At 64.9% G+C, this 115,343-nt stretch carries 90 protein-coding genes, 5 tRNA genes and 1 other RNA gene (1 of these 96 cut by a window edge); 20 read left to right on the top strand and 76 right to left on the bottom strand.

Annotated elements, in window-relative coordinates; genetic code table 11:
* The 4 genes from clpX to H5T74_01255 form a co-directional block, all read right to left on the bottom strand.
* Positions 1-46 carry the 5' portion of an ATP-dependent Clp protease ATP-binding subunit ClpX gene (clpX, locus tag H5T74_01270; GenBank protein MBC7229005.1) on the bottom strand. It extends 1,217 nt beyond the left edge of the window, so the window shows 46 of its 1,263 coding nt (coding positions 1-46); the start codon lies at positions 44-46; its stop codon lies off the left edge, out of view.
* A gap of 433 nt (positions 47-479) precedes the next feature.
* Positions 480-1,091 (bottom strand): ATP-dependent Clp endopeptidase proteolytic subunit ClpP, encoded by a 612-nt coding sequence (gene clpP / locus H5T74_01265; protein MBC7229004.1) that lies wholly within the window; start codon positions 1,089-1,091, stop codon positions 480-482.
* Positions 1,092-1,306: 215 nt separating this feature from the next.
* Positions 1,307-2,740, bottom strand: a complete 1,434-nt coding sequence (locus H5T74_01260) for a trigger factor (GenBank protein MBC7229003.1) — start codon at positions 2,738-2,740, stop codon at positions 1,307-1,309.
* An 80-nt stretch (positions 2,741-2,820) separates the two neighbouring features.
* Positions 2,821-2,905 (bottom strand) — tRNA-Leu (locus H5T74_01255).
* A gap of 217 nt (positions 2,906-3,122) precedes the next feature.
* Here H5T74_01255 and H5T74_01250 point away from each other — a divergent pair.
* Together H5T74_01250 and H5T74_01245 are read left to right on the top strand one after the other, a co-directional pair.
* A tRNA-Arg gene (locus H5T74_01250) sits at positions 3,123-3,199 on the top strand.
* 12 nt (positions 3,200-3,211) lie between these two features.
* Positions 3,212-3,287: transfer RNA gene (locus tag H5T74_01245), tRNA-His, on the top strand.
* A gap of 209 nt (positions 3,288-3,496) precedes the next feature.
* Here H5T74_01245 and H5T74_01240 read toward each other — a convergent pair.
* From H5T74_01240 to H5T74_01230, 3 genes are read right to left on the bottom strand one after another with little or no spacing between them, the layout of a single operon-like run.
* Positions 3,497-4,111 (bottom strand): hypothetical protein, encoded by a 615-nt coding sequence (locus H5T74_01240; GenBank protein ID MBC7229002.1) that lies wholly within the window; start codon positions 4,109-4,111, stop codon positions 3,497-3,499.
* Positions 4,108-5,610 carry a TrkH family potassium uptake protein gene (locus H5T74_01235; GenBank protein MBC7229001.1) on the bottom strand — a complete coding sequence of 501 codons (1,503 nt, stop codon included), beginning with the start codon at positions 5,608-5,610 and terminating at the stop codon, positions 4,108-4,110. The genes H5T74_01240 and H5T74_01235 overlap by 4 nt, the downstream gene beginning before the upstream one ends.
* Before the next feature lie 22 nt (positions 5,611-5,632).
* Positions 5,633-6,259 carry a hypothetical protein gene (locus tag H5T74_01230; GenBank protein MBC7229000.1) on the bottom strand — a complete coding sequence of 209 codons (627 nt, stop codon included), beginning with the start codon at positions 6,257-6,259 and terminating at the stop codon, positions 5,633-5,635.
* 357 nt (positions 6,260-6,616) lie between these two features.
* On the opposite strand from H5T74_01230, the gene H5T74_01225 reads away from it, so the two are divergent.
* A tRNA-Pro gene (locus tag H5T74_01225) sits at positions 6,617-6,694 on the top strand.
* Positions 6,695-6,895: 201 nt separating this feature from the next.
* Positions 6,896-6,971: transfer RNA gene (locus H5T74_01220), tRNA-Gly, on the top strand.
* A gap of 265 nt (positions 6,972-7,236) precedes the next feature.
* Here the strand turns inward: H5T74_01220 and H5T74_01215 are convergent.
* From H5T74_01215 to H5T74_01200, 4 genes are read right to left on the bottom strand one after another with little or no spacing between them, the layout of a single operon-like run.
* Positions 7,237-7,869 carry an XTP/dITP diphosphatase gene (locus H5T74_01215; protein MBC7228999.1) on the bottom strand — a complete coding sequence of 211 codons (633 nt, stop codon included), beginning with the start codon at positions 7,867-7,869 and terminating at the stop codon, positions 7,237-7,239.
* Positions 7,866-8,618, bottom strand: coding sequence for a ribonuclease PH (gene rph, locus H5T74_01210; GenBank protein MBC7228998.1), 753 nt, complete (start codon positions 8,616-8,618; stop codon positions 7,866-7,868). The genes H5T74_01215 and rph overlap by 4 nt, the downstream gene beginning before the upstream one ends.
* Positions 8,619-8,620: 2 nt before the next feature.
* Positions 8,621-9,379 (bottom strand): MBL fold metallo-hydrolase, encoded by a 759-nt coding sequence (locus tag H5T74_01205; protein ID MBC7228997.1) that lies wholly within the window; start codon positions 9,377-9,379, stop codon positions 8,621-8,623.
* On the bottom strand, positions 9,376-10,194 hold the full coding sequence (locus H5T74_01200; GenBank protein ID MBC7228996.1) for a glutamate racemase: 819 nt from the start codon (positions 10,192-10,194) through the stop codon (positions 9,376-9,378). Before H5T74_01200 ends, H5T74_01205 begins: the two co-directional genes overlap by 4 nt.
* A 298-nt stretch (positions 10,195-10,492) precedes the next feature.
* Here H5T74_01200 and H5T74_01195 point away from each other — a divergent pair, with 298 nt between their 5' ends.
* Both H5T74_01195 and H5T74_01190 read left to right on the top strand, forming a co-directional pair.
* On the top strand, positions 10,493-10,900 hold the full coding sequence (locus H5T74_01195; protein ID MBC7228995.1) for a hypothetical protein: 408 nt from the start codon (positions 10,493-10,495) through the stop codon (positions 10,898-10,900).
* On the top strand, positions 10,897-12,525 hold the full coding sequence (locus H5T74_01190) for a GMC family oxidoreductase (protein MBC7228994.1): 1,629 nt from the start codon (positions 10,897-10,899) through the stop codon (positions 12,523-12,525). The genes H5T74_01195 and H5T74_01190 overlap by 4 nt, the downstream gene beginning before the upstream one ends.
* Before the next feature lie 101 nt (positions 12,526-12,626).
* Here the strand turns inward: H5T74_01190 and H5T74_01185 are convergent, their stop codons facing one another.
* Positions 12,627-13,298, bottom strand: a complete 672-nt coding sequence (locus H5T74_01185) for an MBL fold metallo-hydrolase (protein MBC7228993.1) — start codon at positions 13,296-13,298, stop codon at positions 12,627-12,629.
* A gap of 252 nt (positions 13,299-13,550) precedes the next feature.
* Here H5T74_01185 and smpB point away from each other — a divergent pair, with 252 nt between their 5' ends.
* Together smpB and ssrA are read left to right on the top strand one after the other, a co-directional pair.
* Positions 13,551-14,030: an SsrA-binding protein SmpB gene (gene smpB / locus H5T74_01180; GenBank protein ID MBC7228992.1), complete on the top strand. Its 480-nt coding sequence runs from the start codon at positions 13,551-13,553 to the stop codon at positions 14,028-14,030.
* A gap of 295 nt (positions 14,031-14,325) precedes the next feature.
* Positions 14,326-14,671: a transfer-messenger RNA gene (gene ssrA / locus H5T74_01175) on the top strand.
* A 37-nt stretch (positions 14,672-14,708) separates the two neighbouring features.
* Here ssrA and H5T74_01170 read toward each other — a convergent pair.
* The 21 genes from H5T74_01170 to H5T74_01070 form a co-directional block, all read right to left on the bottom strand.
* The gene (locus tag H5T74_01170; GenBank protein MBC7228991.1) at positions 14,709-16,049 is read right to left on the bottom strand and encodes a S41 family peptidase; all 1,341 of its coding nucleotides are present in this window, start codon (positions 16,047-16,049) and stop codon (positions 14,709-14,711) included.
* Positions 16,050-16,098: 49 nt separating this feature from the next.
* Positions 16,099-16,998, bottom strand: a complete 900-nt coding sequence (locus tag H5T74_01165; GenBank protein ID MBC7228990.1) for an FtsX-like permease family protein — start codon at positions 16,996-16,998, stop codon at positions 16,099-16,101.
* On the bottom strand, positions 16,991-17,665 hold the full coding sequence (gene ftsE, locus H5T74_01160; GenBank protein MBC7228989.1) for a cell division ATP-binding protein FtsE: 675 nt from the start codon (positions 17,663-17,665) through the stop codon (positions 16,991-16,993). The genes H5T74_01165 and ftsE overlap by 8 nt, the downstream gene beginning before the upstream one ends.
* Before the next feature lie 5 nt (positions 17,666-17,670).
* Positions 17,671-18,663, bottom strand: a complete 993-nt coding sequence (locus H5T74_01155; protein MBC7228988.1) for a transketolase family protein — start codon at positions 18,661-18,663, stop codon at positions 17,671-17,673.
* Positions 18,660-19,517, bottom strand: a complete 858-nt coding sequence (locus tag H5T74_01150; protein MBC7228987.1) for a transketolase — start codon at positions 19,515-19,517, stop codon at positions 18,660-18,662. The genes H5T74_01155 and H5T74_01150 overlap by 4 nt, the downstream gene beginning before the upstream one ends.
* 43 nt (positions 19,518-19,560) lie before the next feature.
* Positions 19,561-20,310 carry a phosphatase gene (locus H5T74_01145; protein ID MBC7228986.1) on the bottom strand — a complete coding sequence of 250 codons (750 nt, stop codon included), beginning with the start codon at positions 20,308-20,310 and terminating at the stop codon, positions 19,561-19,563.
* A 142-nt stretch (positions 20,311-20,452) separates the two neighbouring features.
* Positions 20,453-21,490 carry a peptide chain release factor 2 gene (gene prfB / locus H5T74_01140; protein MBC7228985.1) on the bottom strand — a complete coding sequence of 346 codons (1,038 nt, stop codon included), beginning with the start codon at positions 21,488-21,490 and terminating at the stop codon, positions 20,453-20,455.
* Positions 21,491-21,621: 131 nt separating this feature from the next.
* Positions 21,622-24,240 (bottom strand): preprotein translocase subunit SecA, encoded by a 2,619-nt coding sequence (secA, locus tag H5T74_01135; protein ID MBC7228984.1) that lies wholly within the window; start codon positions 24,238-24,240, stop codon positions 21,622-21,624.
* Between the two features lie 455 nt (positions 24,241-24,695).
* Complete coding sequence (locus tag H5T74_01130; protein MBC7228983.1) at positions 24,696-26,057, bottom strand: HD domain-containing protein; 1,362 nt, start codon at positions 26,055-26,057, stop codon at positions 24,696-24,698.
* Positions 26,054-27,664, bottom strand: a complete 1,611-nt coding sequence (locus H5T74_01125; GenBank protein ID MBC7228982.1) for an HD-GYP domain-containing protein — start codon at positions 27,662-27,664, stop codon at positions 26,054-26,056. The genes H5T74_01130 and H5T74_01125 overlap by 4 nt, the downstream gene beginning before the upstream one ends.
* Before the next feature lie 102 nt (positions 27,665-27,766).
* Positions 27,767-28,306, bottom strand: a complete 540-nt coding sequence (gene raiA / locus H5T74_01120) for a ribosome-associated translation inhibitor RaiA (protein ID MBC7228981.1) — start codon at positions 28,304-28,306, stop codon at positions 27,767-27,769.
* A gap of 867 nt (positions 28,307-29,173) precedes the next feature.
* Complete coding sequence (locus tag H5T74_01115) at positions 29,174-29,425, bottom strand: flagellar biosynthesis anti-sigma factor FlgM (protein MBC7228980.1); 252 nt, start codon at positions 29,423-29,425, stop codon at positions 29,174-29,176.
* A gap of 127 nt (positions 29,426-29,552) precedes the next feature.
* On the bottom strand, positions 29,553-30,269 hold the full coding sequence (locus H5T74_01110) for a ComF family protein (GenBank protein MBC7228979.1): 717 nt from the start codon (positions 30,267-30,269) through the stop codon (positions 29,553-29,555).
* A 921-nt stretch (positions 30,270-31,190) separates the two neighbouring features.
* Entirely contained in the window at positions 31,191-32,309 is a 1,119-nt protein-coding gene (locus H5T74_01105; protein ID MBC7228978.1) for an NDP-sugar synthase, read from the bottom strand.
* 233 nt (positions 32,310-32,542) lie between these two features.
* Positions 32,543-33,571 carry an S-methyl-5-thioribose-1-phosphate isomerase gene (mtnA, locus tag H5T74_01100; GenBank protein MBC7228977.1) on the bottom strand — a complete coding sequence of 343 codons (1,029 nt, stop codon included), beginning with the start codon at positions 33,569-33,571 and terminating at the stop codon, positions 32,543-32,545.
* 210 nt (positions 33,572-33,781) lie between these two features.
* Entirely contained in the window at positions 33,782-34,828 is a 1,047-nt protein-coding gene (locus tag H5T74_01095; GenBank protein MBC7228976.1) for a Fic family protein, read from the bottom strand.
* Between the two features lie 329 nt (positions 34,829-35,157).
* Complete coding sequence (locus tag H5T74_01090) at positions 35,158-36,414, bottom strand: adenosylhomocysteinase (protein ID MBC7228975.1); 1,257 nt, start codon at positions 36,412-36,414, stop codon at positions 35,158-35,160.
* 52 nt (positions 36,415-36,466) lie between these two features.
* Positions 36,467-37,420 carry a GDP-mannose 4,6-dehydratase gene (locus H5T74_01085; protein MBC7228974.1) on the bottom strand — a complete coding sequence of 318 codons (954 nt, stop codon included), beginning with the start codon at positions 37,418-37,420 and terminating at the stop codon, positions 36,467-36,469.
* Between the two features lie 357 nt (positions 37,421-37,777).
* Positions 37,778-38,899 (bottom strand): NDP-sugar synthase, encoded by a 1,122-nt coding sequence (locus H5T74_01080; GenBank protein ID MBC7228973.1) that lies wholly within the window; start codon positions 38,897-38,899, stop codon positions 37,778-37,780.
* A gap of 4 nt (positions 38,900-38,903) precedes the next feature.
* Complete coding sequence (locus H5T74_01075) at positions 38,904-39,872, bottom strand: GDP-mannose 4,6-dehydratase (GenBank protein MBC7228972.1); 969 nt, start codon at positions 39,870-39,872, stop codon at positions 38,904-38,906.
* On the bottom strand, positions 39,869-40,732 hold the full coding sequence (locus H5T74_01070; GenBank protein ID MBC7228971.1) for a glycosyltransferase family 2 protein: 864 nt from the start codon (positions 40,730-40,732) through the stop codon (positions 39,869-39,871). The genes H5T74_01075 and H5T74_01070 overlap by 4 nt, the downstream gene beginning before the upstream one ends.
* 660 nt (positions 40,733-41,392) lie before the next feature.
* Between H5T74_01070 and H5T74_01065 the strand changes: the two genes are divergently transcribed.
* On the top strand, positions 41,393-42,289 hold the full coding sequence (locus tag H5T74_01065) for a glycosyltransferase (GenBank protein MBC7228970.1): 897 nt from the start codon (positions 41,393-41,395) through the stop codon (positions 42,287-42,289).
* Here the strand turns inward: H5T74_01065 and H5T74_01060 are convergent.
* Positions 42,286-43,398 carry a glycosyltransferase family 4 protein gene (locus H5T74_01060; protein ID MBC7228969.1) on the bottom strand — a complete coding sequence of 371 codons (1,113 nt, stop codon included), beginning with the start codon at positions 43,396-43,398 and terminating at the stop codon, positions 42,286-42,288. The genes H5T74_01065 and H5T74_01060 overlap by 4 nt on opposite strands.
* Positions 43,399-43,656: 258 nt before the next feature.
* Here H5T74_01060 and H5T74_01055 point away from each other — a divergent pair, with 258 nt between their 5' ends.
* Positions 43,657-45,159 carry a hypothetical protein gene (locus H5T74_01055; protein MBC7228968.1) on the top strand — a complete coding sequence of 501 codons (1,503 nt, stop codon included), beginning with the start codon at positions 43,657-43,659 and terminating at the stop codon, positions 45,157-45,159.
* Between the two features lie 22 nt (positions 45,160-45,181).
* On the opposite strand, the gene H5T74_01050 is transcribed toward H5T74_01055, so the two are convergent.
* Positions 45,182-45,400, bottom strand: a complete 219-nt coding sequence (locus H5T74_01050) for a hypothetical protein (protein MBC7228967.1) — start codon at positions 45,398-45,400, stop codon at positions 45,182-45,184.
* 184 nt (positions 45,401-45,584) lie between these two features.
* On the opposite strand from H5T74_01050, the gene H5T74_01045 reads away from it, so the two are divergent.
* The 3 genes from H5T74_01045 to H5T74_01035 all read left to right on the top strand — a co-directional run bounded on the left by H5T74_01045 (position 45,585) and on the right by H5T74_01035 (position 49,344).
* Positions 45,585-46,988 (top strand): hypothetical protein, encoded by a 1,404-nt coding sequence (locus tag H5T74_01045; GenBank protein ID MBC7228966.1) that lies wholly within the window; start codon positions 45,585-45,587, stop codon positions 46,986-46,988.
* Between the two features lie 44 nt (positions 46,989-47,032).
* Positions 47,033-48,067 carry a glycosyltransferase family 4 protein gene (locus H5T74_01040; GenBank protein ID MBC7228965.1) on the top strand — a complete coding sequence of 345 codons (1,035 nt, stop codon included), beginning with the start codon at positions 47,033-47,035 and terminating at the stop codon, positions 48,065-48,067.
* 119 nt (positions 48,068-48,186) lie between these two features.
* Positions 48,187-49,344: a glycosyltransferase family 4 protein gene (locus tag H5T74_01035; protein ID MBC7228964.1), complete on the top strand. Its 1,158-nt coding sequence runs from the start codon at positions 48,187-48,189 to the stop codon at positions 49,342-49,344.
* A 112-nt stretch (positions 49,345-49,456) separates the two neighbouring features.
* Here the strand turns inward: H5T74_01035 and H5T74_01030 are convergent, their stop codons facing one another.
* The 23 genes from H5T74_01030 to H5T74_00920 all read right to left on the bottom strand — a co-directional run bounded on the left by H5T74_01030 (position 49,457) and on the right by H5T74_00920 (position 73,062).
* A complete protein-coding gene (locus H5T74_01030; GenBank protein ID MBC7228963.1) occupies positions 49,457-50,413 on the bottom strand; it encodes a glycosyltransferase in 957 nt (318 codons plus the stop codon).
* A 35-nt stretch (positions 50,414-50,448) separates the two neighbouring features.
* Entirely contained in the window at positions 50,449-51,579 is a 1,131-nt protein-coding gene (locus tag H5T74_01025; protein ID MBC7228962.1) for a glycosyltransferase, read from the bottom strand.
* Positions 51,580-51,648: 69 nt separating this feature from the next.
* The gene (locus tag H5T74_01020) at positions 51,649-53,121 is read right to left on the bottom strand and encodes an MOP flippase family protein (GenBank protein MBC7228961.1); all 1,473 of its coding nucleotides are present in this window, start codon (positions 53,119-53,121) and stop codon (positions 51,649-51,651) included.
* Positions 53,122-53,159: 38 nt separating this feature from the next.
* Complete coding sequence (locus H5T74_01015; protein MBC7228960.1) at positions 53,160-54,947, bottom strand: hypothetical protein; 1,788 nt, start codon at positions 54,945-54,947, stop codon at positions 53,160-53,162.
* Between the two features lie 521 nt (positions 54,948-55,468).
* A complete protein-coding gene (locus H5T74_01010) occupies positions 55,469-56,032 on the bottom strand; it encodes a class I SAM-dependent methyltransferase (GenBank protein ID MBC7228959.1) in 564 nt (187 codons plus the stop codon).
* A 9-nt stretch (positions 56,033-56,041) separates the two neighbouring features.
* Positions 56,042-56,296: a hypothetical protein gene (locus H5T74_01005; GenBank protein MBC7228958.1), complete on the bottom strand. Its 255-nt coding sequence runs from the start codon at positions 56,294-56,296 to the stop codon at positions 56,042-56,044.
* Positions 56,297-56,313: 17 nt separating this feature from the next.
* Complete coding sequence (locus H5T74_01000) at positions 56,314-56,739, bottom strand: hypothetical protein (protein MBC7228957.1); 426 nt, start codon at positions 56,737-56,739, stop codon at positions 56,314-56,316.
* A 56-nt stretch (positions 56,740-56,795) separates the two neighbouring features.
* Positions 56,796-57,239 carry an ATP-grasp domain-containing protein gene (locus H5T74_00995; protein MBC7228956.1) on the bottom strand — a complete coding sequence of 148 codons (444 nt, stop codon included), beginning with the start codon at positions 57,237-57,239 and terminating at the stop codon, positions 56,796-56,798.
* 79 nt (positions 57,240-57,318) lie between these two features.
* A complete protein-coding gene (locus H5T74_00990; protein ID MBC7228955.1) occupies positions 57,319-57,885 on the bottom strand; it encodes a transposase in 567 nt (188 codons plus the stop codon).
* Positions 57,876-58,415, bottom strand: coding sequence for a transposase (locus tag H5T74_00985; GenBank protein MBC7228954.1), 540 nt, complete (start codon positions 58,413-58,415; stop codon positions 57,876-57,878). Before H5T74_00985 ends, H5T74_00990 begins: the two co-directional genes overlap by 10 nt.
* Before the next feature lie 466 nt (positions 58,416-58,881).
* Positions 58,882-59,493, bottom strand: coding sequence for an acyltransferase (locus tag H5T74_00980; protein ID MBC7228953.1), 612 nt, complete (start codon positions 59,491-59,493; stop codon positions 58,882-58,884).
* Positions 59,490-60,641, bottom strand: coding sequence for a DegT/DnrJ/EryC1/StrS aminotransferase family protein (locus H5T74_00975; protein MBC7228952.1), 1,152 nt, complete (start codon positions 60,639-60,641; stop codon positions 59,490-59,492). The genes H5T74_00980 and H5T74_00975 overlap by 4 nt, the downstream gene beginning before the upstream one ends.
* Positions 60,642-60,684: 43 nt before the next feature.
* A complete protein-coding gene (locus H5T74_00970) occupies positions 60,685-61,656 on the bottom strand; it encodes a glycosyltransferase family 2 protein (protein MBC7228951.1) in 972 nt (323 codons plus the stop codon).
* Positions 61,657-61,820: 164 nt separating this feature from the next.
* The gene (locus H5T74_00965; GenBank protein ID MBC7228950.1) at positions 61,821-64,076 is read right to left on the bottom strand and encodes a glycosyltransferase family 39 protein; all 2,256 of its coding nucleotides are present in this window, start codon (positions 64,074-64,076) and stop codon (positions 61,821-61,823) included.
* A gap of 166 nt (positions 64,077-64,242) precedes the next feature.
* Entirely contained in the window at positions 64,243-65,577 is a 1,335-nt protein-coding gene (locus H5T74_00960) for a DUF2029 domain-containing protein (GenBank protein MBC7228949.1), read from the bottom strand.
* A gap of 3 nt (positions 65,578-65,580) precedes the next feature.
* A complete protein-coding gene (locus H5T74_00955) occupies positions 65,581-67,206 on the bottom strand; it encodes an NAD(P)/FAD-dependent oxidoreductase (GenBank protein MBC7228948.1) in 1,626 nt (541 codons plus the stop codon).
* A complete protein-coding gene (locus H5T74_00950) occupies positions 67,190-68,062 on the bottom strand; it encodes a glycosyltransferase family 2 protein (protein MBC7228947.1) in 873 nt (290 codons plus the stop codon). Before H5T74_00950 ends, H5T74_00955 begins: the two co-directional genes overlap by 17 nt.
* 63 nt (positions 68,063-68,125) lie before the next feature.
* Complete coding sequence (locus tag H5T74_00945) at positions 68,126-69,136, bottom strand: glycosyltransferase (protein MBC7228946.1); 1,011 nt, start codon at positions 69,134-69,136, stop codon at positions 68,126-68,128.
* Positions 69,133-70,290, bottom strand: a complete 1,158-nt coding sequence (locus tag H5T74_00940; GenBank protein ID MBC7228945.1) for a glycosyltransferase family 4 protein — start codon at positions 70,288-70,290, stop codon at positions 69,133-69,135. The genes H5T74_00945 and H5T74_00940 overlap by 4 nt, the downstream gene beginning before the upstream one ends.
* A gap of 24 nt (positions 70,291-70,314) precedes the next feature.
* Positions 70,315-70,728, bottom strand: a complete 414-nt coding sequence (locus H5T74_00935; GenBank protein MBC7228944.1) for an EamA family transporter — start codon at positions 70,726-70,728, stop codon at positions 70,315-70,317.
* 359 nt (positions 70,729-71,087) lie between these two features.
* Positions 71,088-71,879 carry a hypothetical protein gene (locus H5T74_00930; GenBank protein ID MBC7228943.1) on the bottom strand — a complete coding sequence of 264 codons (792 nt, stop codon included), beginning with the start codon at positions 71,877-71,879 and terminating at the stop codon, positions 71,088-71,090.
* Positions 71,880-71,941: 62 nt separating this feature from the next.
* The gene (locus H5T74_00925) at positions 71,942-72,340 is read right to left on the bottom strand and encodes a DUF86 domain-containing protein (GenBank protein ID MBC7228942.1); all 399 of its coding nucleotides are present in this window, start codon (positions 72,338-72,340) and stop codon (positions 71,942-71,944) included.
* A 44-nt stretch (positions 72,341-72,384) separates the two neighbouring features.
* The gene (locus tag H5T74_00920; protein MBC7228941.1) at positions 72,385-73,062 is read right to left on the bottom strand and encodes a ribbon-helix-helix protein, CopG family; all 678 of its coding nucleotides are present in this window, start codon (positions 73,060-73,062) and stop codon (positions 72,385-72,387) included.
* Between the two features lie 197 nt (positions 73,063-73,259).
* On the opposite strand from H5T74_00920, the gene H5T74_00915 reads away from it, so the two are divergent.
* Entirely contained in the window at positions 73,260-74,543 is a 1,284-nt protein-coding gene (locus H5T74_00915; GenBank protein MBC7228940.1) for a UDP-glucose/GDP-mannose dehydrogenase family protein, read from the top strand.
* Positions 74,544-74,661: 118 nt separating this feature from the next.
* Here H5T74_00915 and H5T74_00910 read toward each other — a convergent pair whose 3' ends face one another.
* The 4 genes from H5T74_00910 to H5T74_00895 form a co-directional block, all read right to left on the bottom strand.
* Positions 74,662-75,774, bottom strand: a complete 1,113-nt coding sequence (locus H5T74_00910; protein MBC7228939.1) for a glycosyltransferase family 4 protein — start codon at positions 75,772-75,774, stop codon at positions 74,662-74,664.
* Between the two features lie 206 nt (positions 75,775-75,980).
* The gene (locus H5T74_00905) at positions 75,981-78,071 is read right to left on the bottom strand and encodes a hypothetical protein (protein ID MBC7228938.1); all 2,091 of its coding nucleotides are present in this window, start codon (positions 78,069-78,071) and stop codon (positions 75,981-75,983) included.
* Between the two features lie 320 nt (positions 78,072-78,391).
* Positions 78,392-80,119, bottom strand: coding sequence for a glycosyltransferase (locus H5T74_00900; protein MBC7228937.1), 1,728 nt, complete (start codon positions 80,117-80,119; stop codon positions 78,392-78,394).
* 217 nt (positions 80,120-80,336) lie between these two features.
* Entirely contained in the window at positions 80,337-81,845 is a 1,509-nt protein-coding gene (locus H5T74_00895; GenBank protein ID MBC7228936.1) for a glycosyltransferase family 2 protein, read from the bottom strand.
* An 850-nt stretch (positions 81,846-82,695) separates the two neighbouring features.
* Here H5T74_00895 and H5T74_00890 point away from each other — a divergent pair.
* The gene (locus H5T74_00890) at positions 82,696-85,479 is read left to right on the top strand and encodes a VCBS repeat-containing protein (GenBank protein ID MBC7228935.1); all 2,784 of its coding nucleotides are present in this window, start codon (positions 82,696-82,698) and stop codon (positions 85,477-85,479) included.
* A gap of 208 nt (positions 85,480-85,687) precedes the next feature.
* Here the strand turns inward: H5T74_00890 and H5T74_00885 are convergent, their stop codons facing one another.
* The 3 genes from H5T74_00885 to H5T74_00875 all read right to left on the bottom strand — a co-directional run bounded on the left by H5T74_00885 (position 85,688) and on the right by H5T74_00875 (position 91,878).
* Entirely contained in the window at positions 85,688-87,121 is a 1,434-nt protein-coding gene (locus tag H5T74_00885; GenBank protein ID MBC7228934.1) for a CoA-binding protein, read from the bottom strand.
* A gap of 221 nt (positions 87,122-87,342) precedes the next feature.
* Positions 87,343-89,004 carry a glycosyltransferase family 39 protein gene (locus H5T74_00880; protein ID MBC7228933.1) on the bottom strand — a complete coding sequence of 554 codons (1,662 nt, stop codon included), beginning with the start codon at positions 89,002-89,004 and terminating at the stop codon, positions 87,343-87,345.
* A gap of 300 nt (positions 89,005-89,304) precedes the next feature.
* Complete coding sequence (locus tag H5T74_00875) at positions 89,305-91,878, bottom strand: glycosyltransferase family 39 protein (protein MBC7228932.1); 2,574 nt, start codon at positions 91,876-91,878, stop codon at positions 89,305-89,307.
* Positions 91,879-92,356: 478 nt separating this feature from the next.
* Here H5T74_00875 and H5T74_00870 point away from each other — a divergent pair, with 478 nt between their 5' ends.
* Positions 92,357-95,518, top strand: a complete 3,162-nt coding sequence (locus H5T74_00870) for a PAS domain S-box protein (protein MBC7228931.1) — start codon at positions 92,357-92,359, stop codon at positions 95,516-95,518.
* A gap of 313 nt (positions 95,519-95,831) precedes the next feature.
* Here the strand turns inward: H5T74_00870 and H5T74_00865 are convergent, their stop codons facing one another.
* From H5T74_00865 to mazG, 10 genes are all read right to left on the bottom strand, one after another.
* A complete protein-coding gene (locus tag H5T74_00865) occupies positions 95,832-96,923 on the bottom strand; it encodes a glycosyltransferase (GenBank protein MBC7228930.1) in 1,092 nt (363 codons plus the stop codon).
* Complete coding sequence (locus H5T74_00860; protein ID MBC7228929.1) at positions 96,920-98,062, bottom strand: glycosyltransferase family 4 protein; 1,143 nt, start codon at positions 98,060-98,062, stop codon at positions 96,920-96,922. Before H5T74_00860 ends, H5T74_00865 begins: the two co-directional genes overlap by 4 nt.
* Positions 98,059-99,003 carry a hypothetical protein gene (locus H5T74_00855; GenBank protein ID MBC7228928.1) on the bottom strand — a complete coding sequence of 315 codons (945 nt, stop codon included), beginning with the start codon at positions 99,001-99,003 and terminating at the stop codon, positions 98,059-98,061. Before H5T74_00855 ends, H5T74_00860 begins: the two co-directional genes overlap by 4 nt.
* Positions 99,004-99,079: 76 nt before the next feature.
* Entirely contained in the window at positions 99,080-100,162 is a 1,083-nt protein-coding gene (locus H5T74_00850; GenBank protein MBC7228927.1) for a glycosyltransferase, read from the bottom strand.
* Positions 100,163-100,199: 37 nt separating this feature from the next.
* Positions 100,200-101,387 (bottom strand): glycosyltransferase family 4 protein, encoded by a 1,188-nt coding sequence (locus H5T74_00845; protein MBC7228926.1) that lies wholly within the window; start codon positions 101,385-101,387, stop codon positions 100,200-100,202.
* A gap of 4 nt (positions 101,388-101,391) precedes the next feature.
* The gene (locus tag H5T74_00840) at positions 101,392-102,507 is read right to left on the bottom strand and encodes a hypothetical protein (GenBank protein ID MBC7228925.1); all 1,116 of its coding nucleotides are present in this window, start codon (positions 102,505-102,507) and stop codon (positions 101,392-101,394) included.
* A gap of 278 nt (positions 102,508-102,785) precedes the next feature.
* Entirely contained in the window at positions 102,786-104,003 is a 1,218-nt protein-coding gene (locus H5T74_00835) for an ABC transporter ATP-binding protein (GenBank protein ID MBC7228924.1), read from the bottom strand.
* Positions 104,003-104,821 carry an ABC transporter permease gene (locus tag H5T74_00830; GenBank protein ID MBC7228923.1) on the bottom strand — a complete coding sequence of 273 codons (819 nt, stop codon included), beginning with the start codon at positions 104,819-104,821 and terminating at the stop codon, positions 104,003-104,005. The genes H5T74_00835 and H5T74_00830 overlap by 1 nt, the downstream gene beginning before the upstream one ends.
* Before the next feature lie 147 nt (positions 104,822-104,968).
* Positions 104,969-107,443 carry a SpoIID/LytB domain-containing protein gene (locus H5T74_00825; GenBank protein ID MBC7228922.1) on the bottom strand — a complete coding sequence of 825 codons (2,475 nt, stop codon included), beginning with the start codon at positions 107,441-107,443 and terminating at the stop codon, positions 104,969-104,971.
* Between the two features lie 47 nt (positions 107,444-107,490).
* Entirely contained in the window at positions 107,491-108,957 is a 1,467-nt protein-coding gene (gene mazG / locus H5T74_00820; GenBank protein ID MBC7228921.1) for a nucleoside triphosphate pyrophosphohydrolase, read from the bottom strand.
* A 143-nt stretch (positions 108,958-109,100) separates the two neighbouring features.
* Here mazG and H5T74_00815 point away from each other — a divergent pair, with 143 nt between their 5' ends.
* Positions 109,101-109,484: a HEPN domain-containing protein gene (locus tag H5T74_00815; GenBank protein MBC7228920.1), complete on the top strand. Its 384-nt coding sequence runs from the start codon at positions 109,101-109,103 to the stop codon at positions 109,482-109,484.
* Positions 109,442-109,873 (top strand): nucleotidyltransferase domain-containing protein, encoded by a 432-nt coding sequence (locus H5T74_00810; GenBank protein MBC7228919.1) that lies wholly within the window; start codon positions 109,442-109,444, stop codon positions 109,871-109,873. Before H5T74_00815 ends, H5T74_00810 begins: the two co-directional genes overlap by 43 nt.
* Before the next feature lie 30 nt (positions 109,874-109,903).
* Here H5T74_00810 and mfd read toward each other — a convergent pair whose 3' ends face one another.
* Complete coding sequence (mfd, locus tag H5T74_00805) at positions 109,904-113,266, bottom strand: transcription-repair coupling factor (protein ID MBC7228918.1); 3,363 nt, start codon at positions 113,264-113,266, stop codon at positions 109,904-109,906.
* Positions 113,267-113,791: 525 nt separating this feature from the next.
* On the opposite strand from mfd, the gene H5T74_00800 reads away from it, so the two are divergent.
* Together H5T74_00800 and H5T74_00795 are read left to right on the top strand one after the other, a co-directional pair.
* The gene (locus H5T74_00800; GenBank protein ID MBC7228917.1) at positions 113,792-114,505 is read left to right on the top strand and encodes a 50S ribosomal protein L25; all 714 of its coding nucleotides are present in this window, start codon (positions 113,792-113,794) and stop codon (positions 114,503-114,505) included.
* Positions 114,506-114,580: 75 nt separating this feature from the next.
* Entirely contained in the window at positions 114,581-115,135 is a 555-nt protein-coding gene (locus tag H5T74_00795) for an aminoacyl-tRNA hydrolase (GenBank protein MBC7228916.1), read from the top strand.
* Positions 115,136-115,343 lie beyond the last annotated feature (208 nt).

Here is a 115,343-nt window from a genome sequence, read left to right as displayed (position 1 = left end):
AGAAGGAACATTTCAGCAGGTCGCCGCCCTCACCGAACTTGGCCATCTATCGCTACCTCCGCTCCATTTCCTCTCCGGGCCCTGCCCAGCTCTCGCCACGCTCCCGTGCCGCCCGGAAAGGCCTTTTGCCCGCCCGTCCCCCTACCTTCCCGGGGAACCTGGTCCCCGCCTCCCGCCCGGGCGGGAGAGCCGACGGGAACAACCAATCCTATCGTCTCTTTTCCCTCGTTCCTTTACTCCCGCCGTCCCCCGCGAGACCGCTCACGGCAATAATATTATCGTCCCGCGGGGACGAACACTTTTGCGCCGCGCGACCGCGACCCCGGCTTTCTCCTCTCCCTGCGGCTCTGGAACCCATGGACATGCCGCCGTTTTTCCCAGCTGCGGTCCCGCCGCGTCCTCTCCATCCCCTCCCGGATCCCCGCGATACGGAAAGCAACCGCGGCGGCCTACACCCTGCCCAAGCCGCGCGCGGTCCCTTACTTGAGCTTGTTCTCCTCCTCGGCCTTGCGCTCGATCACCGCGTCGATGACCCCGTATTCCTTGGCCTCCTGCGCGCTCATGATGAAGTCGCGGTCGGTGTCCGCCCTGATCCGTTCCAGGGGCTGCCCGGTATGCTGCGAGAGGATGTTGTCCAAGAGGTCGCGCAGGCGCAGGATCTCACGCGCGTGGATGTCGATGTCCACCGCCTGGCCGCTCGCCCCGCCCGCGGGCTGGTGCAGCAGCACCCGCGAATGGGGGAGAGCGAAGCGCTTCCCCGGCGCCCCCGCGGCCAGAAGCAGCGCCGCACCCGAGGCCGCTTGCCCGATGCAGATGGTGGAGACGTCGGCCTTCACATACTGCATAGTGTCGTAGATGGCCAGGGTGGAGGTGACGATGCCCCCGGGGCTATTGATATAGAGGTGGATGTCCTTCTCGGGGTCCTCCGACTCCAGGTGCAGGAGCTGCGCCATCACCAGGTTGGCTACGTGGTCGTCGATCTCCGTGCCCAGAAAGATGATGCGGTCCTTGAGCAGACGCGAATAGATGTCGAAGGATCTCTCGCCCCGGTTGGTCTGCTCGATCACTATAGGTATCAGGCTGCTGGTCATCTCCCATCATCCTTTTCTCGGCGCGTCGCGCCGTCGTTCTCCGGCCCTTCCTTCCTTACCGCTCCCCTGCCCGGAGGGCCTTTCGGGCAAAGGCTCCATGATCTCATTATACCCGCTCGAAGAACCCGATCCGCGGCATCTCCTCCGCCGGCCGCGGGCCTTCTCGAGAGGGCATCCTTTCGCGCGGAGCGCCGCGCGAGGGCCCCCTCTCCCCCTCAATCCTGAGCTCCGCTCTCCAGCTCCGCGGCCTCCGCGCCGGATTCCTCCTCCACGGCCTCCGGCTCCGCGGCTTCCGCGCCGGATTCCTCCTCGCCGCGCGCCGCGGGCTCCTCCTCCTTCTCGCCCTCGCCGGCGAAGACGGCGTGGTCGCCCAGGAGGTCAAGGGCCTTCTCCCGCCGCAGGCTCTCCCTGAGCTCCTCCAGGTCGCCGCGCTCCTTGACCACGCGGCGGAACTCCTCAGGCTTCACGGCGAACATCTCCGCCCGACGCGCGATCTCCTGCTCCAGCTCCTCGTCGCTCACCTCGATGCCCTCGGCGCGGATGACCGCGTCCAGCACCAGCTCGTTGCGGATCAGCCTGCGGGCCTCCTCCTGGAACTCCTCCTCCATGCGCTGCTCGGTGTAATCCACCGCCTTGAGGTAGCTGTCCAGGGCTATGCCGCGGGAGGCCAGGCGCGCCTCCAGCTCGTGGCGCCGCTGGTGCACGTAGTCGTCCACCATCTTCTCCGGGATGTCCACCTCCAGCCCCTCGGCCAGCTTCTCCAGCGCCTGCCTGCGTACCGACTCCTTGGCCTGCAAGCGCTTGGCCTCCTCCAGCCGGGAGCGGATGTCCTCCCTGAGCTCCGCGATGGTGTCGAACCTGCTCGCCTCCCTGGCGAAATCGTCGTTTGCCTCGGGGAGCTTCTTGACCTTGACCTCCTTGACGATGACCTTGAAGGAGGCGATCTTCCCCGCCAGCTCCTGGTCGGGGAACTGTTCGGGCATCTTCACCCTGATGTCCAGGATGTCCCCCTTGCGCTTTCCCGCCAGCTCCTGGTTGAACTCCGGCCAGATGTTCTCCGTCCCTATCTCCAGCATGAAATCCCTGGCGCTGCCCCCCTCGAATTCCACGCCGTTCACCGTGCCGTTGAAATCGATGAGGGCGTAATCGCCCTCCGCCAGGGTCTTCCCCGACGCCACCTCCAGTTGCGCGAAGCGCTCGCGCATGCCGTCGAGGACGCGCTCGACCTCCTCGTCCGCGACCTCCTCCTCGGGCCGCTCCACCTCCACGCCCTTGTAGTGGTCCAGCTCGACCCGGGGCTTGACCTCCACCACGGCCTCGAAGGCCAGGGGCTTGCCGTCCTCTATCTCGATCTCGTCCACGTCTATCTCGGGCTCGTCAATGGGCTCCAGGTCGAGCTGCTTGAGGGCCTCCGCGTAGTATTCCGGCAGCTTCGACTGCTTGACCTCGTCGTATATGGGCTCCATGCCCAGGCGAGCCTGCAGAACCCGGCGCGGCACCTTCCCCTTGCGGAACCCGGGGATGAACACCTCCCGCGCGATGGCGCGGAAGGCGCCGTCCACGGCCCTGCTTATCTCCTCCGCGGGGACCTCCACCTTCACGCGCACCCTGTTCTTCTCGACTTCCTCCATCTCAGCTCTCACGGCCACCTTACGCGCTCCTTCCCGTAACCTTCCTGCACGCGAAACGCTCGAAAAAAATCCCACCCCCGTGCGGGTGCGGGAGCTCCTGGTGCGAGAGGGGGGATTCGAACCCCCACGGTTTTCACCACCGGATCCTAAGTCCGGCGCGTCTGCCGGTTCCGCCACTCTCGCACGCCTGCCTGCGTTTAAAGAACGCTAAATATGCTACTACACGCACCGGGGCATGGCAAACGGCCGCCCGGGACAGCAGAGGAGGGAAAACGTCCTGCTCAAGACGCGCATGCCGGCGGGAGGGCTCGCGCCGGTGATGAGCCCGGAGAGGGGGGCGGCAAGCCCGCGGAGCGCGTTTAATCCTCGACCGGCGGGTGCTATAATTCAGCATGTGCACGCGCCTGTAGCTCAACCGGACAGAGCAGCGGACTTCTAATCCGCAGGTTGGAGGTTCGAGTCCTCCCAGGCGTGCCAGCAGGATCCTTGGTGGGGGTAGCTCAGCCGGCAGAGCACCGGGTTGTGGCCCCGGAGGCCGCGGGTTCGAATCCCGTCCCTCACCCCAGGTTTTGAAGGCGGGGGCGGCGCCCTCGCCTTCGATCTTGTCTCGCGCCATGCCCGCCGTCCCCGATGCGCCTCCGGCCGGAGGGAACGGCGCGACACGGAAGCCCCGTGGCGCCGCGACAAGGCCGGGGCCGCAGGGGCTCCGCCGGGGCGCCATACATGAGGGCGCTAAAGCACCGGCAGCACCGCTTGGCGATACAGGCGAATCCGTCACCGTCCCGCCGGCGGCTCCTCCTCGTCCGCCAGGAGAGCACGCGCGGCGCGGTACTCCCGTGCCCGGCGGCGCAGGTATGGCGCCCCGGTGCCGAGGAGGAAGAGCAGGGCCATCAGGGCCCCCCGGGATTTCCCGTAGTCGATATCCGAGCCCAGCTCCCTTCCCGGGTCGATGACCCGCAGCGAGGTGGCGTGGAGGTCGAAATCCCCTCCGTGCTCGCGGCAGTCGGAGTTGAAGACCCCGCGTACCTCGACCAGGTCGCCCTTGCTGCCATATCTTCCCAGCACCCTTATCTTCTCCGCCTCCTCCACCGGGATCCAGACCCCGATGCCGCTGTTGCCGCCCCTCAGCAGACCCGCCTCGCGCCTCGCCTCCCGGCTGTAATGGTCATCGTTCAAGGTGATCCAGGCGTGGTCACCGCGGCGCATGACGTCGCCCACCGCCTCGCCCCGCAGCACCACCTCCATGCCGTCGTATTCCCGCCACCTCTCCAGCAGCTCGGCAGTGTTCGTCTCCCGCCCCTCTTCCCCGGCGAAGGCAGGGGAGGCCGCGCAGATGAGGAAGGGGGCGGCACAGGCCAGGAACACCGCCAGCGCCAGCGCTCTTCTCACCTGCGCCACCTCCACAGCAGGTTGACGAAATAGACGAAGAGGACCACCACCGCCAGCACCTCCAGCCTTCCCGCCCACATCTCGAAGATGTACACCACCTTGAGCAAGGCGGGCATGGTGTAACTGGTCACCCCGGTGGTCAGCCCCACGTTGCCCGCCGCAGACACGGACTCGAAGACGGAGGCGGTGAGCCCGTAGCCGTAGAAGAGGCCCACCACCGTTCCCAGCAGGTAGAGCAGAAGGTAGAGGGCGGTGGTGAAGAGGGCCGCGCTCACCATGCGCTCCGTCATCGCCATGTCCCTGATATGGTGGAAGCGCTCCACCACCACCGCAGAGGCGGGGGAGAGCACCTGCTTGGTCCTCGCCTTGATCTCCTTGGAGAGTATCCCCACGCGGATGGCCTTGATGGCGCCGGAGGTGGAGCAGGCGCAGCCTCCCAGCCCCATGGCCACGATGAGCCCGAAGAGCGCCAGGTCGCCCCACCTCGCCCCCATCTGCTGCCCGTTGACGGTCATGAACCCCGTCCCGCTGTGGCCCGAGATGAGGTGGTAGACGCCCCGCCTCAGCTCGGACCCGAAGGAACCGAAGGTGCCGGCCAAGCTCAACCCCGCGAGCACCAGCCCCAGGGTGAGGATGATGGTCACGGTCATGGTCCGCGTCTCGATGTTCCGCACCAGTTCACCGGGGCGCTTCCTCCACACCTCGTACTGCACCGCGAAGTTGACCGTGCCCAGGAGCATGAAGGCCATGGTGATCAGCTCCACGGGCAGGCTGTGGTAATAGCCCACGCTCAGGGTCTGGGGCGTGAAGCCCCCGGTGTCGAACCCCGCCATGAACAGGCAGGCGGCGTGGAAGAAGGAGCGCACGGGGGCCATGCCCTGGGTAAGGAGGCAAATCCCCAGGCCCAGGGTGCCCGCAAGCAGGTAGAACACGCTCACCTTCCAGATGAAGCGCGAGCTCTCGATGACGCTGGGCATGATGCTCTCGCGCCCCTCCCCCGTGTACATCTGGGTGGCGGTGCCGGTCCCGGCCATGAAATAGGTGATCACCAGCACCACGATGCCCTGGCCGCCCAGGAACATGATGAAGTGCCGCCAGAGGTTCATGCCGTAGGCCATATGGTCGAGGTCGTGCACCAGGGTGAGGCCGGTGGTGGCCAGGCCCGACATGGACTCGAAGCAGGCGTCCAGGAAGGACCCGTAATGGCCCCCGAGGTAGAGGGGGAGCGCCGAGAAGACCATGGCGAAAAACCAGGTGAGGGCGACGATGACCAGGCCTTGGTTCCAGGTGACCCTTCCCCTCGCGCGGGTGGAGAAGAAGAGGAGGTTGCCCACCCCGGCGGTCACGCATGCGGAGATGAGGAAATCCAGGGCGGGGGCCCACTCCCCCGCCGCCAGGCTCGCCAGCAGAGGCGCCGCCATGCACGCGCCGAGGACCATGAGGACCACGCCCACGTAGTGAAAGATGTTCTCCAGGTCGCGCCGCGTGGGCTTGAGCATGGAAGGTCCTCCCGGCGTTCCCTCACTCCACCAGCAGGTACAGGTAGCTGACCATGGCCTTGGATATGGTCCTATATGCCCCCATGTCGTGACGGAAACAGCAGTCCACCAACGGCCCCACGTCCCTCCCGCCCCAGGTGCAGCGGGCGGAGGTCACCTCGAAGATGCGCTCCAGGCGGAAACGCGTGTTGCGCCCCATCTCCGTCACCCCCATGAGCTTCTGTCCGGGGTCGGTGCCCAGGATGGGAGCCGCCAGCCGCGGCAGCAGCGCGCAGTAGAGGCGGTTGCGGGCGATGAGGTCGGGGGTATGCCTGGCTACCAGGTTCACCGCCTTGAGTAGGGGCGTCTCCCGGTGATCCACCTCCATGCGCAGCACCCCCTTCTCGCCCGTGTCGACCTCCACGGTCCACCGCCCGCCGTCTCTTCGCGATACCATCTCCGTGACCCGCATCTCGTCGAAGCGGTGGATGGTGGAGACGAGGTCTCTTCCCGCCTCGCTGCTTACGTAGAGGGTGCGGAAGTCCCCAGGAGTGAAATGGAAGACGGCCCGGTAGGGGCCCGCGGGGGTATCATCCCAGTCCTCCACCAGGAAGACGTCCTCGTCACCGAACTGCAGCGTGGGTATGAACCAGCCCTTTTCTACCAGCATACCTCTTCCTCCCTTGCACGCCCCGTACTCCCGCCGCTCTTACCCTTTACGACCTTGCTCCGCCGTCTTGGACCTCTTCTCGTGCACCCGCACCTGCGCCGCCGCCATCTCGGCCCCGCCCCTGCGCGCCCGGGACCCTGCGCATCGCGTCCCACCCCCGGGAAGGCGCTCCGGAGGCGGCGCCCCGGAGAAGCCCACACCCCCCGGCCGTCCATGCAGCCAATTATAAGCCAGGTCCGTCGGAGCCAGAAAGGACCGTGCGGACCGCCGGCGGACGCGTGATGGGGTATCCGCGCCGTACCGGATCCGCCGCCTCGAGGATATGCGCCGCGCGGCGCGATGCTATAATCGGGGCATCGGGGTGTAGCGCAGCTTGGTCAGCGCGCATGCTTTGGGAGCATGAGGTCGGCGGTTCAAATCCGCCCACCCCGACCATTTTTTTGCCGGCGAACCGGAAGGCGCCGACCCTCCTCCCGCGAGGAGGACGCATCTTCGCGACGGAGGGGGACGGCGGGGGCGGAGACGGGCTGGGCCGCCAGAAGGCCCGGCGCGCACCCGCCGCGGACCGGCGCCCACGGGAGGCCCGGACGTGATCCGACCGGGCTTGAGCATGTGCTAGAATATTCCCTGAAGCGAGCGGGAGTAGCTCAGTTGGAAGAGCGAGAGCCTTCCAAGCTCTAGGTCGCGGGTTCGAGGCCCGTCTCCCGCTCCAATTTCTTTATCCCGCCACGAGCCGCGTCCGCGCACCCCGTCTCCGGGGCCGTGCGCGCGGCGCGTGCCGTCGGCTCAGGTGGTTCCCATCAGTTTCTTCAGCCCGCGCAGGGCGGTGGACGAGTTGCTCTTGAGCATGCGGGCGAAGAAAAGCCGGCCTAAAGCCCCGCCTAGCGCGGGAGGTGGAAGCGCATCTTCCCCTCCCGGCGCGTGGCGCCTCCCGCCGCCCTCAGGGTACAGGTCATCTTCACCTTCTGCGGCGGCGATCAGCCCCGACCGAGCGGGCCGAAAAGCCAGGCAGGCTCGCCCGCCTCCAGCAGGGAGCGCAGGCGGCGCAGGGCCCTGCCGCGGTGGCTGACGGCGTTCTTCTCCTCCAGGGTGAGTTCGGCCATGGTGCGCCCCATGCCCGCGGGCACGAAGACCGGGTCGTATCCGAAACCCCGCTCTCCCCGGGGCTCCTCCGCTATCGTCCCCTCGCAGGTCTCCCTCACCAGCAGCGTGTCCCCGCCCGGCGAGGCCAGGGCGAGGACGCACACGAAACGCGCGCCCCTCTTCCCCGCCGGGACGCCCTCCATCTCCCGCATCAGCCGCGCCAGGTTGGCGGCATCGTCCCCGTGGGTCCCCGCGTAGAGGGCGCTGTACACCCCCGGGGCTCCCCCCAGGGCTTCCACCTCCAGTCCGGAGTCGTCGGCGAGGGCGGGGATGCCCGACCAGCGCGCCAGCTCCAGGGCCTTGCAGGAGGCGTTCTCCTCGAAGGTCTCCCCCGACTCCTCGAGCGGGGGCCAGGCGCGGAAGTCGTCCCTGGTAAGGATATCCAGATCGAGGCCCGAGAGGGCCAGCGCGATCTCCCTCACCTTTCCACGGTTGGCGGTGGCCAGGGCCAGCCTGCCCCGGCTCAAGAGCCCCCCTCCAGCTCCGCCCTGCCGTCCGCCGCCATGAGCGCGCGGTTCTGCAGCCAGGTCACCTTCTCTATCCCCTGCTGCGCCAGGTCCAGGGCCTTTTGCAACTCCTCGCGGCTGAAGGCGCGTTTCTCCCCCGTGCCCTGGATCTCCACCAACAGACCGCCTCCGGTCATCACCACGTTCATGTCCACCTCGGCGCGGGCGTCCTCCTCGAAGTCCAGGTCCAGCATGGGCACCCCGTCGACGATGCCCACGCTCACCGCGGCCACGGAATCTCGCAGGGGCATCTCCTTGAGCCTGCCCGCCTCGATCATGCTTCGGAAGGCGTCGTAGAGGGCAACGTAGGCCCCGTTGATGGCCGCGGTCCGCGTGCCCCCGTCCGCCTGGATGACGTCGCAGTCCATCCAGATGGTACATTCTCCCAGCGCCTGCATGTCCGCCACCGCGCGCAGGGAACGGCCGATCATGCGCTGTATCTCCAGCGTCCTGCCCCCCTGGCGTCCCGCCGAAGACTCCCGGTTCATCCTCTCCTGGGTGGAGCGCGGCAGCATGCCGTACTCCGCCGTGATCCACCCGCGCCCGGAGCCCCGGAGGAACTGGGGGACCTTGAACTCCAGGGTCGCGGTGCACACCACCCGCGTGCCCCCCATCTCCACCCACGCGGAGCCCTCGGCATGGGCGATGTAGTTCCTCACTATGGTCATGCGCCTGAGCTCGTGCGCCTTCCTGCCGTCGCGCCTGGACATCCCTAACCTCCTCCCAGGCTCAAGGTCATGCCCTCGCGCGCGGGCATCACCTCTCCCCCATAAGTCTCCCCCGCCTCGCGCACGATATCAAGCACCGCGAAGGTGGGCCAGATATGGGTGAGCACCAGCCCCTTCGCCCCCGCCCTCGCCGCCGTCTCTCCCGCCTGCCTGGAGGTCATGTGGCCGTGGGAAGCCTCCTCCTCGTAGGAGGCGGGGAGGGTGGCCTCGCAGATGAAGAGGTCCACTCCCCGCGCCGCCTCCTCCACCCCCGGGCAGGGTGAGGAGTCGGAGGAATAGGCCATGCTCCAACCGGGTCCCTCCAGGCGCAGGGCGTAGCCCTCCACGGGGTGCCGGGTGGGATAGGCGCGGATGGACACCTCCCCCACGCGGTACTCCCTCCCCTCCTCCAGCGTCTCGGGCGCGAAGACCCGCTCCAGATAGGCACGGGAATCGTCGCCCATTATCCTTCCCATGAGCTCGACGCCCCCCCGCGGAAGGATGAGGCGCCGTCCCCAGGGCTCCGCGGGATGGAAGCGCAGGGCGTAGAAGAGGGGATAGAGGTCTCCGAAATGGTCGATGTGCATATGGGTGATGACCACGGCGTCCAGGGCGGTGAGCTCAACCTCACGCAGCAGGTTGGAGAGGCAGCCGTTGCCCAGCTCCAGCACCAGGGCGGTCGCCCCCTCGCGCACCAGGAAGCCGTTGGTGGCGCCCCCCGGACGGGGATAGGTGCCCGAGGCCCCGAGCACGGTGAGCTTCATCTCCCCACCCCCCGCAGGGGCAGCTCGACCTTCTCCACCTCCACCACCTCCGGACCCAAAAAGAGGCGGCCCAGCTCCCTGGCCCGGTCCACGTCCCCGGTGAACAGGAAGCGGTGGACGGGAGGCTCGCCGTGGTCGCGCAGGAACCCCCTGCGCACCAGGTTCTCCTCCACCTCCCTGGCCACCTCCCGGTCGGAGCTGATGAGGTTCACGCCCTCCCCCGCCACCGCGGAGATGACCCCCCGCAGCAGGGGGTAGTGGGTGCAGCCCAGCACGATGGTGTCCACCTGGCGCTCGAGCAGGGGGCGGAGATACCTCCGTACCTCCTCCTCCACCCGCGCCCCCTCCACCTCGCCGCGCTCCACGAGATCCACCAGGGTCGGACATGCCCGTGAGAACACCCTGGCCCCCGCGTCGAGGGCGTGGATGGCACGGGGATAGGAACGGCTGCGCACCGTGGCCCTGGTGCCTATCACCCCGATGCGCCGGTTGAGGGTGGCCTGGACCGCTCCCCTGGCCCCCGGCTCCACCACCCCCAACACCGGCACCCTGCAGGCGCGCTGCGCCTCCAGGAGCCCCGCCGAGGTGGCCGAATTGCACGCGATGACCACGATCTTCACCCCCAGCTCCTCGAGGTATCTGGCCAGCTCCACCGCGAAACCGCGTATCTCGGCGATATCCCGGGGGCCGTAGGGACCGCGCGCGCTGTCGCCGAAGTAGATGATGGACTCGCGGGGGAGGCGTCTCATCACCGCCTTCATCACCGTGAGACCACCCAGGCCCGAGTCGAAGATGCCGATGGGCGCATCGTTCAAGGCCCCGCACTCCTTTCCTTCCGGGTCCGCGCCGCGGGCCTGCGGCCGGTCCGCGTCCGGCCGCCTCCGGGCGCCGACTGCTCCACGCAAAGCCCTATTCTAGCACGACGGCGGCACGCCGATGTTCCGCGCGACGGGAGGGCATGCGGCGCGGCGGCGCGCGTTGACGGCCCAAACAAGCCGGGCATAGAATGTTCATCGAGGGAGTCATCGAGCCGGTTTGATGTGAAAGGCCCGCCGTCGGGGCGGCGCAGGGCCGGTCGCGAGCGGGTCCAGCTCCAAGAGGAGGGGGAGAGAGATGAGGGAGTACTTCGCGCGCCGCATCCGGCGCCTGGCCCCGGTGTTCATAGAGCAGGTGGAGGGGCTACCGCCCGTGGACCCCGACCAGGTCACTACATTCGCCCTCGCCTTCCTGCAGGCGGGCACGCCCGCCTTCCGTCTCCTCTTCTACGCCATGGTGCTTGTGCTCCAGGCGCTCTGTCTGGTCGCCAGAGGGAGGTCGTTCTACTCCCTTCCTCCGGAGGATGCGGACGCCTTCCTAAGCTCCCTCTACGAGAGCCGCGTCGCCGCCCTGGGGGCGATTCCCGCCGTGCTGGGCATCCCTCTTTACATGGCCCACTACAACCGCGACGACGTGCAGGTATGCCTGGGCTTCGACGTCCACGAGATGCGCAGGGAGGCCGCGGCCAGGGAGGTGCGGCGATGATCATCACGCCCGAGAGCCTGCCCGGGGACGTGAGGCGCGAGGCCGACGTGGTGATCATCGGCTCCGGCGCGGGCGGAGGCCCCATAGCCAAGGAGCTGGCCGAGGCGGGACGTTCCGTGGTGGTAATCGAGGAGGGAGGGCATTTCGTCCGCGAACACTTCGATCTCCGCGCCGGCGACGCCTTCACCCGCCTCTATCGTGACGCCGGCCAGACGGTGGCCTTGGGGATTCCCGCCATCGTCATCCCCCAGGGGAAGACGGTGGGAGGGACCACCACCGTGAACTCGGGCACCTGCCTGCGCATCCCCCGACACGTCCTCAAGCGCTGGCACCTGGAGCACGGCCTGAGGGATATCGGCGAGGAGGAGCTCAACCTCCTCTACGCCGCCCTCGAGGAATACCTCTTCGTGAAACGCGCCGACCCCGAGGTGGCGGGCAAGAACAACCTGCTCTTCCTGGAGCACGCCCGCCGGCTCGGCTATTCCGGGGGTTTCCTCCCCCGCAACGCCAAGGACTGCGAGGGATTCGGGGTCTGCGCCTACGGCTGCCCCTCCGGCGCCAAGCAGAGCGTGAACGTCTCCTTCATCCCCGACGCCGTGGCGGCGGGAGCCGACGTCTATACCCGTTGCCGGGCGGAGCGCATCCTGGTGCGCGGCGGCCGCGCGGTGGGGGTGCGCGGTCGTTTTTCCGACCCTCGCACGGGCGCGAGGACACGGCGCCTGGAGGTGCACGCCTCGGTGGTGGTGCTGGCCGGAGGCGCCATCCAGACCCCCTCTATGCTCATACACAACCGCCTCTGCCTCTCCTCGGGCCAGGTGGGCAAGAACCTCTCCATCCACCCCTGCGGCGCCACCCTGGCGCTCATGCCGGAGGCGATGGGGAACCCCAGGGGCATACCCCAGAGCACCTACGTGGACGAGTTCGCTCCCGAGGGGATCATGCTGGAAGGAGTTACCATCCCACCGGCGGTGATGGCCATCACCCTCCCTTGGGGCGGTAGGCGCCACGCCGAGACCATGCGCGATTACCCCTTCATAGCAAGTTACGGCTCCATGATCAGCGAGCACGATTCCACGGGCAAGGTGGTGGCGGGACCTTCGGCACGCCAGCCCCTCACCCTGTACAGCCTGGGCCGGGACGACCTGGACCGCCTAAAGCGCTCCATCCTGCTCATGGCGGAGATATGGTTCGCGGCTGGCGCCAGGCGCGTCTATACCCCCATCGACGGCTTCAAGGAACTCAGCGGCCCCCGCGACTTCCGACGCCTGTCCCGCGCCCGGCTGCGGCGTGCGAGCATATACGGGCTGAGCGCCTACCACCCCATGGGCACCTGCCGTATGGGCGGCGACCCCCACGCCTCGGTGGTGAAGAGCATCTGCGAGACCTGGGAGGTGGAGAACCTCTTCATCTGTGACGCCAGCGTCCTTCCCACCTCCCTGGGAGTGAACCCCCAGCTGACCATCATGGCCATGGCCATGCGTGCCGCGGGCTTCATCGACGAGAAGCTCGAGAGCGCGCCCGTCCGGGAGGAGGAGGCCGGGAGGCTGGAGCGCCTGCGCGCCCGCCTGCGGACGGAAAAGGAAGCGGTGGCGCGCCGCCTGGCCGGCGAGCCGAGAGAGCGCTGACGGCCCCCTGCGCCGCAGCGGAGCGTTTGCGACCCTGCCGGAGCCATGCTGACCCAGGGGCGGCGGGACCGCGGGGGATAGCGGGCCAATCCACCCACTTTTCAGAGAGGCCAGATCCTCCCCTCGCGCACCAGGGTACGGTAGCGCCTCCCCGCCCCCCGCGCGATGACCTCGCCGTGGCCCGGAAGCAGCAGGTCGAACTCCAGCTCGCCCACCCTCCGCAGGGATTCGCGGGCCGCCTCCCGGTCGGGGGTGAAATGCGGCGGTGGGCCCTCCAGCACCCCCCTCTCGTTGCGCACCAGGTCGCCGCTGAAGAGGATGCCGGGGCGCTCGGCGTAAAGGCAGAGGCTGCCGGGCGAATGTCCCGGGGCGTGCAGCACCTCCATACCCCCCAGGAGGTCCAGGCGGTCCCCATCCCGCAGAAAGCGGTCGGGACGGAAGTGGCGGTAGCGGAAGAGCGGCCACAACGCGGTGTAGAAGAGCAGCTTGTGCAGGGCCACCTCGCAGGTCTCCTGGGGGCGTTCGCCCGCCGCGTAGGACGCGTCCTCGGGGTGCATGGCCACCTCCGCTCCCGCCTTCTGCAGTCGGGCCATGGTGCCGGTGTGGTCGCCGTGGTAATGGGTCGCGATGACCAGGTCCACGTCGCCGGGCCCCGCGCCCAGTGACCTCAGGGCGAGCAGCAGGGCCGCAAGGTCCATGGGGAACCCGCCGTCCACCAGGACCAGCCCCTCGCCGGCCAACAGGTAGATATTGGAGCCGAAAGACCCCCTCACACGGTAGAGGCCTTTCGATAGCCTGACCAGCAGATGCCTCCCTCCTCCGGGATGCTCGCCTTCTTCTCCGCCCCGCCGAACGCCTCATCCCCGACAATATATCACGCCGCGCCTTCCGCAGCCTGCCGTTCCTGCCGAGACGATACGGCATCCCGCCGAGTTGTGCCCGCCGAGGTGTATTATTATGGCTAACCACGGCGAACGGGGAGCGTCGCGAGCGCTCTTCGCCGGAGGCGGAGGAAAGGAACGGCGATGGGAAGCGTGAGGACCCTGGCCGAGAACCGCAAGGCCAGGCACGATTACCACATAGAGGAGAGGTTCGAGGGCGGCCTGTCCCTCCTGGGCTCGGAGGTGAAGTCCATTCGCGAGGGGAGGGCCAACCTGCGCGACAGCTTCGCCAGGATTAGCGGCGGGGAGCTCTTCCTGGAGAACATGCACGTCGCCCCCTACAGCCACGGCGGTGCCTTCAACCACGAGCCCCTGCGGCCGCGCAAGGTGTTGATGCATCGAGAAGAGCTGCGCAGGCTGGAGGGCAAGGTGAACGAGAAAGGGTACACCCTCATCCCCTTGAGGCTTTACCTCAACGAGAGGGGCAGGATCAAGGTGGAGCTGGGGCTGGCGCGGGGCAAGGCCAAGGCCGACCGCCGCCGGGACATCATGGAGCGGGAGGCGCGCCGGGACCTCGAGCGAACCCTCAAGGAGGCCGGCCGGGGCGGTCGCGGCCGGGAATGAGGCGGACCTGCGGGCCTGCCCGCGCTTCCGGCGCGGCTCCGCGGCGGCCTGTCCACCTTCGGGATCGCCCGGGGTCGCAGCCTCACGGCATGCCGCGCCGCTTTCCGGCTTCGTGCGGCCCCCGCCTTCCGCCGGGCCTGCGGCGAATATCCCCGCCCTCGCCAGGACTCGCCGTCTCGAGTCAGCGGCCGGCGCAAGCCGCCCGGTTCCCGTCCGCCTCCCGGCAGGATCGCCCACGGGAGTTGCCATAGGGGTTACAATAGAGTCGATGGATCGTATAGCTCATTGAAAACCTGGGGGCGAAACGGCTTCGACAGGGATCGGCGGCCGGCGCGGGAGCGAGCCGGGGACCCGAGCCTCGTCAACAAGCGGGAAAACCAACAGACGCCGACAGCGAGTTGGCCCTGGCCGCTTAAGCGGCCCGTCCCTCCCCGGGAGGCCCGCGACCGGGGAAGGGGCGTCATGCAGCGGGCTCACCGAGGCCCCACTCCCGTAAGGGCCGAGGGAAAACCCTGACGGGATAGCCGCCGGCTAGCCCTCCGCCGGGCGACCCGGTGGCGAAAAACCTCGCGGCGGATACGCTCGTAGAGCCCACCCGGCCGGATTTCTGGACGGGGGTTCGACTCCCCCCGCCTCCACCAACTTCGATAACGCCCTCGCAAGAGGGCTTTATCTCTTTCACGGCCGCCTCGCCGCAGCCTCCTCGAGGGCGCGTTGGAGCTGGGTGTCCTCATCGCCGACCACCGGGTTCGTCACCCTGATATCCGGGGCGATGCCCTCGTCGTCGATGCTCGCGCCGCTGGGGGTGTAGTAGCGGGCGATGGTGAGGCGCAGGCCGGTGCCGTCCTCCTGGCGGAAGATCTTCTGGATGGAGCCCTTCCCGAAGGTGGTCTCCCCCACCAGCACGCAGCGCTCGTTCTCGCGCAGGGCGGCGGCGAAGATCTCCGAGGAGCTGGCGGTGCCACGGTTAATGAGCACCACCACCGGGAGGTCCCATTCCACCTCGCCGTCAGCGCGGTAATCGCGCGTGGCTCCCCCCACCCTTCCCCGGGAGGAGACGATGACCCCGTCGCGCAGGAACATGTCCGCCGCTCTTATGGCGGGCTCCATGTAGCCGCCGGGATTGGAGCGCAGGTCGATGACCAGGGAGCTGGCCCCCTTCGACGCCAGCTCCGAGAGGGCCCGGGAGATCTTTTCCTGCGCGTCCTCCGTCCAGTCCGTGAGGCGCAGGTATCCCACCTCCCCCTCCCTGATCTCGCTCTTGACCACCGGTATCTCTATCTCCCTGCGCACGATGTCGTAATAGGTCATCTCCAGGGAAGGAGGCCTGGCCACTCCCAGGCGCACCGTGGTGCCCTCGGGGCCGCGGATGAGGAAGACCACCGCCTCCAGTTCCATGTCCCCGGTGGCCCTGCCGTCCACCTCCTTGATGATGTCCCCCTCCTGGAGGCCGGCCTCCTGGGCGGGGGTCCCCTCGAGGACCCGCGTCACCCGCACCTCGTTCTTCACCTTCTCCAGGGCGACCCCCACGCCGGATAGGCGCCCCGAGAGCTGGGTGTCCAGCATGGCCAGGTCCTCGGCGCTCATGAACGCGGAAAAGGGGTCGTCCAGGGAATCGATCATGGCGGTTATCCCCCGCTCCACCAGGGCTCCAGCATCCGCCCCGGCCTTGAAGAGGCGGCGTATGCCCCGGGCCGCCGAGCGCAACAGGAGGTCGGGGTCCACCTCGTCCACGTAGTTTGCCTCGACTATCTCCCGAGCGCGCCCGTAGGCGTCGCTTTCCAGCAGGACCCCTTCCAGCTCCTTATCGCCCCCGCCCCCTCCGGAGCCCTCCGGGACAGAGGAGCCTCCATCCCCGGTGCGGCTCGAGCCGGAGGGCTTTTCCCTGGTGAGGAGATAGGGCACCGCGAAGCAGGAGCCCACCAGGAGAAGGGAAAGGACGAGGGAGAGGATGATTATGAGGCGGTCGCGGCGCCGCCTCTCGCCGTCATGGGGACCCTGCAGCTCTTGCCTCTCCATCGCCGGCCTTTCCTTTTGCGCTCGAGCTCCCGCCGCCCCCGCCGCGCGATCACACCTCCAGGAAACGCCCCAGAGCGTAGGCGCTTCCCAGCGCCCCGATGACCACGCCGCCCAGGACCATGAGCGGGAAGAGTACCGCCAGCAGGCCCGGAGACAGGGAGAGGCGGAGGAACTGCAGGTTCTCGATGAGCTTGTCCAGGATCCACACCTTCACCGCCAGGGCGACCAGGATGGCCACCGCCGAGCCCACCAGGCCTTCCGAGACCCCCTCCAGCACGAAAGGCCAGCGGATGAACCAGTTGGTGGCCCCCACCAGCTTCATGATCCCGATCTCCCTGCGCCGCGCGAAGATGGCCACCTGGATGGTCACCGAGACCAGGAGCACGGCGACGACGGAGAGCGCGATGACGCCTACGATGCCGATCTGGCGGAACTTGTCGAAGATGTTCTCCAGCTTCTCGATGGCTGAGCTCGCCGACTTCACGTCCTCGATGCGGTCGCGGAAGGGAGCCTCGTTGTTTATCCTCCCCACCACCAGCCCCACGTCCTTGGGGTCCTTGGTCATGAGCTCGTAGGAATTGGGCAGGGGGTTCTCGTCGATGTATTCCCACAGCTCGGGCTGGTCCTTGAACCTCTCCTTGAACTCCTCCAAGGCCTGGTCCTTGGTCTTGTACACCACCTTCGTGGGATCGACCTCCGGGATGCTCACCAGGAAGGCCTCGATGGCGGCGCGCTCCTCCTCGGTGGTGAGGTCGGAGAGGTAGATGTCCACCTCGCCCACTTTGCGCTCCGCGTTCTTGATCATGTTGCTGAACATGTTCCAGCCCATGACCACCATGCCCAGGATGCCCAGGGAGACCGCCACCACGGCGATGGCGGCCACGGCGAGGATGAGGTTCTTGCTCAGTGAGGCCCAGGTCTCGGAGGCGAAGTAGGCGATCTTATTCATAGCCGTACACGCCCCTGTCCTGGTCCCTGATGATGCGCCCGTTCTCCAGCGCGATCACCCGCTTTCTGAAGGTGTTGACGATGGTCTTGTCGTGGGTGGCCACGATCACCGTGGTGCCCGCCTCGTTTATCCTCTCCAGCAGGCGCACGATGCCCTCCGCCAGGGAGGGGTCCACGTTCCCCGTGGGCTCGTCGGCCAGCAGGATGGGGGGCCGGTTGATGAAGGCGCGGGCGATGGCCACGCGCTGCTGCTCGCCGCCGGAGAGCTCGTCCGGGAAGGCGTCCAGCTTGTGCCCCAGGCCCACCAGTTTCAGCACCTCCGGCACCTGCTGTTCCGCCAGCCGGCGCGACTTTCCCGTCACCTCCATGGCGTAGGCCACGTTCTGATAGACGGTCTTGTGTGGCAGGAGCTTGAAATCCTGGAACACGCACCCGATCTTGCGCCGCAGGTAAGGCACCTTCCACTTGCGCAGCTGGCCGATGTTGGTGTCGGCGATGTATATCTGCCCGCTGGTGGGCTCCTCCTCCTTGATGAGCAGCTTGATGAAGGTGCTCTTCCCCGAGCCCGAGGGCCCGACCAGGAAGGCGAACTCCCCCTTCTCGATGTCCAGGGTTATATCCTCCAGGGCGTAGATGTTGCCCTTGTATATCTTGGTGACCCTCCGCATGCGGATCACGTTCCATCATCTCCCCTCGTTCGAGCGCGCGGCGCCACGTCCTTCCTTCCCGCCAGGAAGCTCCGCACCACTTCGGCGATGTGACGGGCGTCCAGGCCGAAATGTTCCACCAGCTCCTCGGCGGACCCCGAGGTGCCGAAGCTGTCCCGGATGCCTATCATGCGCACGGGCACGGGCATCTCCTCCACCAGGAGTTCGGCGACGGCACCCCCCACACCTCCCAGGACGGTGTGCTCCTCGCAGGTCACCACCCTGCCGGTGCGCGAGACCGAGTCCAGAATGCCCTCGCGGTCCAAGGGCTTCACGGTGTGCAAGTTCAGCACCTCGGCCTCGATCCCCTCCCGCGCCAGCACCTCCGCGGCGTCCAGGGCCTGGTGGAGCATGTAGCCACAGGCGATCACGGTCACGTCCTTCCCCTCGCGCATGAGCCGCGCTTTCCCGAACTCGAAGCGGTAATCGTCGCCGAAGATCACCGGCACCTTGGGGCGCCCCAGACGCACGTAGACCGGGCCTCCGATGTAGGCCACGGCCTTCACCGCCTCGCGGGTCTCGTAGTAATCCGCGGGCACCACCACCCTCATACGCGGGATGGCCCGCATGAGGGTGATATCCTCCAGGGCCTGGTGCGAGGAGCCATCCTCCCCCACCGTGATGCCGCCGTGGCTGGCGCAGATCTTCACGTCCAGGTTGGAGTAGGCGATGGAGTTGCGCACCTGGTCATATGCGCGGCCGGTGGCGAAGACGGCGAAGGTGGAGGCGAAGACTATCTTTCCCGTTGCCGCCAAGCCCGCCGCCGTGGCCATGAGGTTCTGTTCCGCCACCCCACAGTCCACGAAACGCTCGGGGAAGCGCTGCTTGAACTTCTCGGTCTGGGTGGACTTGGCGAGGTCCGCGTCGAGGACCACGATGCGCTCATCCTTCTCCCCCAGCTCCAGAAGGGCCGCGGCGTATCCGTCCCGGGTGCTCCTGGTCTCCTGCTGCGCCGTCAAGAGCCCTCGATCTCCTTCAAGGCCTTCTCCATCTCCTCGGGGGTGGGCGCCTTGCCGTGGAAATCCACGTTGTTCTCCATGAAGGACACGCCCTTTCCCTTCACGGTGTGGGCGATGATCATGCCCGGGCGGTCGAACCCCTCCGCCCGGTCCAGGGCGGCACATATCTCCAACACGTCGTGGCCGTCCACCTCGAGGACCTCCCATCCGAAGGCCTGCCATCTGGCGGCGATGTCCCCCAGGTCGACCACCTCGCAACACCGGCCGTCGATCTGCAGGCCGTTGTGGTCCAGGATGGCCGTGAGGTTGCGCAGGCGCTGGTGGCCCGCCAGCATGGCCGCCTCCCATATGCCCCCCTCCTGGCTCTCGCCGTCCCCGATGAGGGCGTAGACGCGGGCCGGGTTTCCCTCCATGCGCAGGCCCAAGGCCATGCCCACCGCCGCCGAGAGCCCCTGGCCCAGCGACCCGGTGGAGATCTCCACCCCCGGGGTCTTGAGGCGGTCGGGGTGGCCCTGGAGCATGGCGCCTAGGCGGCGCAGTTTCCAGAGCTCCTCGCGGTCGAAATATCCGCTGCGGGCCAGCACCGCGTAGAGGGCTGGTGCGGCGTGGCCCTTGGAGAGCACGAAGCGGTCGCGGTGACGCCAGTCGGGACGCCTGGGGTCGTGGTTCATCTTGTGGAAATAGAGGCACACCAGGATGTCCGCGCAGGAGAGGGAGCCGCCGGGGTGCCCGCTTCCCGCCAGTCCGATCATGCGCACGATGTCCCACCGCACCTCTCTGGCTATATTTTCCAGATACTCCCTGAGCTCCTGCTCTTCCACTTCCCTCGCCACCGCTCCTTCCGGCCTGCGCATGGGTATGAGCATGCTCCTTCCTTCCTCCCCCTCCTCCTCTCCCTCAATCCAGGACGAGGCTCTTTCCCCGTACGGACAGGAACCCCTTCAGGCTCTCGAGGGAGCAGTTTACCACGCTGCGCGGATCCACGTCTGCTTCCCGCAATATTTCGACCGCGTGCGAGAATTCTCCTGCAAAGGTGGCCACGTGGGCGTCGCTCCCCACGGAGAGGTAACACCCGCGTTCCGCGGCCAGCCGCGCCAGGAGGCGGCAGTTGTCCCCGCTGCCCTCCCGGGTATAGACGAAGGAGCTGTTGTTCACCTCCAGGGCTTTTCCCGCCCTTGCCGCCGCCTCCACCACCCGCTCCATGTCCACGGGGTAGTTGGGGTTGTCGGGATGCACGATCACGTCCACCAGGGGATGGGCGATGGCCGCCAGCAAGGCGGCGGTGTTGTCCTCCACCCCCTCTCCCCGGTACCCGGTGTAGGGGTGCAGCCCCGCCTGCACCAGGTCCAGGCTCGCCAGCACCTTGTCGGGCAGGTCCAGGTTTCCCTCCACGTCCAGGATATTCGCCTCCACCGAGCGCAGCACCAGCACGCCGTGCCAGCGCCTGGGGACGACCTTGAGGTTCCAGAAATGGTACAGGTTGCCGGAGCCCGGGATGGCGGGTCCGTGGTCGGCCACGGCGAAGGCCTCCAAGCACTTCTCCGCCGCCGCACGGGCGCACTCCTCGATGGTGGAGTAGGCATGGCCGCTGGATATGGAGTGCACGTGGGGATCGACCCTTATCTCATATTCTCTCGCCGCGGCCACTTATCTTCCTTTCCTCCGGCCGGCCTCTCTCCCGCGGTATTATACCTTGAATGGGTCCCGGTCTCGAATCTTGAGCGTCAACCAGTTATTACCAATACATGCATGAATGCGACGTGACCTCGAGAGGGATGACCCGGCCCCCTTACGAGGAGGCCTTCAGGCGCAGGTAGGCGTCGATGAACTCGTCCAGGTCGCCGTCGAGCACCGCGTCCACGTTGCCCACCTCCAGCCCGGTGCGGTGGTCCTTGGCCATGCGGTAGGGATGGAGCACGTAAGAGCGGATCTGGCTCCCGAAGCCTATCTCCATCTTCTCGCCCCTGAGTTTGGCCATCTCCCTCTCCCTCTCCCTGCGGGCCAGGTCCGCCAGTCTCGCCCGCAGGATGCGCATGGCCGTCTGGCGGTTGGAGATCTGGGAGCGCTCGTTCTGGCAGGAGACCACGATGCCGGTGGGTAGATGGGTTATGCGCACCGCGGAATCGGTGACGTTCACGTGCTGCCCCCCCGCGCCGCTGGAGCGGTAGGTATCGATGCGCAGGTCCCTGGGGTCGATCTCGATCTCTCCCTCGTCCTCCAGCATGGGGATGACGTCCAGGGAGGCGAAGGAGGTGTGACGGCGGCTGGAGGCGTCGAAGGGGGAGATGCGCACCAGGCGGTGCACGCCCTTTTCGGGGAGGAGCAGGCCGTAGGCGTACGGCCCGTGCACGGTGAAGGTGGCGCTCTTTATGCCCCCGCCCTCTCCCTCCTGCACATCGTTGAGATCCACCTTGAAGCCGCGCGACTCCGCCCAGCGCAGGTACATGCGCAGCAACATCTCCGCCCAGTCCTGGGACTCCAGACCCCCGGCACCCGGGTGGATGCTGGCGATGGCGTCCCTGGCGTCGAACTCCCCCGAGAGCAGGCTCTTCTCCTCCAGGCGGTCCACCTCGCGCCGCAGACCTCCCACCCCCGCCGCGATCTCCTCCAGAAGGCTGAGGTCCTCCTCCTCCTGGGCCAGCTCCACGAGCTCCGCCAGCTCCCGCTGCTGGGAATCCAGCCTCTCCCAGTTCTCCACGGTGTCCCTGCAGGACGCGAGCTCCGCCAGGATGCTCCTGGCGTTCTCCTGGTCTTCCCAGAGGTCGGGACGGGAGGCCTGCGTCTCCAGCTCCGCCGCCCGCGCCCGCTTGCCCTCTATGTCAAAGATACTCCTTAATCTTCTCCAGCCTTGCGGCTATCTCCACGAGCTCTCCTCGGTAGTCGCTCAGCAACTGGCCCTCCTTGTCCTATCCCCGGGTCCCCCGGTCCTCCGTCCTCCCTTTCGTCAGCCGCCGGCCGTCACGACCCGCAGCAGAACTTGTACTTCTTTCCGCTCCCGCAGGGACAGGGGGCGTTCCTGCCCACCTTCTGGGAGCGCGCCGCCTCCGGCTTCTTCCTTCCGCCCTCGCCGCCGCTCCCCTCCACCACGCGCAGGGAAGGGCGCTCCTCCGCCTTCACCACCTGGATGTGGAACATGTAGCGCAGGAACTCCTCCTGGATGCTCGCGATGAGCTCCTGGAAGGAGGCGAAGGCCTCGTTCTGGTATTCCACCAGGGGGTCGCGCCCCGCGAAGGAGCGCAGCCCCACGCTGTCGCGCAGGTGGTCCATGTCATAGAGGTGGTCCCGCCAGCGGTTGTCGATCACCCGCAGCATCACCACGCGCTCGATGTCCCGGATGTCGCGCCCCGTGGAGGCGAACTCCTCCTCCCGTCCCCGATAAACCTCCATGGCGTCCTCCACCAGCGCGTCGCGCAGCCCCTCGTAGGTCAGGGCCTTCAGGTCGATGTCCCCGGGGCCGAAGGTGACGGGGTAGAGGGTCTTCAGGTGGCGGAAGAGGCCTTCCAGGTCCCAGTTCTCCGGGTACTCGTCCCGGTCCAGGTGACGCTCCAGCGCCGCCTCGATGACCTCGGGGATCATCTCCTCGAGCCGCGCGTGGAGGTCCTCTCCCTCGAGGATGCGGTCCCGCTCGCCGTAGATGACCTCGCGCTGGGTGTTCATCACGTCGTCGTACTTGAGGAGGTTCTTGCGCACCTCGAAGTTGTTGGCCTCCACGTTCTTCTGCGCCGTCTCGATGGCCCGGGTCACCATCTTGTTCTCGATGGGGACGTCCTCGGGAAGGCGCAGCCGGTCCATGAGGGAGGCCACGGTGCTGGAGGCGAAGACGCGCATGAGGTCGTCCTCAAGGGAGAGGTAGAAGCGCGACATCCCCGGGTCTCCCTGGCGCCCGGAGCGGCCCCTGAGCTGGTTGTCGATGCGGCGGGCCTCGTGGCGCTCGGTGCCCAGGACGTAGAGTCCCCCGAGCTCGATAACCTTCTTCTTCTCCTCCTCGCACTCCCTGCGCGTCTCCTCGAGCACCGCGCTGTACTCCTCCTCGCTGACCTCCCCCCTGCCCGCGAGCTTCCGGCGGGCCAGCATCTCCGGGTTGCCGCCCAGCATGATGTCCGTGCCCCGCCCGGCCATGTTGGTGGCTATGGTCACCGCCCCCAGACGTCCCGCCTGGGCCACGATCTCCGCCTCCCGCGCGTGGTGCTTGGCGTTCAGGACCTTGTGGGGTATGCCGCGCTTCTTGAGCATGGCCGAGAGGCGTTCCGATTTCTCGATGGAGATGGTCCCCACCAGCACGGGCTGGCCGCGTTCGTGACAGGAGACGATATCCTCCACCACGGCGCGGAACTTGGCCTCCTCCGTCTTGTAGATGACGTCGTTGTGGTCCGTCCTGATCATGGGCAGGTTGGTGGGGATGACCACCACCTCCAGGCCGTATATCTCCTCGAACTCGCCCGCCTCGGTGGCCGCCGTCCCCGTCATGCCCGCCAGCTTCTCGTACATACGGAAATAGTTCTGCAGGGTGATGGTGGCCAGGGTCTGGTTCTCCTGGCGCACCCGCAAACCCTCCTTGGCCTCCACCGCCTGGTGCAAGCCGTCGCTCCAGCGCCGGCCGGGCATGAGGCGGCCCGTGAACTCGTCCACGATGATCACCTGGCCGTCGCTGACCACGTAGTCCACGTCGCGCCGGTAGAGCTCCTTGGCCTTGAGGGCGTTCTGGAGGTGGTGTACCAGGGGGGTGTTGAGGTGGTCGTAGAGGTTGTCCAGGCCCAGCATGGTCTCCACCTTATGGATGCCCTCCTCGGTGATGGAGACGGTGCGGGTCTTCTCCTCCACCTCGTAGTCCTCACCCGCTTTGAGCCTCGGGGCTACCTGGGCGAACTGGCGGTAGAGCCTGGCCGATTCCTCGGCCGCGCCCGAGATGATCAGGGGCGTCCTGGCCTCGTCGATGAGGATGGAGTCCACCTCGTCCACGATGGCATAATGGTGCCCCCTCTGCACCCGGCGTTCGCGGCTTATCTCCAGGTTGTCCCGCAGGTAGTCGAAGCCGAACTCGTTGTTGGTGCCGTAGGTGACGTCCGCCCGGTAGGCGCGATACCTCTCCTCCCTGGGCATCTGGGCCTGGATGAGGCCTACGGAAAGGCCCAGGAAACGGTAGATGGCCCCCATCCACTCGCTGTCGCGCCGCGCCAGGTAGTCGTTGACCGTAACCACGTGCACGCCCTTGCCCTCGAGGGCGTTTAGATAGACGGGGAGGGTGGCCACCAGGGTCTTGCCCTCGCCCGTCTTCATCTCGGCGATCTTTCCCTGGTGGAGCACGATCCCGCCCATGACCTGCACGTCGAAGTGCCGCTGCCCCAGGGTGCGCACCGCGGCCTCCCGCACCGCCGCGAAGGCCTCGGGGAGGAGCTCGTCCAGGCTCGCGCCCCTTTCCAGCCTGGCCTTGAGGTCGCCGGTGAGGGCGCCCAGCTCGGCGTCGGAGAGGCGCTGCATCTCCGGCTCCCGGGCGTTGACCTCCGCCACCAAGGCCGAGAGCTGCTCCAGGCGCTTTTTCTCCCCCATGCGCAGGACTTTTCCGAGGGGATTGCGCATCGCTCGCTCCTTTGTCCTCACTCCTCCGCCGCGCCTCGACCGCGCGCGAGAACCATCTTTCACCGCATCCTTACCATGCCACGGATACGGCGTGCCTTTCAACATCGCGGGACGCCGTGTCACCCTCGCGGCGCACCGTCTCCTACTGCCGCCGGAAACGGGGCACGGGATCGTGCCCCCGGCCCTCTCCCGCCGCGAGCCACATGCGGGACCTTGCGGGCGCTCGCCCGGCGAGCGCCGCGCCCATCCTCCGCGGCGGGGTGGTGATGCGATGCCGGCGACGCAGGGAACCGACTCCGCCTTCCTCCCGCCCTCCCCGCGGCGCAGGCGACCCTTTTGACGGGAGAGGAGTTCTCGGGGTTCTTCCCGCCGGGCGGTGGTGCCGCCCGCGGGAAAGACGGTGCGGGTAACGACCGAGGCGCGGGCAGGGGAACGCCGGCCGGCGAAGAGCCCTCCTACTCTTCCTCGCGGAAGATCTCCTCCAGGCTTTCCTTGAGCTCCTCCTCCTCCAGCACCTTGGCCCGCTGTCTGATCTCACGCTCCGGGCGCCGGCGCGCCCTCGCCTGGGCCTCCAGGACCTGGGTGAGGGTGCGGAGGACCATGGAATCATAGCGTTTGCCCCGCTCGAGCCCCATCTCCTCCAGGGCCTCCCGCTGCGACATCTTGCGCTCGGGATGGTAGGTGAGGACGTCGAAATCGCTCACCGCCCCGATGATCTTCGCGCCCACCGGTATCCTCGACGCCCCGCCTTCCTCCTCTGGGGAGGGATGGGAATGACGCACGATGTGGGCGATGGGGCGCAGCCGCGGCACCTCCTCCAGCACCTCGGCTCCCCTCTCGGCATGCCCTTGCGCCTCCTCGTCGCCCTCGAACTCTACGCGCCCGATGTCGTGCAGGGCGGCGGCGTAGCGGATGTTGCGCGTCTCCTCGGCGGAGACGCCCATCTCCCGCGCCACCTCCGCCGCCAGGTTGCTGACCCTCCCCGAATGCCCCGGCATGCCGCGCGCCAGGTCGAAGGCGTCTCCGATGATGCGCATGGTCTGGAAGTAGCGCTCGTCCAGCTCCTTGTCGCGGTTGGACTCCATGCGCACCAGGAGCAGCGGCACCAGGAAGACGAGGAAGTTGAACCACGGCAGGCGTGGAAAATAGAGGGCGGTCAGCGCTCCCGCGCCGGTGATGGCGAGGTAGGCGGGGAAGGTCTGGCGCATGTGCTGGGGCAGGATCACGCGCCAGTTGCCCACCAGCAGGATCCCCGCCTCCACCGAGGAGGTGATCACCTCCCCGAGATAGAAGACCAGCGCCATGGCCAGGAAGGCCGCGGGGAAGACCAGGGCGCGGTGAAGTACCACGGGGTTGAAATAGGTGAGATAGATGCTGCCGTCGGGCAAGTTGCCGAAATAGGCGGGGTAGGGATTCCAGCTCATCTCCCATCCCGCGAAGGCCACCAGGCGATAGACCAGCCCCGCAAAGGCCACGATGTAGGTGCGCTGGACGATGTGCAGGAAGTCGCCCTCTCCCTCGCGCTGCAGGCGGGAGAAGGCCCGCCCCACCATGCTGCCCAGGAGGAATATGAACACCGCCTCCGGGAGCGGCCTTATGGCGATGATGCACAGGATGGCCGCCATGCCCAGGCGCAGCGGCCTCCCCCAGGGGAACTGGATCCTCCAGGCCTCGAAAAAGGCCAGCACGGCGGCGAGCCCGAAGGTCCGCGCCGGGTCGATGTCCCCCCACTTCACGAAGGGAGCGCACGCCACGATCACCGCCAGGAAGAGCAGGGCGGAGAGAAAGCGCAGGGCCTTAAGGCTCCTCTCGTTCATCGCTCCTCACCTCCCGGAGCGTCTCCGGGCTCATCCTCGCCCGCGGCCCCTTCACGCGGAGCCGCCTCGCCTCTCTCTTCCTGCAGCCGGAGCATGGCCTCCCGCTCCAGGCGCTCCCGGGCTTCCCTGCGCTCCCGCAGGATCTCCTCGCGCCGCCTGGCCCTCCTCCGCGAGCGTTCCCGGCCGGGCACGACCGCGGGCTCCCCGGGAGCGGCCTCCGCCGCCCCTCCCTTCTCCGCGACCGCCGCCTGCTCCTCACCTCTTCTCACTGCCCGGCCCTCCTCCGCCTGCAGGGAGGCGATGAAATGCTCCACTATCTCGGGGTCGAACTGGCGCCCGGCGTTCTCGCGCAGCTCGGCCAGGGCTGCCTCGTGGCTCTTGGCATCCCTCCAGGGCCGGGGATGGACCATGGCGTCGTAGGCGTCGGCCACCGCCAGTATGCGCGCGGAAAGGGGTATGGTCTCTCCCTTCAGGCCGTCCACGTAGCCGCCGCCGTCGTAGTATTCGTGGTGGTGCCTTACCGCCTCGGCCATGTCCGAGAGATAGGAGACCTCCTCCAGCCTGGCGGCGCCCTCCAGGGGATGCGCCCTGACGCGCTCGAACTCCTCGCCGCTCAGCGGGGCCCTTTGCAGCAGTATCCCGCGCGGTATGACCGGCCTCCCCAGGTCGTGGAGGAGGGCGGCGTGGCGCAGTCGGTTCACCTCATAGACGGGCAGGCGCATGTGAGAGGCGATGCGCGCCGCGTGCTCCGCGACCCGCACCGCGTGGCCGTCCAGGTAGGGCTCGCGCCTCTCCATGTGGGTGACCAGGGCCTCCATGCTGCGGTCGTAGGATTCCAGCAGCGCGATGTTCTTGCCGCTGAAGTACCAGGCCACCCCGAGGATGGCCGTGAAGGCCAGGAGCGCGAAGAGGCCTCGCAGGGCCTCCGCCGCCGAGCCCAGGATGACCTGGTTTCCCGCCGCGTCCAGTAGAGGCCTGTTCTCCAGGTCCAGGGCGACGTGAAAGGCGTTCTGGGCGTAGATGACCCCCATGCCCAGGCCCACGAGGGCGTAGAGGAGATGGTTGGGGAGCAGCCGCAGAGCGTCGTTGAGCAGGAAGCGAGCGGGCTCGACGCCGTCGCGCCAGCGCAGCACCGCCGCCACCGCCAGGGCGTTCAGTGCCCAGAAGACCCCCGCCGCCACCAGGAGCGGGAGCAGGGAGCGCATGGCTCCGGAGAGGGTGAAGGCACGCGAGGCGCCGCCCAGGGCATGATATACGGCCGAGGAGGCCCAGGCGCAGAGGGAATAGATGGAGCCGGTGGCCGCCAGCTCCCAGGGGTCCTGCCTGCGCTCGAACATGCGCAGGTGAAAGGCCCCGCACAGGGCGACGATCATGGCCGAGGGCGTGTTCAGGGAGGCCACCGCGGCGAAGATGACCATGATGCCGTAGGTGGAACGCCCTCCCGAGGACATCTTCTCCCCCATGGTCTCGCACACCACCATGAGGGCTCCGAGCAGCACCACCGAGAACCAGAACACGGGCATGTCCCTCGCCAGGGCGAGGTAGAGGATGACCGCGAGGCAGCCCGATAGGCCAGCCGACGCCAGCGCCTTGACCCTTATGTCCATGAGAGCGACCTCACCCGTCCCGTCTCTCAAGGGCGCATGGTGGCGCCCCGCCTGATGACGTAATCCAGCACCTGGCGCGCCATGTCCAGGAGCTTGCGCATATCAACCTCCCGGCTCGATCAGGCCGTAGTTCCCATCCTTTCTTCGATAAACCACGTTGGTCTCCTCCGTCTCGGCGTTGACGAAGACGAAGAAATCGTGGCCCACCAGGTCCATCTGGAGGCAGGCCTCCTCGGGGGTCATGGGCTTGAGCGGGAAGCTCTTGGTCTTCACGATCACCGGCTCGGGCTCTTCCTCCTCTTCCACCGCCATCTCCTTCAGGGGGTTCTTCGCGTGGTGGGAGCGGTCTATGAGCTTCTTCTTCACCTTGCGCGCCTGGCGCTCGAGCTTGCCCGCCACCAGGTCGATGGCCTGGTACATGTCGGTGGCGGACTCCTTTGCCCTGATCACGGGGCCGCTGGAGAAGATGGTGACCTCCACCACCTGGTTGTCGGGGATCTTGGGGTTCTTCTCCACGCTCATCTCGATCTCGGTCTTGGTGATGCGATCGAGGTATTTCTCCACCTTGCCCACCTTCTCCTGCGCGTACGCGCGCAGGGCGTCGGTGACCTCCAGGTTCTTCCCCTTGACGATCATCTGCATGTTCCTCGCTCCCTTCCTCTCAGCGAAAAAACCCATACCAGGCTGGTGTCGGTATGGGCCATCATCGAGACCTGTTCATGGGGCCGGTCCACACCCGGACCGCGACCCGGCTTCCGTGCATCGACTCGCAATAGCCTAGCATACCATCGGTCCGATGCCAACATGCATGCGGGCACGAGGAAGGCCTCGGAACCCGGCTGACCTGGTCTTTGCCCCCACACTCGCCTGCTGAACGGCTCGCAGAGGGCGGGCTCTTCTCCGGAAAGAACCCTGGCCCTCCACTACTACGCTTCTCCGGCTTTGTGCCGGGCAGGACTTACCCCTAAGCCGCACCATGCTCACCAACCAAGAGTTGGCTTACGTGGGTCGTTTCGCCTGCGGCTGGCATCGACTTTCAACCACAGACCCGGGCCGAAGCCTTCCGGTTCCATTATACGCCACGGTGGAAGCGGCCGCTGCCGGCGGGGACCGCGGACGGTAAATGGGCTTCACATATAGCGTGGCTCGCATGCGGTCGCTCCCGGCGTGCGCCGCGGCGGCAGCGCTTACCGCGGGATCGGGCCGGGCGGCTTAAGGGCCGTCCCCGGCGTGCGCCGCGGGCGGTTCCGCAGCGGGGACGGCTCCCTCTCCTCGTGGGATCCCGGCTTCGCCGCCGACGGGCGCCGCGGGCGGTCCATGGCCCGGGGATGGTGGACCCGTAGAACCGCCTTGCGCGCCGAGCTCGATGTCTCCGCTCCGGCGCCGTACTTCCGGCCGCCGCCACCCGGCGTCCATCGCAGGATGGCCCGCCCGCACTCGCGACCAGCATCCCGGCGATCGAAAGCCCCCCGGCGCAGGCGCCGGGGGGCTACGGCTCGTAAGCGTCCATCAGTTTCGCAGGCAAGGAACCATACATTCCATCATGCTCTGGGCGACCAGCTCCCCCGGTATGTGGTAACGGTTGTGGTCGATGGCGCTCTTTAGGGAGGCGACGAGATGCTCGCGCACCTCGGGAGGTTCCAGCAGGCCCCTCAACACCTCCACCTGCGCCGGATACGGCGACGCGGGCTCTGCCCGCTGCGCATGGACCCCGGCGGCGATATGGCGCTCGGCGTCATCCCGTCTTGCCTGTGTGTGCATATCTCGCCTCCTTCAACCGCTATTATTATCGTCATCCGCGGGCCCGCTTTTTAACGGTAAATACGGCGAGGCCATTTCTGCCATCCCCGTCATTCGAGCTTTTCGACGGGCGAGGGATAGGTCGTGGTCACACCGCCTCCGGGACCGATCCCACCTCGAGGAGGTCCCGGGCGAGCACACACGCCACCACCCTTCGTGCCCCTCCCGCCTTGAGCGTGTCCGCGCACTCCGCCAGAGTGGAGCCCGTGGTGAGCACGTCGTCCACCACCACCACCTCCTCCGGCAGCTGGCCATCCGCCTTCAGCCTGAACGCCCCCTTTACATTCTTCCGCCTCTCCGCATACCCCAGGGAGGCCTGTGAGGGGGAAAGACGGGAGCGCTCGAGCAGGCGTACCACCTCCAGACCCAGGGCGCGCGCCACGCCTGCAGCCAGCTTCTCGGCATGGTCGTAACCGCGCTCCATCCTCCTACGTCGGTGCATGGGAACGAAGGTGACGGCGGGCCGGCTCGTGGCCAGGTGCGGGGCGAGGCGTGCCGCCGCCATGGCGCCCAGCGGAGCCGCAAGCCTCCAGCCGTTGCCATATTTCAGTTTGTGGATGACGGAACGCAGCGGCTCCTCGTACACCGCCATGGCCACTGTGTGGTCGACCGATCTCAGGCCGGTGCCGCACTGCAGGCAGCCGTTCACCGCATACATGGTGGGCCTGCCGCACCGCGAGCAGGTGTGCCCTCTTACCATGGGCATGGCCGCGTTGCACTCGGGACATATCGGCCTGCGCAGGCACCTCCCGCATCCGGCGCATCTCACCGGGAAGAGCAGCTCGTTAAGTATATATATTATCATGTTTATTATTTTTATCATGTTTTATAAGTTATGTCAATAGCGAGATGGGTTTCCTGCAAAGCGGCGCCATGAGCGGGAGCAGGAGAAGAACCTCATCATTCCATCCTTGCCCTGGCCCGGGAACGACCGGTTCGTTACGATCGAGTGTTTTGTGTTTTTAGAAAGGTTCTTATGGTCTCCCGACCGATGGAATGCATCGCGAAAGCGATAGCGCCGCAGGCGCTACGGTGCCTGGTGCCTGTGCGGCGGGGTGTAATCCTTTATCGCGCGAGAGACTGCATCGCGGAAGCGATAGCGCCGCAGGCGCTACGGTGCCTGGTGCCTGTGCGGCGGGGTGTAATCCTTTATCGCGCGAGAGACTGCATCGCGTAAGCGATAGCGCCGCAGGCGCTACGGTGTCCAGTGCCTGTGCGGCGGGGCGTCATCCTTTATCGCGCGAGAGACTGCATCGCGTAAGCGATAGCGCCGGAGGCGCTACGGTGTCCAGCGCCTGGCTAGGCGGGGTGTTATCCTTTATCGTGCGAGAGACTGCATCGCGAATGCGATAGCGCCGGAGGCGCTACGGTGTCCAGCGCCTGGCTAGGCGGGGTGTTATCCTTTATCGTGCGAGAGACTGCATCGCGAATGCGATAGCGCCGGAGGCGCTACGGTGTCCAGTGCCTGTGCGGCTGGGCGTCATCCTTTATCGCGCGAGAGACTGCATCGCGAAAGCGATAGCGCCGCAGGCGCTACGGTGTCCAGTGCCTGTGCGGCTGGGCGTCATCCTTTATCGCGCGAGAGACTGCATCGCGAAAGCGATAGCGCCGCAGGCGCTACGGTGTCCAGTGCCTGGACGGAGCGCAGCGAGGTCCAGGCCTGGCACGCATACGCCCGCGCATACCCCCGCACATACAAAATGTCCCATGTCCGGGGCTGACCCCATCAGTCGCCTTTGAAGTGGTGGTTCTTCTCGATGACCGAGCCCGGCATGATGCTCACGCTGGGGTGGATGACGCTCCCCTCCCCGATGACCACGCGGTGTCCCACCACCGTATCGGAGAGCAGAGAGGCCCCCCTCCCTATCTCCGCCTCCCACCCCACGATGGAATCCATGAGATGGGCGTCCTTTCCTATGTATCCGTCCCCCCACTTGATGCCGCGGTAAAGAACCGCGCCCTCGTCGATGACCGTGCGGTCCCCCACCACCAGGGGCCCGAAGAGCTTGGCGCCCTTCCTCACCAGGCAACGGGAGCCGATGCAGATGGGGCCGACCATGACCACGTCCTCCTCGATCACCGTCTCGTCCCCTATCCACACGTCGTCCCCTATCCTAACGCCCGGTATCCTCACCTTCACCTTGCCGGTGAGGGCGTCGAAATTCCCCGCCTTGTACTCCTCCAGGCTCCCCACGTCGTTCCAGTAATCCCGGTGCCTGTAGCCGTAGAAAGGCGTGCCTTCCGCCAGGAAACGCGGGAAGAGCTGCGAGCCGAAATCATAGAACCCCTGGGGAATCATCTCCAGGACCTCCGGCTCGAACACGTATATGCCGCTGTTGGCGAGATGGCTGCGCGCCTCCTCGTGCGAGGGCTTCTCCTGGAAGGCCACGATGCGGGCGCCCTCGTCCATTATCACCACCCCGTACTTGGAGGGGTCATCCACCGGCGTGACCACGATGGTTGCCGGGGCCCCGTGCCCGACGTGGAAGGCCATGAGCGCGGTGAGGTCGAGGTCGGTGAGGGCGTCCCCGCTGATGACCAGGAACCTCTCGCCGCCCAGTTCCCGCTCCAGCTTCTTGACGCCCCCGGCGGTCCCCAGCAGCTCCTCCTCGTAGGAGTAGGTGATGGAGAGCCCCCATCTCGCGCCGTCCCCGAAGTGCCCGGTGATCACCTCGGGGTGGTAATGGAGGTTCACGTACAGCTCGTGGAAGCCGTGGCGCGCCAGCAGCTCGACGATGTGCTCCATCACGGGACGGTTGACGATGGGCACCATGGGCTTGGATATCTCCTCCGTGAGGGGACGCAGGCGGGTTCCCAGCCCCGCCGCGAGGATCATCGCCTTCATCGCCTTCAAGCCTTTCTCGCGCCGCAACGGTCGCATTATAAGTTACGCCAAGCGGAGCCGGCGCGCAACGCGGGGCATGATACGGCGCCTCTCCCCATGCCGTGGTCACGGCCGGATATGCCCCGCCTTGATGCGAACCCAGGCATCCGGCGCGGCTCCCTCCGGGAGGTGCGCCGGAATCCCACAGGCCAGGCGGCATGCGGGCGCCGCAATCGCAGAGGAGGGGGGTGATTTCAGTCCAGGAGCTCGCGCAGGGACCTGCCGTAGGGAGGCCTGGCCACGCCCCTCTCGGTGATGATGGCGGTGATGAGCTCGGCCGGGGTGACGTCGAAGGCGAAGTTACGGGCTCGTACCCCCGCGGGGGCGATGGCCGTCCCGGCGAGGATGGTGACCTCCGCCTCCTCCCTCTCCTCGATAGGGATGGACCCGCCGTCGGCGGCGGCGGGGTCCAGGGTGGAGAGCGGCGCCGCGATATAGAAGGGCAGGCCGTGCTTTTCCGCCAGCACCGCCAGGGCGTAGGTGCCGATCTTGTTCGCGCTGTCTCCGTTTGCCGCCACCCGGTCGGCCCCGGTGACCACCGCGTCCACCTCCCCCCTGGACATGAGGTGCCCGGCCATGTTGTCACAGACGAGGGACATGGGGATGCCCTCGCGCATGAGCTCCCAGGCGGTGAGACGAGCACCCTGCAGGAGGGGCCGCGTCTCGTCCACCCACACGTGGGCGATCTTTCCCTGGCGGAAGGCGGTCTTGATCACTCCCAGGGCGGTGCCGTAGGAATAGGTGGCGAGCCCACCCGCGTTGCAGTGGGTGAGGACGCGGCATCCCCCGGGGAGCAGCTCCGCCCCGAATTCGCCTATGGCCCGGTCGGCGGCGTCCTGCTCCGCCGCGATCTCGTGCGCCTCGGAGAGGAGGGCGGCCGCAAGCCCCTCCGCGGGCGCGTCCACCGCCACCCGGCGCATGCGCTCCACCGCCCACGCCAGGTTCACCGCCGTGGGCCTCGCCGTGGCCAGCTCCCGGCACGCCGCCTCCACCTCCCGCCTCGCGCCGGGCGCCAGGGCCGCCAGGGCGATGCCGTAGGCGGCGGCTATCCCGATGGCGGGAGCTCCCCTCACGCGCATCTTCCTTATGGCCTCGGCCACCTCCCGCCAATCGGAGATCTCCATATAGACCTCCTCCGCGGGAAGCCGCGTCTGGTCGAGCAGGACCACCCTGCCGTCACGCCAGTCCACCGCCTTGAAATCCCCGCCCTTCTCGACGTTCACTTTTCACCTCCGCCTCGATCTATGAGTTGCGCTGTCGATCGTTTGCTCCTTCTCGGCCGTCTCATCCGCCTGCGACTGGATCGAAATTTCTTCAGCGTTCCCCTTCCCGGCAATGTTTTCATGGCCGATACCTAATCTTGAGAATGCGGGCCGCGGCCACCCCCAATCCGGCAAAGGTTTCGTCACCACCGCAAGGCCAGCGGGTGATCTCTAGAGCTTGCGCCATATCGCGTCTCTACCCGCCTTGACGCAGCGGATCTCGCCTCTGTCTCGGAGCATTGCAAGAACCCTGTTGATGGTGGGCCTGCTTATTCCCGGACATATTCTCTCGATATCGGATACCCTGAACTCCGCCGGCAATCGCCGAATGGTATCCTGGATCATCTCTCGTTTATGGCCGCGTTTAGTGGAAACCACGCCTACGCGCCGTTCTAATTCCCTATAGGCTCCTATTAGCATGACTCCCAGGAAAAACTCCCACCAGGGAAGGAGGGAGTGGTTTCCTTCGTGCCATCCCCGATCCGAGCCTCGCAGAGCATCATAATAGCCCTCGCGGTTTTCATCTATCACCTTCTCGAGGCTGATATACCTGCCAACCTCATAGCCCGCCTTATATAGAAGTAGCAGGGTTATGAGCCTGGCCATCCTGCCGTTACCGTCAAGAAAGGGACGGATGCACAGGAAATCCAGGATGTAAGCCGGGATGATGAGCAAAGGCTCTACCTCGCCTGCCTCCCATGCACTATTGAATCGCTCATGCAACCGCACCATGGCCTCACCCGTTAGATGAGCTGGAACAGGCTTGAACCTCACTATCTTCTCCCCGGTAGGCAGAGTCTCCGCTATCTCGTCATCGACCTGCTTCCATCTGCCCCCCTGCCCGGGAACATACTTGAACAGGTCACGATGTAGCTGCAGAACCAGGCCGGCGCTAAAATCCATGTCTGGCCAGTTTGCATGAATGGTGCTCAGCGCATCCCTGTAACCCGCTATCTCCTGCTCCGATCGATTACGGGGCTCATCCCTTCTTATCACCAATTCCTCTATCCTCTTAAGGGGTGCGGTTATCCCCTCGATCCTGTTTGATGCCTCGGCACTGTTGACGATCGCAGTCGTCCGCAATGTCTCCAGCAACTGGGGAGCCTGCGACTTGTACAGAGCATGCCTTCCCTTGTACTCTCCGATAGTCCTGATGGTCATGATGAGTCCCTGGGTTATAGCTTGTCCTGAGATGAATCCTTCCTCAAAGGATCTCATTCCTCCCGCTCCCCTCCGTGAAGCCATTTTGTCCGTCATCTTGAAAATGGAATCCCGCTTTCCGGATGCAATTAAATATAATCATCAAACAACTTAATGATTATATTAACATGATCGCGGTTATATTGCGCAATCTCTCAGACGTGGCCATGCGGATGGGGTTTCCCTGCAAACACGGGCGACCTCATCCAGGAAGATCGCGGTGAACTACCCCGTCTCTCAAGATCAAGGCCGTCGAGCGACGTGGGCCGCCATCCCTCGGCGGGCATGGCGTGAACATAACAAGGCGAGCGACTGCCCGCACGCATAGTGCTATTGCGCGCGGGTCTTCAGGTGCCCATCTCCCAGGAGGAGAGGTATTTCTCCTGCTCGCGGGTGAGGGAATCGATCTCTATGCCCATGGAGGCCAGCTTGAGGCGGGCGATCTCGCGGTCCAGCTCCTCGGGGACGTCGTAGACCACCCTCTCCAGGTAAGGGTGGCTCTCCCTGACGTATTCCACCACCAGGGCTTGGTTGGCGAAGGACATGTCCATCACCGAGGCGGGATGCCCCTCCGCCGCCGCCAGGTTCACCAGCCTCCCGTCGGCGAGGAGGTAGATGCGGCGCCCGTCCCGGAGCAGGAACTCCTCCACGTTCTCGCGCACACGGCGCCTGCCGCGGGACATCTTCTCCAGGGCGGGGATGTCTATCTCCACGTTGAAATGCCCGGAGTTGCAGAGCACCGCGCCGTCCTTCATGCGCCGGAAGTGCTCGGCGCGCAGCACGTGGATGTCGCCGGTGACGGTGATGAAGAGGTCTCCCTTCTCGGCCGCCGCCGCGCTGCCCGATACCTCGAAGCCCTCCATCACCGCCTCCAGGGCGCGCAGGGGGTCCGTCTCCACCACCGTCACGTTGGCGCCCAGGCCGCGTGCCCGCGAGGCCACGCCGCGTCCGCACATGCCGTAGCCGAAAACCACCACCCGCCGGCCTGCCAGCAGGATGTTGGTGGCCCGCAGCACCCCGTCCAGGGTGGACTGCCCGGTGCCGAAGCGGTTGTCGAAGAGGTGCTTGGTCATGGCGTTGTTCACCGCGATCACCGGATAGAGGAGCACCCCCCTCTCGGCCATGGCCTTGAGGCGGATGACCCCGGTGGTGGTCTCCTCCGCCCCCGCCCACACCTTCTCCGCCTGCTCCCTGCGCTCCGAGTGCAGGGTGGAGATGAGGTCCGCCCCGTCGTCCATGGTCACCTGCGGCTGGGTGTCCAGCACGGCGTTGATGTGGGAATAATAGGTCTTCTTGTCCTCCCCCCTCACCGCGAAGACGGGGATCCTGTGATGTTTTACCAGGGAGGCCGCCACGTCGTCCTGGGTGGAGAGGGGATTGGAGGCGCACAGCGCCACCTTCGCGCCCCCCGCCTTGAGGGTGATCATAAGGTTGGCGGTCTCCGTGGTGACGTGGAGGCAGGCGCCCACCCTCACCCCTTTGAGGGGCCTGTCCTTTTCGAAACGCTCCCGGATCATGCGCAGCACGGGCATGTCCCGCTCCGCCCACTCTATCCTCAGCTTTCCCTCGCGGGCCAGGGAAAGGTCCTTCACGTCGTAGTCCATGCTTACCTCCGCGTTCTCCGCACGTCCTGCGCCCGGCGCTTTCCCGCGCCCCTCATACGCGCTCACGCCAGTAATCCAGGGTGTCCTTCAGGGTCTTTTCCAGGGGTATCTCCGGGCTCCACCCCGTGATGGCCTTGAACTTGCTGCAGTCGCAGATCAAGAGCTCCACATCGGAGGGGCGCATGCGCTCGGGAACCGGCCTGATCTCGATATCCAGGTGGGAGTAGGAGAGCAGCATGTCCAGCATCTCGCGGATGGTCACCGCGCGCCCGGACCCGATGTTGTACACCTCCCCCGCCTCGCCCTTCTCCAGGGATAGCCAGTAGGCCTTGACCATGTCCCTCACGTCGGTGAAATCCCGGCGGGCGTTGAGGTTTCCCACCTCGATGACCGGCTCCTTCTTGCCCTTCTCGATCTCCGCGATCTGCTTGGCGAAGTTGCTGGTGACGAAGACGTGCCCGCGGCGCGGCCCCTCGTGGTTGAAGGCTCGGGTGCGCACGGCGTAGATGCCGTAGCTGCGGTGGTACTGGTAGGCCAGCATGTCCTGGGCCACCTTGCTCACCGCGTAGGGGGACAGGGGGCGCAGGGGGTTCTCCTCGCTTATGGGCGTCTCGTGCTCGAAGACCAGGCCGTACTCCTCGCTCGATCCCGCCACCTGGATGCGCGTCTCCAGCCCCAGGTCGCGGATGGACTCCAGCAGGTTGAGCTGGGAGATGATGTTGGTGGTGAGGGTCTCGGCGGGAGCCTTCCAGGAGGTGGGCACGAAGCTCTGGGCCGCCAAGTGGAAGATGTAATCGGGGCGGACCTCCTCCAGCGTCCTCTTCACCGCCACGTTGTCCCGCAGGTCGCAGTCGATGATGTGGATGCGGTCCAGGATGCCCTCCACGTTGTCCATGCGCGACCGCCAGCGCACGGTGCCGAAGACCTCCACCCCTTCTTTGGTGAGGGCGTATTCCGCAAGGTGGCTCCCTACGAACCCGGTTATCCCCGTGATGAGTATCCTCAACGTCTCCTCCTTGCTCCGACCACGGTTCCCTCTCCGGCGTATCAGCCGCCCCGTCCAAGGAGCGGGCCGCCGTCATCCGTCCATTATGCCTGTATGCAGAGCGGTTTTCCATACCGGCTTCCGACCCGCCACGCGGCGGGCTTGCGGCCCCGCCCTCGCCGGCGCCCGTCCGCATGCCGATGAACCCGCGCGGGGTGGTCGAGCCGGGGCTCCGGCAGGCCCCCACGAGCCAGAGGGCGCGAGCCCTCTCGCGGAGGACCTCGCTCATGCCTCCGCCGTGTTCCCGGCCCTCAGCCGCCCGTTCCGCGCGCCGGACCCGGGGCTCGCGTCCCCTCGCCCTCGATGTTTCAGCCTCTCTCAGTTGGTGAGGAAGCGCAGCGTGGAGGGGGGGATGTCGTGGCCTGGCCAAACCCTTATGCCGTATCGGAGCTCGTTGTCCTCTCCCACCTTTATCCCGCCCCCGACCACCGCCTGGTCGCACACGTGCACCCGCTCCCCTATCTCCACCCCCGCCGAGAGAGCGCACTGGCGCAGGACGCTGTCGGCTCCCACCCTGCAGCCCGCGTGCAGCACCGCGCCCTCGAGATATGCCCCCTCCTCCACCACGCAGTCGGGCCCGAGGACGCAGTTGCTGGACACCGTGGCGTGGGGCGCTATCCTGCATCCCTCGCCGATGACCGTGGGGCCGAAGACCGAGGCCTCGGGGGAGATGTCCGCCTCCCCCTCCACCCACACCGAGGGCCTTACCATCTTTCCCCGGAACTCGAAGGGATAGGCGCGCCGCAGGATGTCGTAATGGGCCTGCAGGTATTTCGCAGGGGTGCCGATGTCCAGCCAGTAGGCGTCGCTGGGAAAGCCGTACATGGGGATGCCGTCCTCGAGGAGGCCGGGGAAGAGCTGGCGCTCGAAGGAGTAGCGCTCGCCCGCCGGCACGCGGTCCAGCAGCTCAGGCTCAAGCACGTAGGTCCCCGCGTTGATGAGGTCGGTCACCACCTGGTCCCAGCTCGGCTTCTCCAGGAACTCCTTGATCCGGCCCCTGCGGTCCAGGGGGACCAGTCCGTAGGCGGTGGGGTCCTCCACGCGCGTGAGGTACAGGGTGGCCTGTCCCCCCTTCTCGCGGTGATAGGCGATGAGGTTGTCGAGGTCGAGGTCGCTCAGCACGTCGCCGTTGAAGACCAGGAAGGTGCCCTCGATGTAGCGCTCCACGTTCTTCACCGCCCCGCAGGTGTCCAGGGGCTCCTCCTCGGTGACGTAGGTGAGCTTCACCCCCAGCGCACTGCCGTCGCCGAAACAGGAGGCGAAGACCTCGGGCTTATAGGCGGTGGAGAGGATGATGTCGGTGACGCCGTAACGCCTGCAGAGCTCGATCTGGAACTCCAGGAAGGGCCGGTTCATGAGGGGGAGCACGGGTTTGGGCACCGTGAGGGTGAGGGGACGCAGTCTGGTCCCCTGCCCGCCTACCAGGATAACCGCCTGCATGTATCTACCTCCTTTGCCTCCCGCCGACCTCCGCCCTCCACCAGTCCAGCACGTCCGAGAGGGTCTGCTCCAGGCTGAGCCGGGGCCTCCACCCCGTGACCTCCCGCATCCTGGCGTTATCCCCCCTGAGCACCGGGATGTCCGCCACGCGGTATTTCTGCGGGTCCACCACCACCTCTATAGGCGTCCCGCTCAGGGATAGCAAGGTGTCCAGCAGCTCCGATACGGGGTGGTCCTCCCCCGAGCAGACATTGTACGCCTCTCCTGGGACCCCCTTCCGGAGCAGCTCCCAGTACGCCCCCACCAGGTCGCGCACGTCGGAGAAATCCCGCCTCGCCTCCAGGTTGCCCACCCGGATCACCGGCTCCCGCATGCCCGCCTCCGCCTCCGCTATCTGGCGCGCGAAGTCGGAGGCCACGAACTCCGCCGACTGCCCGGGCCCGATCATGTTGAAGGCGCGGGTGATGACCGTCTCCATGCCGTAGGCCTGGTGGCAGAAGACGGCGTGGTACTCCTGCATCACCTTGCTCAGGGCATAGGGGCTGGAGGGCCGGAGGGGGTGGGTCTCCCTTATGGGGAGCTCGTCCTCGCTCACCTTTCCATATTCCTCCGACGAACATGCGACATGCACCCTCGCCTCCACCCCCGCCACGCGCAGGGCCTCGATGAGGTTCGCCTGCCCGTGCAGGGCGATGCGGAAGGTGAGCTCGGGGTCCTCCCAGGAACGGCGCACCGAGCTCTGGGCCGCGAGGTGAAAGACGTAATGGGGGCGGAAGCCCTTGACCAGCTCGAACAGGGCCCTTCCGTCCAGGATGTCGCACACCTCGAAGGCACAGGCCTTCCACGGCCCGCCCTCCCGCGGCGGACGCATGTCCAGGCCCAGCACCCCGGCGCCGGCCTCCTGCACCAGATAGGCCGCCAGGTGCCTGCCCACGAACCCGTCCGCCCCGGTGATGAGCACTCTGGGCGTCACGGAGAACTCCTCTTGGCGATCATGTCCGCGATGAGCCCCAGGACCAGGATCTGCAGGCCGCCCAGCACCAGGATCACCGTGCTGGGGGTGACCCGCCAGCTGTAGCGCACCACGTCCGCGATGAGCTTGCCAGTCCCGGTGAGCAGGAGGAGCATGGCCAGGGGCAGGAAGATCTTCAAGGGGCTGAACCAGGTGATGGTGCGGAAGATGGTCATGAGGTAATTGCCGGTATCTCTTACGGGGTGAAAGGTGGACTTACCCTTGCGCGGGTAGTAGTCGATGGGCACGTACTTCACAGGATGGCTGTTGGTGAGGAAGGCCAGGGTGATGGTGCTCACCCAGGAATGCCCGTTGGGGAGCATGTGCAGGTAGGGAAGCGCCGTCTCCCTGCGCATGGCCCTCATACCCGAGTTGAGGTCCGGTATCCTGGCGCCGCTTATGAACTCGGCCAGCTTGCGGATGAGGAACTTGGCCGGGACGCGCAGGAACTTGAGGGTCCCCGCCTCCTTCGTCCTCGCCCCCACCACCATCTCGCAGTCGTCCAGGGCCTCCACCAGCCGTGGGATGTCCCGCATGGGGTAGGTGCCGTCCCCGTCGGAGATGACCACCACCTCGCCCCTGGCGTGCCTGATGCCCGTGGAACGCGCGGCCCCTCCCCCCATGTTGTAGGGATGGCGGATGAGGCGCACCTCGGGGAAGGAGGCCGCTATCTCCGCCGTGCCGTCGGTGGAGCCGTCGTCCACCACGATGATCTCCCATTCCCAGTCGGTGGAGCTTAGAGTCGCGACTGCTTCTTCAAGATCTTCGCCTATGGCCTTCTCTTCATTAAAGACAGGCAGCACCAGCGACACTCTCAACACGCTAGACTACTCCCGTTTTTATCGCTTCCGATCCCTCGCGAGGAATATGCAGATTTCCGGCAGATCAGGATGATGCCATCTGGAAGCCAGACGCTATACCCTGAGGTTTGTTGCCTGATCATAAAGACCGCTGCAACCCCCTTCACCTTTTCGCGGCCCGCCGTTCCATCAAGCAGGTCATCACGCATCGTCTTGCTGCCGACAGCCGCCGGCATCATACGCCAACCAACACAATCTCCGGTGTATACATTCTAACATGTCGCCAGGGCTACGCAGCCTCGCTAATGGCGGTCCTCGCCTGCGCATTACTTTTGCTGCTCAGATACCAGCTTTACTCCGAATCGCATAAGCTCTAACATCTTACCATGCTCACTAATCTGGATGGTTTCTACGCGAAGATGTTTCGTCCTGGATGGAGAATGCTGAGGCAACCGCCGAGGATGCATGGAGGGCACAGAGGGAATGGGGTTTTCGGCTGTGAATATGGCGTGCAGTCTAAGGACGTCATGCGCCCCGAATTCTGCGGAAGGACAGGCTCAGGCAACGAAAGTTTTGATGACTTCAAGTACTTAGGCTTGCAGGGATCACGCGGCGCCCAGAAGGGGTGGCGCCGTCTTTTTTGCGGCGCCGACATCACGTATAACAGAAGGCAGCGAGCTCTTGAGACCGAGTGATATCGCGATCTCCGTGATCATCCCTACCATGGGACGTGAAAGCCTCTACCCCCTCGTCGAGGCCCTTCTGCGACAACGATCGGATTATCCTTTTGAAATCATACTTGTCCCCCAGGCCGATATATCCAGTAGGCTGCCCGAAAGCGACATCATCAGGGTGATTCGGGAAACACCAGCCAAGGGCATCCCTTATTACCGCAATAAAGGCGTGAGCCTTGCCAGAGGACAGGTCGTCGCATTCATAGACGATGATGAACTCCCCCTTGACGATCAATGGCTGGAGAAGTTGACCCAGCCCATAATCGAGAAAAAGGTCTTGGTCACCACGTCAGGGAACATGGTGCCGACAGGCCAGGGCCTGGTGGCCGATGCCATATCGTCCCTTGGCTATCCCGGCGGCGGGTCAGTCGGTTTTCGGAGCCTGTGGAATGTAGACGAGCGAGATATCACCGATCACCTTTGCTCCGGGAACTTCGCTATCGACAGAAACCTCCTCCTGGAACTCGGTTGCTTCGACGAAAAGCTCTCCCACGGCTGCGAGGACGTCGAGCTCGCATCCAGGTTAATAAAACGCGGCCATGAGATATTGTACGTTGAGGATGCCACCGTCCTCCATGAACCGAGAAAGAGGATCATGGATTTCATCCTCTGGCACGTCCGCAGAGGAAAATCCTATTATGAATACCACGCCTATCGCGGAATATCACGCGACCTGGTATCAGACAGGCTCAAGGCCTCATCGAGGGCCATCCGCCAACAGGGCGCGAAAAGAGGCCTCCTGTCCATGGCCCTTCTCCTTTTGCAGTATCTCGCACAACTAACGGGTTTCGTCTGGCACTGGTGGAGGGAGAAAGCGGCCGCATCGACCTGCCGTCGGGCCTAAGGTCGGACGCCTTCGAGGGCCGCCGAAAGCCCCTCGACGATGCCCCTCCAGGAATACTCCTCATAAAAGCGCTCCGGCAAATCGACGGGGATTCCCGTCATCCGGACGGCATTTATCACCTTATCGGAGAAATCGTCCCAGTCGTCCGCCATGATAACACCTTCTCCTACCAGATCGAGCTCAAGGCCCTCGGCTCCCTTGGTGGTACTCACCACCCTTTTTCCGCAAGCGATTGCCTCCAGAATCTTTGTCCTCGTACCGCCACCGCTGGTTATGGGGCACACCACCACGTCGCTTGCATTGATGTAATCCTGTATTCTTTCGACGAAACCCACGAATTCCATTCCATCGTAAAATGCTCTCGCCGGCGGGTTGCGCCCTGCCACGATAAATCGCGCTCCTGGTTCCGCTTCCCTTACCCTGGGCACGATATGATCCCTCAGCGCTGCAAGCGCTTCCAGTGAGGGGGGATAATCCAGGGCCCCAAAAAAGAGAACCAGGGGGTCGTTTCCCAAGCCCAGTTGACCGCGTACCCTCCTTCGGGCATCCTCGTCCGGTCGGAAAACGGAGGTGTCAACCCCGTTTGTCGCCACATACAGGCGTTCCCTCGGGACGCCCAGTTCGACAAACGCCTCCTTGTCCCTCTCGGACACGCACACCACGAGCCCCGCAAATCCAGTCACCGCCTTTTCATATATTCTCATTATCGGCCACAGGCGGTTTCCCGTGTCGCGGAACCTCAGGTATTCCACGTTCTGTTCGTCCAGCACAAAAGGGACCCCGGTCAACGCCCGCAGCAAAACCGCCTGCAGCCCCCCCCAGATAGTATGCACGTAGAACAGGTCCGCCTTCTCCCTGCTGCACAGCCTTATCGTCTTGTGCAACATCCCGACACTGAACAGCTTCTGATATCGACACCTGATACGGTATGGAACCAGCTCCATACCCGGGATATCCTCAGCCGGAACGGTTTTCTCCCTCGGGTAGACGAAAATGACGCGCCCGCGACCGGCCATCTCCCTGGCGATCTGATAGATGCGCCTCTCTCCCCCTGTGTGGGGAGGAAACACGTCAAATGAGGAGGTCATCACCAGCGATCCCATGTTCATATTCTAAACCCTCGGGGGTGCTTTCAAAGATTATTGGTTGTGGTCAGGCCCTAGATAAGGGCCTCGCCCGGGACGCAGGCACCAAAGGACGTCGGAGCCGCGACTGCAGCGCCGCAGGCATCATCGCGCCGAGCTTTATGTCCTGAGGGCTTTGGCGCACGCACTCCTCGGAGCAGAGCAACCACCGAGACGTCTCGCACCCACCGCCTTTCTTTCTATGTGATAATATGGCAACCAGGTAATATAAAAAACCCGGGATTGAAGAGGCTTGTGGACGCTTTCACGGAACGTCGCGTTTTCAGCAAGACGGGGAGGCTTGTCCTCGCCCTTACCATCATCTTATTGATCGCCGGATATTTCATACTTGGGGATTATCTGTTCCGCAAGGATTTCAATGTGAATTATGAGATCCGTCTTGGCGATCAATATGAAAGCCCGGGTGGAGCAAAGTCTATGCCCGAGTACGTCGATGTCGTCTCCTTCGATGGCGAAACCGGTAAAGTCGTTAGCGGCCTTTCTCTGGCCAGGAGATACACGGAGCTTATCCTGGACGTTCAGGGCGTCACGCCTGAAACGCTCAAGATCGAGGCGGAATACCTTGGAACGCCGCAGCAGCTATGGATGCACATAGGGAGCAGGTTCGCCGAGCCCTATCATTCCCTTCCTCTCTTCCTCTCGGAGATAGAAAAGGGGGGTTGGGAGGTCATGCACGAAGACGGCCTGAGCCTCTATCAACGAACAAAGCGCTTTTCGAGTATTGGCGAATTCCTGGCGCGGACAGAGGACCTGGAGGAAGACGCCGCGCTGGCGGGGATCAGGCCCGACGAGGTTCTCGCAAGGGGATGCGGCCCTGATGCTACCGGTAATGTGGAAACGCTCGGGATGCCTTTGCGGGGGGCACATACCATTGAGCTCGTGGTGAGCACCGGTAGGCTGCATTTGGAAGTCCACAAAAAAGATCTGAACCGGTATATGGGCGGCGACGACGTGCTGATACGCCTGAGGAGAAAGGGAAGGACATATTATGAGGCCATGATCCCCGACGACGGAAACCTCACCGATGATGCCATGGAGGCCGGTGAGGACCAGATCGTATCGATAGACCTGGAAGACTGCGAGAGCGGTTCGTATACGCTCGATATCTCGCCCCTTACCTGGGGCGACGACTTCGTCCTTACCTCCTTACGCACCGATGCCGTGAAATACCTCGCCAGGAACACCCTCTTCCTCTTCGACCCGCTGGAGACCGGACCCGAGCCCACGGTGCCGGCAACCACCTCGGCTACTCTGTTCCTGAACGGTCCGGCGGGCGTGCTGTCGGCTGAGACGTGGCATCCCATCGTCCCCAGATCGATACAGGTCGACGGCACCCCCTTGCTCTTTTTCGAGAACAGAGGGCCCGGCGCGCCCATGCAGAAGGGAGCGGTTATCCTCGGGGAAGGAAGAAAGAGGCTGGATATCACCAACCCCGGAAGCCTCAAAGTGGAGTTTCTGGGAGGCGGATTCTCCTTTGATCCCGATCTGGCCTTCGACCCCGGCTTCATGCGCCTTAAGCCCTGGAACGAAAACGCCGCCCAGCCTTTCTCCACTGTACTCGCAAGGGATTATGAATCACCTGCACGTGACGGCGAAACGTTCACCAGCAAACGGACCATCCACATGAAAGGCGTTCCCCTGCCAGGGGAGAAGGTCAAGATCGTCCTGGAGAAGATCGGCGAGGAGGACATCCTGCTGACCTCCCTCAAGATAAAACTGGAATAGCGGGGGTGTTGATGCGTCTGGGTCATCTTCTGCGCTTTGTCATGCTGTATATCTTGCTCCTCCTTTGGACGGCCTGGGCCGCCGCGCTCCTGAAAGTCTTTAACGCGTGGGCGGTGCTGGCCATCGGAACACTGGCCACCATCCCGGCGTGGCACTTCTTGAGCAAAAGAACGCTCTGCCCTCGAAGCCCCCGCTCTCGCAGAGAGGCCGCCATCCTCGTCACCGCCCTCGCTGTTATCATCGCCGTCACCTTGCTGAACGTCTTTTTTTTTCATGACGCCCTCAACGGTACGCGCGACGAGGGCATTTACTCCAACCAGGCGATATACCTCGCAAGACACGGCCGTTTGCCGCCTCCCGGCCACCGCGGTTGGGATATCAGGCTTTTTCTAAATACGGCCTGGAACGCCCTGCTCTACGGAACGATGGGGTACAGCGGCCTTCGGCTCTGTAACGCCATACCCTTCGCCATCGCTCTCCTGCTGATGTTCTTGCTGACCACGGAGCTCTCAGAGGATTCCCGGGCGGGCATATTCGCCGTGGCCCTCATCTCTCTCTCCTACCCCTTCCTCTGGTACGCGCGCCGCACGGCAAATGAGGTGCTTTTTCTCTTCCTTTTCTGGAACTCATTATATTTCCTGCATCGTTGCCTCAAAGAGAGCGCCACCTTCAAAAGCGACCTCGTCCTTTTTCTTCTCACTCTCCCCCTGGCTGCCTTCATACGCATCGAGGGGCTGCTGGTTCTGGCGGTGGGCACACTGGCATGGCTCTTTATCTATTCGCGGGCTCGTTGGCATGGCTGGACCATCAAGCCGGTGGTGCTCATCCTCGTCACCCTGGCCCTGGTCTCGTTTTTCTTTTTCGCTTATACCTTGATGGACAGGACCTACGGCATAGAGAGGGTCACAAAGACCAGCCTCGGCGTGGGCCTGGGCTCGGGACGGGTCTCCGATATAGAGAGGAACGCCATCTACTCCAACCAGACAAAGTACAGCATCATGGTGATGATAAAGTTCGGCTTCCTGCCCGCCCTGCTCTTCATAATCCCCTTTTTCTTCCTTCTCCTGTCCCAAGGGACAACACGTGTTTTTGCGCTTTTCCTAGCTTTTATGGCTATCCCCTTCGCCTATTTTCTCCTCAGGCCGAGCATCTCTTTCGATCTACCCTGGTTTTTCCGGCGCTTCATGACCGTCCTTCTGCCCCTGGCTCTCATCGCCTTTTCCTATACCGCGTTCAAGATCCTCAAGGGGGCGTCCTTTTGGGTGACGGCAGCGTACCTGGCGCTGCTGGTTAGCGTTTCCCATCCCCTGCTTCTCCACCAGGAATACCGTGGGGTTTCTTCGCGAGTGGCGGAGATAGCGTCGGTGGCTTCGCGCGGGGAGAAAGTCCTGGTGGACCGCTATGCTCTTGGTGGTTACGGCCTCGGAGCCCCGCTCTATTTCGCCTATGATCTTGACATCATCGAGATAACCCCTTGGAAACCTGTGAGCCTGAAGGACATCGGCACTACCGGGACGTTTTATCTTATTACCAACGCCAGGACCTTCCGCTCCCAGTACAGATTGGGCGAGATGATATTCGACGATACGGTGATCGTGAACAATTTGGAGATCGATCACGAGATGGACGTACGACTTGAGTATATCCCGCCAACCTGCGATTTTACCTCGGCCGGCAACTATCATACCTGGAGCGCCATGAACTGGAGGGTCGCGCTCTCCAATATCACAGCGCCCCGCGAGAAGGTGTCGGAGGAATACCGGCTTATCCTCGTGCGGATGGAATTGGACACGGCGGTGCGAGGGGTTCGTCAGGCAGGTGAGCAATGAATGTGGTATGGATCCACGGTGTGCGCAGGCTGCGGGGTCCAAGCATGAGCAAATGGGTGGAGTGCCTGCACCGCGAGATGGCGGGCCTGGCTCCAGACATACATGTCTCGATAGACGAGATAGCGGGGCTCGCCATACCTTTCCCGAAGGGGATCATCAACCGCTATCTCATGTACAGCATACACGCAGCGGGACTGAGCGGTAGTCTGTTCCACATCCACGACCATGCGAACGCGCACCTCGTACCCCTGCTGCGAAGAAAAGCGCCCGTTCTGCTCACCCTCCACGATCTGCACCCGCTGGAAGCGGGCCGCACCGATCTCAAGAGCTATCCGTTCCGGGCCTTCAACGTCCCCGGTATCCTGCGCGCCGACCACGTGATAACTGTCTCGAGGCATATGCTGAACGAGATAGCATCAAAGCTCGGTTATCCCGAGGACAGGATGAGCGTCGTATATTGCGGCGTGGATCACGCGCTGTACAGGCCTGGATATCGGGACCGGACCTTCCTGGAGAGCTACGGGCTGAGGGGAGACAGCCGTTACGCGCTCTTCGTGGGCTCGGAGATCCCGAGGAAGAACTTCCCTTCCGTCCTGGAGGCGTTCAAGCGCATCTCCCGTAACCACGACATCTTCCTGCTCAAGGTGGGAGTTGCCGGATCACGGTCCGACCGCGCGCGCTCCTTGCGCGCCATAGAGAGGCTGCATCTTCGTGACCGCGTGGTTTTTTGCGGCCACGTCCCGGAAAGCGAGCTGCCGCGACTCTACGCCAATGCGGAGCTGCTCTTCGCGCCCAGTCTTTACGAGGGCGGGAGCGGCATCCACGTTATCGAGGCCATGGCCTGCGGCTGTCCTGTGGTCGCCTCCGACATACCACAGTCCCTGGAGTTGACGGGCGGCTCGGTGTTGCATTGCGACCCCCGCGACGTGGATGATATTTACCATAAGGCGATCGCCTTGCTCGAGGACCACGAGTTGCGGGAAAAGGTCCGCCGCGACGGCCTCGGGAGAGCGAGGGAATTCGGTTGGGAGAAGGCGGCGGCCGCGCATGTCGAGATATACCGCCAGTTCCTGGCATAGGGATGGGCTCGGGGCTTGGCGCGCCTTTTCGAGACGCGCTTTATTGATCCTGCTCTTAAGGTGCTCGTGAAAGCGCGATCCAGGCAGTTCGCCGGCGGGTAGGAGGGGCTGGATTCGCCATGGAGAAGAGAATACGCATAGCGTTCATCTCGGCGGGTGACCCAGGGGACAAGACCTACTCCTCTGGTGTTTACCACTATATGGGTAAGGCGCTGGAGAACAACGTGGGAGAGGTGGATTATCTAGGGCCGGTCTCCGCCCCTATCGTGCATGCCGGCAAGGCAATCCGAGCCTTTACGAGGAGGTTGTTGCACAGGAACTACGACTACCTTCATACGCTCTGCCTCGCCAGGTCATACGCGCAGGCCTTCAACAAGAAACTGGCCGCTGGAGAGTATGATATAATCTTCGCGCCCGAGGCCTCAACCGAGATAGCCCTTTTGGAGACAGATATACCCGTGGTTTATGAGAGCGACGCCACCTTCGCCCTCATGGTCGAATATTACGATTTCTACCGTGACCTCATGCGGACATCCCTGCGGCAGGGCCACTGGATCGAGAGGGCGGCTATCTCCAGGGCCGCGGCCTGCATATTCCCAGCCCATTGGACGGCTGCTTCTGCCATCGAGGACTATGGGGCCGACCCCTTGCGGGTCTTCGTGGTCCCCTTCGGGGCGAACATAGATGAAGACCCACCCTACGCCGATGCCGTACGGGCACTCAGGCCCGGTCCCATAAGGTTGCTGCTGGTGGGGGTGGATTGGGAACGAAAAGGTGGCCCCATCGCCTTCGAGACGCTGCTCGAGCTGGAGAGGATGGGTGTCGCGGCTTCCCTGACCGTGTGCGGCTGCCGGCCGCCTGAAAACCTGCGCCATCCCCGCTTGAGGGTCATACCTTACCTGGACAAGAACGTCAAGGAACACGCCCGGGAGCTGGCGCGCCTGTATATGGATGCGGATTTCCTGCTCCTTCCGAGCAGGGCGGAGGCCTTTGCCTTCGTTATACCCGAAGCGAGCGCATTCGGACTACCGGTGCTGGCAAGGGCCACAGGAGGCCTGCCGGAAGCGGTGCAAGACGGCGTAAACGGATACGTTCTGGCGCCTGAGGCTAGGGGCCGCGAGTACGCGTCATTGATCCGCGCCGTGATAACCGACGAGGACGAATATCTTCGGCTCAGAGCCTCGTCGCGTCGTCACTACGAAGAAAGGCTAAACTGGAATGCATGGGCGAAGGACGTGGGGTCTATCCTTCATTCATGCATATCCCGCCGGGCATGACACCAAACACGAACCCAGCTTATCAGCGGCTGTCGAAACCCTCGGCCAAAGCGGTCCCGATTCCTATCGACTCAAACCCAGAGGCCTTATGGTGGCTCCGCGCTCCCGGACTTCACGGGATACGTTCGCCGGCCCGACTTTTTTCTCCCCATCGGGCGATGAGGGCGGCGTATATCTTTTCGCCCAGGAGGGAAGCACTGGCGTGGCAGAGATAGGCCGGAGATAAAGGCTGAGCCGCTGCCGATCTGAGGAGCCATCTCCTGCCCTCCGCGAACCTTCCGCTGCGCATCAAGGCGCGGCCCATGCAAAAATACTGGTGACCAAGAAACGACTTTTCGCCCCTCATGCGCTCTTCATACTTCGCCAGGAGCATGCGACGCGCGAGGTATTCGTTATAAACGTTGGCGCTGATGCCCTGCGAACTGTGATATACGACCAGCGGCTCGCGCAGGTAAACAAATGGGTATTTGATGGAGAGGCGGATCATAAAATCAAGGTCGATGAACCTGGGGAGGGTCTCGTCGAAGAACCCTATCTCATGGATGCAATACGCTCTCGCCAGCACCGTCTGGATGCCCAGCCTGAAAACCTGGTATTCCCTGCCGTCCCTACCGACCAGGCGCCCCATATCCACTTCCGGCGCGCTCATGTATTCCCGACGACCGTCGTCGCTTACCCAGATCATGTCGGTATAGGCCACCGCCGCCTCCGGATGATCCTCCAGCGCTCGGAGCTGTCTGTGCAACTTATCCGGCATCCACTCGTCGTCGGAATCCTGGAAGGCGATGTACTCACCGCGTGCGGATCGCAGCCCCACGTTCCTGGCATGTGCGGCACCGGCATTCCTTTCAAGTCGGAAATATCTCAACCTCGGGTCGTCGAACCCCCGTATCAATCCCATCGTCCCATCAACCGACCCGTCGTCCACCACCAAAACCTCGATCTCTCCGTAACTCTGGTTCAACACGCTCTCTATCGCCCTGGCCAGGCTGGGAGCGCGATTGTACGTCGGCAGTATAACGCTTACCAGTGGAATGCTCGATCTACCCGCACTCGCCATGATTCCCATCCCATGTTCCGTGCCCCGTCATGAAAGCAAGCATATCACGCACCGCCGTAAAGCACGCTGTCATATATGCCCTCCAGTTTCTCAGCCTGGTGCCGGGCATCATAATGCTTTTCGATATGCTCTCTGCCATGTCGTCCCATAACAACCCACCTCGACGGATCGCTCGCTAGGTCAGCCAAGCAGGCGGCCAGCGCCTCCGCGTCCCTTTCCGGCACGAGATAACCGCTCTCGCCATCGATCACTACTTCCGGGATATCGCAATGCCAGGTCGAGATCACCGGCATTCCCGATGCCGACGCCTCTATAATCGCCACCGGCGCTCCGCCCTCGATATCGCCGTCTGAAGCGGCCACACTGGGGGCGATGAAAATATGGTGATCGTACAGAGCTTTCCTGAAAATCTCGTAGGGCTGATATCCTAAAAGGCGGACGCAATCCTCGAGGCCGTAATGCCGGATGGCCTCCAACACCTTCTCACGTTCCTTCTCATCAGCATCGACGCCTCTCGATCCCCCTATGATGGTCATGCTCATATCAAGGCTGCTCGAGGCCGCCCTGGCCATCCCGAACGCCTCCACCGCGTAGGGCAGGCCCTTCTTCTCACGGAAACTTGCGGCGGCCAGGACTCTGACAGTCCCGTCCGGGGGTGGTTTCCTCAGTTGGCACGGCAGGGAGTCCAAGTCCACACCGAGATGGTTGACGACGATCTTTCCTCTTTCGCAACCCAGGCCGGCGAGAACGCTTTTCATGTGTGCACCCTCGACCACGAACATATCCCCACGTTCAAAGAGCACCTCGTATCTCTTCTTCCATTCCGGGGCCCAGTCGAAAAGCGCTCCAAGGTCGTAACCATAAAATGAGGTCAGGACGGGTATCCCCAGCAACCTCTTGAGCCCAATAGCCTCGAAACCAGAGGGGCCGAAATGGGCGTGGATGATGCATGCCCGATCGATACGGGCGGCAAGGGCGAAGGCGGGATAGCAACCGAGCACTTTCCTGCCAGCGCGGTTCAGAAAGACCTCCGGGTTACGGCTGCCGCGCTTCAAGTCCAGGCTGCGCACCTTGTCGAGGGGGAATACCGGGAGATTCTCGGTGTCATGGCAGTATACGACGGGCCGGTAGCGCCTGAGGTTCTTGAGCTGGGCATGCAACCAGTTCTCCGTCATCGGCAGATATGCTCCCGCCTTGTAATGAAGCACTGTCCTCAAGCTCACCGACCTCCGGTATCGCTCGCATCAGGCATCATGACTTCCACGCTTCTTTCTCTGTATCATGATCATCGCCATCGAAAAAATCTCGGACAGCAGTCCCGGAAACCCGATCCGGATAGAGGCCAGATAGGTGATTACGCCGACCGCCATAGACCCCGCCAGCAAGTAGGCCTGTTTTATGATCATGGAGGTCGCGATCGCCTTGAACACGAGCACGCATGCCGACATGCACAGGCAACACACCATAGCCGGCGCCAGCGCCGCGAAAAACTCGCGGTAACTCATCTCTATCTGTCGGTTGGTTATGGTCTGGATGATGAAGAACAAGAGCAAACCCACTATGGTCGTAGCAACGGCCACCCCGTTGACGCCGAACCTCACGCCCATTATCACCGCGAGAGGATAGGCGATCACCGTAAGGACATTCCATCTAAACTGTATGTCCGAGCGTCCCTTTCCGAGCAGTATAGTCCCAACATGCGTCCCCACGCTCACCAGCATACCGTATATGCATAATATTTGGAGCGGCAATACGGCTCCCACCCAACGCCGACCGAGCAAATGCGGCAGGAGCTCTGGAGATACCAGGATCATACCCGCCAGCACGGGGAAAGTGAGCAGGCTCGAATACCTGATCACCCGCGAATACCCCAGCCTGAGTTTTGCGTTATCATCCTGGAGGATAGAGAAAACCGGGAAGGTGACCCTGCTGATGACCTTGGAGATCTGGGCCATTGGGAATATCGCCACCTGGTAAGCCATGGTGTAAAGGCCTAGTGCTTCCGCCCGCAACAACCGTCCCACCACCAGGTAGTCGGTGTTAGAGTCCACGAAATTCAGCATGCGGGATCCCATCACGTTCTTGCCAAAAGAGAAGAGCTCCCGAAAGCTCCGCAGGTCAAAGAGGAATGCCGGCCTCCAGGGATAGGACAGCCAGTAGAGAACGGCCTTCATGGTTGTGGATCCAAGGGAGCCCAGCACCAGGCTCCAGATCCCCATGCCGGCGACAGCCAGGCTTATGGATATCAATCCATACGCGAACGCAGCGGAGATCTCCACCGCCGCGATCCTGTCGAACCTGGTCTTCCTGGTCAGCATGGAGATGTGGATGATGGCGAAGGAACCTATGAAGAATCCAGCCGAGAGCGCCCGGATCACTCCGGTCAGCAATTCGGTCCTGAAAAAAGACGCTATGGCCGGGGCGGCGGCGAGACCGAGTCCTGTAAGCGCGGCGCCGGAGATAAGGCTCACCCAGAAGATGGTGGAACAGTGCTTTTCCGTCACCTCTTTCCTCTGCACTAGGGCCGCGCTCAAGCCCATCTCGTTCACGGTCTCCACGAAGCCGATGAAGATCATGGCCATACCCAGGATCCCGAAGACCTGAGGGGCCAGCAGCCTGGCCAGGATGACCTTGATCGTGAGCTGAAGGACCTGGGTAACGATCTGGGAGATCCCCGCCCACATGACGCCTTTTACGGCTCTGGTCTTTAAGTCCATGCTTTTCCTTCACGTCCTGCAGACCCGTGGAGACCACTTTATCGCGGATGGGATAAATGCTCGGCACCATCGCGGTAGCTACCCTCGTAGACCTGGCGCAACCACAACTCGAAGGTGAGGCAGCGAGCAAGAAACTCTGTATTATCGGCTCCGGCAACGTGCTCTTCAATGGCCTTTTTAACATCGTCAGCCGATACGTACGCGGCATACAGAGGCTCCTTCGACAACAGGAGAGCCCTGAAGCAGGATAAGGCCGGCTCCTTCCTCATCCATTCCGCGTAATCCACGTAGAAATGCGCTTTCGGGGCGGTAACGCCCGCTTTCGCGAGGTGCCCCAAGACAAACACCCACGGCCTCCGGGCACGCTGGTAAACACTGATGGCTTTCGGCGGGATGCTTACGGGCACACCGGTTCTCGACCAGGGGATGGTCCTGAAATATTCCGGGAACCTGCGGAGAAGAGCTTTCCTGTAGATGTTCCTCCTGTACCGCAAGGCGTCAGGAAGGGAATAGGCGAACTCCAGAAGGGCGTTATCGAAAAAGGGCACCCTGCATTCTACAGCGTTTCCGGACATCCTTATTCCTTCGTTCGTCTTGCGCCGCGTGGTGTTTTCCAGGATGTAAAAATCGGGTTTTCCGAGCCCCTCGTAGAGGGAGAAATTGCTCAAACAGCTCTCGCTGCACCCCAGGGTGGCGGCTATTAGTGCACGGTCCATGTTATCGAGATAGCTCTCGTGCAAGAGATAGCCTGCTCCCAGGATAGCCCCTCCGTTCATCCCGTTAAGGAAGGTGCACGCGCACCGCCTCATCTCATCGAGGGCTTCCATGCCGTGAAGTTGACATAATTCCACTTGCCCGTCAGTCCACCATACCGCCTCCGGCCGCAGCTGCAGCCAGTCATGCGGCCCTATCTCCACGATGGAGTGCCTGGCGCCCCTCAGCCGCGCCACGCGGCGTGCGATGCGGACGTCCGGACTGTCCGGGATACCGAAAGTCACCGCAGCGATATCGGCACCCGGGCGGGGCACAGCCGCGATGATGGCCCTTGAATCGAGCCCGCCGCTCAGCGTGATACCCACGCTTTCCCCGTCTTTACTTCTCGCCTCCACCGCCTCCACCAACAGGCGCCCCATCTCCTCGGCCATCTCGCGCTCATCTACCCTTCCCGACACGGGCTTGATCTCATCCCACCACCAGTATCTCGATATCTCGAGCGACCTCGTCCCGATATCGTAAGTGAGCACCGACCCCGGCGGCACCAGGCTCACGCCCTCGAACCAGGTACGGTCTCCAAGAAGGTAGCCAAGCTCCATGAACTCCCGCACCGCCACCAGGTCGATCTTTGGAACGAACCCCGGCAATGCCAGCATCGCCTTGGCCTCGGAGGCCCATGCCAGCCTTCCTTCATGCATGGTCCAGAAAAGAAAGCGCAGACCGTATCGGTCGGTAATCAGGTGGATCCTCTTGAGTTCTGAGTCATAGACGACGGCAGAGAAAACACCGTTCAGATTCTTTAAGAAAGAGAAACCTTCACGCCTGTTGAGAGAAGCGAGCATATGTTCGAGGTCAGATTCGCCTGCCCCATGTGCACTTCGGCGAAAGATCTCGCCCTCCATCCACACATATAAATCGTTTCCCACCGCGGGTTGGGTTTCTTTCCTCATGACCGAGACATACGTTCTGGTGGCGCAAATATCATCCACCAGCGTCAACTCGTCCCTGACGTGATAATCCCTGCGCGTGAGCATCTCCTGCATTCTCCGCAGGACCGCCATCCGCGCGTCATGGGGCATCCCTCCCGCAACAAATCCCATGAGGCCGGGCATGATCCTCTCCTTTCCTCAAAATCACGATCTATAGCATCCCGCTTCACCGCACCATCTGGCAGAAATCCTCCTTGCCTCTCCCCGCCCCAGCCAGTTTCGCAAGGTTATCCCCTTCATCCCTCACGCATGTCCTCTCGTCTGACACGAACCTCTTCGGTCACAAAAACCCTGTAGGCGCAACGTAATTAAAGCCATGGACCGCCTGTCTGTGGCAACCGAGTCGATATGCCCGGATTATCTACCCGGTATCTTCGATGCGCATGGCGGCTTGCCTAAACCCGCTTTAAAACCGCAACACACCGGAACCGCGAGCACTCCTCGTCTCTCCCGCCCGTGATCAAGGACTGCCACGGTCATCGCGTGCAACACCCCACTGGCTCCACTCGTTGCCGTTTCCCATGCCGGATACCAGGGTCCTCGCCGCGCCTATGCCTGCGGGGGTTTCCGCGCAACAACCAGGCGCATCCATGATAACTTCTTCGAACGATCGAAACGGTTGAGCAACAGGCAGAAGGCCTGTATCAGTCCACCCAGTACGGGGACCGCCCACCACAGGGGATTTGCCATGCCCCCCTGCGAAAACGCCATATATAGTAGACCAGTTCCTGTCCGAAAGTCACCCAAAAACCGGACAAGGGCAAGATCTCGATCACCTCGAAGCCGGCGTTGCTGAACAGATAACCAAGCCCATACGGGGTATACCTGAAAAAATCCCTCGGTTCCTCGTGGTGGTGCCAGAAAAGGGGCGCCGTATAGATAGCATGACCTCCCCTCTTAAGCACTCTGTATGCCTCGCTCAACGCCCTTGCCGGGTCCTCAAGGTGTTCCAGGACGGCGGTACAGAACACGGTGTCCACCGACTCGTCATCAAGGGGGATGGCGTAGGCCTCGCCCTTGATATCCGCCTTCGAGAGATCGTGCAGCGTCCCCTCGTGATCCATGCCAATATGCTCGCTCTCGTAGGGCTCCAGCATCTTCTCGTAGGGCTTGTCCCCGCAGCCGATATCCAGGATTACACCCCGTGCATAATCGGCGACTACCCTCTCAAGCGCCCGGCTGGCGATCCTGTGCACCAGCCAGTTCATGCTCAGCCACTACATCCTTCTGGAGCCTCTGGCCATGTCCAGGAGGATATCGAGCCGACGAAGCTTGCAAGCCCTTATGAGCCGGCTCCAGCGGACATACCTTCCTTCCGTGTTTACCGTCCGGATGAAACAGCATCCGCTCCTCATGACAGCCTCTTTGAGGTCTGCCCCCACCGCCTCAAACTCGCACAGCGCGTTGCCTAACTCGGCGTAGAAATGGGCGTCGTTTCCGGCTATTGCGGGTTTGAGCAGCTCGCGGGCCAACTTCGCCGCTCCTTCGTTCAGCACCTCATCACACCTGGCGTTGTTGTCTCGACGAGGTCAATCCCCTCGAGTAACTCCCGCGAGAGCTCGTGGTCCTTCAGGGGATGAGGCAGCACCACCAGCCAGCCCTGGCGCCTGATCTCCGCTATCACCTCCGCGGCTTCCCTGCAGGCGATATCCTCCTCCACGAAGAGGCCGATAATATTGCCCGCGTCACTGGAGCACTCGATGCCGCTGATGACCTGCAGGCTGGATCCTGGATAGCGACTTGCGACATATCTTCTGGCTTCCCGGCAACCCTTCACCGTATCGTGATCGGTGACGGCTATGAAATCCAAGCCTTGCCGCACCCCGTAATCGACGATCTTCCTGTAGGACATAAAAGAATCGAAGGACCTGCGCCCGTGTACGTGAAAAAGACCCCTTATCTTCGCCCTTTTCAAGCCTGACTTTTCCTTCCCGTCAAAAGATCGCGCAGCTCGAGCAAGCGCGGCCCGACCTACATGAGGTTAGGCATGATGTCGCTCAGCCATATATCGCTCTTCACACGGGGATCTATCAGGTCCGCCAGGAACCCCTTGAGCGATGAACGTCTTTCCGCCACGTGTCTCAGGTCCTTGGTGATCACCCACTGGTATCTTTTTCCGATCGTATATTCCACCTGCTCTCCTATGTCCTCTCCCCTTGCCAGGCGGACCAGGTTATATGGAAAATCGACGCCCGACGCCACGGCCAGGCCAAGGCTTCCCCGGAACCTCGGGTTGACCTCCATGATCACGTAATCACCATCCGGGGTCCTGTTGAACTCGACCATAGCCAGACCATGCCAGTTCAGGGCATCAAGCATCTTCTTTCCGTAAAGCAGCAGCCGCTCATCGAAACATGATTCCGCGCAAGAGCTCGCTCCACCGGTTGGCGGATACTCCCTGACCCTGGTATGCATGAAAACACGTTTACATTCTCCACTTTTATAACGGAAGTTCCAAAAAAGAAATTAGCATAATGCCAGATAAAAGGGTAGATTAAGCTGATTTCTTGGAGGACTTCGTGCCTACAGGGACTGCGTCTCGTTCCATCGCCTTCCTGGGGATTTTAGGGAGCCTTATCCCCAGCTTGTTCAGTATGGCCTTCTGTTCCGGGTCGGGGCTGACAATGCGCCTCTGGGAGATGTCCCCCATGCGCAGCGTGACCATCTGGATGCGGTCCAGGCAGCGGACGACATGCTCCAAAGAGGCGTCCGCGTCCTCGAGCCTCCTCCGCATCTCCTGGGTGACGAGGAGGGCGAGCATGCAGATGAAGGCGTGGGCGCGGGTGCGCGCGGCCTTTCTGTGGTCGAGCGGCCGAATCTCCAAGAGCCCAGTCCTTAGGTCCCGGAAGGCCCGTTCCACCAGGGCCAGGTCCCGGTAGCGATCATGCACCTGCACGGCATCCATGTCCTCCGAGGGGACGTTTGTCTTTATGCAGCAGCAGCCGTCTGAGGCCTCGGCCCTTGCGAGGGCTTCCTCGTCCACCGAGAAGGAGAGCTCCCTTCCCGCGAGGGCGAGCCGCACATAGCCGGAAACCCTGAGCCTTGCGAGCATCACCGCCATGCGGTCGTAGGCCTTGCGGGGATCCTTCCCCTTGGAGGAGGCAAGGGAGGAGGCCTCGGAGGCGAGGGCGGAGAGCGCTTTTTTAGGCGCTGCCCGCGATCTGCGGAGGCTTCCTCCGCCCGCTCGGGGCTTCTTCTCAGGATGTAGCGCACCGGCCCATCCTCTATCTCGCAGATCTCCCTGTCGAAGAGGGAGGGCCGGATCGCCCCAGAGGAGGCCAGGGCCTCGATCTCCGGCTTGGAGACGGAGGTGATGTAGAAGAGCCCCCCGCCCTCTATCTCCTTTATCCGGGCGCTCTCGATCATCCCCTTGTCCCCCACGAACACCACCCGCTCCGCGCCGAAGCGGGAGGCGATCTTCTCCACCTGGGGGTAGAGGGCGGCAAGGTCCTGGGTGGAGCCGGGAAAGACCTCCACCGAGAGGGGAAAGCCCTTCCGGTCGCAGAGCAAGCCCACCGCGATCTGCTTCTTCCCCCGCTTGCCGTCCCGGCTGTAGCCGTAGGCGGCGAGCCCGTCGCGCTCCCACTCCAGACAGGAGGAGGTCGCGTTATCATATTCATACTTCTACATAAAGCCCTTATACTTTGAATATTAGCAATACTAACGTGACTACATTATCGGCGTCGCCATCGCCCTATCCGGCCTTTTGCCTGCAATTATGTGGGAATTGGGTCGTCTGCGGCGCGGAGGTTCCGATATAAAAGTCATGAGATTCTCGAGCAGAAAATCAAATCCATTTAGCACTTCTTGTCCCATCGTTTCTCCTCCACCCAGCGCAGCCTGGCGGTGGCGAGCATGAGGCTGGAGGTGATATCCAGGGTGGTCTCCACCACCCTGGTCCTTCTCTTCACCTCCCTGAAGAGCCTCTCAAGGGGATTTTAGAGCGGATGAAACGCGAATGCCTTGGGATAGGAGTAGAAGGTGAGGGTGTCCTCCAAGCCGTCCTGCAACGCGTCCATGGCCTCGGGCGGTGCCTTGTTATACCCTGTGAATGACTTTACATTTGCCATTCATCGTACCATTGTCTTATCTGGGGATCGTCAAGGTGTTTGGTATCGAGATTCCGCGTATCCCCAATCACCTTGGCTGGATTTCCGGCCACTATTGCAAAATCATCAATGTTGTTTTTTACCACGCTATCCGCAGAGATGAGCACTCCATCACCAATATCGACGCCAGGAAGGATCTTTGAGCCCGCGCCTATAAACACATATCTGCCGATTCTTATTGGAGCGATAAGATATCCTTTCTTTTGCGCTTCGGGTACTTCCTGATAGTGATCACCATATAATCTGATCGCGATGTGAGAACTGTGCGTGAATATCCCAACCCACGCACCTATCTGTGTACCCTCTCCAATGGTCAAACCACCTGTTCCATCTAGTATCGTGTAATGCCAGATAAATACGTTATCGGCGATGCTTATCCTTTCCGGGTGATAAAAATACGCGGTGTTGCTGATTCTCGTCCTAGGTCTGAATTGGCCCGAAGCATCCTGATAGCCCCATATCATGCGTGGTTGCCCTAGGCGACTCATGAACAGGCTGTGCCATCTCCTTGCTTGCTGTTTTATGGGAGCGGGAATAAGTCTTTTAATTTCTACTCTCATGCCCTGATGATCTCCTTAACCGCAGCGATTACATCAATAATATCCTGTTCTTGCAATTTCGCGGATAGGGGTATGCTCAACGTTCTTTCGGAAATCCATTCCGCGTTGGGGAAATCGCCTTCGCGGTAGCCGAATTCCTCCTGGAAGAAAGGATGCAGGTGCAGTGCCACGTAATGGACCCCTACTCCGATATTTCTTCTGGTCATCTCATCAAGGAAGCGATCCCTGGTGATGTTCATCCGGTCGATGTCCAGGAGCAGCGTATAGAGATGATATGCATGCCTGGTGTTCTCCTCCTCGGGAGCAGGGGTGAAGACGGGCAGGTCCCGGAAAGCCTCGTTGTACCGTTTCCAGATCTCGCGCCTCCTCTCCCGATAGCGTTCGACCCGCGGAAGCTGGTGGATGCCCAGGGAGGCCTGGATGTCCGTCATGTTGTATTTATACCCGCAATATACGTACTGGTAATGCTTGTAGCCCTCGTCGGAGAACCGCTTCCAGGCATCTTTCGTCATACCGTGCAGGGCCAGTATTTTAATTCTGTTCGCGTATTCCTCGTTCTCCGTTATCACCATGCCGCCCTCCCCGGTGATGATGTTCTTGGTGACATAGAAGCTGAAGCAGCCCAGGTCCCCGAAGGTGCCCGCTTTCTTGCCGTGGTATTCCGTCTCGATGGCATGGGCGCAGTCCTCCACCACCTTCAGCCTGTATTCCTGCGCTATGGCCATGATGGCGTCCATATCGCACGGTCGTCCCGCGAAGTGCACGGGGACGATGGCCTTGGTGCGAGGGGTGATCTTTCTTCGTATGTCCTCGAGATCTATGTTCATGGTGTCGCGCTCGCAATCGACGAGCACTGGCTTCCCGCCTGCGTGGATCACGGCGTTTGCCGTAGCCCCAAAAGTCATGGTTGGAACGATCACCTCGTCACCTGGTTCTATCCCGATAGCGAGCATGGAAAGATGCAGTGCCGCCGTGCATGAGCTTACGGCTATGGCGTGGGTGCAACCTTTATACTCGGCGAACATCCGCTCGAATCTGGCGACCTTGGGGCCTGTGCCTATCCAGCCGGACTTGAGCGTGGCCACGACCTCGTCGATCTCATCCTGCTCGATGAGGGGAGCCCCGAAGACCAGGAAGTCTTCTCTCATGCCTGCACCTTCTGCCTGAGCCTTGAACGGCCAGAGATCCTTCTCACGCCCTTCGGACGGTTGTCCGCACCCTGCCGTTACGACCACCACCCCATTCTCCCATGCGACGGGCAAAAAAGTCCCGGATTCCCAGCCACCCCATCCTCATATGCTCCAGGGGGTCCCCACTGGAGCCCTTGAGCAAGAACTTTACCAGATAGGCGATCACATAAGAAATCATACACCACAGCAACACCGGAGTAAGGAAACAGGGGAAATGCCGCCTGCAGAGGAAGAGCGAGTTCCTGCATACGTAGTAGACGATCAGCGGCCGGTTGACCTTCGTGGTGCGGTTGACCTTGTGAAGGACGACGGATCCTGGAACCAGGTAGGTCTTCCACCCCGACCCGCGCGCGCGCAGAGCCCAGTCCAGATCCTCGAGATAGAGAAAATATGCCTCGTCCAGCAGCCCGACCGATTCGATCATCTCCCTGCGTACCAGCATGCTCGCGCCGGTCACGAAATCGGTCTCTCGCGGCTCAAGAGGATGTATGCCTTCCATCTCGCCCTTCGCCAAGTGCACTCCTCTGCCCTGCCACTTCACCAGCCGGCCGCCCGCGAACTGCACTTCATCCGGAGCGTCATAGTAGAGCGTTACCGAGCCCAGTATCCCGGCATCGGGCAAATCCATCGCGGCCTCGACGAGCCTTGTCAACGAATCCCGCTTTACCACGGTATCGTTGTTGAGTATCCACACCGCCTCCGCTCCCCGTTCTAGGGCATGCATGACTCCGACGTTGTTGCCCCCTGCATACCCGAGATTGGCCCTGTTTCTTATGAAAACCGCGTCGGGGAACTGTCTCTCCAACCTTTCTACCGACCCGTCCGTGGAAGCGTTGTCCACCACGACGACCTCGAAAGACCCATAATCTAGGCCAGTCAGCGAATCCAGGCATTCTCTGGTGTCCTCATAGTTGTTGTAGGTGAGCACGATGACGGAAACCGACATCGCCGCCTTTGTTTCCCGGGTGTCCATCGTGGCTCCGTCCTTTCAATACATCTTCCACGTCTTGCAAAAGAACCTGGTTGCCTTTACCGATATCATCCTCTTCAGCAGCGATATATCGCGTCATATGGCACAATCAAAAGCGGGCGAGGGTATGCTTGGCAACCTCGACTCGTTTTAGGAATCCGCCGCATTCAAGTCTTTTCGATCGCGAACAGCCTTATCCTTTCAAATAACCTATTACGAGATCTAGGGCGACGCGTAAAAGTGCTCTCCAGCGTCTCTTCGCGCCATGCGAACTCCCCTCTGCTCTGCAGCACGATGCCATCTTCCGGGGCCGCAACCCCACCGCTCATCGACTCCCTCCACAACAAAGAGACGGGAAGGTGGGGATAACCCAGGTCCGCCAGCAATGCCTTCATCTCTCCGCTCTTCAGAACCGCGTTATCGGTAAGCCAGGCGTTTTCCACCCCGTAGAAGCAGCGCAGCGGCGCGCCGTAGAGGTCTCCCATATGACGATCCATGATCACCACCGCGTCCTCCTCCACCGCCCTCGCGATATCCCCGCACAGCTCGAGCTGGTTTCCCCCTTCCTGGAGACCCATGATGGGGATGGAGACGTTGACCGTATAGAGAAAAAGGTAGAGAAAAACGCCCGCTATCACAAAACGGCATGGCCAAGCGCTTTTAAGCCAGCGGTTTGGTGCCCTCAATCCTTTTTCTCCGAACCGTTTGAGCAGAAAAAGGACAACCATGGCCCCGAGAGGAAGGACCACGGGGACCAGCCTGCGCATGGACATGATATGAAGAGGTGTATTATGAAAGTCCCAACTGTAGATGAGCGTAAAGGTGAGCCCGATCCAACCGATGATCATGGCGGCGAAATCCCTTCTCACGTTCAACCACAGGGCATAGCCTGCATAAATCAACGCTACGCCCGTGAAGGAAAAATACCATCCCCACCTGACCAGGGTTTCCTCCTTGTATAACGGCCCCACGATGCCGTTCAACCCGCCATAGACCCCCCGTGTCTCCGCGCCATGCGGCCTGACGAAGTAGAGGAAGATGAACAGAGCGGCCAGTATGACCCATGGCGCGGACAGAGACGCAGCGCGAAGTCCGAGGCGTTTTTTCGCTAACAGTCTCATGATCCTCTCCTCAAGGCGACTGCCGAAGATGATCGCGAACACCAGGGCGATAAGTGCCGCGATCCCCGCCGTCAAGACCACCCACCCCAGGCGAGATTCGTATGCTCCCATGATCTCGTAGAAATAGGGCGCCGTGAATATGCTGCCGAACAGTAGCGAAAGTGCTCCCCCCGTCAGCGTCAGGCCGACGAACCAGCGGTCCGAGACCGTGAAACCTGACAGAAGACGTTTTCCGGCATAGCACAATACGATCGGTGCGAGAGCAATGATAAAATCGATACGGCATAGAAAACCGAGGAAGAGGAAAAACGCCGCGCATACCGCGAGGCGTGCGGCCTCACTTCCACACCCGCGGTCCTCTTGCTCGAGGTAGGAGACCAAGCACACGCACGCGCCCAGGAACAGAAAGAGATTCATCATCTCGCTGGTCGTGTAGCGCGAGAAATAGAGGAAGATAGGAGATACGGCAAAGAGCACCAGGGTAAGCAGCCCCCACCTCCACCCGAGCAGCCTCCTGGCGAGCAGGAAGAACCCCCAGAAGGCCAGCACCGCGGCAAGGGTCACCGCCCAGAATATCCATTCTAACCCCAGGAACGAAGCGAAGACGGCCATGAGCGAGGGCCAGAGATAATAGAACTGGGGAACGACGATCCCTTTTTCCATGTCCGTGATATAGAACGCCTTGTTCTGGAAGGCCTCGAAACACCTGTTGGGACCCTCGTTGCGGACGTAGAGTAGGTCCCTGCGGTCTTCGTCCACCCTGTTTATGAGTGGGTCCACGAAGGACGTTCCGCCCGTGCGGTCTATCAAGGCGGCGATATTCGCATATACCCCCACGTCCGACCAGCCGAAGACGATCCTGCTGGGGGGCGATACCAGCACCAGCGACACTGTCACCAGCGCCAGGCACACCAGGTATGAACCGCGTCCCACGCGCAGAGGCCAGGACAGCCTCTTGCGCGTCAGCGCCGCCATGGGTAGGCACAACAGGGCCACCAGCACGAGCAAGGACCACAGGCGGTAGGCGGAGGCGAGGGCGAGTGCCAAGGAGCACAGGGAGACGATCCCCGTGCCCGTGGCGGCGGCGAGAAAGAGCCGCTCCTCGCCGCTGAGGACAGACGCAGTAGAGGCCTCAACTCTCGCTTCATCCCCTGCTGATTCAGCCTTCCCGGCACCGCCCCGCGCGTGTGACTCCTTCCCTCCCCGCGTCTCACAGCCACTCCTCCTCTCCATCAAGGACACGGCAAGCCAACCCGGCAGGAAAAGGAACAAGACCAGCGCGATGGCCTTCAAAGCGATCATCGGGCCCCTCTCCTCTCCACGGGGATCAGCCTCCTCGTATCCGAACATGTAACAGATGCCCGGTTTCCTTTGTGGTCAGACAGCACTCTGACCCGCGCACCATGCCCTTTCTTTCCGAGCATGGCCGTCTCGCCAGACATCACGTCCTAACCCACAACACCGCCGGTCACAGGGCTGTATCGTACACGCTCCCCGCCATGCCGCCAAGGCGTGGTGACTCCTGCAGCAGGCAGAAGGCGGTCCACAGGAATGCGAGCAGCACCAGAGCCTCCGCAAGCAGGGCGTCTCCGCCGTACCGGAAGACCGCCACATTAAAATATATGCCTGCCAGCAACAGGAGCAAGGCAATCCCCGCCTTCCACCTCTTCAAGCTAACGATGGCGCGGTACTCCAGCACCGCGAGCTCCAGGGGCAGGAGCCACAGGACGTTGACATACGAGGGCTTCACAGCGGGAAGGAAATACTCACAAACCAGGACCGTCAGCGAGCCGATCATATAAACCACCGCGGTCGAGGCGGCGCAGTCGCGGAAGAGCAGGGTCAACAGGGTCATGAGCAGAACGACCGCCGCCATCATCAGCGCAAGGAATGCACTCCCTACGTCCTTTTGAAAATGGTATTTGAAATACCATTGCACCGAGGTGTTTATTATGGGCGTTCGCAGGAAGGATCGGAGGTTGTCCATCCCTTCGATAAGGCGGTCGCGATACAGGCTGCCGATCGGCTGGTTGAGGCCGATGTTATCCCCCTCGTGGTGGCGCATGGCGCGGACGTAGCTCTCCCAGGTAGATATGCCAGCGAACGGCGCGCAGATCAGCAACAGGGCCAGCAGGCCGCAGGCCAGGCCTACGCAGGACCTCCATTTCCTGAACACCAGCAGCGGCACGGCCATGAAGACGAAGGTGGGCCTGAGGGCGGCCAGGAAGCCTAGCGCCACGCCGGAGGCCAGGGCCGCATGCCGCCACCGCCTCATGTATAGCCAGAAGGACAACGCGATCAAGAAAGCGTAGAGGATGTAGATCTGCCCCCTCTCGACGTGAAAGCGCCAGAAGGGAGTGGCCGAGAGCAGCAGTCCCGCTATCCAGACCCCTGCAGCGATGCCCCGTGAGGGAGCGCAGCGCGAAAGGAGAAAAACGCTCGCAAGAAACAGCAACCACTGCACGAAGAGCCATGCCGTCCTCTGGGCCGCGTAGGACAGCCATGCCAGCGGCAGATGGAGTACCAGCACGGTGGGAGGCACGGTGACCCGGCTCACCTCGTTGTCGGGGTTGTCCATGGGATCTAGAAGGGTGTCCGGATAGTCCTCCGACCACTTGAAGTAATAGGGGTCGAGATCCTCCCAGAGAAGTCGCGCCCCCACCACCCTGTTCCTCAGATCCACGCCCCCGTATTCCCAGGTGTGCCGGAAGTCCTGGATAAAGCCCCAGGCGGACAAGAGCGCGGCCAATATCAGAATCGCAGCGAGGATGAGAGGCGTGTCGGCGGCCCTGCCACTTCTCACGGACTATCTCTCCTCGAGGTATTCTTCCTCAACGTTCACGGACCAGATGTCGTGCTTGTCGGTCACGCCGCGAGCGATGCCGTCCACCGCCACCATGGCGGTTAGCATGGAGTGGTCCTGGTTGTTGTAGCGGTGCATGCCGTTCCTGCCCAACAGGAAGAGGTTTTCGAAGCGGTCCAGGTATTCCCTCACCACCTGGAAGCGGCGGTAGGTCCCGAAGTATGCCGGGTACACCTTGGCCATCCTGACCACCACTCCGTCCAACACGTCCCCCTCCTCCAGGAAGGCTATCTCTTTCATCTCCGCCACAGCCAGTTCCAGCATCTCTCTCTCGGACCTTGCCCATATATCGTCGCCCTCCCCGCAGATGTATTCCATGCCCACCCAGACCGTCTCCGGATCGGCCACCAGGTAGGGACTCCAGTTGTTGAAGATCTGCAGGCGGCTCACTCTGAGGTGTCTCTCCTGTACGTAGATCCAGTTGTCCCGCTCCAGGCCGTCTCCTGCCTTACCTCTCCCCGAGCCCCGCAGGCGCAGCCTACGCAGCAGCAAGCCGACGGTGACGAAGTTCCTATATTCCAGGCCTTCCGCCACCTCCCTGACCTCGGCCGGCACCTTCTCACCCAGCGCAACCACAAGTTCGCTCACCGGCATGGTGGAGAGAAAGTAGTCCCCCTCGTATCTCTTCACGGCACCGCGCACGTCCTCGGCCAACGCCGTAGTTATCCTGCCGGGCTCGCTCTCCAAAGTCACCACTCGCTCCGCCAGGCGGACCTCACCTCCGTGTTCCTCCACCAGACCCCCGACCTTCTCCCAGAGCTGACCGGGCCCGTATTTAGGGTACATGAAGCGCTCGATGAGGCTGGTCTCGACGTCCTTCTGTGCCACCGAGCGGTCCCTTACGAAGGCGCTCCTCAGGGCATGCGCCACTGCCTTCGCCGCCGAAAGCCCCTTGATCCGCTGCGCCCCCCAGGAGGGATCGATCTCGGAGCAGGGCATCCCCCATACCTTCTCGGTATAGTCCTTGAAGAAGGTGCGGTAGAGCTCGCGCCCGAAGCGGTTGATGAGGAAGTCCTCCAGGGACCTCTCTTCCCTGACCGGGAAGAGCCTGGCCCGCGCGTAGCTCCCCCCCACCTTGAGCGTTCGCACGAGCCCGAGGTTGGCAAGGGTGGTTGCGTTCAGGCGCACGGGATATTCGTAGAGCTTGCCCTCGAAGAGTATGCGTGAGAGGCGCTCCCTCACCAGCATGACCTCGTCCTCGGTCTCCGGGTCGGGGGCCGTCACCTGTCGCGCCTCCCTCTCGCCCAGCCCACGCCTCCATGCTTGACGAGGCAGCTCCACGCCCGGACCAGGCATGCCGTCCCGGGCCGGGGCCCCCTGGAGGGGAAAGAGGTTCAGCCACCATCCCATCACCCGGTCAGACTTGGAGAAGAAGCGGTGACCGCCGATATCCATGCGGTTTCCCCTGTGCTCAACTGTACGCGATATCCCCCCCACCGCGTCCGAGGCCTCGAGGACCAGCGGCTTGATGTCCGTACGGTCCAGGAACTCATAGGCGGCGGTGAGGCCGGCCGGCCCCGCTCCTATGATGATGGCCGTACTTCCCTTCTTCTCATGCACGTCGTACATCCCTCCAGGCGCGCACCCTCTGGAGGGCCAGGCTCAGCGCGAACCTGGCCGCCAGGCCCGCCAGCACCAGCGGCAGGAGCAGCCAACCCCTCCACCCCCGGTAGCGCTTGCGGAAGAAGATGAACATGCTGCGGTGGTGGTGGTAGAGCATGCGCGTGGACTGCTGGGAACTGCTCTTCCCGATGTGGTGCACGAGGCGAAAGCCGGGGTGGAAGACCACGCGGTGCCCCGCCTCGCGGAGGCGCCAGCAGATGTCCACGTCCTCCACGTACATGAAGTAGGACTCGTCGAAGCCGCCCACCTCTTCCGCCGCCTCCCGGCGCAGCAGCATGGCCGCCCCGGACACCCAGTCCACCTCGCAGGGCTCGTCCCTCCTCAGGTCCTTCATCTGGTAGGACCTGGTAAGGGGGTTGTCGGGCCACAGCTCCCCCAGCAGGCCGTGCACGGCGTTCTCCAGCATGCCGGGAAAGCGCCGGCAGGACATCTGGAAGCTGCCGTCGGCGTTGAGGACCAGGGGGCCGAGGGCCGCCACCCCGGGGTGTTCGTCCAGATAGTCGAGGACCTCCTCCACCCCGCCCGTCACGAACACCACGTCGCTGTTGAGGATGAAGACGTAGGGCCTGGCGGCGGCGCGCAGGCCTCGGTTGCAGGCGGAGGCGTAACCGGGATTGCCGGGGTTCTCCACCAGGCGGACCCAGGGGAACCCCTCCCGCACCATCTCCACGCTCCCGTCGCGGGAGCCGTTGTCCACCACCACCACCTCCGCCTCCGGGAGGTGCTCGCGCGCGGATGAGAGGCAGGCGCGGAGGTCCTCCGCGGTGTTGTAGTTCACGATCACCAGGGTCAGCCTGTGCAATGCCTCACCTCTCGCATCTTCTGGACCTACGCCGAAGGCGCACGCCGGCTGCGCCCGATCCCGTCACCGCCGGCCTTGAGCCCGGCAGACCCGGCCCTGTGCCAGTCGACTTTTCTCCCCTCCCCGCCATGCCCGGAACAGGCCGGCCAGGTAACCGCACATCTTGGCCGCGTCTATTCCCAGCATGAGCAGGGCCACGGCGGGCACGGCCGCCGCCTGCTCCCACGCAGGCCTTCCCTGCAGGTAGAAGGGGATGCGCAGCCAGCGCCTCCCCGCGTAGAGCGCCCCCGCCCCCGCGGTGGCGGGGAGGTGGCGCCTGCCCCGCGCGCTGCAGAGAGCGAAGATCAGCCAGCCGTAGGCGGCAAAGCGCAGCAGGTGACGCCGGGGGTACATCCCCGCCTCCCCGTCCCCCCTGGCATAGCGGTAATACTGCCGCAGCAGCGCGCGGAGGCCCCCGCGCATGCGCCAGTAGACCAGGGCGCCCTTCTCCAGCCTGTACGCGACACCCGCCCTCTTCCAGGCATGGTTGAAATACATGTCCTCGCCGATCTCCAACCACACCGGGTACCCTCCCGCCACCTCCCATACGCGGCGGCGGAAGGCGAGGGAGCGCGATGAGGGCATGAAGCGCTTCTCCCGCACCTCCCAGGGCAGGGGCAGGGTGGCGCAGGCCGAGAGCTCCTCGAACCGGTTGCGCGTCAGGGGCTGGTAGAACCCCGCCACAAGGTCGATACCGGCGTCTCCGCGCAGGGGGGCGGTGATCCTCTCCAGCCAGTCGGGGGCCAGCACGCATCCCGCGTCGGTGACGGCGATGATGCCGTGCGCGGCCAGGCGCACGGCCTCGTTCCTGCCCCGGGCGATGTTCCAGCCCTCGCGTACCTCCACGCGCACCGGAAAGGGGGCCCGCGCGGCCAGCTCGCGCAGAAGCTCCGGGGTGCCGTCGCGCGAGCCTCCGTCCACCACCACCACCTCGTCGGGAGGGAGGGTCTGTCCCGCGATGCTCGTCCACCATTCGCCGAGGCTGTCGGCCTCGTCGAGCACCGTGGCCACCAGGCTGACCCCCTCGGCGCTCAATCCGCCTCCACCACCTCAGAGTATATGGCCGCCACTTCCCTGGCCGCCTTTTCCCAGGTGAACGCGGCCGCCCTCCTGCGGCCCTCCCGCACCAGGCGGGAGCGCAGCTCGCCGTCGGAGAGCAGCCTCTCCACGCAAGCGGCGATCTCCTCCGCGTCCAGGGGGTCCTCCAGCAACAGTGCCGCCTCCCCCACCACCTCGGGCAGGGAGGAACGCCGGGAGGTGATCACCGGCACGCCGCAGGCCATGGCCTCCAGAGGAGGCAGACCGAAACCCTCGTAGATGGAGGGGAACACCAGCATCTCCGCCCGGCACAGCAGGCATGCCAGACGCTCGTCGGGCACGTAGCCCGTGAAGACCACCGCCCCCTCGAGCCCCAGGTCCCGCACCCGGAAGGCCAGCTTGCGGTACTCGGTGTTGTTGAGCTTCCCCAGGCCCCCGCCCCCGATGACCGCCAAGCGGTGGCCGAGGCCCCGCTCCCGCAGGCGCGCGAAGGCCTCCACCAGGGTGGCCAGGTTCTTGCGCGGGTGGAGATTCCCGATGTAGGCGAGGTAGGGAGGCTCCAGGCGGTGGGCGCGCAGGGCCGTCTCCACCTCCCCCGGGTCTGGCTCGCGCGAGAATACCGGGTTGAGGCCGGGATAGACCACCCGTATCCTCTCCTCCGGCATATCGTAGACCTCACGCAGCTCGTCAGCGGTGAAGCGGGAGTCCGCGAGCACCGCCCGCGAGCGTTCAAGAAGGGGGGGCATGGCGGCGATGAAGCGCCTGATGCCCTTGCTCTGCATCTCGGGGAAACGCACGAAGTTGATGTCGTGCACCGTGGTGACCAGCTTCGCCCTGCGCAGCGCCGGCGCCTGGTAGTTGGTGGCGTGGAAGAGGTCGAAGTCCCCCGCCAAGGCCTCCGCGGAAAGGAGCGAGGTCCTGGGCCACCAGGTGTAGTAGAGGAAATTGGCCGGAAGGTTGTAGCCCCTGTATTCCACCCCCTGTATGGCGGGCAGGCGTTTCAGGCGGTGTCCTCCCCGCAGCGACAGGGCGAAGAGGGCGATCTCCAGGTCAGGCGCCACGCGGCGTAGGTGATCCACCAGGTTCGCGGTGTAATGCCCGATGCCGGTCTTCTCGATGAGGAAGGGAGTGCCGTCGACCAGCACCCTCATATCAGACCTCCTCCGTCCGCCGCATCAGGCCGAGGTGCGTCCCAGGGAGATCATGATCACCCCCGCGACGATGGCCGCGACCCCCAGCCAGTTCCAGACGGTGATGCGGTAGGACTCGAAGAGCCGGTCATAGAGCAGGACCACGATGTAGGTGAGACTGACGAAGGGATAGGCGACCCCCAGGGGGACGTCCGCCAGCACCACCAGCCAGAAGCCCGCGGAGGCCACGAAGAGGAAGAGCCCGAGCAGCACCAGCCAGGTGGTGACGATCTCCCTGACGAAGGTGAGGGGCTTCTTCATGAGGTCCCCCGCCTCCATGCCCGTCCTTTCCTTGACCACCTCCATACCGCGGCGCAGGCAGATCTGGCCGCTGATGGCGAGGGCCACGCTCACCAGGATAAGGGCGTAGGACACCGGCTTGACGGCTGCTTCCATCATTCCTCCTTCTTGTTCCTCCCCTCCCGCCTTTTCCTCCCCGCCGTTTCCGGAGGCGAGGGGCGGAAAGGCGCGACAGGGGTATTATATCAGCACCCCGCGACCCCTTCAGGGCAGCATCAAGAAGCCTGATGCGTTGCAGCGGCCCGCCTGAACGGCCTTCTCACCCGGTGTGCCTCGCGCCCCGGCGTGGACGCCCGGGCGCGGCCGGACCCTCCTCCGGCACAAGCGGCTTCCCGGGCTCCATGCCAAGACGGACATCCCGCCCCGGAAGGTCGGGGCGTCACCGCCCCCTCTCCAGGGCGGACCGCTCCTGAGAACGCTTTTTCCGGGCTGGTCCACGCGCCGGCATGACACCACCGTCAGCCCGCCTCCGTGAAGAGCGCCGGCGCCTCGATGGGCAGGGGCGGCTTCTCTCCGTAGGCGCGGAAGAACATGTCTATGCGGCTGGAGGCATCCATCCCGCCCTGGGAGGAGGACTGTGCCACCATCACCCTGCGGGGCAGCGCGTCATCCCTGCCGATCCAGACCTCCACCGCGATCTCGCCCAGGACCTCGTCGGGGTCCATCCCCTCGTACTGCTCCTCCAAGGCCGGGTTTTCCTGCAGGCGCAGCTCCATGAGCTCGCGGCCACTGATGCCGTAGCTCAAGCGAGCGCACAACACGCCCTCCACCTCCTCCCAGCCTACCCACACGGCATCCTCGCCCAGCGAGAGCAGGCGCTGCATGAGGCCGGCATAGTCGAAATAGCGGTTCTGGCCCTCGGGCGGGGTGTAATGGATCCATCCGGGAACCCCGAGCTGGGCGGCGAGCGCCTCCCCCATCACGTAGGCGGTGCGCCCCCCGTCAACGGTGAGGTAGGAGAAGGAGTTCTCCTGCCGTTCTTCCGGCTTGCGTGAGCTGGTGGCCGTCTCGCGGTACTCGTATCTCTCGCGCAGGGGCAATACCACCTCCCCCTCCGCGGCTACGGACTGGCGCAGGGTCCCCTCCGGCGTGGTGAACTCCACCTCGGTCTCCTGGCTGAACGCCAGGTAACCGCCGCCCTCCACGTAGCCCTCCACCGCCTCGCGGGACCTGCGGACCCATTCCGAGGCGTCCTCCCTACCGCATCCGGTGAAGAGATGCGCCAACATCAGGCAGGCCAGCACGATCAACGGCATCCGCCTTACGGCCATGATCGTGGATAACATGTCCCGCGTCGCATTGCGGGTCGCGATCAACACGGCCCCTCCCCCTTCGGGTCACACCTCTCGAGGAACTCCACCACATGGCGTGCGAACTCCTCGAAATCGGACCTGCGCCCCGCAAATTCAACGACCTTTTCCATATCTAGCTTGACGTATTCATGTTCGAGTATGTTTCTAAAACCCGCCATCCCCCTGATCCGTGCTGCGAACTCCCTGGGGAGTATTCCCTCCCTTCCCAGGATATCGATAATATCCTGGTAGGTCTCCGGCATGCCCAGAGAATGAGCGGCGATGATATGGGAACCTACGTCCAGCAAGTCCTGTATTGCCAGAAAAAGGCAGCGTTCCAGCGCCCTGCGCGCCTGGAAGTTGGCGCGGTCTTCCAGGTCCTCCGCTCTCCCCACCTCGATCCTGGAAATCTCATCCAACACCCCTCTGAGGTGATCCAGACGGCCGAATATGAGCCTGCGGTTCATCTCCCACCCCTATTCCCCGAACCGCTTCCGACCTTAAAGAACCGGGCTAGATGTGCTTCGTAATCCTCCTCCACCCACCTGAAATCAAGGTATCGCATGCAGGTCTCCGCCTCAAATGCGATGCGGGAACCCTCTTCCCGAGCATAAACGGGCTTTCCGTCCTTGATGACCGCGAAACGCAATCCCGGAGACGCTTCGTTGAGGAGCAGGACGTCCACCTTCTCCTCGCCCAGGAGCTCGGCAAGGCGAGACATGATGTCCAGGCGTCGCTCCATCATGCTTCCGCGGTCGCCTCCCGGTTCGAACAGTACCGCGATGTCCAGGTCGCTCATCCTTCCCGCGGTCCCCTTAGCCCGGGATCCGAAGAGATATGCTAGCGCCACATCTTCACGGGAAGCGAAAAACGCGCGCAGGGTCTCCACGAGAACCGTTTCGGATGCTTTCCGGCGTTGGGGAATCCCGGCGACAGGCCCGTCTTTATCGGTCGCTGCCGGTCTTGCCCCCTTTTTCCCGGCCCGCGGTTTGCCGATAGCGACGGCCCCGGCCCGCCCGGCCATGTACTCCCTCAACGCCTCCCTTATCAACTCGCTTCTTCCCCGGTGCTCGGCGCTGGCCAACTCGTCCACCGCTTTGACGAACTCCTCGGGCATGGTGATATTTATGCGCACCGCCATTCCTCATCACCCCATCAGACGATAACACGCCCCCAATATCCCTGCAACACACTAATTATGTATTTTATGTGTATCAGGACGCTGCTGTTCCGACACCCTGCGATGCCGTGTTTCCCTGAAACGACGGTTTGAAAAGGCGGCCGCCGGGGTTTATGCTTTCATGCAGGGTGCAGGCAGGACGATCACGGGGAGAGGACATGAAGATAGCCGTTATAGGAACGGGATATGTGGGCCTGGTAACCGGGGCCTGCTTCGCCGACCTGGGACATTCCGTGATCGGCGTGGACAAGGACGGGGAGAAGATAGCGCGCCTCAACCGCGGAGAGGTCACCATCTACGAGGTCGGCCTCCCCGAGCTGCTGTCGCGGCACCTGGGACGCAACCTCTCCTTCACCACCGACACCGCCGAGGCGGTGGGGACATCGGAGATCGTCTTCATCACCGTGGGCACGCCCCAGGGCGAGGACGGCGCCGCGGACATGTCCTACGTCATCGAGGCCGCAAGAGACATCGCCGAGGCCATCAACGGCTACAAGGTCATCGTCAACAAGAGCACCATGCCCGTGGGTTCCACCCGCCTGGTGGAGAGGGTGATAAAGGAGAGGGCGGGTGGAGAGGAGTTCGACGTCATCTCCAACCCGGAATTCCTGCGCGAGGGCACGGCAGTGAGGGACTTCATGCATCCCGACCGCATCGTGGTGGGCACGGAGAGCCAGCGGGCGGCGGGCATCATGGCCGAGCTCTACCGTCCCCTCAACGCTCCCCTCTTCATCACCGACCCCGCCAGCGCGGAGATGATCAAGTACGCCTCCAACGCCTTCCTGGCCACCAAGGTGTCCTTCATCAACGCCATCGCCAACATCTGCGAGGCGGTGGACGCCGACGTGAAGGAGGTGGCTATGGGCATGGGCTATGACCGCCGCATAGGCTTCGAGTTCCTGCGCTCCGGACCCGGCTTCGGGGGCTCATGCTTTCCCAAGGACTGCCAAGCCCTCATCGACATCGCCCGGCGCTCCGGGTACAGCTTCCACCTCCTGGAGGGCGTCATGCAGGTGAACCGGGAGCAGATGGAGCTCATGGCCAGGAAGGTCGAACGGCGGCTGGGCGGGCTGGAGGGCAGGAGGATCGCCGCCTGGGGACTGGCCTTCAAGGCCAACACCGACGACGTGAGGGACTCCCCCGCCCTGGAGATCATCCGCAAGCTCATGGAGGGAGGCGCGGAGGTCATCGCCTACGACCCCCAGGCCATGGACAACGCTCGCCAGGCCCTGCCCGAGCTGCGCTGTGCGGGGAGCGCCCTGGAGGCGGTGGAAGGAGCCGACCTGCTCCTCATCCTCACCGACTGGGACGAGTTCAAGCTCCAGGACTTCCGGCGCGTTGGCGAGGTCATGAAGGGGCGAGAGATCGTCGACACCCGGAACTGCCTGGAGCCCCTCTCCGTGCGGCGCCTGGGCTTCATCTACGAGGGCGTGGGCCGCTAGGACGGCGCGGAGACGGGCCGCAGGGGGACGCCGTAATCGTCGACACCGGGAACTGCCTGGAGCCCCTCTCCGTGCGGCCTCCGGGTCCCTCCGCCGGGATGATAAGGACCGCCCGTCCTCAGCGCGCCGTCTCCCGGTAGGCCTCCAGGGTGAGCTCTACGGTACGCTCCCACCGGTACGCGGCCGCGCGCTCCCGGCCCAGGCGGGCAAGCTCCCGTCGCATGTCCTCGTCGCCCGCCAGGCGCCGTATGGCCTTGCCCAGCTCCATGACGTCGCCTGGGTCCACCAGGAGCGCCACCCCCTCGCCTACCTCGCGCAGGGAAGAGCCGTTGGAGGTCACCACGGGCAGCCCCCTGGCCATGGCCTCCAGGACGGGGAGGCCGAACCCTTCGTACAGCGAGGGATAGACGAACATCTTCGCTCCCCTGTAAACCGCTTCCAGGTCCTCGCGGGAAAGGTATCCCAGCCACCTCACGCCGTCCTGGGAGAGGATGCGCGAGAGCTCGCGCCTGCCCATCCACCCCGGGGACCCCACCAGGACGAGCTTCCCGCATCCCCTTTTCTCCTCCGCGTCAAGGGCTGCGTATGCCTGCACCAGTCGCGAGAGGTTCTTGCGTGGCTCGATGGTCCCCACGAAGAGGATATAGCCGGGCTGCAGGCGATACTTCTCGAGCACCCGCTCCACCTCCCCCGGGCCGGCATCGAGCGGCGTGTCCACCCCCAGGGGGACCACCCTGACCCGGGGATCATGCCCCCCGGTGAGGGAACGCAGGTCATCACAGGTGCTCAGGGAATCCACCAGGATGGTGCGGGCCCGGCGCACGATCAAGGTCAAGCCGCGCCGGTGGAATGCCCGCCAGCGGGCGGGGAACGCCCAGGGGTATTTCAGCACGCAGAGGTCGTGTATCGTGGCCACCAGGGGAGCGCGCGAGGGCGTATAGACCAGCGACGGGGTGTGCGCCAGGTCGATCTGTCCCACCAGCTTTTCCAGGCACGGCCTGTCTAGGACGTGCCAGGAGACCCCCGTTACGTCCCGCCGTCCCGGGAGCCTCAACTCCTCCGCCCCGTCCAGTCCGGGGAAGGCGCGGGCTCCTTCCGGGCCGTGGTGGAAGAGCACCAGGGAATCCATATCCGCCGCCCCCGCCAGACCCGGCACCAGGTGGCGCAGGTAGGTCCCTATGCCGCCCGGCTGGCGGTAGAAGAGCTGGTCAACGAAGATCGCCGCCCGCACCCGCCTCACCTCACCGCCCGCAGCCGGAACGGATGTCACGCCCTGCACGGCTGCATCGGCTCCGGTCGTCGAGAAGCATAGACACCCCCTCCTCAAATGCACCGATCGAGGCTCCGTTTCCGGTGCCCGGCCAACCTGAATCCACGGGAGAGGTATTGCATCGCATCCGCCTCACCCTCGGCGCGCCATGCACCCCCAGCACCCCTTTACAGGCTGGACGGCAGGTTGGGGTAACTCGGCAGTTGCTGCTGCCACCTCTTGTATTCGGACCACGACGGATGGGGCTCTCCCGTGTACTCGAAAAGCCCGTAATAGACGTGGTCCCAGGAGGTGCCGGGCTCTTCGTCGATGTCGCGGTAGATCCAGATCTTCCTGCAGCCCGCGCCGAACAGGGCTCCCACCCCCACCGAGCCTATGGCTTCCGCCTGCATGCTCTCGTTGTACAGCCCGGGTTGGTTGTCGCTGTGATGGGGCGTGCCGATCTCGGTCACCGCCACCTCATGCCAGATGTTATGGCTACGCATCTCTCTCGCGAAGTATGCGTAATGCTCTCCCCATTTCCAGAAATCCTTGTAGGGGTGTATGGCAAGCATGTCCGAGGATCCGTGGAAGCCGATGAGCATGTTTATGTCGAAGGTTGTGCGGGATGTGGGCGCCAGCTCCACTTTTCTCTTGATGACCTCGCCCTTGGTCATCATGAAGGTTATCTCGGCAGTGACCGCCTCGGGGTGGGGGTTCTGGAGACACAGGTACTGCTGGATGGAGAAGCCCGTGCAGCCCTCGGCGAAATACCAGGTGTCCGAGGAGGACCTGGCGCCCACCACGCAGTGCCCGCCCGTCCAGACGCCCTGGTAGTTGAAGTACATGGGGCGCTCGGCGATGAAGTCCGAGCTCGAGACGATCTTCACCGAGACGTCCTTCCCCGGGCCCACCAGGTCGTTGACCTTGAAGGTGGTGCGGGAGGTGGGGTCGAGGCGGAAGGTCATCGGCTGGTTGTCTCCCTGCCCGGGACCGAACATGAAGGTCATGGTGACGTCGATGGGTTCGGGGTTGGGGTTCTGCAGGCACAGCCATTCCTCGAAGCCGTCGCGGGTGGTGCCCTCGGCGAAGAACCACTCCCTTCCCGCCGCGGTGGCTCCCACCACGTCGTGCCCGCCCGTCCAGACGCCCTGGTAGTTGAAGTACATGGGGCGCTCGGCGATGAAGTCCGAGCTCGAGACGATCTTCACCGAGACGTCCTTCCCCGGGCCCACCAGGTCGTTGACCTTGAAGGTGGTGCGGGAGGTGGGGTCGAGGCGGAAGGTCATCGGCTGGTTGTCTCCCTGCCCGGGGCCGAACATGAAGGTCATGGTGACGTCGATGGGCACGGGGTTGGGGTTCTGCAGGCACAGCCATTCCTCGAAGCCTTCGCGGGTGGTGCCCTCGGCGAAGTACCATTCTTTTCTGGCCTCTGTGGCGCCCAAGACATTATGACCCCCGTCCCATGCTCCCTTGTAGTTGAAGTACATGGGGCGCTCGGCTACGATGGGCCTGCTGGAGGTGACCTTCATGGAAACGTCCTGGCCTGGCCGGTTCACCTCGTCGTAGAGGCGTACCGTGAGTTCGGCACCCGTGTTAGGGTTCGGGTCCAGTGTGCATATCAATGCCCCGCACATCACCTGCCCCGAGGGATCCTTCTCCTTGATGGCGGCATATGCCGTCTGCAACATGGGAAGGTAGTCCGTCTCCACCTGGCCGCCGAAATGGTAAACCCCCCACTGACGGTAGGCGTAGGCATCCTGGTCCCAGCCCGGCTCGTTCCATATCTCGTAGAAATCCACCACCCCGCCGTACCGTTCCGCCACCCGGGAGCAGAATGCATACCAGTCGCCCCAATCGCGCGGCGGGGCATTGTGGGAAAAACTACCATAGGCAGGGTCACGCGCCCACCCCGGGGTAGGGCCCTGCAGTAGAAGGAGGATGGACTGGGCGCCGTCGGCCAGGCGAGCGTTGATCTCCCTGTCGTAATACGAGAAATCGAAGGTGTCCTTTGCCCTGTGGATATCGCTCCATTTAACCACCACCTTATGATGGCGCACCCACTGCCGCTCGGAAAGTGGGACGAGGTTAACCATGCGCCTCGAGTAATCGCGGGCATCAAGGCCGAGGATGGTCATGTCCGCCGCGCTCGCCGCCCGCACCCCGGCTCCGGCGCTCGCCGCCCCGCTTTCCGCCATCGCCGCCGCCGCGGCGGAAAGCAGCAAGATCAGGGTCACGGAGACCGACAGGTATCTCTTCAACGCGCCTGTTCCCTTCATGGCCCTCCTTTATCCGTTCCTTCCCCTCCGCTCTCTCTTCGCAACCATCATGAATCAGAACGCGCCGGGGCCGCCCCTCTTTACGGGCGGTCATCGGGCGGTCACGCGGCGCCCCCGTCCCGGGCTCATACCTTTGACGATTATACGCGGTGACGGTTCCCCATCAAGCGGACCGGTCGTATCTCCCATGAAAGCGTCGGTCATAGGGCGGTCATGAGGCGTCCCGTCCCGGGTTCATGCCTTTGACGATCATACGCGGTGACGGTCACCCATCAAGCGGACCGGCTCTATCGCCCATAAGAACTCCGCCTGCGGGCGCGTCAGACCCTCTCGCGATCCCCGCCGGCGATCTCGCGCAGTTTCTCCTCCAGGCGCTCCACGAGGAGGTCCCATCCCCGCGTGGCGAGCATCTTTTCTCTTCCTCTCTCCCCCATGCGTCGGGCCAGGGCGGGATCCGCGATGAGCTCGAGAACACGCTGCGCGTATTCCTCTACCTCCCTGCAGAGATAGCCGTCCACGCCGTGTTCGATTATGCCCCGCGCCGCCGCACAGCAGGCGTTCCCCAGCACCGGCTTCCCCCTCAGCCAGGCCTCCCCGAAGACCATGCAGAAGCTCTCGTGAAGGGAGGGAAAGAGCAGCGCGTCGCAGGCGTCGTAGGCGTCCAGCAACGTGGAGCGCGGCTGCGCCCCCAGGTAATACACGCCGTCCTGGCTCACGGGGAGGTTATCCTCATCGGGCCCGATCATCACCAGCGCCGCCTCGGGCGCTTTTTCGCGCACCAGGCGGAGGGCGGCCATGGCGGCGCGGTAGCCCTTGTATTCGTTCTTTCTGCCCACCCAAAGAAGCAGCGGCCGGCTCCCGAAGCCGAAACGCTCCCGGAACCGGCGGCCGTCTATGTGCGGCGACGCGAACTCCTCCAGGTCATATCCGGGACCTACGGCAAAGGAAGAGAGTCCCCATTCCCGCATCAGCTCCTCCACCGCGACGGAATTCGCCTCCACCCCCGCCGCGCCCTCCAGGGCTTTCCTGAAATGATCCCAGTAATGGTTGGGGTCGCGGGTATGGAAGAGGGGAAAGGCTACGAACGGCTTGTCGTAAGCCCTTGCGGCCCGCCAAGCCAGGTCCAGGGTGGACATGGGGACCATGGCCCCCAGCACCACGTCGCAGCCCCGGGCCGCGGCCATCACCTCCCGTTCCAGCCGGGGGGACCGGGGGCCCATGATATAGCGGTGATGTCTGGAGGCTCGCGGCGGCCTGCGCTCCGCAGCCCCCCACAGGACCCTCGCCAGGGCGGACTCCCGCGCCGTGTCAAGGAACTCCCTCCAGCCTCGCTCCAGTTCCAGCTCGCACTCCCGGCCCCCCGCCAGGGCGGTGACCCGGCGCACCGCAAGTCCTACCTCACGCACATCGCCGGCCGGGCGCGCCGTCCTCGATACCGTGAACCTGACCACGGCGGAGAGGCGTGTTCCGAAGGCCACCCTGAGCTCGCGGGTCCGCCCCATGGACAACTCGAACTCCCAGGACCCCTCGCCCGAGACCTCCACCTGCAGGTTGGTGTCCATGTAGGGATAGGCCTCGACCACCACCCCCTCCAGGTCCTCGCCGCCCAGCACCAGGATGGCCGAGCGGCGCGTCCAGCGTGCGGGGCCGTCCTCCCACCTCTCCGGCTCGTGCCACCCGCAGAGGAAGCAGTGCTCCTCGGTTCCCGCGACGGCCTCCTCCATGAGCGCGGAGAACACGGGGCTTTCCCTTTCCCTCTCCTGCATGGCGAGGATGGAGTCGACGATACGCCGCGCCCGCCTAGGCCTGGGGTTCCTCACCTCGAAGCGGCGCACCCTGACCCCCTCGTCCTCCTCCTCCCCCGCGGGAAGGAAGTTATCCCATACCAGATAGTTGAAGGGGGTCTGGATCATGCGCTGGGAGCGCGTGGTGTACACCTCCACGTGATGGCCCCTCGCGGCGAGGCGGAGCATGAGCTCCCTCAGATACCTCTCGCCCCCGCCGGGGATATCCCTGCCGTAGCGGTAGGTGACCAGGAGTATGCGCATGTCGTGAGATCCTCCTCGACCTCATCGGCGCACCGGGGAAGGCAAGGGCATGCCACGCGACCCTCCTCCTTCTCCCGCGCCCCTTCACGCGTCCAGGCCATCCTGCATCGTCCCCCCTCCCTTGCGCCGGATGCCCCGCGCTCCTTCAACTGCACAGGTTATCCCATGACGGGAGGGCGGTAAACCCGTTCCGCGCCGGCAAAGCGCAGCCCCCTGATCAGTGCAGGCCCAGGTAGGCCACCGCGATCCCCAGGGTGCGGTGGTCCTCGACCCGCAGCACGTCCCTCGGACGGAAGGGGTTCTCCACCCTGAGCTCCACCTGCCGCACGCCCGGTTCAACGGGACGGGGAAGGGGTATGCGGTGTACGTGATACTCGTTGGGGACCTCGAAGTTCGAGACCTGGCGGCCGTCTATCCTCACCGCCACGCGGGACAACCCTTCCGGGTGCGCCATCACCGTGCGCACACAGAGATGCCGGGTCCGCCTCCCGGCGCGGAGAAAGACCGTCGCCCGCTGCGCGGTCCAGCGGAAGGAGACCCCCCGGGCGTCGGTCTCCGGGCCGTACCACCCCTCACCCAGCGCCCCCGGCCTCACGCGAGCCATGTCCGCCCGGGAGCCTATCTCGACCTCGCCCGCCATGACTTCCGCCCCGTTTCCGTTCCCCCTCGGGTCCACCCCCACGGGGGGCTCGCCGATCTGGGGGCAGAGCACGCCCGCGGAGATGAGCTGTTGGTCGCTCACCGCGCGATTTCTCGCCGTCTCCTTCCTGAGGCGCAGGGTGTCAGGCAGCCAGAACAGGTTCCATGCCACCGCCTGGGCCATACGCAGGGGAAGCGCCACCTTTTGGCGCGCGGTGAGACCGCTCTCCATCTCCGAGCGCATACGCTGCCCGAACCAGAAGAAGAACTCCCTACGGATCAACTTCAGGGTATCGGCCTCCATGTTTTTGATCATGGCGCGCATGCGGTTGCGCTCGTAGAGGTACTGGTTGCGGAGTCGGCGCCTGCCCATGGTCGAGGACAGGAGGTGCCTGGCCACCGCCCGCGGCTCGTAGGCCACCCGGTAGCCGCGGATGTTCATCCGCCACCCCAGGTCCACGTCCTCGAAAAGGTAGCGGTAGCGCCGGTCGAAGCCGCCCAGCTCCTCGAACACCCCTTTACTTATCATCATCGCCGCCGTGCAGGCATACATAACCCTGGTGGCGTGGGCATAGGTGCCGGAATCCTCCTTGAATATGCCCCGGTCCCAGGCGTATCCCAGCAGGTTTATCAGCCCCCCCGTGCTGTTGAGCACGCGGGAGTGACCGTTGAGCATGATGTGGGAGGCGCAGGCTCCCAACGCCTCGTCACCGGAGGCCATGGCCTCGAGCATGTAGCGCATCCAGGAGGGGTGCAGCTCCACGTCGTTATCCAGGAAGGCCAGGTAATCGCCCCTTGCCTGAGACGCGCCGATGTTCTTGGCTGCGGCCGGCCCCACGTTCCTCGCGTTCACCAGCAGCCTCGCCTCGGGGTATCGCGAGCGCACCAGCTCGGCGCTCCCGTCGTCGGAGCCGTCGTCCACCACGATGACCTCGAAGGGCCGGTCGGTGTCCTGGGCGCGCAGGGAATCCAGGCAGGGCGGCAGGAGCGCCTCGCCCCGGTAGTTGGCGATGATCACGCTCACCAGGGGGCGATCGTCCCTCGTCGCGGCCCGCTCATCACGGCCTGCTCCATGGCGTCCTTCCAACCCCTCGCGCTCCTTTCCCGCGCTGCCTTTCCGCACCCGGCCGGACCCCCTCCGTCCCGCGTAACTTTCTGCCCACCGCGATCAGACCTTAAACCATCCTCCGTCGGCCGGGAGGCGTTCCGCGCTCTCAAGCATGCCGCTCCCCAGAAGCGAAATACTCGACCCGGCACCTCCCTCTCCGGGCGCGGTTATGCCGCGAAAGGCCGGAAAGGCCGCGCCCGCGGACGCCGGCATCCCGGAAACCCCGGGCCGTCGCCCCGCGATCCGAGCCCTTTCGCAGGTACCATCCCTCCCGGCGCACCCTCCGCCATCCCGCGGGAGCAGGGCGCCCCGCGTCTGCCGCTCTCCCTGCCCCTGACGCGGGTGGGTTGATGGAGGTCAACTCCATGCCCGAGCCATGGGCCGTTACGATATCAAGTGAGCCCTCCCGGAAGTCGAATTACATTATAAGCGAATGTGGAGAGGTGCGCATGCCCGGCAGCGCTAGCACCATGCGTTGCGTTGACATCGGCGCTCGGGATCGGAAAAAGAAACCGTCCGCTGGTGAGCTCTTGCCTCGCGGATGACCGTACCGCATGAGGCGCCCTCAGGAAACGCCACCGGGGGAGGAGAGATCATCGCGCCCCCCGCGCGTTGTTGATGTTGATGTTGATGTTGAAGGCGAGTGTCTGGATGTCGATCGACGAAGCCCCCGATCTCCGGGTGCGGTATCAACGAGGGCGGCCTGTTGTATCGCGCGAAAGAGCACGGGGTGGGAGAGATCAAGACAGATGGATCCCGGGGTATGTCGGAGGGATATCGTCCGTGCGAGGAAAAGACCTGGAACAGGGAAGCAAGGAGGACGAGAGAGTTGAGGAAGCGTAACCCCGCGATGCCGGTCGCCGTGATCCTTTTCGGCATCATCCTGGCTTTGTCCGCCGCCCTCGCGCTCCCCGCTCGCCGGGCCGCCGCCTACACCTACCCGCCGGGTTGGCGGCTGGAGTGGGTGCACGACATGGGGAGCATGTTCAAGCACTCCTCCCCCACCCTGGCGGACATCGACGGGGACGGGCGCCGGGAGGTCCTCATAGGCAACTCCAACGGGCATTTCTACTGCGTGGACGCCGGAGGCGGGATAAGGTGGGACTTCTACACCGGCGCCCCCATCCAGTCCACCCCCATGGCCGTGGACTGCGACGGGGACGGCAGGCTGGAGATCTTCTTCGGTTGCGACAGCGGCTACGTCTACGGCCTGAACGCAGACGGCCAACCGCTCTCGGCGTGGGGTTGGCCCAAGTTCGCGGGCTCCGCCTTCGGACGCCAGGAGGTCTTCTCCTCGCCCTCCTGCGGCGACCTGGACGGGGACGGGGACCTGGAGATCGTGGTGGGGTCGTGGGGCCATTACATAACCGCCTGGCATTACCAGGGGCCGACGGCCTGGCAGTACTACAACGCCGACACCGTGTGGTCCTCCCCCGCCTGCGCCGACATCGACCTGGACGGCAGGGACGAGGTGGTCATCGGCGCCGACTGCTGGGGCGGGAACAACTGGCCCTGGCCCAGGGGGGGCCTGCTCTACGTCTTCGAGGGAGACGGCTCCATCAAGAGCGGCTGGCCGAAGTGCCTGCCCCAGGTGATCTGGTCCTCTCCCGCCATCGCCGACCTCGACCGCGACGGCTTCCCCGACATCGTAGTGGGCACGGGGTTGTTCTGGCAGAACACCAATCCGGGCGCCGGTAACTATCTCTCCTATGCCGACGGCAAACACGTCTACGCCTTCAACTACCGGGGGGAGAGCCTGCCCGGCTGGCCCGTGAACACCGGCGACAACAACTTCGGCTCCCCGGCGGTGGCGGACATCGACGGCGACGGCTTCTACGAGGTGGCCCTGGGCTCGCTGGACAGCAACATCTACGTCTGGGAGCACGACGGGCGGGTGAAGTGGACGCGCTGCTTCTGGCCGGTACAGAAGATGGGCTCGCCGGCCATCGCGGACATCGACGGCGACGGCGACATGGACGTGATCATCTCCGAGGGCCTCTCCATCATGGCCTACGATCCCAACGGCGAGCACGTGCTGGACGCGGACATGGGCGGCAACATGTTCAACAGCGTGGCGGTGGGGGACATCGACGCCGACGGCAGGACGGAGCTGGTCATCGCCACCGGAGCGGAAGGCCAGACGGGCAAGCTCTTCTGCTGGGAGACGGGGCCGTACCGGTCCGACCTGGCCGCCTGGCCCATGTTCCGCAAGGACGCCCGGCACAGCGCCTCCTACAGCCACGAGGAGGTCCCGGACATCTGGCCCCCGGAGAAGGTCAAGAGCAGGTGCTACATGGCGGAGGGTTACACCGGCAGGGGATTCAGCCAATGGATCCTGCTTATGAACCCCCTTGACCGCGAGATCATGGTGCAGATCAGGTATATACTGCCCAGCGGCCTCTCGGTGATCAAGGTGATCACCATACCTCCGCGCTCGCGCATGACCGTGCCCGTGAACACCACCATCGACGGCCAGGAGGTCAGCGCCTCCGTCATCAGCGACCAGGAGGGGCTCATCGCGGAACGCGCGCTCTATTTCGACTACGACGGCGGCAGCGGGACCTGGTCCGGCGGGCACAACGTCATGGCCGTTGACACTCCCCGCACGGAGTGGTACTTCGCCGAGGGATGCACGCGGCCGGGATTCCACACCTGGCTCACGCTGCAGAACCCGGGGGAGGAGGAGGCCCACGTGACCCTGGACTATCTCTGCGGGGACGGGGCCAACGTGCGCAGGACGTTGACGGTAAGGGCCAGGGCACGTTATACGGTGGCCGTGCACGGCGACGCGGAGGGGATCGGCGCCCACGACAACGATCACGGGGACGTGTCCATCAAAGTGACCTCGGACGTGCCGGTGGTGGCCGAAAGACCCATGTATTTCAACTACAACGGGTCATGGGACGGCGGCTCTAACGTCATGGGCGCTTCAGCCCCCTCCCCGGAGTGGTTTTTCGCCGAGGGCTGCACGCGGCCGGGGTTCCACACCTGGCTGTGCCTGCAGAACCCCGGGGACGTTGTCGCCCGCGTTACCCTGGACTACCTGTGCGGCGACGGGAAAAACGTGCGCCGGGAGCTCAAGGTGAAGGCGCGTTCCCGCGCCACCGTGGCCGTGCACGGCGATTCCCTGGGCATCGGGGCCCACGACGGACCCCACGGGGACGTATCCATCAAGGTGACCTCGGACGTGCCGGTGGTGGCCGAAAGACCCATGTATTTCAACTACAACGGGGCCTGGCCCGGTGGCCATAACGTAGTGGGATCCCCCCGGCCCCACACGAAGTGGGTCTTCGCCGAGGGCTGCACGCGGCCGGGGTTCCACACCTGGCTGTGCCTGCAGAACCCCGGAGACGTTGTCGCCCGCGTTACCCTGGACTACCTGTGCGGCGACGGGAAAAACGTGCGCCGTGAGCTCACAGTGAAGGCGCGTTCCCGCGCCACCGTGGCCGTGCACGGGGACGATCTGGGTATCGGCGTGCATGACGGACCCCACGGGGACGTATCCATACGCGTTACCTCCGACCTCCCCATCATGGCCGAGCGGCCCGTATACTTCCTCTTCAACGGGCGCATCGCGGGCGGCCACAACACCGAGGGATATCCCCTCGACTGACCATGCCGGTTCGGCGGCGAATCGGGAAGGCGATCACGCCGTCCGCGGAGCAACATAGTCCGATGCCTGGACGATGGGCCGATGATGGTTCTGGCGCCATGAGCTGTGCCCGGGTCATCCCGTTGTCGTCCGGTCCCGGCACGTGCACGCTGGGAGTCATGGACATGATCGGGTTTTCGCCCCGGCCCGGCGCGCGAGACGGCGCTTCCTATCCAGCGGCGGCCTTTTCCCTCGCCTTGCGCGAAAAGCAGAGGTACGACTTCATGGCCAGCACGCACGAATGCAGGTCCTGATAGACGGGGATGCCGTAATCGCGCAGCCGTTCCTCCATGGTATCGAAGTAGCGCAGGTCTCCGAACATCCAGGAGACCATGGCCTTGCCGCTCTCGCGCACCGCCTCGCCGATCTCCTCGAAGGGGAAGTACTCGATCATGCGCGAGGCGAAGGGAAGGAGGATGACCCCGTCCACGCCCGCGTCGTCCAGCACCGCCTTGATGGAATCGCCGAAGGCGGCGAAGCCCCTCTGTTCTATGGCCGGCCAGATGTCCACGGGGTTGGAGGGCGCCATCCAGTCCGGGAACACCTCCCTCCGCAGGAACTCCAGGGTGCGCCGCTCCAGCGGCGGCACCCTGAGGCCCGAGGCGCGCAGGAGGTCCGTGAGCACCACCCCGCCCCCGCCGGTGACCGTGATCACCGCCACGCAGTCGCCGCCTGGCGTGGAGAGCCGGAAGGGGTCGGGATGGATGGAGAAGGCCTTGCCCAGGTTCATGAGCTCCTGGAAATCCTCCACCCTGATCACCCCCGCCTGGCGCAGGGCCCCGTCCACCACCTCGTCGGAGCCCGCCAGGCTGGCGGTGTGGGAGAGCGCGGCGCGGGCCGATTCCTCGCAACGTCCCCCCTTGAGCACCACCAGCGGCTTGCGCCCCGCCATCTCCCGCGCCACCTCCAGGAAGTCCCTTCCGTCGGCGATGGACTCCAGGTAAGCCACCACCGCTCTGGTCTTGGGGTCGGAGGACATGTAGCGCAGGACTTCCACCTCGTCCACGTCCATCTTGTTGCCGATGGCGCAGGCCTTGGAAACGGTGAAATACCCCGAGATGACGTACTGCAGCATGAACCCCGCGGCGAGCATGCCGCTCTGGGCGATGATCCCCAGGGTGCCGGGCTTGAGCCTCTCGTGCACGTTGGGCACGCGCATGAAGGGCGTGAAGATGAAGGGGTCGGTGTTCACCAGGCCGGTGCAGTTGGGCCCCCACAGGCGCAGGCCGGTGCGGTCGGCTATCTCACGGCAGGCGGCGTCGATGCGCCTGCCCTCATCTCCCGCCTCGGCGAACCCTCCCGACTCCAGCACCGCTCCCCTCACCCCCGCGGCGGCACAGTCCTCAAGCACCCCGGGTACGGAGGCGGCGGGGACGAAGACGATGGCCATGTCCACCTTGCCCGCCAGGTCGCGCACCGAGGGATAGCACTTCCGACCCAGCACCTCCTCCCGTCCCGGGTTGACGGGATAGACCTTTCCCTGGAAGGACTCGAGCATGTTGGCGATGATGCTGTAGCCGCCCTTGAGCTGGTTTTCGGTGGCCCCCACCACGGCCACGCCGCGCGGGGCGAAGAAGACGTCGAGGCTGCTGCGTTGGGGCATGTCCGCTATCTCCTGTCGCTCTTTTCTTGCCTATGCGGGATCGGACGGGAGCGGAAGGGATCCGCACGCTTCATGTCCGCCGCTTCCACGCCCACCTATTCTACAACAACCGCTCGAGATGGGAGATGGCGGAGGCGAGGAGATATTCACCACGCCCTCGACCTCGCCGCTCAAACGGGGACGGCGGGAAAGGAAAAACCGCGCGTCCGCGCCGCCGCAGGCTATTCGGGCGGTACCGCGAAGATCCAGGCGTAGACGGTGCGGTTCCACTGGGTGGTGGGCGCGGCCTCCCACCTGCCCACCAGCTCGAGCTGTTCCGCCACCTCCGGTCCCTGGCCGCTGTAGGCCATCACCCCTTCCACGTCGGGCTCGTAGGACCAGAGCAGGATGTACCGCACCCCCAGGGCTCGCGCGTCCTCCACCACGTGGTCGATGCGCAGGTCGGCGGGCTCGAAGCCCTGATACTCCCCGATGAAATATACCTCCCGCCCCAGGTAGAAGGAGACCATGGGGGCCATACGCGACGCCACCCCGGCGTCGCCGGCGTTCTCCTTGAGCCACTCCACCGCCTGCAGCGTAGCCAGCCCCCCCTCCCCGTTCTCCAAGAGGGCGATGTTGCTGTAGAAGCGGTCGTTGGCCACCGGCCGCCCCGTGAGCGCCAGGACCCCCACCACGCACGCCACCAGCAGCAGCAGCACCGCGGAGAGGGCGATCCCGTCTCGCGCCCGCCGCGCGCTCACCCAGGGCATGCCGACGAGCGCCCCCGCCCCCAGGCACAGGGCGGGCACGGCGGGGATGAGGAAGCGCACGTTGGAGAAGTACCAGAAGAAATGCGTGGGTCCCAGGAGCAGGAGCCAGCCGGCGAGGAAGAGCCCGTAGCGGCGGTAGCGTCTCACGGCGAGGGTAAAGGCAAGGCCCGCGTACCCGAAGAGGAGATACCCGTAGTTGTAGTAGCGGACGGTTATCCCCAGGGGAGGAACGTCGGAGAAAATGAGGTAGTGGAAGAAGCGCGCCTTGGGGGTGGTGTACTCCGCCCATTCCGGGTGGTTGCGCAGTTCCTCCAGGTAGGCGCTCTTGAGCGGCGTCCCGAAGGTGATCAGGTTGCGCAGGGCGAAGAGGGCCATGGGGGCGAGGGCGATGGCCGCGAAGATCAGGAGGTTCGCGAACTTGAGCCTCTTTTTCGCCCAGGCGTAGAGCAGGAAGGCGCCCAGGAGCAGGAGGAGGAGCGCTCCCTCCCAGCGCGTGAGCAGGGCCAGGCCGGCCGCCGCCGCCGAGAGGTAGAGGTGGCGCGTGCGGCCGTCCTCCTGTTTGAACCACTTGAGGAAGAAGTAGGCGGCCAGGCAGGTGAGCAGGGCCAGCAGGCCGTCGGACATGGGTACCGCCGCCCACACGCTGCTGATGGGCTCGAAGGCAAAGAGGGCCGCAGCCGCCAGCCCCGCGCGGCGCCCCAAGACCAGCGCCCCCAGGGCGTAGATGGGGAAGACGCAGGCGGCGTTGAAGACCAGGTTGGAGAGCTTGCCCGCCGCCTCCAGGGGAAGGAAGAGGTCGAAGGCGGCTATACATACGGGGTAGAAGGGCATGTACTTGTAGTGCGGGTGCCCGGCCACGCTGTAGGAGAGGCCGTGGCGGAGGTTGCGCGCCAGCAACAGATAATAATAGCTGTCGTAGGTGTAGACCCTGGCGCGGGAGGCGAAATGCCAGCGCCACAACAAGGCCGCGGCGAAGACCCCCAGCACCGCCGCGAACCACAGCCAGCCCTCGCGGCGGGAGCGGGCTCCCTCCATGACCCGCGCCAGCAGCGCGCCCCGGAGAGGCGGCGGTTCTTCCCTTTCCGCGGGCGGTTCCGGCGCTCCCCCTTCACCTTCCGCGGGCGGCTCATACATATCCTCTTCCCCCGCCGCGGTGGGCTCCCTGGGCGCGCCCGTCTCCGACGCCGGCGGAGGGACATCCTCGTCTCCGGCCGCGAGCCGTCGAGCCTCGTCCGGCGGCGCCGGGGGGAGATACGACTCTCCCGCCGCGGGCACCGCTTCAGGTCGGTCATGTGCTCCAGCGCCGGGGAGCGGTCCCGGCGCTCCCGTGGCGGGCCGTTCTCTTTCTTCCCGGTGTGGAGACTCGTCCAAGCCTTATCACCGTCTTCCCGTCATTCCCGCGCCCCGCTGCTCCCGCAAGCCCGCCGCCCGCCCCTACGCCGCCCTGTCCGCGGCCGCCTCCATCCACCCCTCCACCCTGACCCGCAGGCGCACGGGCGGCACGATCCAATCGCCTCCCACCACGTACACGCCCACGTCGAGGTAGTACTCGCCGGGGGCCGCCGGGGGCCGCGCCAGCAGGGGCACCGCGACGGACTGTCCGGGGGAGAGGTCGCAGGGGAGGGAGCAGGACTGCTGTTCCCAGAGGGAGCCATCGAGCGCCGTCCAAGCCAGCCCCAGATAGGCCGAGCCGGGCTGGAGGGAGAAGTCCTCGTTCTGGTCCAGCGCCCTCCACATGGCCCCCCCGGTGTTGGCCACCGATGCCGTCGCCACGGGGTAGAGCCCGTCGGGGCCGGGGAGGGCAAGCTCCGAGGGGCTCACCTCGACCGTCCCGTTCAGCAGCTCCACGCGGTCCCAGTCCGGCACCTCCGCGACCTCGAGGGGGAACCGGAAGCTCCTCTCCCCCAGCACCCCTCCCACCAGGCGCAGCTCCGCCCGGTAGCTCCCGGGCGGGACCGCCCTTCCCGCCTGCAGGGGGAGGGAGATGGTCTCTCCCGCGTCCACGAAGAAGGGGGGGCGGTATTTCCCCGGGACCTCGATGACCTGCCCGTCCCCGCCCTCCAGCACCAGGCTGAAGTCCTGGTATGCCTCCTCCACGCACACCATGGGGGCCTCTCCCCGGTTGCTCACCAGCAGTCCCAGGTCGAAACCCGCCCCTGTCGGGACCGCGCGCGGTGCCGCCGCCTCCACCTCCAGGTCGGCCGGGAAGACGGTCTCCCCGGGCTCGACGCGGAAGACCGTCTTGCTCCCGAAGTCGTCCACATACTGCAGGCCCGGGATGGAGAAGAGCCTGATGTTATATTCTTCCATGCGCTGCGATTCCACCCAGGACCAGTCCCAGAGAACGTAATCCACCCCCAGCCCGCGCAGGAGGGCCACGCTGCGCGCGGACGGGAAACCCTGCATCTCCATCATGATGCGGCGGTAGAAGAAGGGCATGTAGCCGCTGTAGCCGTTAACCATCTTTTTCCAGTGGTAGGTGCTGAAGTACATGACGCGGCATTCGCGGTAGATGTAGTCGTAGACCTGCTGGGGCCTCCAGTCCACGTTGCGGTCATAGAGGTTCACCGGGCCCAGGGTTCCGGTGGGCAGCTCGATGACCCGCACGTCTCCCTGATCCCTCAGCCAGGTATAGACCTCGGGCACCTCCGCGCCCACGGCGACGGGGTGGACGAAGATGTTCACGGTGAGGAGCTCGAGGGCCAGCAAAACCACCAGGCTGGCGCCGGTGAGCCTCCTCGCCTCCCGGCCCCCGTTACCGCCCGACGCGGCACGCCGGGCTATCTTTGACGCGCCGTACCCCCCCAGCACCGCCAGGGCGAGCGAGACCAGGATGGTGAAGCGCGCCGGCACGCGGGTGAACTTGAACGCCCCCAGGCGGTAGGGGACCATATAGAAGGGGTTCCAGCGACCCGCGATCCTGGGCCCGAAGGTCATGAGCAGGGCCAGGGCCGCCAGGAGGAGGAAGAAGAGCTCCCCCCGGCGGAAGGAGGCCGCTTCATCCGCCGTCACCGCCTCCTCGTCGCGGCGCCGCAGCAGCAGCGCCGCAGCCGCCAGCACCAGGATGACCACCCCCGGGTAGAGCACGTTTTCATATCCTATCGAACCCTCCCGGAAAGGGGACGGCGCCTCGCCGTATACCGCGCTCACGTCGAGCACGCGCAGAAAATCTTCTCCCCTGGCCCCGTACAGCTCCACCTCCTTGAGGGAACGCTCGAAGCCGGGCAGCCTGCGGTGGGCCCGCAGGTAGGGGAGGGCGAAGGGCGCCATCACCGCCAGCGCCGCGGCGAGCGCCGCCGCCGCCGCAAGCAGCCGCTTCCACTCCGCCGCGCGGCGGGAGAAAGCCGCCTTCCACGCCCACAACAGCCCCGCGGCGATGGCGCAGTAGAGCATGGAGTGCCAGCTGCACAGGGACTGCACGAGGAAGAAGAGGGCAAACAGCAGGAGGTTGCGCAGGCGCCCGCGCTCCAGGTAGCGGTAAAGGTGGAGGAGCATGAAGGGGAGGAAGGGGATGAAGAATATCTGCAGGTGGCTGAGGCGGCTCACCTTGTAGAAGCAGAAAGAGAAGAAGACCCCCGCCACCAGCCCGCCCCACCTGCTGCCGGTGAGCTTCTTTACCAGCAGGTAGCAGCCGAGGCCCGCGAGCACGAAACCCAGAAAGACGAGGAAGTTGTAGGCCAGGACGGGGTTCCCGGAGAGGAGATAGACGGGGGCGGCGATGATCCCCATGCCGAGCGCATGCTCGGAATAGGCCAGCACGTCACGCGACGGGTAGAGGATGTTCCCCTGGAAGAGCCCGGTGGGGTTGGTGAAGAAGGTCCTGGCGTCCCAGGAGATGATCCAGGAGTTGAGCAGGGGGTCGCCGTGCCCCCCGATGATGCCGTCGTGGGGATGGAGGATGAGGGGCCAGGTGAAGATGACTGCGAGGACGAGGAAGAAGGCCAGCACGAATGCGCACTCCGCCTTCCTCGCACAACGCAGCCTTTCCGGCAGACTCGCCCGCGTCAAATCTCTCCTTTCCCCTGTCCCTGACGCCCCGACGAGGCGCCGGGTTTCAAATTCTCCTAAATATATTCGATGCTCCCTCTCTTTTCCATCCCGCGCATATCGCCGTGCACGCCGGTTCGCGCCGCGCAAGCGGCGGCGCCGGGAGCGCGGCTGCGCGCCGTCGCCTTGGACCCTTCGAAGGTGACGGGTTCGGAGAGGGTTCGACCTCTCAAGCCGCTCCGCCAGCGCCGCATGCCCCGACCTCTTCGGGCGTCATGACACGATAAGGCTAGTCCGTCTTCAGCGCGGGAACGCCCGATCTCCCGTTTATCCCGACCTCCCGGCGACCTCGGTCCTCGGCGTGTTTACATGAAGGCAGGCCGTGCATAATATATTCACCACATAAAAGCGCGTGATGCGTTCGGATGGTTCGGCGTCGGGCTTGTGGATACCCGAATCCGCCTATCAAGGGTATCGCGCTTCCCGGAGGGAGGAAGACTTGGAGCGCCCAAGCGGGGACCGGTCGCGGGACCCCCGCACCGGCAGGAATAAAGAACGGGAAGGGGACATGCATTCCCCGCAACCCGCGCCCGACGGCGGGCTCTTCCGCGTGCTGGTGGAAAACGCCCAGGACCTCATCTGCGTGCTGCGGGAGGACGGCACCATCACTTTCTGCAGCGGCTCCGTGCGGGAACTCCTCGGCTACCCTCCAGAGGAGCTTGCGGGACGCTCCATCTTCTCCTTCGTCCACCCCGACGACCTCGAGGGGTCCCGGGAAGCCCTGGGGGCGGCCGCCGCGAGGCCGGGGGTGACGGGGCGCGCGCTGGTGCGGCTGCGCCATCATGACGGCTCGTGGCGCGTACACGAGGTGAGCTCCCGCAACCTCTTATGCGACCCCGGGGTGCGCGGGCTGGTGGTTAACTCGCGCGACGTCACCGACCGCTGGGAGGCCGAGCGCATCATCTCCCTCCAGCGCGACTTGAGCGTACGCCTGGGGAGGACGGAGGACCCGGAGGAAGCCCTGCGCCTCTCTCTGGAAGCGGTCATCGAGGCCTCGGGAATGGACAGCGGCGGCATCTATGTACTGGACGAGGTCACGGGGGGCTTCAAGCTCATCCATCACCTCGGATTGTCCGGCGATTTCGTGGAGCTCATCCGCGAATACGACGCGAGCTCTCCGCGCGCCGCCCTGGTGAAGGCGGGCGAGGCGCTCTACGTGAACTACGGTGAGCTGCCGGTGCCCAAGGAGGACGCCCAACTCGCGGAGGGCATCAGAGCCATCGCCGTGGTCCCCATCATGCACGAGGGAGAGGCGGTGGGCTGCGTCAACCTGGCCTCCCACGAGAAGGACGAGATCCCGCCGCGGTCCCGGCGCGCCCTGGAGGCCATGCTGGGCCATATCGGCGAGGCCCTGGTGCGCATACGCCTGCGCAGGGCGGTGAGCGATTCCGAGAGACACCACCGCGCCCTGGTCGAGAGGTCCCACGACATAACCCTCATCCTCGACGGCGAGGGGCGCCCGCGCTACCACAGCCCCTCCCTGACACGCGCCCTCGGCCTCCCGGAGCGTTCCCTGGAGGGCTCCTCCCTCTTCGACCTCGTCCACCCCGATGACCTCGCGTCGCTGCGGGAAGGTCTCACCGCCTGCGCTGAGGAGGGGGAGGCGGTGAGGCTGGAGATGCGCGCTAGGGTGAGCGACGGCGCGTGGCGCCGCCTCGAGTGCATCTGCGCCGACCTCCGGGAGGACCCCGCGATCCGTGGCCTGCTGGTGAACGCCCGCGACATCACCGAGCAGGCGGAGGTGGAGCGGGCCTTGGCCGAGAGCCGCCGGGCCTTCGAGACCCTGCTGAGCAACCTTCCGGGGATGGCCTACCGCTGCCTGGACGACCCCTCATGGACCATGCTCTTCGTGAGCGAGGGCAGCACGGAGCTCACCGGTTACCGCCCCGAGGACCTGACGGGAGACCGCACCGTCTCCTACGCCGACCTCATCCATCCCCAAGACCGCGACATGGTCTGGGATGCCGTCCAGGAGGCGCTCGCATCCGGCGAGCCCTTCCGGCTCACCTACCGCATACGCACCGCCGCGGGAGAGGAGAAATGGGTCTGGGAGCAGGGCCGCAGGGTGGGAGAGGATGAGGGCGGCACCGCCGTCCTCGAGGGCTTCATCACCGACATCACGGAGAGGGTGCGCGCGGAGGAGGACCTGGGGGCAAGGGAGGAGGCCTTCCGCCTGCTGGCGGAGAACGCCCGGGACCTCATCTACCGCATCAGGCTGAGGCCGGAGCGGCGTTTCGAGTACGTCAGCCCCTCCTCAACCGCCATAACCGGCTACACCCCTGAGGACCATTACCGGGACCCTAACCTGGGCTTCAAGCTGGTACATCCCGACGACCGCCGCCTCCTGGAGGAGATGGCCTCCGGAGCGCTGGAGTCTGGAAGGCCCCTCGAGGTGCGGTGGGTACGCAGGGACGGCTCCGTCATCTGGACGGAGCAGGTGAACACCCCCGTATTCGACCATGCGGGAGAGCTGGTGGCCATAGAGGGCATCGCCCGCGACATCACCGACCGCCGCCGCGCCGAGAACGGCCTGCGCGAGAGCGAGGAACGCTACCGCGCCACCTTCGAGTCCACGGGGACGGCCATGGGGATCATCGAGGCGGACGGCACCATCTCCCTCACCAACCGCGAGTTCTCCAGGATGGTGGGCATGGAAAAGGAGAGGATCGAGGGACGCATGCGCTACTGGGATTTCGTCCACCCGGAGGATGTCGCGAGGGTCAGGTCCATAGCGCGAAAGATGATGCGTGGCGCAGCAGCCGCACCCCTGCAGTACGAGTGCCGCCTTCTGGACCGCGAGGGGAACACGAGAACGGTGCTGGTGAGCGTGAACCGGCTATCCCCCTCGGGAAAGAGCGTAGCTTCGCTCATCGATATCACCGAGAAGAAGGAATATGAGAGGAGGCTGGAGGAGTACGCGGGGCGCATGCGCGACTTCATGGACATAGCGGCCCACGAGCTGCGCCATCCCGCGACCCTCCTCAAGGGCTATGCCGCCACCATCCTGGCCCGGCGCGGAAACCTCTCCCCCGAGGCCATGGATGCCGCCCTGCGGGGCATCGAGGTGGGGGCGGACCGCCTGGTCTACGTGGTGGAGGAGCTCCTCGACGCCACCCGCATCCAGCGCGGTGCCTTCTCACTGGAGCTCGAGCCCACGGACGTGGTGGGCGTCGCCGCCGAGGCGCTCAGGGAGATGGCCTTGAGATACCCCGAGAGGACCTTCGCGCAAGACCTCCCGCGGGAAGGCGTGGTGACGGATGCCGACCCCAACCGTCTCCTGCGCCTATTCGTCATCCTGCTGGACAACGCGGTGAAGCATTCGCCCGCCTTTCAGCCCGTCGAGCTTCAGGGACGCGCGGAAGGCGGCGAGATCGTCTTCTCCGTTCTCGACCGCGGATCCGGCGTTCCCGAGGGGGAAGGCGACAAGGTCTTCCTGCGCTTTTACCGGGTAGGAGGAGCCCTGCGTCACGGCGGTCCCGGCCTGGGCCTCGGCCTCTACATAGGCAGGCGCATCGTGGAGGAGCACGGAGGGCGCATCTGGCACCAGCCGCGCGAGGGCGGTGGCTCGGTCTTCTCCTTCACCCTGCCCCTGGGAAAGTGAGGGCGACCCTTTCGGATACGCGAGAAGGGGACCGGTCCCGTCCCATATCCACTCCTCTCCGGACGCCCGTAGGACCGGCCGTTAGCCGTAGCTCCCTCAGCCGACCTCCTGCCGGGAGGGCACGGAATGGTGTCCGTTCATCCGCTCGTCCCATGCGGCTCACGCGCCATCCCGCACACCGCAGGGGCTCTTGCCTGACGAGCCAACGCGCCTCGCTCCCGTCACCGGTCGCGTCTGCACAGGATGAACCGGCACGATCCCCGGCGGGATCCCCCTTTCCCCGTCATGCTCCGGTGCCGGGTCCCAGCCGGGATCATGGCCGGCTCCCGGCCACACCCTCCAGGAAAGAGCGCAGCCTCCGCGCCGTCTTCTCGGGGTGGAATTCCTCAAGCCTCCGCCTCCCCCTCTCCGCAAGCTCCTCCCGCAGCTCGCGGTTGAAGGCCAGCTCCTCCACCGCCTCCGCCAGCAGGGGCGGGTCGAGTTCGCGGAAGGTCATCCCCGCTCCCCCCAGGGTGAAGGGGATGGCCGCGGCGTGCCGGGCCAGCACGGGCACCCGGAAGAACATGCTCTCCAGCAGGGGCACGCAGAAGCCCTCGTGCAGGCTGCAGGTCACAAACACCCTCGCGGCGCGGTAATAGGCCCGCAGGTCCTCGTCGCTCACCCCCCAGGACCATCCCGGTATGGAGACGCATCCCTGCAGGCCGTGCCGCCGCACCCGCCTGGCCAGCTCCGCGTTGTAGGTCACGGACCAGGACGTGCCCACCAGGAGCAGCCGCGAGTGGGCGTTCACGCCGCGGTGGTAGGCGGCGAACACGTCGATGAGGTCCTCCACCCGCTTGTTGGGCACCAGGCGCCCCACGAAGAGCACGTTTACCCGCCCGTCGTCGAGCTCGCGCAGCAGCGGGCGGTTGTATTCTCCCCCCAGGGCCTCCAGGTCCACGAAGATGGGGAGCACCCCCGTCCTCTCCTCCGGGAAGCCCGCCGCCGCCAGCTCCCGGCGGTTGTACTCCGAATCCCCCAGGGCGAGGTCACAGTCCCGCAGCGCGGGGAGCAGCTCCCGCCCCCTGCGGCACACCTCGGCGAGGTGGGGGTCGTAGGGCTCCAGGAACTCCGGAGGGGTGATGTTGTGGTAGACGAGGACTTTGCGGTTGCGGCTCTCCAGGTAGAGGCGGTGGTTCTCGTCGTAGACCGAGAGATGATAGAGGAGGAGGTCGTCCTTCCGCCTCAAGTATTCCCCGCGGTAGGCCTTCAGCCCCTCGTCAAGCGGCGCCATGCGCTCGTCGTGGGCGGTGGTGTAGACATGGCTCTCCCAGCCCCATGATTTCACCGTCTCGTGGATGCGCAGCACCTGGCCGGTGACGGCGTCCCCGAACTGCAGGCGCGCGCATATCTGGTGTACCCTCACCCCCGCTCCACCTCCTCTGCCCTTTCCTCCTCCCCCTCCCGGGCTTCCTCCCCGCCCCGCGGGAGGCCCCCGGCCAGTCTTTCCATTATCTTCCTTATGGCGGCGGTGAAGGCTTCCTCCCCGAACTCCTCCAGCCTCGCCTCCTGGGCCGCCAGCACCCGGCCCCGCATCACCTCGTCCCTTCCCAGGCGGTCCAGGAGCTCGGCCAGCAGGGGGTAGTCCTTGTCGTGCACCAGGATGCCCGCCCCGCCCATGGTCTCCGGCACCGCTCCCGCGGCGTAGGCCAGCACCGGAAGCCGGAAGTGGAAGGCCTCCAGCAGGGGCACGCAGAAGCCCTCGTGCTCGCTCATGGAGACATAGTAATGGGAGCGGCGGTAGCAGGCCTTGAGGGCCCCGTCGCTCACCTTGCCCAGGAAGAACACGCGGTCGGCGATGCCCATGCGCCGCGCCAGGGAGAGGAGGGCGGAATAATAGGTGTTCACGGGCAGGGGACCCGCGAAGACCAGCCGGGAACGGGCTTTCACCCCGCGATGGTAACAGCAGAAGAGCCTTATCACGTCCTCGCACCTCTTGTTGGGCACCACCCTCCCCACGTGCAGGAGGTTTGTCTTGCCGTCGCCGAGCCAGCGCGCCAGGCGCGGGTCCTCCTCCGCCTCCTCCAGCTTCTCCACCGGTGGGTGCACGGGCAGCACCCCCGTCCTCTCCTCCTGGAACCCCGCCGCCACCAGCTCCCGGCGGTTGAAGTCGGACACCCCAAGGGCCAGGTCGCACCGGGTGAGCTGCGCCAGCACCTTCCTGCCCAGGGCGCAGAGGTGCACCGCCTCGGGCAGGAAAGCCTCGTAGAACTCCGGGGGGGTGATGTTGTGGTAGATGAGCGCCTTGCGGTTGCGGCTCTCCAGGAACATGCGGTAATTGTCGCAGTAGAGGCCGTAGTGATAGAGGAGCAGGTCCTCCTCCTCTTCCATGAACTCCCGGTAGGCGGCGTCGAAGGAGGCGTGGCGGCGCCCGTAGTCGTCCATGTCGTAGGCGTAGATACGCGCCTCGTATCCCAGTCTCTCCAGGGCCCGGTGGATGGTCATGGCGATGTTGCCGATGGCGTCGCCAGCGTCCAGGCGCGGTACCACCTGGTGGACCCTCAAGCCTCCTTCTCCCCCCTCAGGAAAACCTGGTCTCCCGCCCTCCATTCGCGGCAGGAAAAGCCCCTTTTCTCCAGAGCCGCCTGCAGGAAGCGGCGCGGCCAGAAACGCACCAGGCCGTCATCCCCCGACATCGCCCGGTTACGGCCTCGGTTGAGAGCGAGGAGCACCACTCCCTTTTCCTCCAGTCGCGAACCCGCCCAGCCCGCCACCAAGGAGAGCTCGCCTCCGCTCAGGCACTCCGGAAAGGCCACCACCACCATCCCCACCTCCTCGTCTCCCAGGTGCTCGAGGACCTCCAGGGGACGGTGGTGGAACCATGCCGGGAGGAAGCGCGACTGGGCCTCCGCCACCGCCAGGTCGTCGGTGTCCAGGGCCATGAGCAGGCGCCCGGCCTCGCGCGCGGCCTCCAGGAAACCCAGGCCCGGTATGCCCACCACCAGCACCCTGCCGCTTTCCGCCTCCAGGACCTCCCGCCACACCTCCTCTCCCCACTCCGGACGGCGCGAGATCCAGGTCTCCCGGCGCTCCGCCGCCTCCCCCATCTCCAGGCCGCTCCCGGCGCCGCAGAGCTGGCGGTAGGAGATGTCCACAGCCTTGGTGAAGAAGGTGTTGAACTTCTCCTGCTGCTGCACGTAGCCCTCGTTCACGGTGCGGATGAAGCGCGTCTGCAGCCGGCGCGCGAAGGAGGCCGCTCTTCCTCTGCCCCGCTCGCCGGCGCCGAGGTCGGCCGGCGGCTCCAGCCTGGCGCCCCGGTCCTCCAGCGCCCGCTGCAGGTCGAAGACCACCTGGATCATGGAAAAGGCGTGCTCCTCGATCTCCTCCACGATGTCCCTCTCCAGCATGGCCAGCAGGCGCCGGTCGTAAAGGCCCGCCCGGCGCCTCGCCTCCGCGCGCGCCCGCAGCCCGTGCTCGTCCAGCTCCTTGCCGTTGACCTCTATCATCTTCCCCTCCTCGCGGGGTCAGGCCCTCGCCCTCGCCGCATCGACCACGGCTTTTCCCGTATGCCGCATTATGCCGTTACGCCGGTGCGCGGACCTCCAACCTCTCCAGGGCCTCGCGCAGCGACCGCGCGAAGCGGTCCTCCCCGAACTCCTCCAGCCTCGCCTCCTGGGCCGCCAGCACCCGGCCCCGCATCACCTCGTCCCTTCCCAGGCGGTCCAGGAGCTCGGCCAGCAGGGGGTAGTCCTTGTCGTGCACCAGGATGCCCGCCCCGCCCATGGTCTCCGGCACCGCTCCCGCGGCGTAGGCCAGCACCGGAAGCCGGAAGTGGAAGGCCTCCAGCAGGGGCACGCAGAAGCCCTCGTGCTCGCTCATGGAGACATAGTAATGGGAGCGGCGGTAGCAGGCCTTGAGGGCCCCGTCGCTCACCTTGCCCAGGAAGAACACGCGGTCGGCGATGCCCATGCGCCGCGCCAGGGAGAGGAGGGCGGAGTGGTAGGTGCTGAGGATGGACCCCGCCACCACCAGGCGGGAATGTGCGTTCACCCCCCGGTGATAGCAATAGAAGAGCTTGACGATGTCCTCCACGCGCTTGTTGGGCACCACCCTCCCCACGAAGAGGAGGTTGGTCCTGCCGTCGGACAGTGAGCGTCCCAGCCCGGCGTCCTCCTCCACCCCGTCCAGTTTGTGCAGGGGAGGGTTTATGGGCAGCACCCCCGTCCTCTCCTCCGGGAACCCCACCGCCACCAGCTCCCGCCGGTTGAAATCCGAATCCCCCAGGGCGAGTTCGCATACCGCCAGGCGGGGCAGCAGCTCCCTTCCCAGCCGGCAGAGGTTCGCCGCCTCGGGATAGAAGCGCTCGAAGAACTCCGGGGGGGTGATGTTGTGGTAGATGAGCACCTTCCGGGACTCGCTCTCCAGGTAATAGCGGTAGTTTCCGCAGTAGATGGAGTAGTGGTAGATGAGGAGGTCGTCCTTCTCGCGCATGAACTCCTGGTAGGCGTGGTCGTAGGAGGCATGGCGCTTGCCGAACTCGTCCATACCGTTGGCGTAGATGCGCGATTCGAACCCCCATGCCGTCACCAGCCTGTGGATGGCCAGCGCCTCGTCGGAGACGGCGTCCCCCGCGTCCAGGCGCGGCACTATCTGGTGCACCCTCACCGTTCCCCTCCTCGCTCCGGGACCGCGCGCCGCGCCCTCAACCCCTCGCCTCCCCTTCCTCCAGGACGGTCTCGAAGTTGCGCACCACCTCGTCCCAGGAATAGTTGGCGAGCACGTAGTCCCGCCCCCTCTCCCCCATCCTCGCCCGTGCCGCCGGGTGGTCGAGGAGGAACTCCAACGCCTCGTGGAAGGTGGGGTAGTCGGTGAACCACAGCCCTCCCCCGCTGCTCTCCACGTGGTGACGGGTGACCGCGCAGTCCCCGTGCACCAGGCAGGGAAGTCCGGCCAGCCAGGCCTCCAGGATCATGATGGAAAAACTTTCCTTGGTGGAGGGATGGCAGATGAGGGTGGCGGCGGCGTAGGCGTCCCGCAGGTCCCGCTGGTCCACGAACCCCACGTCGATGACCCGGTTGCGGAAGGAGAAGGGGATCTCCACCTGCCCCGCTCCCGTGAGCGCCAGGCTCACCTCCCGGCCCGTGTTCTCCAGGAAGTTGCAGAAATAGCGCAGCAGCAGGGGGGTGTTCTTGGCGATCTCCCTCCTTCCGGTGTAGAGGATGAAGTCGCCCTCGATGGAGTACTTGTAGCGGAAGCGCTCCCCGTCCGCGCCATAGGGGCTGAACCCCATCCCCACCACCCGGCCCGGCAGGTCCTCGCCGAAGATGCGGCGCGCCAGCTCCATCTCCGGCACGCTGTTGAACATCAGCCCCCGCGCGGAGCGCATGAGCTTGCGGTAGATGTACTGGTAGGCATAGGGCTCGTCGTGCAGGCAGGGGATGATGTAGGACTTCTCCGGCACCTCCAGTACCCCCAGGTAGGTGGTGCCGAAGAGGTAGGGGGCGAAGACGAAGGCGCGGTACTCGTCGCGGTGCTCCCCCAGCCAGCGGCACATGGCCTCGCTGGTGACCACGCTGCGTATCCAGAACTCCTGCCGGCGCCGCGAGACCCTCTTCCCCTGCAGCATGCGCGTCTCGGTGCGGAACACCTTGCGCGTGTACTTGCGGCTCTCGGTGGGGAAGCGGCGCACGGTGATGCCATGCACCGTCTCCGTCCCCGGCGGGAAGTGGTTGGTCCAGCTGTAGGGGTCCAGGGCGCAGGTGGTGATGACCTCCACCGGCCACCCCCTGGAATCCAGCTCCTCCACCAGGGCGCGGGTGAGGGCCTCCGCGCCCCCCACCACCCGGGGACCGTAGCGCACGGGGACGAAGGCCACCTTCTCCGCGCCCAAGGCCCTACCTCCTCGCCTCCAGGAGATAGCGCCGCGGGCCGAAGAGCATCTCCGCCATGGCCTCGCCCTCCGGGAAGGCTCCGCCAAGCCTTTTGCCCCATTCCGCCATCTCCTGCCGCGTGTACTCGCCCGCCTCCGCCACCTCCACCTCGCGGAATCCGGCGTGGAGGAAGAGGCCCCGCATGGTCTCCGGGTGCACCAGCCGCAGCAGGGTGGGGTCCCGGAAGGCCTCCTCCACCCCCAGCACGGAGCGGGGATGGTGGTTGAGCACCACCACCCTGCCCTCCCTCTCCACGCGGTCGGCGAGGGCGTTGACCATCCATACCAGCTCGCGCGCGTCGTCTCTTTCCCCCAGCTCCCGCAGGAAAACCGCCCGCAGCGACTCCGGAGGCCGGGAGTCGAGGAAGTCCGCGGGGCGGGCGGAGATCACCCTGAGGTCCTGCTCCTGCGACAGCCAGACCAGCCGCTCGTCTTCCTCCACCCCCACCGCCTCCCGGCCCTCGGAGCGGGCCGCGGCCAAAAAGCTCCCCGTGCCGCTCGCGAGGTGCACCACGGGCTCTCCCTCGGGAAAACGTCGCGCCGCCTCCCGCAGCAGATCCTCGTCGTCCTCCGCGAAACCCAGCTCTACCCAGGCGGTGTAGCGGTCCAAGCCCCCGTGGTAGGAGCGCTCGCGCTCGCGCTTGATCATCTCCAGGAAGACCTCCATGGAGCGCAGACACTGGGCGTTGAACTCGCGCTGCTTGGCGAAGAGGGCGTCCATGTAGGGGGTCATGAAACGGCGCATGGCCTTCTTGGCTAGCGCGATGAGCGGGCCCACCACGGAACGGCGCGACCCTATGGGATAATGGCTGGTGACCTCGGCGTACTGCCTCGCCAGCTGCACCAGGAAGATGAGCTCGTGCAGGGGGTCGAGGCTGATCTCGTCCTCCCCTCCCCCCGTGCGCATGTCCTCCAACTCCAGCAGGGGCAGGTCACGGTACACGCCGTCGGCACGGCGCCTCTCCACCCGCTCCTCGATGGCGCGCATGATCTCCCCGACATCGACCGTCTCCAGGTCCAGGGAGAGATTATCCGCCGCTCTCCGCGCCGTCCCTCCGGTCATATCCTCTTTCTCGCTCATCCCGCCGCTCCATCTCTCGCGGCCGCGCCGCCGCGGCCTTCCTTCCGCCCCTTCAAGGCCGGGACCGCGTTAAGCCGCCGCGGTCCTCGCCGCCCTCCTTGCGCGCCGGGCGTTGGCCCGACCACGGTTTTTCAAAGATTTTTTCGCCCGAGGCTCCCGCTATCCCTGCCGCACCCCGCGCCCGTGAAGGCCTTCGCGGGCGGCTGCCGTGTCACCGGCCCGCGCCGCGCCTCACCCTCCCGGCACCGACGAGTGACCCGGGTACGCGGGGACCGTGGCTACGAGAGCTCCTCTTCGACCATGTCGATCTCGCACTCCATGGCCAGGTAGCCCTCCTCCATGCCGGGCGAGTGCACGTCGAAGTAGAAGAGCTTGTCCAGCCAGTGGTAGTTCACCAGGCCGTCGCGGGTATGAGCCGCCACGGAGACGTAATATCTCCCGTCCAGCATGTATAGGGAGGCGATGGAGAAGTCCATCCTCCCCTTACCCGCCACCCTGGGGATGGTCATGCCGCGCAGGCGCGTGTTGGTGCCGTAGACCATGAAGCCCATCTGGTCGTAAAAACCGAAGCCGAAGACGGGGTCTTCCACGGGGCGCAGCGCGCGGTAATGGAGGCGCAGGGTGAGGGGCTCGCCGGTCTCGAACTCCACCGCTTCCGTGCCGTGGCGGTCCAGGATCTCCACCTTCTCGATGACGATGTCCCGGGTGCCGAACTCGCTCCCCTCCGGGCGCATGCGCATGGCCTCGTGGTAGCGCTCGGTCACCTCGCGGGGATCTCCGAGCATCCTCTCTCTCCCCTGCTCCAGCCAGAGCACGCGGTCGCAGATGGAGGCGGCGATGTTCGCCTCGTGGGTCACCAGCACGATGGTCTTGCCCTCCTGCTGCATGCGCGCTATGCGGTTGAGGCACTTGGTCTGGAAGGACTCGTCCCCCACCGCCAGCACCTCGTCGATGAGCAGGATATCGGGGTTGAGGTTGATGGCGATGGAGAAGCCAAGGCGCACGTACATCCCCGAGGAGTAGTTCTTGACCTGGTTGTCGATGAACGGCCCCAGTTCGGAAAAGGCGATGATGCCGTCGATGAGCCCCTCCAGGTCCCGCCTCCTGAACCCCAGAATGGAGGCGTTGAGGTAGATGTTCTCCCGCCCCGTGAGGTCGGGATGGAAGCCCGCCCCCAGCTCCAGCAGGGCGGCGATGGTCCCGTAGGTCTGGATGCGCCCCTGGTTGGGCTTCATTATGCGGGTCATGAGGCGCAGGAGGGTGGACTTCCCGGACCCGTTGGGGCCGATGATCCCCAGGGTCTCCCCTTTATAGACCGTGAGGTCCACGTTACGGAGCGCCCAGAAGAGGTCGTAGCCGCGCTTGCGCCAGTTGATGATCCTTTCCTTGAGGGTGTAGTTTACGTCATGGTAGAGGCGGAAGCTCTTGCTCACCCCCTCCACCCTTATGGCGGGGACCTCCGAGGTGGCCCGCGTCCCTATCTCCCTAGCCGCCATCAGATGAACTCCGCGAATCTTCCCTCGAGCCGGCAGAAGGCGTAGTACCCGAGGACCAGCAGGAGCACGGACACCCCCACCGTCCCCAGTATGCCCTCGACGGAGAGCCCGTACGCCGAGGGCCCGTTCACCGGCGAATTATAGACGATGCGCTGCCAGAGCATCACCATGTGGGCCATGGGATTGAGCAGGTACAGCCGCACCGCCCAGGCCGGCAGGTTGTCGCGGATATAGGAGACGGGATAGACCACCGGGGTCATCCAGAACCACGCCGTGAGCAGGATCTCGGTGAAATGCTGCACGTCGCGGAAGAAGACGTTCAGCGCCGAGAGCAGCAGCGACAGCCCGGCGATGAAGGTCATCTGCAGCATCACCAGCAGGGGAAAGGCCAGGATCCAGGGCGTCAGCGGCACCCGGAAGGTGAGCAGGAAGACGATGAGCATGAGCTCCTGGAGCAGGAAATGGAAGGAGGCCGACCCCAGGTAGGAAAGGGGCAGCACCTCCCGGGGGAAGTAGACCTTCTTCACCAGGTCGCCGTTCATGACCACCGAGCCCACCCCCTGCATGAGGGCGATGGACAGGTAGTTCCAGGGCAGGATCCCCGCCATGAGGAAAAAGGCGTAGTAGCGCATGTTCATGGCCCGGAGTTTGAAGATGATCCCGAAGGCCACGTAGAAGACCACCAGCATCATCAGCGGCGTGACCAGCGACCACACGAAACCGAGGAACGAGTTCTTGTACTTGACCTTCACCTCCTTGCGGGTGAGGTTGAACAGCAGCTCGCGGTACTCGAAGAGGCGCCTCAGGTACTCTTTCATAACTAAAGAAGTTAATCCACCGCCCCCTTAAAAAGCAAATGAGGCCATGGTCGCTTCAGGGTCTTTTCCATCCCCCGCGGACGTCACATCCCTCCGAGCTCCGCCTCGGGACCGCGGGCGGCGAGGGTGACCCCTCGGATCCGCCGCTCAGCCGCCGGTGTACCCCTCGGCGAAATACCAGGTGGTGGAGGGCTGCGTCACCCCCATGGCCGCGTGGCCGCCCCGCCGCCCGAAGTAGTCGAAATACATGGCCCGCTCCACCACTATCCCCCGGCCCTGCGTCTCCTCCACCACCGCGGAGACCTCTTCCGAGGGGAAGAGCTCGTCCACGTGGAGGGTGAAGCGGCTCCCGGGAGGCAGGTCGAAAAGGACCGCTTGTGCGGAACCGGCCGGGGTCATGAAGGCGAAGCTCACCCGCGCCGTCTCGACGCCCGGGTTCCCCACCAGGATGTACTGGTCGAAGTCGCCGCCGGTGTAGCCCTCGGCGAGGTACCAGATACTGGAAGCCTGCGGCGTGCCCGGGGCGCATGAGCCCCCCTGCTTCCCGTAGTAGTCGAAGTACATGGCGCGCTCCGCCACCACCGGCCTGTCGCTCTCCACCCGCACCGCAACCTCGGCGTCGGGAAGGTGGTCGTCCACGTGCAGGGTGTAGCGGGAGCGCGGCTTCACCTCCGCCTCCACCGTTCTCCCGCCCCCTCCCGGGACATAGAGGTCAAACCTCACCCTCGCCGTATCTTCGCCGGGGTTTCCCACCAGCACCCAGGTATCGAAGGACCCGCCGGTGTACCCCTCGGCGAAGAGCCATTCCCGCGACAGCTGCGGGGCCCCCAGGGCGACGTGACCACCCCTCCTACCCTCGCTCTCGAAATACATCGCCCTCTCCGCCACCACGGGGACGTCCGAACTCACCGCGGCGGAGAGGGAACAGGAGGAGAAGCCCTCCACCCCGTCCACGTAAAGGGTCGCGCGGGCGCCGGCGCCCACCTCCATCTCCACCCTTCCGTTACGGCCGTCCTCGCGCAGCAGGTCCACCACCAGATGGGCGCTCTCCTCCCCGGGGTTATACGCCAGGACCCAGGTATCGAAACCCCCGGCGGTGTATCCCTCCGCCAGATACCATTCCGTCGCCGGAGACACGGCCCCGTGTTCGCAAGACCCTCCGTCGTAGATTCCCCGGTAATCGAAGTACATGGCGCGCTCCGCCACCACCGGCCTGTCGCTCTGCACCGTCGCCGACACCTCCTCGCCGTAGAAATAGTCGTCCACATGCAGGGTGCGCCGGGAGCGCGCCGGGACCTCCACCGCGGCCTCCTTCGATTCTCCCGCGGGGGTGCGCATGGCCACCGAGACCGGCGCCGCAACCTCGCCGGGGTTGGCCAGAAGGATGTACTCGTCGAAGTTGTCCCGCTGGCGGTTGACCATGGCGGAGCGCAGGCTGAAATAGGAACGCAGCTGCTCCCCGGTGACGCGCGCCGTGCCGGCGGAGCCGGTGAAAACCGCGTAACGCACCCGCCCGCTGGGGGTGCGGTCGGAGAGGTCCATGGAGTAGAGCGTGCCCACGTAGGTGCTGGAGCGCGAGTTGAGGCGGCTTTCCATCTCCCGCCTGGTATAGTTCACCGTCCAGCGCGCGAAGGGGTTGTTCCCCGGGTCCTCGCACCAGGGACAGGGAACCCCGCGCAGGTAGGGCACGGGGGACCCTCTCCACACGTCCTCGTTGTTGTCGGTGTGCCCCCCGCAGGAGGCGGAATAGAAACACTGGGCGACCTGGCCTCCGTAGGCGAGGACCTGCCCCGCGGTGTCCTCCACCGCCTGCACCCAGCCCGCGTCCTTCTCCTGATCCGAGCCCTTGTAATACTGGCAGTGCGTCTCGTCGCAGATATCGAAGTTGGAGGAGGCGTGCTTGCCCATGCTGCGCACCGCATAGGAGCGCGCCGCCACCGCCTGCGCCTTCACCGCCTCCCGGGGCCAGCTCCCCGGGACCTCCGCTATACCCTTGAGGTAGGTCTCGAACCAGCTTATGAGGACGGCGCGCAGGGCATAGGGATGGGAGGCGCCGTAGAGGTTGAGCTCCAGGGGCGTGTAAGCCGACAGATGGCTCACGCCGCGGTTGCCGTTCTGGGGCAGGCGCAGCACGTCTCCGTCCCCGGAGCCCCGCACGTAAAGCGGCCTGTACATCCCGCCGTAACCCGAGTCGTTCACGCGGGTGCCGTCCGGGCGCAAGATGTAGAAGCGGCCCTGCTCGTCGGCGCCCACCGTCCAGGTTCCTCCCGGGGTCATGATGCCGCCCGGGACGTCCCCGTCCGAGGTAAAGAAGGTGAAGGATCCTGACTCGGCGGCCAGCTGGACGGCCGACTGCCCCTCCAGGAGCCCCACCCTTATGGAGGAAGGGCACTCCCATCTCTGCACCTGAGTTCCACGGTAATAATAGGTGAGGATGCCCCGGTAGTCGTAACCGGCCGCGGCCATTCCCCGCGCCCCGTACTGGCACATGCCCACCCCGTGCCCCCATCCCGAGCCCTCGAAGGTGTAGGTCTCCTGCAGGGCGGACGCCCCCGGTGCCGCGAAGGTGAAGGCGGCGGCAGCCAGCATGGAGGCGAAGACCGCCGCTATCGTCTTTCTCACAGGACTTCTCCTTTCATCGCGCCGCCTTCCCGGGGACCGGCGCGGCCTCACGCCTCCCCGGGCTCCTCCTTGGACGCCTCCCACAGGGAATCCAGTTCCTCCAGGTCCGCGTCCTCCACGCGCCTCCCCTGGGCCCGCAGCCTCTCCTCTACCTCCCGGAAGCGGCGCGAGAACTTGGCCGCCGACCTCCGCAGCGCCACCTCGGGGTCCACGCGGTAATGCCGGCACACGTTCACCAGGGTGAAGAGCATGTCCCCCAGCTCCCCCTCCAGGTCTCCCTCGCCGCGGCGCAGCACCTCCTGGACCTCCCGCAGCTCCTCCTCCAGCTTGGGCAACACCTCCTCGGCTCTGCCCCAGTCGAAGCCCACGCGCGCGGCGCGGCTCTGCAGCTTGAAGGCATAGATGAGGGCGGGCAGTCCCTCCGCCACCCCGTCCAGCACCGAGGGCTCCCCGCGCTCCTCCGCCTTGATGCGCTCCCAGCGCGCGATGACCTCCTCCGCGGTGTCCAGCTTCACCTCCCCGAAGACGTGGGGGTGGCGGCGCAGGAGCTTGGCGATGATCAGCCGCAGGGTGTCCCGGATGTCGAAGGCGTCCTCCTCCGCCCCCAGCTGGCAGTGCAGGGCCACCTGCAGGAGGAGGTCCCCCAACTCCTCGGCGAGGTGGTCCATGTCGCCCTCCCTGATGGCCTCCACCGCCTCGTGCGCCTCCTCCACCATGTGGCGCGCCAGGGAGGCGTGGGTCTGTCTGCGGTCCCAGGGGCACCCTCCCGGACCCCTCAGGCGCGCCACGACGTCAAGAAGGCGCTGGAAATCGAATATCTCCCCCTCCTCCAGGGGCGGGAGGTAGAGGGTGGTGAGGTGGTCGAAGCGCTCCGCCCTGTCCAGCTCCTCAAGGGCCGCCCGCACCAGCCTCGGCTCCTCCATGCCCGCCGCCCCCACCACCGTTACCGGATGCGAGGCGGGATAGACCTCCAGGAGCTCCAGCTTGACGTCTGAGGCCTTGAGGCGGCTGTCCACCTGGGCGATGAGGGTGGGGATGCGCGGGTCGAGGAGGCGGTGCCCCTCCGCTAGCAGGCGGTCGCCGTCCAGGAGCAGCAGGCCCTCCACGGCGTCCAGGCCTAGGGCCGCCAGCACCGGTTCGAGAAAGCTCACCGCGCCGTGGACCCGCACCTCCAGGTCCTCCTCGGCGAGGAGGAGCTGCACCGTTCTCTCGGCCATCAGGGCGAACCCGGGCACTGCGTAATACGCCTCTCCCCGCGCGCGCGCCGCCTCCGCCACCTCCCGGGCCACCGACCCGTAAACCTCTTCCATCTCCCGGCCCGACTCGTAGTGGCGGTCCAGGAAGCGCATGCGCACGCCGCGGGCCGCCAGCTCCTCCACGCAGGGATGGCGCGAGGTGCGTACCAGCACCTCCTCCGCGGCCTGCAGCATCTCCGCCGTCTCCAGGGTGACAAGGCCCAGTGGGCCCGGTCCCAGCCCCAGGACGTTGACCACCGCCTTACTCTCTCTCTCCATCCTTCTCCCGAGCTCGCGTTTCCGCCGGTTTTCACTATTCTAACAGCAGCCGTCCCTGCGCAAGGCGGCACCGGAAAGCCGATGGCCGCCGTTCTTTGTCACCGCCCGCCGCCGCATCTATAATTGAGCCGGGGGGTGAGGACATGAGACGCGAGATAGGCTGGTGGCTGGAGGCCTCGGAAAGGGACGGGCGCATGGCCGCGTCCCTGGCTGAGGAGGGCCTGTTCGAAGGCTCCGCGTTCCACCTCCAGCAATCGGCTGAGAAAGCCCTGAAAGCCCTGCTCCTCAAACTGGGCCGGGAGTCGCGCACCCATTCCTGCGTGCACATGGCGAGGATGCTGGGGGAAGCGGGGATCGATACCGCCTCCATCTCCGTGGCATGCAGAAAGCTGGACGGGCATTACATCATCTCGCGCTATCCCAACGGCGTGGGAGGGCCGCCCGCCGACCTCTACAACGAGGAGATAATAGGGGAGCTCCAGGAATGCCGGGACAGGATAGTGGGTTTCGTGCGGGAGCACATATAGACGGCGCGCTGCTGGAAGGCTTCCTGGCTTCCCTGCGCGAGAAGGTGCGCGTGGCCTCCGTGGTGGTCTTCGGATCGCGGGCGAGGGGTGAGGCCCTTGAGGAGAGCGATTACGACCTCCTGGTCATCTCGCCCGACTTCGGCGCCCTTTCCATACCCGACCGCGCCGTCCTGCTGCTGGAAGCCTGGCCCGGCCGCGTGGCCCTGGAGCCCGTTGCCCTGACCCCCGAGGAGTTCGCCCGCGCGGAGGGCGCCCTGATGTGGGACATCCTGCACGAGGGCACGGCGGTGGTTGACGACGGCACCTTTGACGCCAGGCGCCGCCTTTTCAGGCTGCGCCTCGAGAAAGGCGAGCTTAGAAAGGGCGAGGGTTACTGGTCTTTTTCCTGAAGGGCGCGGTCCGGGATGAGGGAAACCGCCTCATCCCCGCGAACCGGCACGGGAACCCCTCGCGGCAAAGGCCTCCAGAAGGTCGGTCATCTCTTCCAGGTAGGACCGGCCGCGCGCCGGCCAGGACCCCCTTTCGAAGTAGAGGACCAGCTCCTGCAGGTTGCGGCGGTAGCGCGCCTCCTTCCAGGCGCGGGGATCTGGAGCCGCCGCCTCTTTCTCTTCGCCCCTTCCCGCTCCGCTCCTGCCCGCTTTCCCGGGCCCCGCGGCCAGCGCGACCAGCTCACCCGCCCGCGAAGCCGCCTCCGGTCCCAGCCGCAGCAGTATGTTGTCCCGCTCGCGCGCCACCTCGCGCACACCCGCGGCCATGCATGCCAGGCGCAGTAGCGCCACCCCGAAGAGGTTCTCCACCTCCGGGGGCGGCGGACCGTAGCGGTCGCGCACCTCCCCGGCCAGGGAATCGACCTCCGCCTGCGACCCCGCCTCCCCCAGGCGGTGGTAGATCTCCACCCGGCGCGAGGTGCGCGAGACGTATTCCGCGGCCACGAAGGCGCGCAGGGGCAGGTCGATGGTGACCTCGGAGGGGCGGGCGCGCACCGCTCCGCGCAGCTCGTCCACGGCGTCTGCGAGCATGCGGCAGTAGAGCTCGAACCCCACCGCCTCCACATGCCCGTGCTGCTCAGGACCCAACAGGTTGCCGGCCCCCCTGATCTCGAGGTCTTTCATGGCCACCCTGAGGCCGGATCCCAGCTCGGAGAAGTCCCGTATCACCTTGAGGCGCTGCAGGGCCCCCTCGCTCATGGCTCTTCCCTCGCGGAAGAGGAAGAAGGCGTAGGCCTGGCGGCTGCCGCGCCCCACCCTCCCCCTCAGGTGGTAGAGTTGGGATAGCCCCAGGTTCTCCGCCCCGTCCACGATGAGGGTGTTGACGTTGGGGAGGTCCAAGCCCGACTCCACGATGGTGGTGCACACCAGCACGTCGGCGCGCCCGGCGATGAAATCGTCCATCACCGCCTCCAGCTTCCTCTCCTTCATCTGGCCGTGGCCCACCAGCACCCGCGCCTCGGGGACCAGCTCGCGCACATGCCGCGCCGCACGCTCAATGGTGCGCACGCGGTTGTGGACGTAGAAGACCTGCCCGGAACGCTCGAGCTCGGCGCGGACGGCCTCCCGCACCAGGTCGTCGTCGTAGGGCCCTACGGAGGTGATCACCGCGTGCCGCTCGGCGATGGGGGTGTCGATGACGCTGAGGTCCCGGATGCCTGAAAGGGACATCTGCAGGGTGCGGGGGATGGGGGTGGCGGTGAGGGTGAGCACGTCCACGCTGCGCCGCAGGGCCTTGAGGCGCTCCTTCTGCGCCACCCCGAAGCGGTGTTCCTCGTCCACGATCACCAGTCCCAGGTCCGCCATGCTTACGTCCTCCTGCAGCAGGCGGTGGGTGCCGATGACCACGTCCACCTCCCCCGAGGCCACTCTTTCCAGGATCTCCCTCTGCTCCCCAGGGGCGCGGAAGCGGGTGAGGGTCTCCACGCGCACGGGAAAGGGCGCGAAGCGCTCTCGAAAGGTCCTCTCGTGCTGCTGGGCCAGCACGGTGGTGGGCACCAGCACCGCCACCTGTTTGCCGTCCATCACCGCCTTGAAGGCGGCGCGCACCGCCACCTCCGTCTTACCGTAACCCACGTCACCGTAGACCAGGCGGTCCATGGGCACAGGCCTCTCCATGTCCCTCTTCACCTCCTCTATGGCCTTCTCCTGGTCGGGAGTCTCCGCGTAGGGGAAGGAGCTCTCCAGCTCCCGCTGCCAGGGGTCGTCGGGCGAGAAGGCATGGCCCTCGCCCGCCATACGGTCCGCGTACAGCTTGAGCAGGTCGAAGGCCATCTCCTTGACCGCGGAGCGTGCCCTGCGGGTGACGCGCCTCCAGTGGTGACTGGAGAGGCGGTGTATCTCCGGCCTCTCGGCCCCCACGTAGCGGTGTACGAGGTCGATGCGGTCGGTGGGCACGTACAGGGAGTCCCCGCCCGCGTAGCGCAGCAGGAGGTACTCGCGCACCGCTCCGTCGACCTCGCGCTTCACCAGGCCCCCGTAGACCGCGATGCCGTGGTTCACGTGCACCACGTAGTCCCCCTCCTCCAGGTCCCACCACCCCTCTACCGCGCGGCCGCCCCCCGCCGCCGGCACCGAGGGACGCACCCGCAGGCCCCCGAAGACGTCCGCCTCCGTGTACACCGCCAGGCGGGCGCGCTCGAGCCGGAAGCCGCGCGGCCAGTCCCGCGCGGCGAGGCGCACCGTCCCCGGCCCGGGTTCGCCTTCCGTGAGCACCGGTATGCCCTCCTCCACCAGCAGCTCCCGCATGCGCTCCAGCCTGCCCCGGGTAGCGAGGAGGAACGCCGCCCTCCATCCCGATCCCAGCTCCGTCCCCAGGTCGGAAAGAAAATCCGCCACTCGCCCCCGGTACTCGGGGACCCCGCGGGCGGAGACGGATCCCGCGGCGTGGGCCGCCAGGGGGTCGAGCTCCACCAGGAGGAACCCCTTTTTCTCCGCCTCCATGGAAAAAGAGGGCGGGGAACCGTACGCGAGCAGCTTCTCGCGCACCGCCAGCGGCTGCGAGACCACCGCCGCTCCCCCCTCTCCCAGCAGCCGCAGCGGCGGCGCCCCCTCTCCGGCCTCGTGCCCCGCCGCCACGGGGAAGACCTCCACCTCCGCCAGGGCGGCGCGGGAGCGCTGGTCGGCGGGGTTGAAGAAGCGTAATCTCTCCACGCGGTCACCGAAGAACTCCGCCCTCACCGGTCGCGGGAGGCCAGGGTCGAAGACATCCAGGATGCCCCCGCGCACCGCGAACTGCCCCGCCCCCTCCACGAGATATTCCCTCCTGTAGCCCATCTCCGCCAGGCGCCGCGCAGCCTCCTGGAGGTCGGTCTCCGCGTCCACCCGCAGGCGCAGCGGCTCCAACGCCGCCGCGGCGGCTGGGAACGCCTGCGCCAGGGCCCGCGCATCGCATACCACCGCAACGCGTTCTCCCCGCGCCATGGCCCGCAGGGCACGGAAGCGCAGCGACACCGCCTCGGGGTCCTCCCCCCTTTCCCCGGCGATGGCCAGCTCGCGGTAGGGCAGCGGCATCACCGCGCCCTCTCCCAGGAGGCGCGACAGGGAGGCGGCCAGCTCCTCAGCTGCCTCCCTTCCCGGCAACGCCACCAGCAACGTGCCCTCCACCGCCTCGCGGAGGCGGGCGATCAGGAACGGGTGTGTCTCCTCCTCGGCCCTCACCGCCAGGTGCCCCACGCCGCGCGGCAGCCTCTCCCAAAGGTCGCCCAGCTCCGCCGCTACCTGTGAGCCTATCCAGCGCAGGATCTCCTCTTCCTGCATCACCATGCCTCTCATTCCGGTCTCATGCCCCGGCATCGGGGCATGCCTGAACAACCTCGGCGCACAGCACCCAGGCCTGCAACCTATTCTACCGAGGTGCCGGATCACGTTCACCGGACCACGTCATGCGGATGGCATATCCTCTCGGTAGTCTTTTTCAAGGTTGACGAACATCGAGGTCGCCCTCTCACCCCGACAGACCGGACAAGACCGACAAAGGAAGGGGGCGAATTTCGGATATAAGATCCGGGAATCGCGGCGTCACATAGTTACATCCGTTCTGGTAAGCGAGGGAGCCGGCTGATGGCAGAATGGACCACTGACGGCAATGTCCTATCGACCTGCCGCATCTTACTGCATCCGTCCCCCGACCGATAGCGGAGTGAATCACCTGCTGGAATATCTTAGTGTCCAGTTTTAAAGCTTAAACTGTCTACTTTTGAAATTTAGATCACAAAGTCAATGCTGCTGTTGCCTACGGCAGTGCCTTTCCCTATAATTAGTTGTCTGGTTGGGCCCGAGCGGGAGCGGGCGAGAAAACGGAACAAGAGGTGTCGAGAGATGGAAGTCGATATCGTTGCTGCCCCCAGGACGGAAAAGGGCAAGGAGGCGGTCAAGAAGATGAGGCGCCGCGGGCGCATCCCGGCCGTGGTCTACGGCCACGCCTTTGAGCCTCTCTCCGTCTCCGTGGACGAGAGGTCCTTCCGGGCCCTCATGCGCCGCGAGAAGGGGCTGCACGGCCTGTTGAGCATGAGGCTGGAAGGAGACGAGGAAGGCGAGCACACCGTGGTGGTCAAGGAGCTGCAGCGCCACCCCCTCAAGGACCAGATCCTGCACGTGGATTTCCAGCGCATCCGCAGCGACGAGAAGCTGCACGCCGTGGTGTCCCTTCGCTTCGAGGGCGAGCCGGTGGGGGTGAAGGCCGGGGGCATCCTCCAGCACTACCTCTACGAGGTCACCGTGGAGTGTTATCCCAAAGACCTGCCGGAGGAGGTCGTGGTTGACGTCTCCCACCTCAACCTCAAGCAGAACCTGCGCGTGAGCGACCTGCCCCGCCTCCCGGGCGTGGAGTACGTGAACTCTCCGGAGGAGATCGTGGCCGCCGTCACTCCCAAGCGCGTGCGAGAGGCGGCGCGCGTGGTGCAGGAGCTCTTCGAGGTGCCGGCGGAAGAGGCGGAGGCCGCGGGCGGCGAGGAAGCCCTGGAAGAGGCCGCCGCGGGCGGCGAGGAAGAGGCCTCGGAGGCCGGGGCGGGCGAGACAGAGGAAGAGGAATAACCAGCGGCGCGGGAACGATGCGCATATTCACGACGGGGGCGGGAGCTCCGCCCCCGTCTTCGTGCGGGAGGGGGCATGTACCTGATCCTAGGCCTGGGTAACCCGGGCGAGAGCTACCGCAGGACCAGGCATAACGCGGGCTTCTGGGCGGTGGAGGAGCTGGCGCGCAGGCACGGTGTCGTCCTGCGTCCCCGCAAGACCTACGATCTCGCGGAAGCGACCTTCTACACCGAGGACGTCTGTCTCGCCCGCCCCCTCACCTACATGAATCTCAGCGGAAAGGCCGCGAAACGCCTGCGCCGCAAGCTGGGGGTCGAGCCACGGAACATCCTCGTCATCCACGACGACATGGACCTGAAGCCCGGCACCATCCGCATCAGGGCGGGTGGCTCCTCGGGTGGACACCTTGGGGTGCAGTCGGTGATCGAGGCCCTGGGCACCACCGCCTTCCCCCGCGTCCGCGTAGGCGTGGGAAGGCCTCCCGAGGGCATGGATCCGGCGCGGTATGTCCTGGAGGAGATGCACGGGGCGGAGCTGGAGGAGTTCCTCGGCTGGTGTTCCAGGGCCGCCGCCGCTGCCGAGAGCGTGGTCATGGACGGACTCGACACCGCCATGAACCTCTTCAACTGACGGGATGCTCGGGCACGGCCGTCCGCCCCCCGCCTCGCGGGGGGATCCGTACCGCCCCTTTCCAGTCCGTTTACAGCAGAAAGAGCGGGATGCAAGAAGCGGCCGGAACAGAAATGGCGGTGCAGTGCCGCCGGCTCTTCACGCCCCGCGGACGATATGAGCCCTTCCGGGGATACCCGGCCCGGGTCTTAAGGTGCGCGGCGTAAAG

It is taken from the genome of Actinomycetota bacterium (genome assembly GCA_014360645.1).
Taxonomy (GTDB): domain Bacteria; phylum Actinomycetota; class Geothermincolia; order Geothermincolales; family RBG-13-55-18; genus Solincola_B.
This window is presented reverse-complemented; position numbering and strand designations above follow the sequence as displayed.

Bases quoted from the DNA above. Each gene is read 5' to 3' on its own strand.
- clpP (MBC7229004.1), bottom strand. From the start codon at position 1,091: ATGACCAGCAGCCTGATACCTATAGTGATCGAGCAGACCAACCGGGGC.
- H5T74_01235 (MBC7229001.1), bottom strand. From the start codon at position 5,610: ATGCTCAAGCCCACGCGGCGCGACCTGGAGAACATCTTTCACTACGTG.
- H5T74_01230 (MBC7229000.1), bottom strand. From the start codon at position 6,259: ATGCTGGTAGAAAAGGGCTGGTTCATACCCACGCTGCAGTTCGGTGAC.
- rph (MBC7228998.1), bottom strand. From the start codon at position 8,618: ATGTCCAGGCGCGACGGCAGGAAGGCGCACGAGCTCAGGCGCATGACC.
- H5T74_01205 (MBC7228997.1), bottom strand. From the start codon at position 9,379: ATGAAGCTCACCGTGCTCGGGGCCTCGGGCACCTATCCCCGTCCGGGG.
- H5T74_01195 (MBC7228995.1), top strand. From the start codon at position 10,493: ATGAGGGAGTACTTCGCGCGCCGCATCCGGCGCCTGGCCCCGGTGTTC.
- H5T74_01190 (MBC7228994.1), top strand. From the start codon at position 10,897: ATGATCATCACGCCCGAGAGCCTGCCCGGGGACGTGAGGCGCGAGGCC.
- smpB (MBC7228992.1), top strand. From the start codon at position 13,551: ATGGGAAGCGTGAGGACCCTGGCCGAGAACCGCAAGGCCAGGCACGAT.
- H5T74_01170 (MBC7228991.1), bottom strand. From the start codon at position 16,049: ATGGAGAGGCAAGAGCTGCAGGGTCCCCATGACGGCGAGAGGCGGCGC.
- H5T74_01165 (MBC7228990.1), bottom strand. From the start codon at position 16,998: ATGAATAAGATCGCCTACTTCGCCTCCGAGACCTGGGCCTCACTGAGC.
- ftsE (MBC7228989.1), bottom strand. From the start codon at position 17,665: ATGCGGAGGGTCACCAAGATATACAAGGGCAACATCTACGCCCTGGAG.
- H5T74_01150 (MBC7228987.1), bottom strand. From the start codon at position 19,517: ATGCGCAGGCCGGAAGGAGCGGTGGCGAGGGAAGTGGAAGAGCAGGAG.
- secA (MBC7228984.1), bottom strand. From the start codon at position 24,240: ATGCGCAATCCCCTCGGAAAAGTCCTGCGCATGGGGGAGAAAAAGCGC.
- H5T74_01130 (MBC7228983.1), bottom strand. From the start codon at position 26,057: ATGAACGAGAGGAGCCTTAAGGCCCTGCGCTTTCTCTCCGCCCTGCTC.
- H5T74_01125 (MBC7228982.1), bottom strand. From the start codon at position 27,664: ATGGACATAAGGGTCAAGGCGCTGGCGTCGGCTGGCCTATCGGGCTGC.
- raiA (MBC7228981.1), bottom strand. From the start codon at position 28,306: ATGCAGATGATCGTCAAGGGGAAGAACCTGGAGGTCACCGACGCCCTG.
- H5T74_01115 (MBC7228980.1), bottom strand. From the start codon at position 29,425: ATGCACACACAGGCAAGACGGGATGACGCCGAGCGCCATATCGCCGCC.
- H5T74_01110 (MBC7228979.1), bottom strand. From the start codon at position 30,269: ATGATAATATATATACTTAACGAGCTGCTCTTCCCGGTGAGATGCGCC.
- H5T74_01105 (MBC7228978.1), bottom strand. From the start codon at position 32,309: ATGAAGGCGATGATCCTCGCGGCGGGGCTGGGAACCCGCCTGCGTCCC.
- H5T74_01095 (MBC7228976.1), bottom strand. From the start codon at position 34,828: ATGAGATCCTTTGAGGAAGGATTCATCTCAGGACAAGCTATAACCCAG.
- H5T74_01090 (MBC7228975.1), bottom strand. From the start codon at position 36,414: ATGGACTACGACGTGAAGGACCTTTCCCTGGCCCGCGAGGGAAAGCTG.
- H5T74_01080 (MBC7228973.1), bottom strand. From the start codon at position 38,899: ATGCAGGCGGTTATCCTGGTAGGCGGGCAGGGGACCAGACTGCGTCCC.
- H5T74_01060 (MBC7228969.1), bottom strand. From the start codon at position 43,398: ATGAACATGGGATCGCTGGTGATGACCTCCTCATTTGACGTGTTTCCT.
- H5T74_01050 (MBC7228967.1), bottom strand. From the start codon at position 45,400: ATGATAACAGCGAGGGCGGTGACGAGGATGGCGGCCTCTCTGCGAGAG.
- H5T74_01045 (MBC7228966.1), top strand. From the start codon at position 45,585: ATGGGGTACAGCGGCCTTCGGCTCTGTAACGCCATACCCTTCGCCATC.
- H5T74_01040 (MBC7228965.1), top strand. From the start codon at position 47,033: ATGAGCAAATGGGTGGAGTGCCTGCACCGCGAGATGGCGGGCCTGGCT.
- H5T74_01035 (MBC7228964.1), top strand. From the start codon at position 48,187: ATGGAGAAGAGAATACGCATAGCGTTCATCTCGGCGGGTGACCCAGGG.
- H5T74_01030 (MBC7228963.1), bottom strand. From the start codon at position 50,413: ATGGGAATCATGGCGAGTGCGGGTAGATCGAGCATTCCACTGGTAAGC.
- H5T74_01025 (MBC7228962.1), bottom strand. From the start codon at position 51,579: ATGACGGAGAACTGGTTGCATGCCCAGCTCAAGAACCTCAGGCGCTAC.
- H5T74_01020 (MBC7228961.1), bottom strand. From the start codon at position 53,121: ATGGACTTAAAGACCAGAGCCGTAAAAGGCGTCATGTGGGCGGGGATC.
- H5T74_01015 (MBC7228960.1), bottom strand. From the start codon at position 54,947: ATGCCCGGCCTCATGGGATTTGTTGCGGGAGGGATGCCCCATGACGCG.
- H5T74_01010 (MBC7228959.1), bottom strand. From the start codon at position 56,032: ATGAACTGGCTGGTGCACAGGATCGCCAGCCGGGCGCTTGAGAGGGTA.
- H5T74_00995 (MBC7228956.1), bottom strand. From the start codon at position 57,239: ATGCATACCAGGGTCAGGGAGTATCCGCCAACCGGTGGAGCGAGCTCT.
- H5T74_00990 (MBC7228955.1), bottom strand. From the start codon at position 57,885: ATGGCGGTGATGCTCGCAAGGCTCAGGGTTTCCGGCTATGTGCGGCTC.
- H5T74_00980 (MBC7228953.1), bottom strand. From the start codon at position 59,493: ATGAGAGTAGAAATTAAAAGACTTATTCCCGCTCCCATAAAACAGCAA.
- H5T74_00975 (MBC7228952.1), bottom strand. From the start codon at position 60,641: ATGAGAGAAGACTTCCTGGTCTTCGGGGCTCCCCTCATCGAGCAGGAT.
- H5T74_00970 (MBC7228951.1), bottom strand. From the start codon at position 61,656: ATGGACACCCGGGAAACAAAGGCGGCGATGTCGGTTTCCGTCATCGTG.
- H5T74_00965 (MBC7228950.1), bottom strand. From the start codon at position 64,076: ATGATCGCTTTGAAGGCCATCGCGCTGGTCTTGTTCCTTTTCCTGCCG.
- H5T74_00955 (MBC7228948.1), bottom strand. From the start codon at position 67,206: ATGTACGACGTGCATGAGAAGAAGGGAAGTACGGCCATCATCATAGGA.
- H5T74_00940 (MBC7228945.1), bottom strand. From the start codon at position 70,290: ATGAGGGTGCTGGTCGACGGCACTCCCTTCCTCATCGAGAAGACCGGC.
- H5T74_00935 (MBC7228944.1), bottom strand. From the start codon at position 70,728: ATGATGGAAGCAGCCGTCAAGCCGGTGTCCTACGCCCTTATCCTGGTG.
- H5T74_00920 (MBC7228941.1), bottom strand. From the start codon at position 73,062: ATGGCGGTGCGCATAAATATCACCATGCCCGAGGAGTTCGTCAAAGCG.
- H5T74_00915 (MBC7228940.1), top strand. From the start codon at position 73,260: ATGAAGATAGCCGTTATAGGAACGGGATATGTGGGCCTGGTAACCGGG.
- H5T74_00905 (MBC7228938.1), bottom strand. From the start codon at position 78,071: ATGAAGGGAACAGGCGCGTTGAAGAGATACCTGTCGGTCTCCGTGACC.
- H5T74_00900 (MBC7228937.1), bottom strand. From the start codon at position 80,119: ATGCGCATACTCCTGGTCACCTACCGCTACGGCAGGGATATCCCCGGC.
- H5T74_00885 (MBC7228934.1), bottom strand. From the start codon at position 87,121: ATGCCCCAACGCAGCAGCCTCGACGTCTTCTTCGCCCCGCGCGGCGTG.
- H5T74_00880 (MBC7228933.1), bottom strand. From the start codon at position 89,004: ATGTATGAGCCGCCCGCGGAAGGTGAAGGGGGAGCGCCGGAACCGCCC.
- H5T74_00855 (MBC7228928.1), bottom strand. From the start codon at position 99,003: ATGATAGAGGTCAACGGCAAGGAGCTGGACGAGCACGGGCTGCGGGCG.
- H5T74_00840 (MBC7228925.1), bottom strand. From the start codon at position 102,507: ATGAGCGAGAAAGAGGATATGACCGGAGGGACGGCGCGGAGAGCGGCG.
- H5T74_00835 (MBC7228924.1), bottom strand. From the start codon at position 104,003: ATGGCGGCTAGGGAGATAGGGACGCGGGCCACCTCGGAGGTCCCCGCC.
- H5T74_00830 (MBC7228923.1), bottom strand. From the start codon at position 104,821: ATGAAAGAGTACCTGAGGCGCCTCTTCGAGTACCGCGAGCTGCTGTTC.
- mazG (MBC7228921.1), bottom strand. From the start codon at position 108,957: ATGGAGAGAGAGAGTAAGGCGGTGGTCAACGTCCTGGGGCTGGGACCG.
- H5T74_00815 (MBC7228920.1), top strand. From the start codon at position 109,101: ATGAGACGCGAGATAGGCTGGTGGCTGGAGGCCTCGGAAAGGGACGGG.
- H5T74_00810 (MBC7228919.1), top strand. From the start codon at position 109,442: ATGCCGGGACAGGATAGTGGGTTTCGTGCGGGAGCACATATAGACGGC.
- mfd (MBC7228918.1), bottom strand. From the start codon at position 113,266: ATGCCGGGGCATGAGACCGGAATGAGAGGCATGGTGATGCAGGAAGAG.
- H5T74_00800 (MBC7228917.1), top strand. From the start codon at position 113,792: ATGGAAGTCGATATCGTTGCTGCCCCCAGGACGGAAAAGGGCAAGGAG.
- H5T74_00795 (MBC7228916.1), top strand. From the start codon at position 114,581: ATGTACCTGATCCTAGGCCTGGGTAACCCGGGCGAGAGCTACCGCAGG.